The sequence below is a fragment of the Sphingomonas sp. QA11 genome (genome assembly GCF_028473665.1).
Classification (GTDB): Bacteria; Pseudomonadota; Alphaproteobacteria; order Sphingomonadales; family Sphingomonadaceae; genus Sphingomonas; species Sphingomonas phytovorans.
In genome coordinates, this window is sequence record NZ_CP098774.1 from 2,613,511 (window position 1) to 2,728,853 (window position 115,343).

The 115,343-nt window shown below is 64.9% G+C and carries 90 protein-coding genes, 2 tRNA genes and 1 pseudogene (2 of these 93 only partly in view); 60 read left to right on the forward strand and 33 right to left on the reverse strand.

Annotation, left to right across the window (positions count from 1 at the left end):
• Together NDN01_RS12220 and NDN01_RS12225 are read left to right on the forward strand one after the other, a co-directional pair.
• On the forward strand, positions 1-1,373 hold the 3' portion of the coding sequence (locus NDN01_RS12220) for a fatty acyl-AMP ligase (protein WP_443025227.1). Its footprint begins 364 nt before the window's first position; the window shows 1,373 of its 1,737 coding nt (coding positions 365-1,737); its start codon lies beyond the left edge, outside the window; its stop codon occupies positions 1,371-1,373.
• A gap of 305 nt (positions 1,374-1,678) precedes the next feature.
• On the forward strand, positions 1,679-4,090 hold the full coding sequence (locus tag NDN01_RS12225) for a M20/M25/M40 family metallo-hydrolase (protein ID WP_272627768.1): 2,412 nt from the start codon (positions 1,679-1,681) through the stop codon (positions 4,088-4,090).
• Between the two features lie 67 nt (positions 4,091-4,157).
• Here the strand turns inward: NDN01_RS12225 and NDN01_RS12230 are convergent, their stop codons facing one another.
• The 3 genes from NDN01_RS12230 to NDN01_RS12240 form a co-directional block, all read right to left on the reverse strand.
• Complete coding sequence (locus tag NDN01_RS12230; protein WP_272627770.1) at positions 4,158-6,182, reverse strand: M13 family metallopeptidase; 2,025 nt, start codon at positions 6,180-6,182, stop codon at positions 4,158-4,160.
• Positions 6,179-7,261, reverse strand: coding sequence for a serine hydrolase domain-containing protein (locus tag NDN01_RS12235; protein ID WP_272627772.1), 1,083 nt, complete (start codon positions 7,259-7,261; stop codon positions 6,179-6,181). Before NDN01_RS12235 ends, NDN01_RS12230 begins: the two co-directional genes overlap by 4 nt.
• A gap of 135 nt (positions 7,262-7,396) precedes the next feature.
• Positions 7,397-7,909, reverse strand: a complete 513-nt coding sequence (locus tag NDN01_RS12240) for a MarR family winged helix-turn-helix transcriptional regulator (RefSeq protein WP_272627774.1) — start codon at positions 7,907-7,909, stop codon at positions 7,397-7,399.
• Between the two features lie 209 nt (positions 7,910-8,118).
• Between NDN01_RS12240 and NDN01_RS12245 the strand changes: the two genes are divergently transcribed.
• On the forward strand, positions 8,119-10,476 hold the full coding sequence (locus NDN01_RS12245; protein WP_272627776.1) for a putative bifunctional diguanylate cyclase/phosphodiesterase: 2,358 nt from the start codon (positions 8,119-8,121) through the stop codon (positions 10,474-10,476).
• A 45-nt stretch (positions 10,477-10,521) separates the two neighbouring features.
• Positions 10,522-10,598: transfer RNA gene (locus tag NDN01_RS12250), tRNA-Trp, on the forward strand.
• Between the two features lie 500 nt (positions 10,599-11,098).
• Here the strand turns inward: NDN01_RS12250 and NDN01_RS12255 are convergent.
• Positions 11,099-12,682 carry a M28 family metallopeptidase gene (locus NDN01_RS12255; RefSeq protein ID WP_272627778.1) on the reverse strand — a complete coding sequence of 528 codons (1,584 nt, stop codon included), beginning with the start codon at positions 12,680-12,682 and terminating at the stop codon, positions 11,099-11,101.
• A gap of 79 nt (positions 12,683-12,761) precedes the next feature.
• A complete protein-coding gene (locus NDN01_RS12260; protein WP_272627779.1) occupies positions 12,762-14,372 on the reverse strand; it encodes a response regulator in 1,611 nt (536 codons plus the stop codon).
• 311 nt (positions 14,373-14,683) lie between these two features.
• On the opposite strand from NDN01_RS12260, the gene secE reads away from it, so the two are divergent.
• The 4 genes from secE to rplA all read left to right on the forward strand — a co-directional run bounded on the left by secE (position 14,684) and on the right by rplA (position 16,738).
• Positions 14,684-14,881, forward strand: coding sequence for a preprotein translocase subunit SecE (gene secE / locus NDN01_RS12265; protein WP_272628185.1), 198 nt, complete (start codon positions 14,684-14,686; stop codon positions 14,879-14,881).
• A 13-nt stretch (positions 14,882-14,894) separates the two neighbouring features.
• Complete coding sequence (nusG, locus tag NDN01_RS12270) at positions 14,895-15,431, forward strand: transcription termination/antitermination protein NusG (RefSeq protein ID WP_272627781.1); 537 nt, start codon at positions 14,895-14,897, stop codon at positions 15,429-15,431.
• A 172-nt stretch (positions 15,432-15,603) separates the two neighbouring features.
• On the forward strand, positions 15,604-16,035 hold the full coding sequence (gene rplK, locus NDN01_RS12275) for a 50S ribosomal protein L11 (RefSeq protein WP_272627783.1): 432 nt from the start codon (positions 15,604-15,606) through the stop codon (positions 16,033-16,035).
• Between the two features lie 4 nt (positions 16,036-16,039).
• Positions 16,040-16,738: a 50S ribosomal protein L1 gene (gene rplA / locus NDN01_RS12280; protein WP_272627785.1), complete on the forward strand. Its 699-nt coding sequence runs from the start codon at positions 16,040-16,042 to the stop codon at positions 16,736-16,738.
• Positions 16,739-16,966: 228 nt separating this feature from the next.
• Here rplA and NDN01_RS12285 read toward each other — a convergent pair whose 3' ends face one another.
• Positions 16,967-19,426 carry a PhoX family protein gene (locus NDN01_RS12285; RefSeq protein ID WP_272627787.1) on the reverse strand — a complete coding sequence of 820 codons (2,460 nt, stop codon included), beginning with the start codon at positions 19,424-19,426 and terminating at the stop codon, positions 16,967-16,969.
• A gap of 440 nt (positions 19,427-19,866) precedes the next feature.
• Between NDN01_RS12285 and rplJ the strand changes: the two genes are divergently transcribed.
• The 3 genes from rplJ (at position 19,867) to NDN01_RS12300 (ending at position 22,114) form a co-directional block, all read left to right on the forward strand.
• Positions 19,867-20,388, forward strand: coding sequence for a 50S ribosomal protein L10 (gene rplJ, locus NDN01_RS12290; protein ID WP_272627789.1), 522 nt, complete (start codon positions 19,867-19,869; stop codon positions 20,386-20,388).
• Between the two features lie 80 nt (positions 20,389-20,468).
• Positions 20,469-20,849 (forward strand): 50S ribosomal protein L7/L12, encoded by a 381-nt coding sequence (gene rplL / locus NDN01_RS12295; protein ID WP_272627791.1) that lies wholly within the window; start codon positions 20,469-20,471, stop codon positions 20,847-20,849.
• A 299-nt stretch (positions 20,850-21,148) separates the two neighbouring features.
• Positions 21,149-22,114 (forward strand): hypothetical protein, encoded by a 966-nt coding sequence (locus NDN01_RS12300; protein ID WP_272627792.1) that lies wholly within the window; start codon positions 21,149-21,151, stop codon positions 22,112-22,114.
• A gap of 56 nt (positions 22,115-22,170) precedes the next feature.
• On the opposite strand, the gene NDN01_RS12305 is transcribed toward NDN01_RS12300, so the two are convergent.
• Positions 22,171-23,094, reverse strand: coding sequence for a hypothetical protein (locus NDN01_RS12305; protein WP_272627793.1), 924 nt, complete (start codon positions 23,092-23,094; stop codon positions 22,171-22,173).
• 673 nt (positions 23,095-23,767) lie between these two features.
• On the reverse strand, positions 23,768-24,556 hold the full coding sequence (locus NDN01_RS12310) for a hypothetical protein (protein ID WP_272627795.1): 789 nt from the start codon (positions 24,554-24,556) through the stop codon (positions 23,768-23,770).
• 226 nt (positions 24,557-24,782) lie between these two features.
• On the opposite strand from NDN01_RS12310, the gene NDN01_RS12315 reads away from it, so the two are divergent.
• The 3 genes from NDN01_RS12315 to rpoC all read left to right on the forward strand — a co-directional run bounded on the left by NDN01_RS12315 (position 24,783) and on the right by rpoC (position 33,872).
• Complete coding sequence (locus NDN01_RS12315) at positions 24,783-24,959, forward strand: hypothetical protein (RefSeq protein ID WP_272627797.1); 177 nt, start codon at positions 24,783-24,785, stop codon at positions 24,957-24,959.
• Positions 24,960-25,374: 415 nt separating this feature from the next.
• Positions 25,375-29,526, forward strand: a complete 4,152-nt coding sequence (gene rpoB / locus NDN01_RS12320; RefSeq protein WP_272627799.1) for a DNA-directed RNA polymerase subunit beta — start codon at positions 25,375-25,377, stop codon at positions 29,524-29,526.
• Positions 29,527-29,603: 77 nt separating this feature from the next.
• Complete coding sequence (gene rpoC / locus NDN01_RS12325; RefSeq protein WP_272627801.1) at positions 29,604-33,872, forward strand: DNA-directed RNA polymerase subunit beta'; 4,269 nt, start codon at positions 29,604-29,606, stop codon at positions 33,870-33,872.
• A 205-nt stretch (positions 33,873-34,077) separates the two neighbouring features.
• Here rpoC and NDN01_RS12330 read toward each other — a convergent pair whose 3' ends face one another.
• From NDN01_RS12330 to modA, 4 genes are all read right to left on the reverse strand, one after another.
• On the reverse strand, positions 34,078-34,350 hold the full coding sequence (locus NDN01_RS12330) for a hypothetical protein (protein WP_272627803.1): 273 nt from the start codon (positions 34,348-34,350) through the stop codon (positions 34,078-34,080).
• A 278-nt stretch (positions 34,351-34,628) separates the two neighbouring features.
• Positions 34,629-35,231, reverse strand: a complete 603-nt coding sequence (locus NDN01_RS12335) for an ATP-binding cassette domain-containing protein (protein WP_272627805.1) — start codon at positions 35,229-35,231, stop codon at positions 34,629-34,631.
• On the reverse strand, positions 35,221-35,910 hold the full coding sequence (gene modB / locus NDN01_RS12340; protein ID WP_272627807.1) for a molybdate ABC transporter permease subunit: 690 nt from the start codon (positions 35,908-35,910) through the stop codon (positions 35,221-35,223). The genes NDN01_RS12335 and modB overlap by 11 nt, the downstream gene beginning before the upstream one ends.
• A 46-nt stretch (positions 35,911-35,956) precedes the next feature.
• Positions 35,957-36,727 (reverse strand): molybdate ABC transporter substrate-binding protein, encoded by a 771-nt coding sequence (gene modA, locus NDN01_RS12345; protein WP_272627808.1) that lies wholly within the window; start codon positions 36,725-36,727, stop codon positions 35,957-35,959.
• Positions 36,728-36,833: 106 nt separating this feature from the next.
• Between modA and NDN01_RS12350 the strand changes: the two genes are divergently transcribed.
• On the forward strand, positions 36,834-38,129 hold the full coding sequence (locus NDN01_RS12350) for an alginate export family protein (RefSeq protein WP_272627811.1): 1,296 nt from the start codon (positions 36,834-36,836) through the stop codon (positions 38,127-38,129).
• A 29-nt stretch (positions 38,130-38,158) separates the two neighbouring features.
• On the opposite strand, the gene NDN01_RS12355 is transcribed toward NDN01_RS12350, so the two are convergent.
• The gene (locus NDN01_RS12355; RefSeq protein WP_272627813.1) at positions 38,159-41,506 is read right to left on the reverse strand and encodes a polysaccharide deacetylase family protein; all 3,348 of its coding nucleotides are present in this window, start codon (positions 41,504-41,506) and stop codon (positions 38,159-38,161) included.
• A gap of 271 nt (positions 41,507-41,777) precedes the next feature.
• Between NDN01_RS12355 and NDN01_RS12360 the strand changes: the two genes are divergently transcribed.
• The 7 genes from NDN01_RS12360 (at position 41,778) to NDN01_RS12390 (ending at position 49,145) form a co-directional block, all read left to right on the forward strand.
• Positions 41,778-42,233 (forward strand): (2Fe-2S)-binding protein, encoded by a 456-nt coding sequence (locus NDN01_RS12360; protein WP_272627815.1) that lies wholly within the window; start codon positions 41,778-41,780, stop codon positions 42,231-42,233.
• Positions 42,234-42,282: 49 nt separating this feature from the next.
• Positions 42,283-44,469: a xanthine dehydrogenase family protein molybdopterin-binding subunit gene (locus tag NDN01_RS12365; RefSeq protein WP_272627817.1), complete on the forward strand. Its 2,187-nt coding sequence runs from the start codon at positions 42,283-42,285 to the stop codon at positions 44,467-44,469.
• Complete coding sequence (locus NDN01_RS12370; RefSeq protein WP_272627819.1) at positions 44,466-45,806, forward strand: c-type cytochrome; 1,341 nt, start codon at positions 44,466-44,468, stop codon at positions 45,804-45,806. Before NDN01_RS12365 ends, NDN01_RS12370 begins: the two co-directional genes overlap by 4 nt.
• 264 nt (positions 45,807-46,070) lie before the next feature.
• The gene (locus tag NDN01_RS12375; RefSeq protein WP_272627821.1) at positions 46,071-46,376 is read left to right on the forward strand and encodes a helix-turn-helix domain-containing protein; all 306 of its coding nucleotides are present in this window, start codon (positions 46,071-46,073) and stop codon (positions 46,374-46,376) included.
• A gap of 25 nt (positions 46,377-46,401) precedes the next feature.
• Positions 46,402-47,499, forward strand: a complete 1,098-nt coding sequence (locus NDN01_RS12380) for a sensor histidine kinase (protein ID WP_272627823.1) — start codon at positions 46,402-46,404, stop codon at positions 47,497-47,499.
• Positions 47,500-47,837: 338 nt separating this feature from the next.
• The gene (locus NDN01_RS12385) at positions 47,838-48,416 is read left to right on the forward strand and encodes a hypothetical protein (RefSeq protein WP_272627825.1); all 579 of its coding nucleotides are present in this window, start codon (positions 47,838-47,840) and stop codon (positions 48,414-48,416) included.
• Between the two features lie 57 nt (positions 48,417-48,473).
• The gene (locus NDN01_RS12390) at positions 48,474-49,145 is read left to right on the forward strand and encodes a hypothetical protein (protein WP_272627826.1); all 672 of its coding nucleotides are present in this window, start codon (positions 48,474-48,476) and stop codon (positions 49,143-49,145) included.
• Positions 49,146-49,228: 83 nt separating this feature from the next.
• Here the strand turns inward: NDN01_RS12390 and NDN01_RS12395 are convergent, their stop codons facing one another.
• Together NDN01_RS12395 and NDN01_RS12400 are read right to left on the reverse strand one after the other, a co-directional pair.
• Entirely contained in the window at positions 49,229-50,563 is a 1,335-nt protein-coding gene (locus NDN01_RS12395) for a sensor histidine kinase (protein ID WP_272627827.1), read from the reverse strand.
• A gap of 35 nt (positions 50,564-50,598) precedes the next feature.
• Positions 50,599-51,270, reverse strand: a complete 672-nt coding sequence (locus NDN01_RS12400) for a response regulator (RefSeq protein ID WP_272627828.1) — start codon at positions 51,268-51,270, stop codon at positions 50,599-50,601.
• Positions 51,271-51,645: 375 nt separating this feature from the next.
• Between NDN01_RS12400 and NDN01_RS12405 the strand changes: the two genes are divergently transcribed.
• The gene (locus tag NDN01_RS12405; protein WP_272627830.1) at positions 51,646-52,449 is read left to right on the forward strand and encodes a hypothetical protein; all 804 of its coding nucleotides are present in this window, start codon (positions 51,646-51,648) and stop codon (positions 52,447-52,449) included.
• A 1-nt stretch (position 52,450) separates the two neighbouring features.
• On the opposite strand, the gene NDN01_RS12410 is transcribed toward NDN01_RS12405, so the two are convergent.
• Both NDN01_RS12410 and NDN01_RS12415 read right to left on the reverse strand, forming a co-directional pair.
• Positions 52,451-54,703 (reverse strand): biotin--[acetyl-CoA-carboxylase] ligase, encoded by a 2,253-nt coding sequence (locus tag NDN01_RS12410; protein WP_272627832.1) that lies wholly within the window; start codon positions 54,701-54,703, stop codon positions 52,451-52,453.
• A 64-nt stretch (positions 54,704-54,767) separates the two neighbouring features.
• Entirely contained in the window at positions 54,768-55,244 is a 477-nt protein-coding gene (locus tag NDN01_RS12415) for an avidin/streptavidin family protein (RefSeq protein WP_272627834.1), read from the reverse strand.
• 351 nt (positions 55,245-55,595) lie between these two features.
• Between NDN01_RS12415 and NDN01_RS12420 the strand changes: the two genes are divergently transcribed.
• The 5 genes from NDN01_RS12420 (at position 55,596) to NDN01_RS12440 (ending at position 60,379) form a co-directional block, all read left to right on the forward strand.
• Positions 55,596-56,243 (forward strand): DsbA family oxidoreductase, encoded by a 648-nt coding sequence (locus tag NDN01_RS12420; RefSeq protein WP_272627836.1) that lies wholly within the window; start codon positions 55,596-55,598, stop codon positions 56,241-56,243.
• A gap of 414 nt (positions 56,244-56,657) precedes the next feature.
• Positions 56,658-57,542: a CDP-alcohol phosphatidyltransferase family protein gene (locus NDN01_RS12425; protein WP_272627838.1), complete on the forward strand. Its 885-nt coding sequence runs from the start codon at positions 56,658-56,660 to the stop codon at positions 57,540-57,542.
• Positions 57,539-58,627 carry an inositol-3-phosphate synthase gene (locus tag NDN01_RS12430; protein WP_272627840.1) on the forward strand — a complete coding sequence of 363 codons (1,089 nt, stop codon included), beginning with the start codon at positions 57,539-57,541 and terminating at the stop codon, positions 58,625-58,627. The genes NDN01_RS12425 and NDN01_RS12430 overlap by 4 nt, the downstream gene beginning before the upstream one ends.
• Positions 58,624-59,331: a phosphocholine cytidylyltransferase family protein gene (locus NDN01_RS12435; protein WP_272627842.1), complete on the forward strand. Its 708-nt coding sequence runs from the start codon at positions 58,624-58,626 to the stop codon at positions 59,329-59,331. The genes NDN01_RS12430 and NDN01_RS12435 overlap by 4 nt, the downstream gene beginning before the upstream one ends.
• Before the next feature lie 64 nt (positions 59,332-59,395).
• The gene (locus NDN01_RS12440; RefSeq protein ID WP_336298367.1) at positions 59,396-60,379 is read left to right on the forward strand and encodes an MBL fold metallo-hydrolase; all 984 of its coding nucleotides are present in this window, start codon (positions 59,396-59,398) and stop codon (positions 60,377-60,379) included.
• 41 nt (positions 60,380-60,420) lie between these two features.
• Here the strand turns inward: NDN01_RS12440 and NDN01_RS12445 are convergent, their stop codons facing one another.
• Both NDN01_RS12445 and NDN01_RS12450 read right to left on the reverse strand, forming a co-directional pair.
• A complete protein-coding gene (locus tag NDN01_RS12445; RefSeq protein ID WP_272627845.1) occupies positions 60,421-63,042 on the reverse strand; it encodes a glycoside hydrolase family 3 protein in 2,622 nt (873 codons plus the stop codon).
• 79 nt (positions 63,043-63,121) lie between these two features.
• On the reverse strand, positions 63,122-64,312 hold the full coding sequence (locus NDN01_RS12450; RefSeq protein WP_272627847.1) for an MFS transporter: 1,191 nt from the start codon (positions 64,310-64,312) through the stop codon (positions 63,122-63,124).
• Positions 64,313-64,439: 127 nt separating this feature from the next.
• Between NDN01_RS12450 and NDN01_RS12455 the strand changes: the two genes are divergently transcribed.
• The 3 genes from NDN01_RS12455 (at position 64,440) to NDN01_RS12465 (ending at position 68,671) form a co-directional block, all read left to right on the forward strand.
• Positions 64,440-65,030 (forward strand): TetR/AcrR family transcriptional regulator, encoded by a 591-nt coding sequence (locus tag NDN01_RS12455; protein ID WP_272627849.1) that lies wholly within the window; start codon positions 64,440-64,442, stop codon positions 65,028-65,030.
• A gap of 96 nt (positions 65,031-65,126) precedes the next feature.
• The gene (locus NDN01_RS12460; protein WP_272627851.1) at positions 65,127-66,794 is read left to right on the forward strand and encodes a M28 family metallopeptidase; all 1,668 of its coding nucleotides are present in this window, start codon (positions 65,127-65,129) and stop codon (positions 66,792-66,794) included.
• Between the two features lie 68 nt (positions 66,795-66,862).
• Positions 66,863-68,671 (forward strand): DUF885 domain-containing protein, encoded by a 1,809-nt coding sequence (locus NDN01_RS12465; protein ID WP_272627852.1) that lies wholly within the window; start codon positions 66,863-66,865, stop codon positions 68,669-68,671.
• Positions 68,672-68,719: 48 nt separating this feature from the next.
• On the opposite strand, the gene NDN01_RS12470 is transcribed toward NDN01_RS12465, so the two are convergent.
• The 4 genes from NDN01_RS12470 to copC all read right to left on the reverse strand — a co-directional run bounded on the left by NDN01_RS12470 (position 68,720) and on the right by copC (position 71,947).
• Positions 68,720-69,691, reverse strand: a complete 972-nt coding sequence (locus NDN01_RS12470; protein WP_272627853.1) for a phosphatase PAP2 family protein — start codon at positions 69,689-69,691, stop codon at positions 68,720-68,722.
• Between the two features lie 138 nt (positions 69,692-69,829).
• A complete protein-coding gene (locus NDN01_RS12475) occupies positions 69,830-70,444 on the reverse strand; it encodes an outer membrane protein (protein ID WP_272627854.1) in 615 nt (204 codons plus the stop codon).
• 207 nt (positions 70,445-70,651) lie between these two features.
• Positions 70,652-71,557, reverse strand: a complete 906-nt coding sequence (gene copD / locus NDN01_RS12480) for a copper homeostasis membrane protein CopD (protein ID WP_272627855.1) — start codon at positions 71,555-71,557, stop codon at positions 70,652-70,654.
• Positions 71,558-71,560: 3 nt separating this feature from the next.
• On the reverse strand, positions 71,561-71,947 hold the full coding sequence (gene copC / locus NDN01_RS12485; RefSeq protein ID WP_272627856.1) for a copper homeostasis periplasmic binding protein CopC: 387 nt from the start codon (positions 71,945-71,947) through the stop codon (positions 71,561-71,563).
• A gap of 114 nt (positions 71,948-72,061) precedes the next feature.
• On the opposite strand from copC, the gene NDN01_RS12490 reads away from it, so the two are divergent.
• The 6 genes from NDN01_RS12490 to NDN01_RS12515 all read left to right on the forward strand — a co-directional run bounded on the left by NDN01_RS12490 (position 72,062) and on the right by NDN01_RS12515 (position 77,035).
• A complete protein-coding gene (locus tag NDN01_RS12490; RefSeq protein ID WP_272627857.1) occupies positions 72,062-72,340 on the forward strand; it encodes a hypothetical protein in 279 nt (92 codons plus the stop codon).
• The gene (locus NDN01_RS12495; RefSeq protein WP_272627858.1) at positions 72,337-72,774 is read left to right on the forward strand and encodes a periplasmic heavy metal sensor; all 438 of its coding nucleotides are present in this window, start codon (positions 72,337-72,339) and stop codon (positions 72,772-72,774) included. The genes NDN01_RS12490 and NDN01_RS12495 overlap by 4 nt, the downstream gene beginning before the upstream one ends.
• Positions 72,771-73,340 carry an RNA polymerase sigma factor gene (locus NDN01_RS12500; RefSeq protein WP_272627859.1) on the forward strand — a complete coding sequence of 190 codons (570 nt, stop codon included), beginning with the start codon at positions 72,771-72,773 and terminating at the stop codon, positions 73,338-73,340. The genes NDN01_RS12495 and NDN01_RS12500 overlap by 4 nt, the downstream gene beginning before the upstream one ends.
• Before the next feature lie 87 nt (positions 73,341-73,427).
• On the forward strand, positions 73,428-75,293 hold the full coding sequence (locus tag NDN01_RS12505; RefSeq protein ID WP_272627860.1) for a copper resistance system multicopper oxidase: 1,866 nt from the start codon (positions 73,428-73,430) through the stop codon (positions 75,291-75,293).
• On the forward strand, positions 75,290-76,543 hold the full coding sequence (locus NDN01_RS12510) for a copper resistance protein B (protein WP_272627861.1): 1,254 nt from the start codon (positions 75,290-75,292) through the stop codon (positions 76,541-76,543). Before NDN01_RS12505 ends, NDN01_RS12510 begins: the two co-directional genes overlap by 4 nt.
• A 39-nt stretch (positions 76,544-76,582) precedes the next feature.
• Positions 76,583-77,035: a DUF411 domain-containing protein gene (locus NDN01_RS12515; protein WP_272627862.1), complete on the forward strand. Its 453-nt coding sequence runs from the start codon at positions 76,583-76,585 to the stop codon at positions 77,033-77,035.
• 40 nt (positions 77,036-77,075) lie between these two features.
• Here NDN01_RS12515 and NDN01_RS12520 read toward each other — a convergent pair whose 3' ends face one another.
• A complete protein-coding gene (locus NDN01_RS12520) occupies positions 77,076-78,893 on the reverse strand; it encodes a DUF885 domain-containing protein (protein ID WP_272627863.1) in 1,818 nt (605 codons plus the stop codon).
• 557 nt (positions 78,894-79,450) lie between these two features.
• On the opposite strand from NDN01_RS12520, the gene NDN01_RS12525 reads away from it, so the two are divergent.
• The 5 genes from NDN01_RS12525 to NDN01_RS12545 all read left to right on the forward strand — a co-directional run bounded on the left by NDN01_RS12525 (position 79,451) and on the right by NDN01_RS12545 (position 84,222).
• A complete protein-coding gene (locus NDN01_RS12525) occupies positions 79,451-80,143 on the forward strand; it encodes a helix-turn-helix transcriptional regulator (protein WP_272627864.1) in 693 nt (230 codons plus the stop codon).
• A gap of 182 nt (positions 80,144-80,325) precedes the next feature.
• Positions 80,326-81,126 carry an alpha/beta hydrolase gene (locus NDN01_RS12530; RefSeq protein WP_272627865.1) on the forward strand — a complete coding sequence of 267 codons (801 nt, stop codon included), beginning with the start codon at positions 80,326-80,328 and terminating at the stop codon, positions 81,124-81,126.
• Positions 81,127-81,232: 106 nt separating this feature from the next.
• On the forward strand, positions 81,233-81,910 hold the full coding sequence (locus NDN01_RS12535) for an alpha/beta fold hydrolase (RefSeq protein WP_272627866.1): 678 nt from the start codon (positions 81,233-81,235) through the stop codon (positions 81,908-81,910).
• Positions 81,911-82,035: 125 nt separating this feature from the next.
• Positions 82,036-82,974 (forward strand): AraC family transcriptional regulator, encoded by a 939-nt coding sequence (locus NDN01_RS12540; protein WP_272628189.1) that lies wholly within the window; start codon positions 82,036-82,038, stop codon positions 82,972-82,974.
• 204 nt (positions 82,975-83,178) lie between these two features.
• Positions 83,179-84,222 (forward strand): hypothetical protein, encoded by a 1,044-nt coding sequence (locus NDN01_RS12545; protein WP_272627867.1) that lies wholly within the window; start codon positions 83,179-83,181, stop codon positions 84,220-84,222.
• A gap of 393 nt (positions 84,223-84,615) precedes the next feature.
• Here the strand turns inward: NDN01_RS12545 and cls are convergent, their stop codons facing one another.
• A complete protein-coding gene (cls, locus tag NDN01_RS12550) occupies positions 84,616-86,046 on the reverse strand; it encodes a cardiolipin synthase (RefSeq protein WP_272627868.1) in 1,431 nt (476 codons plus the stop codon).
• A 530-nt stretch (positions 86,047-86,576) separates the two neighbouring features.
• Positions 86,577-88,388: a translation elongation factor 4 gene (gene lepA / locus NDN01_RS12555; RefSeq protein WP_272627869.1), complete on the reverse strand. Its 1,812-nt coding sequence runs from the start codon at positions 88,386-88,388 to the stop codon at positions 86,577-86,579.
• Positions 88,389-88,702: 314 nt separating this feature from the next.
• Here lepA and NDN01_RS12560 point away from each other — a divergent pair, with 314 nt between their 5' ends.
• From NDN01_RS12560 to NDN01_RS12585, 6 genes are all read left to right on the forward strand, one after another.
• On the forward strand, positions 88,703-89,707 hold the full coding sequence (locus NDN01_RS12560; RefSeq protein WP_272627870.1) for a CsgG/HfaB family protein: 1,005 nt from the start codon (positions 88,703-88,705) through the stop codon (positions 89,705-89,707).
• 114 nt (positions 89,708-89,821) lie between these two features.
• Positions 89,822-90,358, forward strand: coding sequence for a peroxiredoxin (locus NDN01_RS12565; RefSeq protein WP_272627872.1), 537 nt, complete (start codon positions 89,822-89,824; stop codon positions 90,356-90,358).
• A gap of 171 nt (positions 90,359-90,529) precedes the next feature.
• Positions 90,530-91,825 (forward strand): FAD-dependent oxidoreductase, encoded by a 1,296-nt coding sequence (locus tag NDN01_RS12570; RefSeq protein ID WP_272627874.1) that lies wholly within the window; start codon positions 90,530-90,532, stop codon positions 91,823-91,825.
• A 105-nt stretch (positions 91,826-91,930) separates the two neighbouring features.
• Positions 91,931-92,007, forward strand: a tRNA-Pro gene (locus NDN01_RS12575).
• Between the two features lie 632 nt (positions 92,008-92,639).
• Positions 92,640-96,074: an autotransporter domain-containing protein gene (locus NDN01_RS12580; protein ID WP_272627876.1), complete on the forward strand. Its 3,435-nt coding sequence runs from the start codon at positions 92,640-92,642 to the stop codon at positions 96,072-96,074.
• 98 nt (positions 96,075-96,172) lie between these two features.
• Positions 96,173-96,604, forward strand: a complete 432-nt coding sequence (locus NDN01_RS12585; RefSeq protein ID WP_272627877.1) for a hypothetical protein — start codon at positions 96,173-96,175, stop codon at positions 96,602-96,604.
• 91 nt (positions 96,605-96,695) lie between these two features.
• Here NDN01_RS12585 and NDN01_RS12590 read toward each other — a convergent pair whose 3' ends face one another.
• The 4 genes from NDN01_RS12590 to NDN01_RS12605 form a co-directional block, all read right to left on the reverse strand.
• Positions 96,696-98,372, reverse strand: a complete 1,677-nt coding sequence (locus NDN01_RS12590) for a putative bifunctional diguanylate cyclase/phosphodiesterase (protein WP_272627878.1) — start codon at positions 98,370-98,372, stop codon at positions 96,696-96,698.
• 74 nt (positions 98,373-98,446) lie between these two features.
• On the reverse strand, positions 98,447-98,971 hold the full coding sequence (locus NDN01_RS12595; protein WP_443025246.1) for a Smr/MutS family protein: 525 nt from the start codon (positions 98,969-98,971) through the stop codon (positions 98,447-98,449).
• A gap of 50 nt (positions 98,972-99,021) precedes the next feature.
• A complete protein-coding gene (gene mltA / locus NDN01_RS12600; RefSeq protein ID WP_272628191.1) occupies positions 99,022-100,245 on the reverse strand; it encodes a murein transglycosylase A in 1,224 nt (407 codons plus the stop codon).
• 38 nt (positions 100,246-100,283) lie between these two features.
• Positions 100,284-100,928 (reverse strand): Tim44/TimA family putative adaptor protein, encoded by a 645-nt coding sequence (locus NDN01_RS12605; RefSeq protein ID WP_272627880.1) that lies wholly within the window; start codon positions 100,926-100,928, stop codon positions 100,284-100,286.
• 177 nt (positions 100,929-101,105) lie between these two features.
• Here NDN01_RS12605 and secB point away from each other — a divergent pair, with 177 nt between their 5' ends.
• The 4 genes from secB (at position 101,106) to NDN01_RS12625 (ending at position 105,033) form a co-directional block, all read left to right on the forward strand.
• Positions 101,106-101,612 (forward strand): protein-export chaperone SecB, encoded by a 507-nt coding sequence (gene secB, locus NDN01_RS12610; RefSeq protein WP_272627881.1) that lies wholly within the window; start codon positions 101,106-101,108, stop codon positions 101,610-101,612.
• Positions 101,613-101,638: 26 nt separating this feature from the next.
• Positions 101,639-103,207 (forward strand): murein biosynthesis integral membrane protein MurJ, encoded by a 1,569-nt coding sequence (gene murJ / locus NDN01_RS12615; RefSeq protein ID WP_272627883.1) that lies wholly within the window; start codon positions 101,639-101,641, stop codon positions 103,205-103,207.
• Positions 103,208-103,221: 14 nt separating this feature from the next.
• Positions 103,222-104,226 (forward strand): tryptophan--tRNA ligase, encoded by a 1,005-nt coding sequence (trpS, locus tag NDN01_RS12620; RefSeq protein WP_272627884.1) that lies wholly within the window; start codon positions 103,222-103,224, stop codon positions 104,224-104,226.
• Positions 104,227-104,388: 162 nt separating this feature from the next.
• Positions 104,389-105,033, forward strand: a complete 645-nt coding sequence (locus tag NDN01_RS12625) for a DUF4136 domain-containing protein (protein WP_272627885.1) — start codon at positions 104,389-104,391, stop codon at positions 105,031-105,033.
• Between the two features lie 314 nt (positions 105,034-105,347).
• Here NDN01_RS12625 and dnaA read toward each other — a convergent pair whose 3' ends face one another.
• The 3 genes from dnaA to mutM form a co-directional block, all read right to left on the reverse strand.
• The gene (gene dnaA / locus NDN01_RS12630; RefSeq protein ID WP_272627887.1) at positions 105,348-106,712 is read right to left on the reverse strand and encodes a chromosomal replication initiator protein DnaA; all 1,365 of its coding nucleotides are present in this window, start codon (positions 106,710-106,712) and stop codon (positions 105,348-105,350) included.
• Positions 106,713-107,207: 495 nt separating this feature from the next.
• Positions 107,208-107,471: a 30S ribosomal protein S20 gene (rpsT, locus tag NDN01_RS12635; protein WP_272627889.1), complete on the reverse strand. Its 264-nt coding sequence runs from the start codon at positions 107,469-107,471 to the stop codon at positions 107,208-107,210.
• A 170-nt stretch (positions 107,472-107,641) separates the two neighbouring features.
• Positions 107,642-108,451: a bifunctional DNA-formamidopyrimidine glycosylase/DNA-(apurinic or apyrimidinic site) lyase gene (gene mutM, locus NDN01_RS12640; protein ID WP_272627891.1), complete on the reverse strand. Its 810-nt coding sequence runs from the start codon at positions 108,449-108,451 to the stop codon at positions 107,642-107,644.
• Between the two features lie 59 nt (positions 108,452-108,510).
• Here mutM and NDN01_RS12645 point away from each other — a divergent pair, with 59 nt between their 5' ends.
• From NDN01_RS12645 to wecB, 8 genes and pseudogenes are all read left to right on the forward strand, one after another.
• On the forward strand, positions 108,511-109,242 hold the full coding sequence (locus tag NDN01_RS12645; protein ID WP_272627893.1) for a class I SAM-dependent methyltransferase: 732 nt from the start codon (positions 108,511-108,513) through the stop codon (positions 109,240-109,242).
• Between the two features lie 121 nt (positions 109,243-109,363).
• Positions 109,364-110,896: a 2-polyprenylphenol 6-hydroxylase gene (ubiB, locus tag NDN01_RS12650; RefSeq protein ID WP_272627894.1), complete on the forward strand. Its 1,533-nt coding sequence runs from the start codon at positions 109,364-109,366 to the stop codon at positions 110,894-110,896.
• 382 nt (positions 110,897-111,278) lie between these two features.
• Positions 111,279-112,397 (forward strand): hypothetical protein, encoded by a 1,119-nt coding sequence (locus tag NDN01_RS12655; RefSeq protein WP_272627896.1) that lies wholly within the window; start codon positions 111,279-111,281, stop codon positions 112,395-112,397.
• Positions 112,398-112,408: 11 nt separating this feature from the next.
• A pseudogene (gene coaBC, locus NDN01_RS12660) lies at positions 112,409-113,593 on the forward strand (bifunctional phosphopantothenoylcysteine decarboxylase/phosphopantothenate--cysteine ligase CoaBC).
• An 83-nt stretch (positions 113,594-113,676) separates the two neighbouring features.
• The gene (dut, locus tag NDN01_RS12665; RefSeq protein ID WP_272627897.1) at positions 113,677-114,123 is read left to right on the forward strand and encodes a dUTP diphosphatase; all 447 of its coding nucleotides are present in this window, start codon (positions 113,677-113,679) and stop codon (positions 114,121-114,123) included.
• Positions 114,123-114,500 carry a hypothetical protein gene (locus NDN01_RS12670; protein WP_272627898.1) on the forward strand — a complete coding sequence of 126 codons (378 nt, stop codon included), beginning with the start codon at positions 114,123-114,125 and terminating at the stop codon, positions 114,498-114,500. Before dut ends, NDN01_RS12670 begins: the two co-directional genes overlap by 1 nt.
• Positions 114,497-115,246: a HesA/MoeB/ThiF family protein gene (locus NDN01_RS12675; RefSeq protein ID WP_272627899.1), complete on the forward strand. Its 750-nt coding sequence runs from the start codon at positions 114,497-114,499 to the stop codon at positions 115,244-115,246. The genes NDN01_RS12670 and NDN01_RS12675 overlap by 4 nt, the downstream gene beginning before the upstream one ends.
• 34 nt (positions 115,247-115,280) lie before the next feature.
• Positions 115,281-115,343, forward strand: the start of a protein-coding gene (gene wecB, locus NDN01_RS12680; RefSeq protein ID WP_272627901.1) for a non-hydrolyzing UDP-N-acetylglucosamine 2-epimerase. It continues 1,080 nt past the right edge of the window; the window shows 63 of its 1,143 coding nt (coding positions 1-63); its start codon is at positions 115,281-115,283; its stop codon lies beyond the right edge, outside the window.

Consider the following 115,343-nt stretch of genomic DNA (forward strand, 5'->3'; position numbering starts at 1 on the left):
AGCTTCGCGTCCAGCTTTCGAGCTGCGACCCCACGATGCTGATCTACCCGCCCGAGCTGGCCCAGATGGCTGGTGAGGCCGCCCGCCTCGTCGGGATCGAGGGTGTCAACTGGTCCGAACTGGTCGAGCGCCCCGCGCCCGACACAGCATTGCCGGTCGCCAGGGGCACCGACATCGCCTATTTGCAATATTCCAGCGGCTCGACCCGGTTTCCGCATGGCGTGGCGATCACCCATCATGCGCTGCTCAACAACCTTGCCGCCCACGGTCATGGCATGGAATTGCAGCCAAGCGATCGCTGCATTTCCTGGCTGCCCTGGTACCACGACATGGGTCTGGTCGGCTGCTTCCTGTCGCCCGTCGCGAACCAGGTTTCGACCGACTATCTGAAGACCGAGGATTTCGCGCGCCGTCCGCTCGCCTGGCTCGACATGATCAGCCGCAACCAGGGCACCAGCCTTTCTTATTCGCCGACCTTCGGCTACGATATCTGCGCGCGGCGCATGTCGAGCCAGACCAAGGCTTCCGATCGCTTCGACCTGTCGCGCTGGCGCGTTGCCGGCAACGGTGCCGATATGATCCGCCCAGACGTCATGCAGAGCTTCGTCGACGCATTCGCCGATGCCGGCTTCAAGGCGACTGCCTTCCTGCCGAGCTACGGCCTGGCCGAAGCGACGCTCGCCGTCTCGATCATGCCGCCGGGCGAAGGCATCCGCGTCGAGCTGGTCGAGGAGACCCAGCTCTCCGGTGTGGCCGCAGGGCAGGATCGGCCGCAGCGTTACCGCGCGATCGTCAATTGCGGCAAGCCGGTGCGCGACATGAAGGTCGAGATCCGGGAAGAGGACGGCACGCCGCTCCCCGAGCGTGCGATCGGCAAGGTCTGGTGTTCTGGCCCATCGGTGATGGTCGGCTATTTCCGCGATCAGGCATCGACCGATGCCTGCATGGTCGATGGCTGGCTCGACACCGGCGACATGGGCTACATGTCCGATGGCTATGTCTATATCGTCGGCCGGGCGAAGGACATGATCATCATCAACGGCCGCAATCACTGGCCGCAGGATATCGAATGGGCGGTCGAGCAGCTCCCCGGCTTCAAGGCCGGCGACATCGCCGCCTTCGCCATCACCACGCCGGGCGGTGAGGAAACCCCTGCCGTGCTGGTCCAGTGCCGCAGCTCCGACGATGCCGAGCGTGTCCGCCTGCGCGAGGAAATCCGCGAGCGAGTCCGCTCGGTGACGGGCATGAATTGCGTGATCGAACTGATCCCGCCGCGCACCCTGCCCCGCACCAGCTCGGGCAAGCTAAGCCGCGCCAAGGCGCGCAAGCTCTATCTCGACGGCGAGATCAAGCCCTACGACATCGCGGCATAACGCACCGCTCGCGAGGCGCTGAAGCGCTTCGCGACTGCTTCCGGGGACCTTCCAGAGACGCGACGACGCGCTACCGCGCCTATCGTCTGTGTGGGCGTGCGTCTTTTGGGGAAGCCCCGGCGCGACTGTACGCCGGATCGACCATTCATCGCGGGAGCTCAAGGCAATTCGTCAGAATGTGACCATGGCGAGGGGCATCGACGCGTGTTATGGCGATCCTGAACAGCCCATTTTTCGATCGTGGGGACAAAAATTTCATGCAGGCCAATGCGTCCCCTACTGGTTCCCCCGACCTCGCCCATCAAATGCTGCGCTGGCTGCTGGTGCTGCTAATCCTTTTGTCGGGTGTCGGGCTGGCGGTGCTGGCGAACCGGCTGCCGACACCAGTGCCGGAAGGAGCACCGGCGACGCAATTTTCGGCCGCGCGGGCGATGAAGGATGTGCGGATGATCGCCCGGCGGACGCATCCCGCCGGATCGGCCGAAATCGAGGAGACGCGCCGCTATCTGATGGAGCGGATGACGGGGCTCGGGCTTGCTCCGCAAATCCACACGCAGACCGCGATCGTGACGCGGCGCTATTTCAACGATGTCGCGATCGGCGGGCTGATGCGCAATATCGTCGGCGAACTCAAAGGCAGCGATCCCGCGCTCCCGGCGGTGCTGCTGATGGCGCATTATGACACCGTGCCGCTTTCTCCAGGCGCCGGCGACGATACATCGGGCGTCGCGGTCGCGCTTGAGGTAGCCCGCGCACTCAAGGCCGCCGGGCCGTTGCGGCGGTCGGTACTCTTCCTCTTCACTGATGGCGAGGAGGCCGGTCTGCTCGGATCGTCCGCCTTTTTCGAAAGCGATCCGCTACGCAGCCGTATCGGACCCGTCATCAATCTTGAGGCTCGGGGCGATCGCGGCAAGACCATGATGTTCCAGACCAGCGCCAACAATCGCGCCCTGGTCGAGGTCTATCGACGCAGCGTCGGCTCGCCGGCAGCGGATTCGCTGATGGTGACGATCTACAAACGCATGCCCAACGATACCGATCTCACGGCCGCGCTGGAGCAAGGCCATGCCGGCATGAATTTCGCCTTTGTCGGGCATCAGATGGCCTATCACACGCAGCTCTCGACGCCGGACAATCTCGATCCGGGCAGCCTTCAGCATATGGGTAACCAGGTGCTGCCCGTGGCCCATGCCTTCGCTCAGGCGGGAAAGCTCGATCAGGCGAGCGAAGATGCGGTGTTTGCCGATCTGTTCGGCCAGTATCTGGTCGCCTATCCCTCCTGGCTGGGCTGGGTGCTGGCGATCGTCGCGGTCGGCGTGGTGTTTGCATCTGCGGGGGCCGGCATGGCGCGCGGCGCCGTCACCTGGCGCGATGCGGTGGCGGGTGCCGGCGGACTGCTGACGCTGCTGCTCGGCATCGCGACGATGCTCATGCTGGCGCCTCGGCTGGTGGCACTCCTGCTGAGTGACGTCGCGTCCCCCTACGCACTGATCGGCCAGTTCGACTGGCTGCTGGCGGCCACGATCCTGCTCGGCATCGGCAGCGGCGCGTTGCTGATTCATGCGGCCGCCAATGGCCGGCGCCGGGCCGCAGCGGTCTTGCTGGGTGCCGCAGGCGTACTGGCGGCGCTGCTCGGCAGCTTCAGCCTCGTCCCGCTGGTGCTGGGTGTCGCGGCCGGGCTCCTCGCGCTGGCAAGCCTTGGCCGGCGCGTGGCGCTGACCGCCTGGTTCACGGGCGCGGTCGCCCTTGTCGCTCTGTCCGCGCTGGTGCTGCAGATCATGCTGCCCAATGGCGCGCATGCGCTAGTCTGGCCGCTGCTGCTTCTGGCGCCGGTCCTGGCGCTGCTGCTGTTCGCGCCGAAAGTGGCGGCCCGGCCGGCCGGGCTGGTGGCCATGGCCATCCCCGCCGCGTTGCTTGCCGGACTGATGGCGCGATCCGGCTATGATTTCTTCTTGATGATCGGGGCGACCTTGCCCGCCGTCATCGCCCCCTTGATCCTGCTGGCCTTGCTCGCGCTCGTGCCGCTGATCTGGTCGTCACGGAACCTGCCCCGACTTGGTCTGCTGTGCGTTGCCGTCGGCCTCGCCATCTGTATCGCAGCCGGGATCAAGGGGCGGACACCGACGGCGGACAGCCCTGAAATGGTCGAGGCCTTCTATCTCGCCGATACCGACAAGGGCAGAGCCAGCTGGGTCAGCGGCAAGCTCGATTCCACCGGCTGGGTCAAGGCAGCGCTCGCCCAGGATGGCGGTACCGCCAGGCTTCAGTCTCTCGCGCCGCTCTTCAAGGGCGACCATTGGGTGGCCAGGGCAAAGCGTGCCGCTCTTGTCCGGCCAGGACTGGCGCTGGCCGTTGCCGGAGACGGCAAGGAACGCCGGATCAGCCTCAGCGCCACCAACGCCAATGGCGGCCGCTATATGCGCATCTTTCTCAAGCCATCGGTAGACCTGACCGGTCTCACATTAATGGACCGGCCGCTCCCCGACACGCTGAAGGCGGGTGACTGGTCGCAACTCACCTTCCATGCCAGCGGCACCGAGGCGGTTCGCCTGACCATGCCGACGGCCGGCCCATCGGGCCAGCTTGAGGTTGAAATGATCGAGGTTCGGGACAGCTGGCCGGAAGGCCGAACGGCGGCGCCCTTGCCGCCACACGTCATCCCCTATCGCCGCGCGGGCAACAGCGTGATCGTCGCCCGCGCCGCGGTGAAATGGTGAGGCTTGCACGGCACTGGCCTCTCATGCCCCTTCCCCACTGCGAGCGCGTCTCATCCCAGCCGGCGGTTCACCAGATGGAGACCCGTTCGCCGGGCGAGAGATAGAGGCTGTCTTCCGGTACGATGCCGAACGCATCGTACCATCCGTCGATATTGCGGACGACACCATTGACGCGGAAGGCGGCCGGGCTGTGCGGGTCGGAGGCGATATTCGCCCGGAGCGCCGCTTCGCGGATTTTTTCGCGATATGTCTGCGCCCATGACAGGAAGAAGCGCTGGTCGCCCGTAAACCCGTCAAGGACAGGTGGGGATTCACCGTGGAGCGACAGGTGATAGGCTTCGAAGGCGACATTTAATCCACCGACATCGGCGACATTCTCGCTCAGGGTGGTCTGTCCGTTGAGATGGACACCGGGCAGCGGTTCGTAGCGCGAATATTGCCCGGCAAGGCGGTTCGTCAGTTCCCTGAACCGGACGACATCGGCAGCAGCCCACCAGTTCCGTTGCGCGCCGCGCGCATCCGTCTTGGCGCCCTGGTCGTCGAACGCATGTCCCATTTCGTGGCCGATGACGCCGCCAATGCCTCCATAATTGACTGCCGGATCGGCCGCCGGATCGAAATAGGGTGGCTGCAGGATAGCGGCTGGAAAAACGATCTCGTTGAAGAAACTGTTCGAATAGGCGTTCACCGTCTGGGGCGTCATTCCCCATTCATTGCGATCGGTCCGCTGCCCGAGCCGCGCGATCCGCCGCCGCCAGTCCCAGCGCAAGGCACGCGTGCGATTTCCCAGCGGATCACCGGGGCGAACCTCAAGCGTCGAATAGTCGCGCCAAGAGTCCGGGTAGCCTACCTTGACGCGAAGCGCGGCAAGCTTGGCGAGCGCCGCCTGTTTCGTCTCGTCGGACATCCAGTGGAGTTGCTCAATCCGCTTCCGGTAAGCGACACGCAGATTCTCGACAAGCGCGGCAATCTGCGTTTTCGCTTCAGGCGAGAAATGGCGCTCGACATAGCGCCGGCCGATCGCCTCACCAAGCGCGGCGTTGACAGCGCTGGTGGCACGTTTCCAACGCGCGCGCTTTTGCGGCTGGCCGGACAGGATATGGTCGTTGAAATCGAATGACAGGTCATCGAACGACGCCGGCAGAATATCGGCCATATTGTTCAGGTAACGGAACGTCATATAGGCGCGCCATGTCGCCACCGGGGTCGCGCGGAACAGTCGGGTCAGGTCGCGGATCGCAGTATCTTCCTTGACCACGAAGAAATCCTGCAACGGTATTTCCAGCGCCCGGAGCGTGGCATCCCACGGATAATCGGGTGCGAACGCCTTCAGCTGCGCGCGCGATTTCGGATGATAGGTCAGGTCCCGGTCGCCACGCTTCTCGCGCGTCCATTGCAGCGCGGCCATCCGGGTTTCAAGCGTCAGCACCGCGTCAGCCGCTCGCTCCGGGCCGGGATAGCGGCCCAGCTTCAATATCGCAGCGATATAGGTCCGGTACCTGCCACGGATCTCCGCGGATTTGACATCGTCCTTCAGATAATAGTCACGGTCGGGAAGGGTCAGCCCGGACTGGACGATGTTCAGCGCGTAGCGATCGGGATCTTCGGCATCGGGCCACGGGGTGAACGACATCGGGCCGCCGACGCCAAGTTCAGGACGCCCCATCAGTCGCGCGACATCGACATAGGTGCGGGCCTTCGCGATCGACGCCAGATCGGCGGCGGCTGGCGCCAACCCCGCCGCCTCGATCGCGCGGGTGTCGAGATAGGCATTATAGGTGTCGGCGATCTTCCGCTCGATCGAACCGGGCTGCCAGCGCCGCGTAACGATATCGTCGATGATCGCCTTGACCTCGGCCTCGGCATTGGCGCGCAGCGCGATGAACGGCCCCCACGCGCTGCGATCCGGGGGGATTGTCGTGGCCTGCATCCACGCGCCGCTGCTGTAGGCGACGAAGTCATGGCCCGGTTTCATTGCGCGATCCATGCCGGCAAGATCGAATCCCCAGGGCGGGATCACCGGCGCCGCGGCTGACAGGGTCAGATACAAGATAGCCGACGCGGCCGCCCGCGGCGCGAGATGGTTCGTCATGCCCACAGGAAGACCGGATGTTCGCGCCCGGTCGCGGCGCGGAGGATTCGATCGATGACCCGCGGGCCGTTGATATGGTTGGTGAACACCGCCATTCCCGTCTCGGAAGGTGGGTGGAGCAGGCAGAAGCTGCTGCACGCGCCGGCAAGCGAGCCGTTCTGGAACAGACAGGACATGCCATCCGCCATTTCGTTGCCCCAGCCGAGCCCCCAGGAGATGGCGCGATTGACGCGCACCAAAGGCCGCGCCGCGAGCGCGCGCAATCGCGGCGACAGGTCAAGCCCATCGCCGAACGACGTTGTGAACCGAGCGGCGATCCGAAGATAATCGGCGATGGTCGTCATCAGGCTCATCGCCGGATTGGGATAGTAGATGGCGCCCGGCAGCGGCGACACGCCCTTGTCGGCGCCTGAAACTGGCGCCATCGCGGCGGCAACGCGATCGAGCGTCCATTGCGCGGCCGGAAGGCCGCCCGCGGCGATCCGGGCGTGGAGCCGGTCGCGCCATGATGCGTCGTCCCATGGCGTTCCTTCCCAATGATGCCCCGGCACTAGCCGTTCGGGGAGGTCGGGACGCCAGAGAAAGGTCGATGAATTCATGCCGAGCGGTTCGAACACCGCGTCCTGCATATAGGCCTCGAAACCGACTCCAGTAATTTTCTCGATACACCGCGCGAGCAGGAAATAACCCTCGCCGGAATAACGGAACTGGCTTCCCGGCGCGAATGCCGGGACAATCTCACGGGTCTGTCGCCAGTTGGGCAGTCCGCTTGAATGAGTCAGGACGTGCCGCGCGGTGATGCGGCGAGCTGCCACATCGGGCAACGCGTCTGCGCCGAGATAGAAAACGAGCGGGCGGTCCAGATCGAGCGCAACAGTGTCGGCCAGACGAAGCGCGGCGTAACAACTGACCTGTTTGCTAAGCGAGGCGGCTTTCCAGATCGTTGTCGGGCCGACCGCCGCACCATCCTTCTCGGCTGCTCCGACATGAGCTTGCCAGATCGCTTGCCCCCTCGCCACGAGGCCGATGGAGATCCCGGGCACGCCGGCAACCTCCATCAAACCGGGCAGCGAGGTCATGAAGTCGTTGTCCGGGATCGAGATCCGCGATCTGACCCCATGCGCAAAGACGACCCGGGGAAACGGAAGGACTGCCGCACTGGCGAGAAGATCGCGACGTCGCATCATTCAATTATGTAGCTGCCTACACTTATGTCAATCACCCTTCTCCGTGCCGGCGACAATGTCCAGCTTCTCGGCCACTCGCTCGAAAAGCGACCTGCGACCGAGCGCGTCGTCCAGGCGGTCGAGGAGAGCGACCACATCGCCCGCCTCGGCATTCAATTCCTCGCCCACCGCATTCAGCGCCTGCCACACAGGGGCAAGCTGAACGACGAGATCGTGTCCCCTGGCAGTCAGGCTGAGCTCGCGGCGACGCGCATCGAAAGGCGAAACATCCGAGCGAACGATGCCTTCAGCTTCGAGGGAACGGCTTGCCTGACTGACCGAGACATGGGTGATGCGCAGTGCCTCGGCAATGGCACCGATCGACATCGGGCCGTTCAGCACGAGCTGGTTGAGCAGACCGTACCAGCGCTGCTCGAACCGGATGTTCTGCCTTGCGTAAATGCGCGTACCGTCGCGATCGATCCGTTCGGACAGGCGCCGCAGCCTTGCCGCGAGGGCGGCGCCACCCGCCGCTCGGCTGTAATCGGATGGCTGGTCCATTCTTCCTCCCAATGACGGAGCGGATCTAACATCATGACTGGCGCCTCGCACCCGAAAGGAGTGGCACGGAAGTGCACCCATGGCTCCTTCCGCCATGCCGCAAGATTCACTCGACCCTTTCAGCCTTTGTCCCGTCGCCTGAAAATAAAGCGCCAGAATCGCTCCTTCGCCTAACCATCCGATAACCAGCACTGGTTTATTGCGGGGGCGTGAGCACGCGCCCTGCCTCCCAATTCGCCCATCCGCGCATCGACGGACGCGCGCTTCTTGGATTGTATGATCCGGCCGACACGACCGACTGGGCGCCGATTCGCGCCGCCCAGGTGAATGCCGGCAGCCAGCTCGCCCTGTTCCTGCTCGCGGCCAATGTCGTCGCGGCGGCACTGGTCGTCCTGGTCCTTGAACCAGTCGCGCCGCTCTGGTCGCTGGCGAGTTGGGGCGCCGTGGTCGCGGCCGTCGCCGTGGCGATCACGTTTCGTCGCCTCGCCGCTCGCCAGCGCACGGCGGAAACCGCGACGCTGCGCGACGTCCGCGATACCGTCGTGGAAGGGATCGCGCTTGCGGCGGTCTGGTCGGTGCCCCCGCTGGTCTATGGCATCAAGGCCGATCCGGCGATCGCGTTCGGCCTGTGGATCGTCGTCGCGCTGCTGATGACCGCATCGGCCGTCGCCATGGCCGCCCTGCCGATGGCGACGCTCAGCTTCCTCGGCATCCTGGGAGCCTCGATCACGGTGATGCTCTATTTCGTCGGCGGGCCGCTGCTCGCGTCGACCGCGATCGTCTTCACCGCACTGCTGATGCTGGTCTGCTTCGGGCGCGGCAAGGCGCTGGTGGTGATTCGCGCAGGCGAGATCGCGCTCGCCGAACGCGACGAAACCGTCAGCCTGCTGCTCCGCGAGTTCGCCGAACACAGCGCCGACTGGCTGTGGGAAACCGACATCAGCCGCCGCATCGTTCGCGCTTCCCCCCGCTTCGCCCATTCGGTCGGGCTCGATCCGCTCTCCGTCAACGGCATGCCCTTTCTTCAGGTGCTCGCCGGATCGGCCTGGGAATCCGGCAATTTCTCTTCTGGTCTGCGCGCCCTGGCCGAGAAGCTGAAGGGCCGTGAAAGCTTCCGCGACCTGCTCCTCCCGGTCGTGGTCAATGGCGAGGAACGCTGGTGGGAGATCGCGGCGAATCCGCGCCTTGACGAGCGCGGCGCCTTTGTCGGCTTTCGCGGCGTCGGCTCCGATGTGACCGAACAGCGCGCCTCGGCCGACAAGATCAACCGGATGGCGCGTTTCGATACGCTCACCGGGCTGCCGAACCGCCTGCTGATCAACGAAGCGCTCGTCCATGCGATGGGCCAGGCGGAGAAATGGGGCAGCCGCTGCGCCTTCATGATGATCGATCTCGATCGCTTCAAGGCGGTCAACGATACGCTCGGCCACCCGATCGGCGACCGGCTGCTCGGCCGGGTCTCCGAGCGGCTGAGCCAGCTGATGACCGACAATGAGGTGATCGGCCGACTCGGTGGCGACGAATTCGCCGTCGTCGTCCGCGATGCGAGCGACTCGGCGCGGATGGAGCAACTGGCCCAGGCCATCATCGACACGCTGTCACGCCCCTATGAGCTCGACCAGCATACGCTCTACACCGGCGCCAGCGTCGGCGTGGCGACCGGCCCGCGCGACGGGCGCACGGCCGAGATGCTGATCCGTTCGGCCGACCTCGCGTTGTACCGCGCCAAGGACGCGGGCGGCGGCGTGGTCCGCGTCTACGAGCCACAGCTCCATGTCGAGGCGGAGGAACGCCGCATCCTCGAAATGGCGCTGCGCAAGGCGGTCCAGAACGACGAGATGCACCTGAATTACCAGCCGGTGGTCGACGCAGCGACCGGTATGCTCACCGGCTTCGAGGCGCTGCTGCGCTGGACTCATCCCGAACTCGGCAACATCTCGCCGGTGAAGTTCATCCCGCTCGCCGAGGAAGCCCGACTGATCGCACCGATCGGCGAATGGGTGGTGCGCACGGCCTGCGCCGAAGCAGCACGCTGGAATTCGCCAGTGCGAGTCGCCGTCAACGTCTCGCCCGATCAACTCCACAACCCGGCCTTCGTTTCGACTGTCGCCTCAGCCCTCGCCAATAGCGGCCTGCCGCCGGAGCGGCTCGAGCTCGAAGTGACCGAGAGCGTCTTCATGCGCGAGGGCACCGGCGCGACCAAGGTGCTTGAACGAATCATGGATCTCGGCGTGCGGCTCAGCCTCGACGATTTCGGGACGGGCTATTCCTCGCTCGGCTATCTCAGCCGGACCCGCTTCTCCTCGATCAAGATCGACCGCAGCTTCGTGCAGGGCGCTTCCCGGAACGTACCGGAGGCAATCGCGATCATCCGCGCCGTCGTCGCGCTGGCGCAGAGCCTCGGCATGGCCACCACGGCCGAAGGTGTCGAGACGGAGCAGGAGCATCACATGGTGCAGGAGCTCGGCTGCACCAAGGTCCAGGGCTATTATTTCGGCCGCCCGCTACCGGTCGAGGAGGCCAGAGCGGTCGCCAATCGCGATTGGGGCGAGGCAGCGGCCGCCTGAGCGCTTGCTCCCTGCCAAACCTCGCGCTAAAGCCCGCAACCGCACAGGGGTGTAGCTCAGTTGGTTAGAGCGTCGGTCTCCAAAACCGAAGGCCCTCGGTTCGAGTCCGAGCTCCCCTGCCACTTTCCGCTTTGGCCGATTTAGGCCCATCGGACGCCCCCTTTCCGGGACTATTCTCCACGAGGATAGCAAGCGATCCCGGTAGGTCGCCCTAAGCTTTCAGCCTCGAAGAACGAGCGCATGATAGTGCATGTCGCGCTATCCGGGTGCATGGCGGGTGTCCTCGACACACCATCTCGAAAAGCTTGACGACAAACGAGACGAACGAGGTTGGCACATCGATTCAACCTACGTCCGGACCGTAGCAGCATGGCGTCGGACCAAAGCTCCGGTTGAGGCCCTGCTGTTTCTCATGAACGAACATCTTCTCGACGATGCCGTTCCCTGTTCCAGACGAGAAATTCCCTGTTATCGAACAACAGGGAATTAGCGATCAAGCGATTGATATACATTGATGATTATGCAAACGAACCGCATGGAAAGAGGCAAAAAAACAAATTCCCTGATAATTTCCCTGTTAATCGGCCCGGAACAGGGAAATCCCGGCGGTCCGCCCCCTCCCCTAATTCTTCGCAAATCTCGCAAAGACACTGGTCGGCAGCCAGCTTGGCCGCGCCGGATCATTGGCGATCTCAACCGCCAGCGCCGTCACATAGTCATCCAGCCTGATCGCCTCGTCGCGCAGCACGCCAGGCTGGTTCAGATCGTCGCTCGGCGAATGATAGCGCGTGGCGCGCCATTCATGCTCGATCTCGAACGCCTTGCTGCCGGGCGGAAAGCCGAACTTGAAGGCAAGCGACGGAATGCCGGCCCGCACGAACGCATATTGGTCGGTGCGGATGAAGCTGTTGCGATTGGGCAGCGGATCCGGGATCAGCGACAGGCCGTGCCGTGCCGCGACCGTCCTCGCCGGATCGCCAAGGCTACTTTCCTGGTCGCCCTGCACCAGCACCGTCTCCAGCTTCCATAGCGGCAACGGCATGTCGAAATTGAGATCGGCGACGATCGAACCCGAGGGCACCGTCGGCCGCCGCGCGAAATAGCCCGATCCAAGCAGCCCTTTTTCCTCCGCCGTCACGATGGCGAAGAGGAAAGATCGTTTCGGCCGCTGACCGGCTTTCAGCCGCGCGGCGATGTCGAGTACCGTCGCCACGCCCGAGGCATCGTCCATTGCGCCGTTGTAGATGCGGTCGCCATTGATCGGCGCGCCGACGCCGACATGGTCCAGATGCGCCGATATGACGACATATTCCCTGGCGAGTACCGGGTCCGAGCCTTCCAGCTTCGCGACGATATTCGGCGAGGTCAGCAGCCGCCGGTGCGTCACGATCGATGCTTTCAACCGAAGCGGCAGCGCGAAGGTGGGGATCCTGGTCGACTGATCGGACGCCGCTGCCAGTTCGGCGAAGCTGTGGCCGGTACCGGCGAACAGGCGCTCGCTCTGCTCGGGATCGAAGCTCGCGGCGAAAAAACCGTTCGGCGTCTCGCGTAACGGCCCGTCTGCCAGATACATGCCTGGTGCCGGCGAGAGCAGTTTCTGTCGTTCCCAGGGAATCTCGATCTGCTTTGGCGGCGTCAGCGTGATCAGCCCGACCGCCCCGGCTTTGCCGAGGAAAGCGGCGCGGTCCGACCGGTTGCTTGCCTTGACCGGTCCCGGGATATTCCCCGGCCCGCCAGCGATGGCGACTGCGATCTTGCCCCTGAGGTCGAGCCTGGCAAGGTCGTCATGTCCGTTGTCGGGCAGGTTCAGCCCATAGCCGATGAAGACCAGCGGCGCGTCGACCATCGCCGGACGCGGGCCACCGCCCGACGATATCAGCATGTCCGCGCCGAGCTTGAGTGGAATCACCTCGCCCTTCACGCCGATCAGTTCGGCGGACGAAGCAGGATAGTCCACCCGCTGTTCCTCCAGGGCGACATCCTGCCGGAACCCCGTATCGCCCGCCGGCGTCAGGCCGATCGCCCGCAGCCGGCCTTCGACATAATCGGCGGCGCGGAGATAGCCGGCCGATCCGGTCTCGCGCCCCTCGTTCGCATCATCGGCGATGGCGGCAATGTCCGCCCACCATTGGTCGGCCCGCGGCACCGCGGGCGAGGATGCCGCGGCAAGCGACAGCAGGGCGAGCGAAGCCAGAGCGCGGATCATTGAGCAGATGTAACTTCATGTATCGAGTATCGTCCAACGCTAATTTTCGTGCCCGCGCGGCCTGCCACTCTCCCGAATCCTAGCCCTTCGCCGGCAACAGCTCCCCGATCGCGCGGACCAGTTCCTCGCTCGAAAAAGGCTTGCGCAGCAGCCCGACACCCGGCTCGATGACCGCATCCAGCTTCGCCGATTCCGAAAAGCCGGTCATGATCAGTACCGGCCGCCCGGGATGGGCGTTGCGCAGCCGCGCGGCGACATCCGCCCCGTCCTGTCCGGGCATGGCGAAGTCGACCACAATGAGGTCGATGCCATCCTCTTCAGCCGCGACCAGGCCCGTCCGCCCGTCCGTCGCGGTGAGGGTGGCCGCGCCGCGCGCCTCAAGGGTCGCGGCCACGGTGTTCAGCACGTCCGGGTCGTCATCGATGACGAGGATGTTCAGCCCGGTCAGCACCGCCTCGGGCTCGGCCTCGTCCGGCACGGGCCCGTCATGTCCCGGGGTGACATCGAGGGCGCGGCGCAGGAAGAGGCGCACCGTGGTCCCCGCGCCTTCGACCGAGTCGATCTCGACCACGCCACCCGCCTGCGAGACGACACCGAACACCATGCTCAGGCCGAGCCCGGTACCGCCCCCATTGAGTCTGGCGCTGAAGAAGGGCTCGAAGGCACGTGCCGCGACCTCGCGGCTCATCCCGACACCGTCGTCACTGACCGCGATCATCACATAGTCACCCGGAACCAGGTCGGGGTGCGCCGTGCCCGAGACCGCGCTCGTCCTGATGCTGATGGTACCGCCGTCGGGCATTGCATCCCGCGCGTTGATCGTCAGGTTCAGCAAGGCGAGCTCGAGCTGCCCGCGGTCGGCAACGACACCCAGATCCTCGTCGGGCATCTCCATGTCGACCTTGATCTGCGGCCCGACCGATTTCCCGAACAGGTCCCGCGCCTCCTCAAGCATCCGGGCCACGCCGAACGAGGCGGTCTCGAGCTTCTGGACTCGCGAAAAAGCGAGCAATTGTCCCGTCAGCTTCTTGCCGCGCTCTACTGCCTGACGGGCGTTGCGGCTCCACCGCACGATCCCCGAGCTGTTCTCGGGCTGGATGTCGATCAGTTCCAGATTACCGGTGATCGCCTGGAGCAGATTGTTGAAATCATGCGCGATGCCGCCGGTAAGCTGGCCCAGCGCCTCGAGCTTCTGTGCCTGCAGCAGCGCACGCTCGGCGTGCTCGCGCTGCTGCATCTGGGCACGCATCTCGCTTATCGCCGCATCGCGCGAGGCGATCGCGTCGGCCAGTTCGGTGTTCGCCGCGGCAAGTGACGCGGTGGAGGGTAGCGCCACTGCCTTGGGGATGAGCGGCCACAACATGATCGCCGTCGCGACGGAGGCGATCGCGGTGATAACCTTCACCACCGCCTCGACGCCGTAATTGCCATGCCACAATGTCCAGATCGACATCACATGGGTGGCCCCGCAGGCAAGGATGAAGGTCGCGAAGAGGACGATCATCCAGCCGTAGCGAATATCCTCCCGCTTGCGCATCAGGGTCAGGAGCGCCAGCGGAATCGAGAAATAGGCGGCGGCGATCAGTCCATCGGCGATCACATGGGTCCGGATCAGCGCCGGCTCCCATAAAAGGCAATAACCGTGCGGTGCATAGCTTCCGTCGAAAAACGGTCGAAGCAAACCACCCATGATGATCACCCGTCGTTTCTTGCGCCAAATGCCCTATTATCCTCCCTGCCAGCGCGAGTTACCATCCGGAAATTGCTGGATTGGCTCCAGATTCGCTGCGATCTTGTAACCGCAAGTCCAGATCGGCCGGATTTGCTGCCGCCAATGAACCGGCCTGGGAGTGGCTGGGCCTCCTCTCTTGCTTTCCGGGCGCGTCGGGGTTATCTGCGCGGTCAATCCGAAATCGAGGATTGGACGGCGCCGGTTCCCTGGGACCCGGGCAGCGGCTCCATGCCTCGATCTCGTGCGTTTTGAAAAGCGAGCTGAGCAGCGTGGCGAAGACGACACCGTTAGAGTTCATCCGGCAGGTCCAGGCGGAAACCAAGAAGGTCGTCTGGCCGACGCGGCGCGAGACGATCATGACCGGGGTGATGGTGATGATCATGACGACGCTGCTGGCGATCTTCTTCTTCGGGATCGATACGATCTTCGAGGCGATCGTGAAGATGCTGCTGAGCCTCGCGAACTGATTTGGGTAGAGACATGGCGCGCTGGTACATCATTCACGCTTATTCCGGGTTCGAGGGCAAGGTGCGCGACTCGATCATGGCGGAGGCGACCCGCATGGGTCTCGACGCTCTTGTCGAACAGATCGAGGTCCCGACCGAAACCGTCACCGAGGCCCGTCGCGGCAAGAAGGTGGCCGTCGAGCGCAAGTTCATGCCGGGCTATGTGCTCGCCAAGCTGAACATGAACGACGACGTGTATCACCTGGTGAAAAACACGCCGAAGGTAACCGGCTTCCTCGGATCGATGGGCAAGCCCCAGCCGATCAGCGAAGCTGAAGCCGCGCGGATGCTCAACTCGAAGGAGGAAGCAGCCGCCGCGCCGAAGCAGAAGATGAAGGTCGATTACGAGATTGGCGATTCGGTGAAGGTGCTGGACGGTCCGTTCGCGAGCTTCAACGGCATCGTCGAGGAACTCGATTTCGATCGCAGCCGGGTCAAGGTGTCGGTGTCGATCTTCGGTCGCGCCACCCCGGTCGAGCTCGAGTTCGAGCAGGTCGAACGCGCGAAGTAATTTTGGTTTCGTCGCCCCGGACCTGTTCCGGGGTCCATTTCACCGCCCGCGCCCGCGGCCCGGTGGATGCCGGAACAACCCCGGCATGACGGATTGGGCGTTTGTAAACTGCGTACCGTGCGGGAGGCCTTCAAAAGCCGTTCGGACCGCTAAACTTGAAAGAGAGTGAGACATGGCAAAAAAGATTACAGGCTATATCAAGCTGCAGGTGCCGGCCGGCAAGGCCAACCCCAGCCCGCCGATCGGCCCGGCCCTGGGTCAGCGCGGCGTGAACATCATGGAATTCTGCAAGGCGTTCAACGCGCAGACCGGTGACCAGGAAGTCGGCACGCCGCTTCCCACGGTCATCACCGTCTATGCGGACCGCAGCTTCTCGTTCGAGACCAAGACGCCGCCGGCGTCCTATCTCATCAAGAAGGCAGCGAACCTGAAGTCAGGCTCGAAGGAGCCGGGCAAGCTTTCGGCCGGCAAGATCAAGCGCTCCGTGCTGAGCCAGATCGCCGAGACGAAGATGAAGGACCTGAACGCCAACGATATCGACGCGGCGACCCGCATCATCGAAGGCTCCGCCCGCGCGATGGGCCTCGAAGTGGTGGAGGGCTGAGAACATGGCAAAGCTGACCAAGAAGGCGAAGACCCTCGCCGCCGCGATCGACACCAACAAGCTGCATGGCGTTGACGAAGCGATCGCGCTGGCCCGCGCCAACGCGACCTCCAAGTTCGACGAGACGATCGAAGTCGCGCTCAACCTGGGCGTCGATCCCCGCCATGCCGACCAGATGGTCCGTGGTGTCGTCACCCTGCCCAAGGGCACCGGCAAGACCGTCCGCGTCGGCGTGTTCGCCAAGGGCGCGAAGGCTGACGAGGCTCGCGAAGCAGGCGCCGACGTCGTCGGCGCGGAAGATCTCATGGAGATCGTCCAGGGCGGCACGATCGATTTCGACCGCTGCATCGCGACCCCGGACATGATGGGTGTCGTCGGCCGCCTCGGCAAGATCCTGGGCCCGAAGGGCATGATGCCGAACCCGAAGCTGGGCACGGTCACGATGAACGTCGCCGAAGCCGTCAAGGCGGCCAAGGGCGGCCAGATCGAGTATCGCGTCGAAAAGGCCGGCATCATCCACTCCGGCATCGGCAAGGCGAGCTTCCCCGCCGAGGACCTGCGCGCGAATTTCGATGCGCTGGTCGATGCGGTGGTCAAGGCCAAGCCGTCGGGCGCCAAGGGCAAGTATGTCCGCAAGGTCGCCATCAGCTCGACCATGGGCGCGGGCATCAAGGTCGACACCGCGGAAGTCACCGCGGCCTGATCAAGCCTCCCTCCTCGCGCTTGCGGGAGGGGAGAAAATACTGCGAAGGGCCGGGGGAAACCCCGGCCCTTTTGCTGTGGGTGCAATCGAACGAGCCAGCGATTTTCCGCGCTTCGAGGTGCTGCCTGCCTCCAGCCCCCTGCCGCGGCGCAACCGCTGCAGGCCTGGAATGCGAAGAGGGCCGGGAATGACCCCGACCCTCTCCTGATTGCGGCGGGCCTTTTCGGCTTACAGCGCGACTACGCCGCCGTCGTCCTTGGTGATAACCACGGTCGCCGAGCGCGGACGGACGCCCGGTGCCGAGGTCGTCTGGTTAGCCGGCCAGTTGCTGGTGATGTTGCCGGTGTTGCCGTTCTCGCCCGGGTGCTGGATGTTGACGAACAGCGTCTTGCCGTCCGGAGTCGAATCCACGCCGGTGATCTCGGCCTCGAGCGGACCGACCAGGAAACGGCGCAGCATGGTGCCGGGCGCCGCGCCCACGCGCGTCGCCTGCGTGATGCCGGTGCCGCCGGTCGGGGTGTTGGTGATCGTCTTGACCCCACCGTCGTTTACCGAACCGGGCATCGCCGCCAGCATCATGCAGTTGGTGACGTCCGTATAGGCGCTGTCGTCGGTCTGGATCCACAGCACCGGCTTGACCAGGCCCGACGCGTTGGACGGGCGGCCGAACCACAGACCGTCCGGGCTGGAGAAGTCGTTGGTCGCGTCGAGACCCGACAGGTTGATATTGGCTGCGTTGAGATCGGAGCCGGCGCCGAACAGATAGATGTCCCAGGCGAAGCCGGTCGCCTCGGACGTGTCGCCGGTCTCGCGCAGGCGGATGATATGGCCGTTGCGGTTTGAGACAGAGCTGCTCGGCGGGTCGATATAGGCGCGCGGATTGGCGGCATCGGTGTTGCCCGGAGTACGCGACGAGTTGTTGGTGAGAGTCAGATAGACCTCGCCCGTGACCGGATTGACCGCGGTCCATTCCGGGCGATCCATCTTCGTCGCGCCCAGCGCGTCGCCGGCAAGCCGGGCATGAGTCAGCACGTCGGCCTGATCGGCAAAGGGATAGGGTGCCGCGCCCGAGGTCAACGGACCGGTACCGTAGACGAGCGGCATCCACTGGCCGGTGCCGTCGGCGTTGAACTTGGCGACATGGAGCGTGCCGCTATCGAGATATTTGTCGCCGATCGCGAGGCGGTCGGCCGCGCCTGCGTCGTTCGCCGACCAGGGTGTAGCCGACACGAACTTGTACAGATACTCGTTCTGGGCGTCGTCACCCATGTAGAATGCCGGCTTGCGCCCCGCGACGAAATTCGAGGGCCAGCAGCCTTCATGGTTCATGCGGCCAAGCGCGGTGCGCTTCCGCGGCGCGGCGGTCTTGTCGTACGGATCGATTTCTACGACCCAGCCGAACTGGTTGTGCTCGTTGCGGAAATCCGCCAGCGCGCTCGCTCCCGTCGCCTGAGCGTCCCAGCGGCGATAGATGGTGCTCGTCGAATCAGCCGGGACAACGGTGGCCCAGCCATAATTGCCCGATCCGCTGGTGACCCCATAGCGAGTAAGCGCGGTGACCTGCTTCGGCGTGCGGCGGGGATTGTCGGCGGCGGTCGGACGGCGGAAATAGCCGGCCCAATTCTCTTCGCAGGTGAGATTGGTGCCCCAGGGCGTATAGCCGTTGGCGCAATTGTTGATCGTGCCGCGGCCGGCGACACCGGTCGGCGAGAAGACGGTCTGCAGGTGCGCGGTGCCGCGAACCGGGCCGTTGAACACGGTCGGCGTCAGCGGGGTGATGCGGCGATTGAGCGCACCGTTCTGCGCATAGCTCCAGGCGTTCCCGCTCTTCGAAACCTCGACGATGCTGAGACCGTGGCACTCCATTTCCTTGAGTGCCTCGCCTTCCGGACGCGCGCCCGCCACCGTCGTGGCGCCGGCGACATGCAGATAGGGCTGGTTGATGTTCTCGTGGTTCATCACGAGCAGGCCGCGCGTGCTGCTGCCGTCCTCTCGGGTCGAGCCCGATGCGGCGAGCCCGAACCAGTAAAGCGCGTCGCCATGGTCGCCCGCGCGGTTGGCGTAATCGGTGTCGGTACCATCATTCTTGTACGCGCCCGTCCCGACCGCGATCGGGTCACCCAGGCGATAGAGAACCGATACGCTGTAGCCCTCTGGAACGGTGACCTTGTCGAGCCTGTTCTTGGCGACGGCGGCGAAGCCAAGCACGGCCGGGGTCACCGTTACGGTGGTTTCCACGGAGGAGCTCTGATTCTTCGAATCGACTGCCGTGTAGCGGAAGACGAGCGGCGTGCTCGCGCTGACGCTGGGGGCGATGAAGGTAGCCGAACCGCTGGCGGCATTGGTCAGCGTCACCGCCGGGCCGGAAACCTGGGAGAATGTCTGCGACGCGATCGTGCCGTTATCGGCGGCGATCCCTGTAAGCGTGACGAGACGCCCCGAGCTGGCCGTGCCCGACGACCCCGCCGTCACCACGGGGGCTGGATCATTGGCCGCATCGTCGTCGCCGCAGGCCGAGAGCACCGCCCCGCCGAACACGGCGAACGCCGCCGCCGACACGCCGCCACGAAGGGCATCGCGCCGCGAGTAGCGGCGGGCGACCATATCGTTCAGCGAATCGCCGCCAGCGCGATTGGTATCGATGTCGCCGTCGTCATAGCCGAACGTGACGCTGGTCGAGTCTGTCATGTGGATGCCCCCGGGTATATCGCGATCCGGTTCGGATTCGCTGCCGCGCCCTCTTGTGCGGTCCAGCTGACGGCCTGATGGATATTCCTTGACTCTTACGTGACAGATTCACGTCTGTTTCAATACACCACCCCGGGCTCAACGCATTTGTTGACTTTCGCGCCTAAGGCGCTAAGGACCCGCGCTCGCTCGCCAGGCGTTCGCGTCGGGCAAGCTACCGTCCGAGACAGTGGGTGGCCGGAATCCTCCGGCCTTAATCTCCCGCCTAGACGGGGAATGGAATTTTTCCGCTCGCGTATCAGCGCGGCCGGTCTGCTGCCGCTCACGCGGTCAGTTCCCATGCCCCAATCGACGGACACCCCGGATACGCGGGTTTTCCGCGTCTCCGGTTCAACCGGCCCGATGGCTTCGGCCAGCGGGTCAGACACGTGGAGAATGGCATGGATCGTGCTCAAAAGACCGAGCTCGTCGCCGAACTGAACCGCACCTTCAACGAGGTCGGCGTGGTGGTCGTCACCCGCAACCTCGGTCTCACCGTCGCCCAGTCGACGGTGCTGCGCAACAAGATGCGGGACGCCGGCGCGACCTACAAGGTCTCGAAGAACAAGCTTGCCAAGATCGCGCTCGACGGCACCGACTATCTCTCGCTGGGCGATCTGCTCACCGGGCCGGTAGGCCTTGCCACCTCGATCGATCCCGTCGCCGCAGCCAAGGTTGCGGTCGACTTCGCGAAGACGAACGACAAGTTCGAAATCGTGGGCGGATCGATGGGCGCGACTGTCCTCGACGTCGAAGGCGTGAAGGCGCTCGCAACGCTGCCCTCGCTGGATGAACTGCGTGCCAAGATCGTGGGCCTCCTGGTTGCACCTGCAACCAAGCTCGCGACCGTCACCCAGGCTCCCGCGGCGCAGCTCGCGCGCGTGTTCGCTGCCTATGCCGACAAGGACAAGGAAGCTGCCTGATTTCAGGCTCCCTGAAATCGGACACCGATACTTTTTGAACTGAACCAAATGGGGCTTTTGCCCCGATACGGAGAATGAACATGGCAGACCTGAACGCGCTGGTTGACCAGCTGAGCGAACTGACCGTCCTCGAGGCCGCCGAGCTCTCGAAGCTGCTCGAAGAGAAGTGGGGCGTTTCCGCCGCCGCTGCCGTTGCCGTTGCCGGCCCGGCCGCTGGTGGCGCCGGTGCCGCCCCGGCTGCTGAAGAGCAGACCGAGTTCGACGTGATCCTCACCGGCGACGGTGGCAAGAAGATCAACGTCATCAAGGAAGTCCGCGCGATCACCTCGCTCGGCCTGACCGAAGCCAAGACGCTGGTCGAATCGGCTCCCAAGGCCGTCAAGGAAGGCGTGTCGAAGGACGAGGCAGCCAAGATCAAGGCTCAGCTCGAAGCCGCTGGCGCGACCGTCGAGATCAAGTGATTTTCGCGCAAGCGTAAATCATTCCGGGACAAAGCCGGAATCAGAGACAAGAGAAAGGGCGGCTCCCGCAAGGAGGCCGCCCTTTTTCTTGATCCGAATCAATAGGAAAGATAACCAATGTGGGACACTCCCGTCTGAGTGACGACTGCGGCGTTCGAATCCTTTTCAATGGAATAGATCGTTAAATTCGGGTAACGATGTCCCAACAGGCTGCTCGTCGCTCGCGTCCCCGCCAACGGCATCGATCGGGCATCGTTCAGGCCTGGTAGAGATCGACAGATATCAAGGGGGATGATTCCATGACCAGTATGATCAGAATGTTCAGCCTCGCCGTGACGGCGATGCTGTTCGGCCTGTGCTTCGCGGCTCCTGCCAGCGCCCAGGCGACTCGCACCTGGATTTCGGGCGTCGGCGACGACGTCAATCCGTGCAGCCGCACTGCTCCGTGCAAGACCTGGGCAGGCGCAATCTCCAAGACGGCGGCGGGCGGCGAGATCGACTGCCTCGATCCGGGCGGCTTCGGCTCGGTCACCATCACCAAGTCGATCACGCTCGATTGCGCTGAAGGCATCGGCGGCGCGGCTGGCGGCATCCTGAATTCTGGCGTTCCCGGCGTCACCATCAACGATCCCAATGGCGGAACGACGCCGACCATCAAGGTGACCCTGCGCAATCTCACCATTGATGGCGCGGGCGTGACCCAGGGCACCTATGGCGTCCGCTTCCTCAGCGGCAAGTCGCTGACGCTGCAGAATGTCAGCATCATGAACCAGGGCACCGGCTCGGTACCGGCCGTCAGCTTCGAACCGTCGGCCGCGAGCGTCGGCGCGACGCTGCACATGACTGACGTGGATATCGTAAACGTCCAGAACCAGGGCGTTTATATAACGCCGGTCAGCGGCGTAGCGGTCTCCGCGTTCCTGAACCGGGTCACGATTACGCAGGCAGCGATCGGCTTCAAGGTCGAGGCCGGTGGCACCGCGACCCTCATCGACAGCAATCTCTCGAACAACGGCCGCGCCCTCTGGACTGCCTCGGGCGCCGCGACGGCCAATCTCGAGGGCGTGACGATCGCCGGCAGCCTGGAGGCCGCGGTTTTCGCGACCAATGGCACCACGATCCGCCTCTCGAACGTCGGGCTCTACAACAACGCGTTCGGCATCAAGACCACTGGCACGGGTATCGTCCAGTCGTTCGGCAATAACCGGCTTGGCCCGGATGCCGGCAGCATCGGCCTCCCGACCGCCACCGTCACGCAGAAGTAAGGAAAGACCCTGCCGGGGCGGACACCGCCCCGGCAGCTGATCCGATCCGCGCAAGCCTATCGCCGGACGGAAACCGTGTAGGGCAGACTATTCACGCCCTCATGCATGCGCGGCCCGGCATCGAGCCGGAACGGCGCCATCTTGACCCCCTCGCCCCGATCAATCCCGATCACGTGCGAGATCGCGGTCTGGCCCGTGCCGCCCTCCCAATCGTATAGCATATTGATCGCCAGGACGGGCACGAACAGAATCCTGTCCTGCACCGTCATCACGCTCAGCATGTCCTTCGGCATCATCGCCATACCGCTGAGTTCGATCGCCCCACGCGACGGCAGGTCGAACGATGGCGTGATCGGCCGTTCGATTGAACTCGAGAACAAGGTCGCGATCCAGCCATCCTGCTCGGCACCGGCACTGAGCAAGCGGACATCGACCTGAATCGCGCGCGCGACCGCCTGCCCCACATTGCGCACGACGATATCATATTCGACCGCGGCACTCAGCAAATTGGTGCCCGCGCGCTTCACCCGCACCTCGATATCCAGCGTTGCCCGGGCAGATACCGCGGGCGTGGGCGATACTGGCAGGTCCTCAACGACTGGCGGCGGCAAGGGCGTGGAGATTGATTCCCGGGGCGCCGCTTCTTCCGCTGGCATCAGCGGTGCTTCCGTTACTTCCGGCGACGCGGGCACATCCGACGCCACCGCTCCGAGATCGAATATCGCGTGCGCCCCGCGCTTAGGCGGCAAGCCGAAATCAGGAACTGCTTGGGCAGGCGCCTCGATCGACGACACAACCGGGTCCGGAGCTGCCGGCGGCGCCGTTCGCGCTATAGGCTCCGGAACTGCTTCGGGCACATCCACGACCAGATCGAAACGGGCGTGCGATCCACGCTTCGTGGCAGGCTCCTCGCCGCCTTCCTCGGTCTCGCGCCGCCGCAGGAACCAATATCCCAGGCCGGCCAGCAACAGGACGATCACCCCACCTCCGCCAACGAGCGGCCACGAAGAGCCTCCCGGACCAGCCACGGCACTTGGCACCGGTGCCGCGAGAGGGCTGGCAGCGGGCGACGGCACGGATGCCGGAGACGCGGCGATCGGCTCGGCGGGAAGCGGCGAAGCGGCCGGCGTCGGTGCCGCCACGGGGATCCGAGGAGTCGATGTCGGTGTTACGCGCGGCGCTGGCGTTGCACTTGCCCGCGGTGTTGCACTCGCTCGCGGCGTCGGCGTCGAGGTGGGCCGCGGCGTCACCGCAGCGCGTGACGCCGTCGGAGTCGGGCTCAGCACCGTGCGGACGACGGGCGGCGGGGTGGCGGTGCGGGTAACCGTCGATCCCTGGCGTGGCGTGAGGCTGAAGGTCTCGAGGCCCGGAATCAGGTTCGGTGTAGGCGGCGGCGTGGGCGTGGGCGTGGGAGTCGGTGCGCTCTGTGCCCATATAGGCGCGGCCAAGCCCGCCAACGGCAGCAATGGAAGCGTCATTGCCCGCACCCGGCGAGCGGCAAATTTGGACATCAACCCCACTCTGCCGCCTTAGCGCGGCTTGGCTGAACGCGATAGGACAGCTTTCCCCCCTGCGATAGATCGTTTGGCTGATGCGACCGGGCCTGCCTCCCGCGATCGGGAGACAGGCCCGGGACACCTCAGCGATCAGGCATCAGGCATGCTCGGGCACGCCGTGCAGCCGCGCTTCGACGTCATCGTGCATCGCCCGCTCGGTCAGCTTGATCGGCGACATGGCCGGGGCACCATCCTCGCTGACCCCGATGGTGAATGATGCCGAAGTACGGCCCTCGGTTCCGTCCGCCAGCATATAGCGCGCATCGGCGACGATAATCGGCAGGATCGAACCATTGCTGCTCTCGATCAGCGCCGCCTTGGACAACGCAAGCGTCGCGTCGACCCGGGTCCCTTCGCCCGGCTTGATCGTGACGGGCGACATGCCTTCCTCGCCACGCTCGATCAACATGCGCTCCATCTCGCTGCCATTGACTGGCTCGGACGCGAACATGAAGGTCGAGATGCGGACATCCTCAGCCGCGATCGATCCGGCATTGCCAACGGTGAGTTCGATCTCGACCAGCGCTTCGTCGACATTGGTACCGGCGCGCACCGGGCGGAGCGACATCTCAAGCCAGGGACGATCGGCCACTGGCGCATTGCCCTGGGTCAAGGACGCGACTTCCTCAGCTTCTGGCTTCACCAGCGTCGCGTCCTCGGCAGCAACCGGCACGACCGGCTCGTCGACCGCGGCCAGCGACGCCGCGCGAAGGAACTGCGGTTCCGGATCGGGCGCGAAAGGCGCCGGCTCGGCACGGATCGGCGCGGCCTCCCCTGCCCCGGTTTCGACATATGGCTCATCGTAATAGGCATCCTTATAGGTGCGACGGCGGCGCATCATCGCGAAGCCGATCGCCGCCATCAGCACCACCAGGCCGCCAAGCACCCATGGCCAGATTGCGAAAGATTGTTGCGTTGTCGCGCTTTGCGTCACTACCGTTTCAGCAGCCGGGGCCGGAGTCGTCGCCTCGACAGGCGGCGGCGTAACGGGTGCAGGCGTGACGTCTGCCGGAATCGGGGCTGGAACGGGAGCTGCAGCGACAGGCGCCGGCGCGGCCCGAACCGGGGCTGGCGTTCGAACGACACGCGTCGAACGGGCTTCCGTACGAGTCGTGGTACTGCTGGTCGCTGCGCGTGGCGCGGGCGCCTCTGCCTCCGGCGCCGCAGCCTCGACGGGCGCAACAACGGGCGGCGGCTCGACCGCGGCGGCGGGTGGCGCGATCGTCGGGACGACGGGCGGGGGCGCTACCGTCTGCTGCACTGGCGGCGACGGTGGCATGGCTGGTTGAACCTCTTGTGCATGGCCCGGAACGGCCAGCAAAAAGGTGGCTGGGACAAGCGCGACGAACGCGCGGCGGGTTGCGGGTTTGTTTTTCATGACGCAGACTCAATGAAGGGAACCCGCAATCGGACCCGCCTCGACACCGGAATCGCGCCGAACCGTTTCGTGGCGCCGATGAGACGACTTTGGCCGTAGCGTTTGACAGTCTCCAACACGCTCCCTATATCGCGCATTCCACCACAGCTTTCGGGAAATGACGTGCCGTCGCGCAGCGTGTCGATCGAATTGGAGGCTGTGGGTTCATAAGACGCCAGGAGCTGCTGTTTTCCGAAAAGGAGAGCTAGCGGCTTTTTGCGTCTTCATGCGTGCCCGCCCGGTGGATTCCGGGCACGATATTATCAGCTGTTAAGGCGAAAAACTCCATGGCGACCAAGGCAATCGAGGGCGGCACGCTTAAGCGCCGCATCCGCAAGGTGTTCGGCAACATCCACGAAGTGGTGCAGATGCCGAACCTGATCGAGGTTCAGCGCGAATCCTACGAACAGTTCCTTCGGTCCGATCCCTCGATCGGCTATGTGTCCGGCCTGGAAAAGACGCTGCGCTCGGTGTTCCCGATCCGCGATTTCGCCGGCACCGCCGAGCTCGACTTCGTGAACTACGAACTCGAGCCGCCGAAGTTCGACACCGACGAGTGCCGCCAGCGCGGCATCACCTATGCGGCGCCGATGCGCGTTACCCTCCGCCTGATCGTATTCGAGGTGGACGCCGATACCGAGGCCCGGTCGGTCCTCGATATCAAGGAGCAGGACGTGTACATGGGCGACATGCCGCTCATGACGCAGAACGGCACCTTCATCATCAACGGCACCGAGCGCGTGATCGTCTCGCAGATGCACCGCTCGCCGGGTGTGCTGTTCGACCATGACCGCGGCAAGACCCATGCCTCGGGCAAGTATCTCTTCGCCGCGCGCGTCATCCCCTATCGCGGCTCGTGGCTCGATTTCGAGTTCGACGCGAAGGACATCGTCAACGTCCGTATCGACCGCAAGCGCAAGCTGCCGGTCACGGCGCTGCTGTACGCGCTCGGCCTGAACTCCGAGGAAATCCTCAACTATTTCTACAACCGCGTGACCTTCGTCCGCGGCCAGGGCGGCTGGATCATCCCGTTCCAGGCCGAGAACTGGCGCGGCCAGAAGCCGATGTTCGACATCATCGATGCGAAGACCGGCGAAGTCGTGTTCGCTTCGGGCCAGAAGATTTCACCGCGCGCTGCGAACAAGGCGGCCAAGGACGGCCTGACCGACCTGCTGATTCCGACCGAAGAGATCTTCGGCCGCTATTCGGCCTATGACCTGATCAACGAAGCGACCGGCGAGATCTATATCGAGGCGGGCGACGAAGTGTCGGCCGAGAATCTCGAAGCGCTCGACAAGGCTGGCATCGACCGGATCGAACTGCTCGACATCGATCACGTCACCACCGGTCCGTGGATCCGCAACACGCTCAAGGCCGACAAGGCCGAAGAGCGCGAGCAGGCGCTGTCCGACATCTACCGCGTCATGCGCCCCGGCGAGCCGCCGACGCTCGAGACCGCGGAGTCGCTGTTCAGCGGCCTGTTCTTCGATCCCGACCGCTACGACCTGTCGGCCGTCGGCCGCGTCAAGCTCAACATGCGCCTCGACCTCGACGCCGAGGACACCGTCACCACGCTCCGCACCGAGGATATCCTCGCGGTCGTGAAGACGCTGGTCGACCTGAAGGACGGCAAGGGCGAGATCGACGACATCGACAATCTCGGCAATCGCCGCGTTCGTTCGGTGGGTGAGTTGCTCGAGAACCAGTACCGCGTCGGCCTGCTCCGCATGGAGCGCGCCGTGAAGGAGCGCATGTCCTCGGTCGACGTGTCCACCGTCATGCCGAACGACCTGATCAACGCAAAGCCCGCGGTCGCCGCGGTGCGCGAGTTCTTCGGTTCGTCGCAGCTCTCGCAGTTCATGGACCAGACCAACCCGCTCTCCGAAGTGACGCACAAGCGTCGCGTTTCGGCGCTTGGCCCGGGCGGTCTCACCCGTGAGCGCGCAGGCTTCGAAGTCCGCGACGTTCACCCGACGCATTATGGCCGCATCTGCCCGATCGAAACGCCGGAAGGCCCGAACATCGGCCTGATCAACTCGCTCGCCAGCTTCAGCCGCGTCAACAAGTACGGCTTCATCGAGACGCCGTACCGCAAGGTCGTCGATCACAAGGTCACCGACGACGTCGTCTATCTGTCGGCGATGGAAGAGGCCAAGCACACGATCGCGCAGGCCAATGCCGAGCTCGACGGCACCAAGGGCTTTGTCGAGGATCTCGTTTCGTCGCGTCAGGCGGGCGAATTCCTGATGGCGATCCCGGACAACATCACCCTGATGGACGTCTCGCCGAAGCAGCTCGTGTCGGTCGCGGCATCGCTCATTCCGTTCCTGGAAAACGATGACGCCAACCGCGCACTGATGGGCTCGAACATGCAGCGTCAGGCAGTGCCGCTGGTTCGCGCCGAGGCACCGTTTGTCGGCACCGGCATGGAAGAGACCGTGGCGCGCGATTCCGGCGCAGCGATCTCGGCCAAGCGGTCGGGCATCGTCGACCAGGTCGATGCGGCCCGCATCGTGGTCCGCGCCACCGGTGAGGTCGAGGCCGGCCAGTCGGGCGTCGACATCTACACGCTGATGAAGTTCCAGCGCTCAAACCAGAACACCTGCATCAACCAGCGTCCGCTGGTGAAGGTCGGTGACTCGGTCCGCGCCGGCGACATCATCGCCGACGGCCCGTCGACCGAGTTCGGTGAGCTGGCCCTTGGCCGTAACGCGCTCGTCGCGTTCATGCCCTGGAACGGCTACAATTATGAGGATTCGATCCTCATTTCCGAGCGTATCGTGAAGGACGACGTCTTCACCTCGATCCATATCGAGGAATTCGAAGTCATGGCGCGCGACACCAAGCTCGGGCCGGAAGACATCACGCGCGACATCCCGAACGTCGGCGAGGAAGCGCTCCGCAACCTCGACGAGGCGGGCATCGTCTATATCGGTGCCGAGGTCGAGCCGGGCGACATCCTGGCGGGCAAGATCACCCCCAAGGGTGAATCGCCGATGACGCCGGAGGAAAAGCTCCTCCGCGCCATCTTCGGCGAGAAGGCGTCGGACGTGCGCGATACCTCGCTTCGCCTGCCGCCGGGCGTTGCCGGCACCGTCGTCGAGGTCCGGGTGTTCAACCGCCACGGCATCGACAAGGACGAGCGCGCGATGGCGATCGAGCGCGAGGAGATCGAGCGCCTGAAGAAGGACTCGGACGACGAACGCTCCATCGTGAACCGCGCGACCTGGTCGCGCCTTCGCGAGATGCTGCTCGGCCAGACCGCGACCGCTACGCCGAAGGGCCTGAAGAAGGGCGCCGAGATCGACGCCGACCTGCTCGACAGCGTCGACCGCCACGAGTGGTGGAAGTTCGCCGTTGCCGACGACAAGACCCAGAGCGATCTGGAAGCGGTCAAGGCGCAGTATGACGATGCGGTGAAGCTGATCACGGACAAGTTCCATGATCGTCGCGAGAAGCTGGAGCGCGGCGACGAGCTGCCCCCGGGCGTGCTCAAGATGGTCAAGGTCTTCGTCGCGGTGAAGCGCAAGCTGCAGCCGGGCGACAAGATGGCCGGCCGTCACGGCAACAAGGGCGTCATCAGCCGCATCCTGCCGGCAGAGGACATGCCGTTCCTCGCCGACGGGACGCCGGTCGACCTGGTGCTGAACCCGCTGGGCGTGCCGTCGCGCATGAACGTCGGTCAGATCTTCGAGACCCATCTCGGCTGGGCCGCGCGCGGCCTGGGCGGGCAGATCTCGCAGGCCTTGGAAGACTGGCGCGAAGCCAATCCGACCCCCACTGCAGGTGCCATGCCCGAAGTGGTCAAGGATCGCCTCAAGACCGTCTATGGCGAGCAGTATCATGCCGAGATCGACGCCCGTTCGGGTGCCGAGATCATCGAACTGGCGCAGAATCTGCGCGGCGGCGTGCCGATGGCGACGCCGGTGTTCGACGGTGCCCGCGAGGCGGACGTCTCGGCGATGCTCACGCTCGCCGGGCTAGACACCTCGGGCCAGTCGGATCTGTTCGACGGACGTACCGGCGACCAGTTCGACCGCAAGGTGACAGTCGGCTACATCTACATGCTGAAGCTGCACCATCTGGTGGACGACAAGATCCACGCGCGGTCGATCGGCCCGTACAGCCTCGTCACCCAGCAGCCGCTGGGCGGCAAGGCGCAGTTCGGCGGTCAGCGCTTCGGCGAGATGGAGGTCTGGGCGCTCCAGGCATACGGCGCCGCCTATACGCTGCAGGAAATGCTGACGGTGAAGTCCGACGACGTGGTCGGCCGCACCAAGGTCTATGAGGCGATCGTCAAGGGTGACGACACGTTCGAGGCCGGCATTCCCGAGAGCTTCAACGTGCTGGTCAAGGAAATGCGATCGCTGGGTCTGAACGTCGAGCTGAAGAGCGTCGAGCAGTTCGACTCGGACGGCGTCGCGATCGCGGCGGAGTAAAGGACAGAGCGCTGCCCTCCGAAGGCAGCGCTCCCTCCCCCGCCCGCACAGAATTTTTCCCTGGAGGGAATTGAGACATGAACGAACTGACCAACTTCGCCAATCCGGTGGCCAAGCCGGAAACCTTCGACCAGATCCAGATCGGGATCGCCTCGCCAGAGCGCATCCGGTCCTGGTCGTTCGGCGAGATCAAGAAGCCCGAGACCATCAATTATCGCACGTTCAAGCCCGAGCGTGACGGTCTGTTCTGCGCGCGCATCTTCGGTCCGATCAAGGACTACGAGTGCCTGTGCGGCAAGTACAAGCGCATGAAGTACAAGGGCATCGTCTGCGAGAAGTGCGGCGTCGAGGTCACCGTCTCGAAGGTCCGCCGCGAGCGCATGGGCCATATCGAGCTCGCTGCCCCGGTCGCGCACATCTGGTTCCTGAAGTCGCTGCCCTCGCGCATCGGCCTGCTGCTCGACATGCAGCTCAAGCAGCTCGAGCGCGTGCTGTACTTCGAGGCCTATATCGTGATCGAGCCGGGCCTCACCCCGCTCGAAAAATATCAGCTCCTCACCGAGGACGAACTGCTCGACGCGCAGGATGAATATGGCGAGGACGCCTTCTCGGCCGGCATCGGCGCCGAAGCGGTCCGCATCATGCTCGAGAGCCTCGACCTCGAAGGCGAGCGCAAGGACCTGCTGGAAGAACTAGCGGTCACCAAGTCCGAGCTGAAGCCGAAGAAGATCATCAAGCGCCTGAAGGTCGTCGAGAGCTTCATCGATTCCGGCAATCGCCCTGAATGGATGATCCTCGAGGTCGTTCCGGTCATCCCGCCCGAGCTGCGCCCGCTCGTGCCGCTCGACGGCGGCCGCTTCGCGACGTCGGATTTGAACGATCTGTATCGCCGCGTGATCAACCGTAACAACCGCCTGAAGCGCCTGATGGAGCTGCGGGCGCCGGACATCATCGTCCGCAACGAAAAGCGCATGCTGCAGGAAGCGGTCGACGCGCTGTTCGACAACGGCCGCCGTGGCCGCACGATCACTGGCGCCAACAAGCGTCCGCTGAAGTCGCTGTCCGACATGCTCAAGGGCAAGCAGGGCCGCTTCCGCCAGAACCTGCTCGGCAAGCGCGTCGACTATTCGGGCCGTTCGGTCATCGTGACCGGTCCGGAACTCAAGCTGCACCAGTGCGGCCTGCCGAAGAAGATGGCGCTCGAGCTGTTCAAGCCGTTCATCTACGCCCGCCTCGACGCCAAGGGTCTCTCCATGACCCTGAAGCAGGCCAAGAAGTGGGTCGAGAAGGAGCGCAAGGAAGTCTGGGACATTCTCGACGAAGTCATTCGCGAGCACCCGGTCATGCTCAACCGCGCGCCGACGCTTCACCGTCTCGGCATCCAGGCGTTCGAGCCGGTGCTGATCGAGGGCAAGGCGATCCAGCTTCACCCGCTGGTCTGCTCGGCCTTCAATGCCGACTTCGACGGTGACCAGATGGCCGTGCACGTCCCGCTGAGCCTCGAGGCCCAGCTTGAAGCGCGCGTCCTGATGATGTCGACCAACAACATCCTGTCGCCCGCGAACGGCAAGCCGATCATCGTGCCGTCGCAGGACATGGTGCTGGGTCTGTATTACCTGTCGATGATGAAGGAGGACGAGCCCGGCCAGGGCATGATGATCTCCGACATGCAGGAGGTCCATCAGGCGATCGAGGCCGGCGCGGTGACGCTCCACACCAAGATCATCAGCCGCGTTCCGCAGACCGACGAGGCGGGCAACCAGTATCTCAAGCGCTACGAGACCACCCCGGGCCGCATGCTGCTCGGCGAGTGCCTCCCGAAGAGCTCGAAGGTGCCGTTCGACACCGTCAACCGCCTCCTCACCAAGAAGGACGTTGGCGACGTGATCGACGAGGTCTATCGCCACACCGGCCAGAAGGAGACCGTGCTGTTCGCCGACGCGATCATGGCGCTCGGCTTCAAGCACGCGTTCAAGGCGGGCATCTCGTTCGGCAAGGACGACATGATCATTCCGGACGCGAAGGTTCCGCTGGTCGACGAGACCCGCGCCCTCGTGAAGGACTTCGAGCAGCAGTATCAGGACGGCCTGATCACGCAGCAGGAGAAGTACAACAAGGTGATCGACGCCTGGAGCCGTTGCGGTGACCAGGTGGCGAACGCCATGATGGACGAGATCAAGTCGGTGAAGAAGCTGGCCAACGGCCGCGAAGCCCCGATCAACTCGATCTACATGATGGCCCACTCCGGTGCCCGCGGTTCGCAGGCCCAGATCAAGCAGCTTGCCGGCATGCGCGGCCTGATGGCCAAGCCGTCGGGCGAGATCATCGAAACGCCGATCATCTCGAACTTCAAGGAAGGCCTGACCGTCCTTGAATATTTCAACTCCACCCACGGCGCCCGCAAGGGTCTCGCGGATACGGCGTTGAAGACCGCGAACTCGGGCTACCTGACCCGCCGTCTGGTCGATGTGTCGCAGGATTGCGTCATCATCGAGAATGATTGCGGTACGGAGCGTGCGCTTGAAATGCGCGCGATCGTCCAGGGCGGCTCGACCATCGCATCGCTCGGCGAGCGAATCCTCGGTCGCACGACCGCGGAAGACATCGTCGACACCAAGACTGGCGAGATCGTCATCCCGTCGGGCACCCTGCTCGACGAGCCGATGGTTGCGAAGATCGAGGCGATCGGCACCCAGTCGTGCAAGATCCGTTCGCCGCTGGTCTGCGAGACCAAGATCGGTGTCTGCGGCAAGTGCTACGGGCGCGATCTGGCCCGCGGTACGCCGGTCAACATCGGTGAAGCTGTCGGCGTCATCGCGGCGCAGTCGATCGGTGAGCCGGGTACCCAGCTGACGATGCGTACCTTCCACATCGGCGGCGCGGCGCAGCTCAACGAGCAGTCGAACCTTGAGGCGGTTGCCGACGGCACGATGGAATATCGCGACCTTCGCATCATCATGGATCAGCGCGGCCGCCGCGTCGTGCTGAGCCGTTCGGGCGAAGTCGCGATCGTCGATGCCGATGGGCGCGAGCGTGCGGTGCACCGTATTCCGTACGGCGCCTATGTCCTGTTCGACGATGGTCACATCGTGTCGAAGGGCGACCGGATGGCCGAATGGGATCCGTTCACCATGCCGGTGATCACGGAAAACCCAGGTGTCGTGAAGTATGTCGACCTGGTCGAGGGCAAGACCCTGACCGAGCAGGCGGACGAAGCGACCGGCATCTCGCAGCGCGTCGTCACCGAATATCGCGCCGCGACCAAGTCGAAGGAGGATCTGCGTCCGCGCCTGACCCTGCTCGACTCGGGTTCGGGTGAAGCCGGCCGCTACATGCTCGCACCGGGCGCAACGCTCTCGGTCGAGGACGGTGCTCAGGTCCAGGGCGGCGACGTTCTGGCCCGTGTCTCTCGCGAAGCAGCGAAGACGCGTGACATCACCGGCGGTCTGCCGCGCGTCGCGGAACTGTTCGAGGCTCGCAAGCCCAAGGAAAACGCGATCATCGCGAAGGTCTCGGGCCGCGTCGTGTTCGGCAAGGATTACAAGGCCAAGCGCAAGATCGGCATCCAGCCCGAGGACGGCAGCGAGGTCGTGGAGTATCTGGTGCCGAAGTCGAAGGTGATCGACGTTCAGGAAGGCGACTACGTCAAGCGTGGCGACAACCTGATCGGCGGTTCGCCCGATCCGCACGACATTCTCGAGGTGCTCGGCATCGAGCCGCTCGCTGAATATCTCGTGTCGGAAATCCAGGAGGTCTATCGTCTCCAGGGCGTGAAGATCAACGACAAGCACATCGAGGTGATCGTTCGCCAGATGCTGCAGAAGGTCGAGATCACCGACGGCGGCGACACCACGCTGCTCGCCGGCGAGCAGGTCGATCGCGACGAGATGGACGACATCAACTCGAAGATCGCCAAGAACCAGACCCCCGCACAGGGCAAGCCGGTTCTGCTCGGCATCACCAAGGCGTCGCTGCAGACCCGCAGCTTCATCTCGGCGGCGTCGTTCCAGGAGACCACCCGCGTCCTCACCGAGGCTGCGGTCCAGGGCAAGCAGGACACGCTGATCGGCCTCAAGGAGAACGTCATCGTCGGCCGCCTCATCCCGGCGGGCACCGGCGCTGGCATGAACCGCCTGCGGGTCGCGGCCTCCAGCCGCGATGCGGCCCTGCGCGTTCAGCAGCGTCGCCTGCAGGAAGTGCTCGTCGCCCCGAATTCGGCGGCGGAAGAGCATGCGGCTGAACTGGCGCGTGACGTGCGCGACGACACGGGCAGCGATGCCCTGGCGTCGGTCACGCCCTCGGGTCACGGCACCGACGAGGATGCCGGCGAGTATCTGAACAGCTGATCCAGCCGTTCGGCGCTGAACTGAAAGACCGCCGTCCGGGGATGCCCGGGCGGCGGTTTTTCGTTGCGATTGCTACGGAGAGAAGACAGGCATCCTCGCCACCCCTCTCCGTCGCGGCGGAAACCGGCTCCTGCCCCATTACGAAAGAGCCGCCGCCTGGTTCGACCGGGCAGCGGCTCTTGGTTCGCACGCGGGGGCAGAACATTTATTTCGTCTGGAAGATCACGCCCCGCGTTTCCCACTCAGCCTTGGTACGGCAGACGCGCTTGCCAAGCATCGATCCGGTCACGACGGGATCGCCGGTAACGGTCGGGAACAGGCAGACCCTGCGAGGGGTCTGCGCAGGCCCAGCAGCCCGGGCGCCACCTGTGGACGAGATCACGGAACGCGTACCCGCCATCGCCGGTGCGGCAAAGGCAATGACCAGAGCGAAGCCGGCGGCAACGGAAACGGGGCGAGACATAGTCGGGCGAGTCATTCCAGGATCCTCCATGAGCAACATCACAAGCGGGATTTGCTACCCGCCCGCCTCCCATTGCATTACCCATGCCAACCACGTCGCTACGTAGAATCAATGACTTACAATGAGAAAATAGTCCTATAATGACCAAATACTACGAAAAATGGGTATAAACAGCCAAAAATCGGCGAGAAACCCCATTTAGCATGCTGATAGGAAACATCTGGGTACGGCAGCACGCTGCCCAACGTTGGATGCCGGCCCGACAGGCATCGCCCGAACGGCCGTGCTGGCGCCTACATCCGCACGATCCGGGTACCGATCCGCTCAGCCTCTTCGGGGTCGTGCGTCACCATCAGGATCGGCAGCCGGAGATCGTCGCGGATATGTTCGATGGCGCACATCGTTTCCTCGCGACGCGGAGGGTCGAGCGAGGACAGTGGTTCGTCGAGCAGCAGGAAGCGTGGCGCGCTCAGCAACGCTCGTCCGATCGCCACCCGCCGCGCCTCCCCGCCTGACAGCGTGCGCGGCCAGCGATCGAGCAGATGGCCGATCCCGAGGAAATCGATTGGTTCGCCGATCATCGTCCCGGCGGGCGCACCGTACAGCAGGTTCGCACGCACCTTCAAATGCGGGAACAGCCGGGGTTCCTGGAACACATAGCCCGCGTGGCGCCGCTCGGGCGGCAGGTCGATACCCTCGCCGGCGTCGAAGAGCGTTTCGCCGCCGACACGGACATGGCCGCCATCCGGCGCCAGCAGGCCGGCGACCATGTTGAGCACGCTGGTCTTGCCGATGCCCGAGGGACCGAACAGCACGGTCGCCCCCTCCCCGGCCACGAACTCGACAGCGATCCCGGTGTCGCCGAGTTGCTTCGACAAGGCGACGTCAAAGGACATGCATGCCCCTCCCCGCGCGCCGCCCCAGCAGCTCGGATGCGATCAGTGCCGCCAGCGACAAGCCGACCGAGATTGCCGACAGCCGCCACACCATCGCTTCGCCACCCGGCTGCTGAAGTGCCGAATAGATGGCGAGCGGCAGGGTCTGGGTCTGCCCCGGCACGTTGGACACGAAAGTGATGGTCGCCCCGAACTCGCCGATCGACCGCGCGAAACCAAGGACCGCGCCGGCCAGGATGCCCGGAACGCTCAGCGGCAGCGTGATCGTCCGGAACACCTTGCCCGGCCCTGCGCCGAGAGTCCGCGCAGCGCTTTCGAGTCGCCGGTCGACCGCCTCGATCGACAGGCGCATCGCGCGCACCATCAGCGGCAGCGCCATCACCCCCGCCGCGATGGCGGCCCCGGTCCAGCGGAACAGCACCGAGACGCCGAACCAGTGAAACAGCCAGCCGCCGATCGGCCCGCCCGGCGCGAAGGCGATCAGCAGCAGCCAGCCAGTCACCACCGGCGGCACCACCAGCGGCAGGTGGACCAGCGCGTCGAGCAGTATCTTTCCCGGGAAACGCCAGCGCGCGAGCACCCAGGCCAGCACGAATGCGATCGGCAGGGTCACCCCCATCGCGACGGCCCCTATCTTCAGCGACAGCAGGATGATGGTCCATTCGTCAGGGCTCAGCATGGAGCTACCGCCCTTTCTCCAGCGCGCCAGATCTTCACCCCGGTCGTCACCGGGCGGAGAAACCATATCGAACGAAGATCGCCTTGCCCTCGCGCGACACGAGGAAGTGCCGGAACGCCTCTCCTTCCGGATTGGCCGACGCCTTCAACCGCGCGATCGGATAGGTGATCGGCGGGTGCGAGGACGCCGGGAATACCCCGGCGATCCGCACCTTCGCCGATGCCTTCGCATCGGTGGCGTAAACGATGCCCAGCGGCGCGGCACCGCGTTCGACCAGCGCCAGCGCCGCTCGTACATTCTCGGCGCGTACCACCTTCGGGCTGACCGCCTCCCACACGCCGAGCCGGGTCAGCGCCGCCTTCCCATATTTCCCGGCCGGTACGCTTTCCGTATCGGCCATCGCCAAAGGTCCCGCCCCGAGCACACGGGCCAGCGGCCCGCGTGCCAGCGGAATCGTCACGCTGCTTGCCAACGGCGCCACGATCACCAGCCGGTTGCCGAGAAAGTCGCTCCGCGTCGCGGGAACGATCAGCCCCTTCGCCGCCAGCCCGTCCATCCATTCCTCGTCGGCCGAAACGAACAGGTCGGCCGCGCCCCCCGCCTCCACCTGCCGGGCGAGCGCTGAGGATGCGGCGAAGGAGATCACCGGCCTTGGATGCCCCTTGCGCGCCCACGCATCGGCTGCGGCGGTCATCGATTCCTGCAGCGACGCGGCCGCCAGCACCAACGGCGCGCGGGCGGGGGCAGCCCAGGCCGGGCCAGCCGCCACCGCCAGCAGCAACCACAGGGTGAAGGTTCGGGCGATCCGTAGCGTCATTGTTGGGCGTCCCTCTGGCGATCCGTCTCTCTATAGCCTAGCCCCGGTCCCGCGCCATTGGCCGGGGGAGGGCTGATTGAAGAGGGGAATATGCTGTTCCGCGGCAATGGTCGCGTTGTGCCTTGCCGCCCAGGCACGTGCAGATAACGGGAATCTCAGGCTTGAGGGAAATTTCCGAGCCCGCGGCGAGGTGGTCGACGGACAATATCGCGCCGGCCTTCCCGCGGACGATACCGCCCTGTTCACCCGGCTCGACCTGTTCGGTGAATATAACAGCGGCCCGTTCCGCCTCGGCGCCGAGATCCTCGATTCACGCGCGCATTTCCACCGTCGGCACGGATCGGTTGGCGTCAACGATGTTGACGCGATCGAGCCGATCCAGGCTTATGTCTCGGCCGATGTCGCGCCCGGCACCTCGATCCAGGCGGGTCGCTTCACCATGGACCTCGGCTCGCGGCGCCTTGCCGCGCGACCGATCAACCGCAACAGCTTCAACAGCTTCACCGGGCTGCGCGCCGACTGGAGAGCGAAGGACGGCGACAGGCTGACCCTGTTCTGGACTCTGCCGCAGATCAGGCTTCCGGAGGATCAGGAGGGCATCTACGGCAACCGTTTCGAGCTCGACCGCGAAACCACGCACCGCCAGTTCTTCGGCATCACCGGCACCAGGGCCGGCATGCTGAACGGCACCGTCGAACTCTATCTCTATCGCTTCGTCGAATCCGATGCGCCGCATCTCGCCACCCGCGACCGGAGGCTGTGGACCCCCGGTATTCGCCTGTTCCGTGCACCAAAGTCCGGCGCGCTCGACTATGATGTCGAAGGCGCCTGGCAGACCGGCACCACGCGATTGAGCGCAAGCGCCGCCGACATCGCCGATCGCAGGGTCTCCGCATGGCTGCTGCACGGCGGAGCCGGCTGGAGCTTTAAGGGTGGTGGCTGGATGCCACGCCTCGCGGTGCTTGGAGACTATGCCTCCGGCGATGGTCCTGGCGCCACCTTCGGCAGGTTCGATACGCTGATCGGGGATTCGGCCTTCGAGTTCAGCCCTTCCGGCCTGTTTGCCGCCGTTTCCCGCACCAATCTGGCCAGCGCGGCAGTACGGGCCGAGTTCAATCCCTCGACGCGTCTCGATGCCCATCTCACCTTGCGCGGCGTCTGGCTGGCGAGCACGACCGATGCCTTCGCCAATTCGGGCGTGCGCGATCCCTCGGGCGCCGCGGGCAACCATGTCGGCACGCAGATCGACGGCAGGGTCCGCTACTGGCTGGCGCCCGGGCGGTTGCAACTCGGGGCGGGGTTCGCGGTGCTCGTCAAGGGCCGCTTCCTGCGCGACGCTCCCAATGCGCCGGCCACCGGCGACACGCATTACGGGTTCACTGACCTCACCGTCAGTTTCTGACGCTCCGTCGGCGCGCCGGAGGGCGGCCCCTAATTCGCCGTCACCCGTCCCGTCCTTTGCAGTTTGCCCCAGCCGACATGCGGGCCGCGCAACGCCTGGGCGATCGCCTTCAGCACGACATAGTACATCACCTGGCGATAGCCGATGCGCTGCGGGATCAGCAGCCACAACAGCCGCCATTTCTCGCGGCGCTCGAGCGCGAAGGCAATGACCGCGGCGAGCAGGTCGATCGCGGTGAAGACCAGCCAATAGACCAGCATTCTCTCGACATCATGCTGGGTCTGCGCCCATCCATGGGCCTGGACCGCGATCCAGGTCGTCACGAAACTGACGATCAGCGCCAGGTCGATGATCGGCGAAATCGACGCGAGCAGGATCTGGAACACGATCGCCTGAGGTAACCCGACCCGCGCGAGCCCCGGGGGCCGGCCATGCAGCATCACCGCGCGGTGCTTCCACAGGCATTGCAGCGTGCCATAGGCCCAGCGGAAACGCTGCTTGGCAAGCCCGGCAAAGCTCTCCGGGCTTTCCGTCCAGGCGACGGCATATTGATCGTACGTCACCTTCCAGCCGGCGCGCTGGATCGCGATGGTCAGGTCCTGGTCCTCGGCCAGCGTATCGTCGGGATAGCCGCCGACGCTCTGGATCGCCGACAGCCGCCACGCGCCGACCGCGCCCGGCACCACGGTCATCGCGTTCAGCCGGGCGAGCGCGCGCCGTTCGAGATTCTGCGCGGTGATATATTCGAGCGCCTGCCATTTCGTGACGAGGTTCACCCGGTTGCCGACCTTGGCGTTGCCCGCCACCGCCCCAAGCGCCGGATCGACGAACCAGCGCGCCAGCCGGGAGATGGTCCGCGGCTCGAACTGGGTATCGGCGTCAAGCGCGATGACGATCTCGCCCGTGGCCAGCTTCAGCCCCTCGTTGAGCGCCCGTGCCTTACCCCCGTTTTGCAAGGTGAGGAGTCGCACGCGCGACTCGTCGGCAAAGGCTTCGGTCACCACCGCGCTGGTGCCGTCGCTCGACCCGTCGTCGATCACGATCACCTCGATCCGCACGTCGACGCTGGCCAGAACGCCCTGCACTGCCCTGACGATCACCTTCTCCTCGTTGAACGCGGGGATCATCACCGTGACGAAACGGTTGGGATCGATCGATGGGAAGATCGTCTTGCCCTCGCGCCGCGCCTGGATCAGCGCGAGCGCCGACAAGGTGATCGCTCGGGCGATGCCGATGGTGATCGCGAACAGGAAGATCCAGCCAAGCGCCGTGATCGTCGCGCCGATCGCGCCGAAGATGAACAAGTTGGTCTCGGCGGCGACGCGGTCGCTCTCCGAGATCACCGGCATGGCCACGTCGCGCGGGATCCCCGCCAGGCTCGAAACGGAAACGAATTTATATCCCTTGGCGCGGAGCTGGTCGATGATCACCGGCAGCGCCGCGACCGTCTCCGCGCGATTGCCACCCGCATCGTGCAGCAGGACGACATTGCCGCTGCGCTCGACGTTCGACGCCTCAACGCCGGCAATCGTCTGGTCGATGATCGTCTGGACGCCGGGCCGTTTCCAGTCACCCGGATCGACATGCAGGCCGACCGAGATATAGCCGCGGTCCTGCGCCTGGAGTGCCGGGTCGATTTCGTCGGCCGTGGTCGGCTCGGCGTCACCGAAATAGGGCGCGCGAAACAGGCGAAGCGAGCGCCCGGTAAAGGCCTGGAACAGCCGCTGGGTCGTGTTGAGCTGGAACGCCGTCTCGTTGTCGGTCGCGCCGGCCAGGTTCGGATGGGTATAGGTGTGGTTGCCGACCTCATGCCCCTCGGCCACCATGCGTTCGAGCAGCGGGCGCTCGGTCAGCGCATTCTCGCCGATGATGAAGAAGGTCGCCGGTACATGCTCGCGCTTCAGGATATCGAGGATCCGCGGCGTCCACACCGGATCAGGGCCATCGTCGAAGGTCAGCGCGACCTCGCCTGGCCGATAGCCCGTCCGCGACACCACATAGGGCGAGGGCAGTCGGGTGAAATCGACCGCCGCGATCGATCCGTCCTTCGCCGCGATCGTCCGCCTGATGCCTTCGACCGGAACGCCCGAAATCTTGAGGATCTCGCCGCTGCCCTCGATATCGACATCGGTGCCCGCCGGAATCGCATTGATCGTCGAGGGCGGTGGCAGGGTACGATGGGTTCGCCCGAAGATCGACCACAGGCCGGGATCCTCCGAACCGAGCCGCCACACCGCCACCGCGCCGATCCCGGCGCGCGACAGGAAGCGCATCTGGTTATAGGCGGAGGCTGCGTCGAGCATCCACACCACATGCCGCTCGGTGCCGTCGTCATAAGCGAAACCGCTATTGCCGCTCGACCGGTCGAATGTCGGCATCGCGCTGGATTCCCGCGCCGCCTGCCAGCCTTCGTCGATCGCCAGTGAATCGCCGCCCTTGCCGTGCCAGTCATAGCCGTAGTTGCCGATCGCCACGACCAGCTTGGCCGGCGGCACGCCGCGCGAGGCGCGCTCCACCGCCTGCTCGAACCAGGCCTGGGACGCGATCGGGCCGGGCGCGCCGCTCAGTTCGTGCTCGTCATAGGCCATCAGGAAGACCCGGTCGACGATCGCGGCATAAGCGGCCACGTCCCAGCCCGAATCCTCGCCCACCGGCACCGCGATGGCCACGATCCAGCCATGCCGCCCGAAACGCGCCTTCGCCTCGCGCAGGAAAGCCCGGTAATCAGGCTGGGCGCTGGGCGGCAATTCCTCGAAATCGAAGAAGGCGCCGCCGGCCTGGTTCGCCACGAGCCACGGCTCGAGCTTGTCGAGCAGAGCCCGCCGCTGCGCCGGGCTGTCGAGCAGGGCCGCCATGCCCTTGCCGTCCCAGTTCCCCTGGATCGCATTCTGGATCATCGGCAGCAGCAGCGGACGGCGCGGCGCGCGGTTGAGGATCGCCCGTCCCGCCTGGTCGCGGAACACCGTGATGCGGTGGTCGGCCCCCGTTACCGAGACCCAGCCGGGGATCAGCCAGTCGAGATCATCGATATGCCGGCGGAGCGAAGCGGCGCTGGATTCATCCCACGGTACATGAAAACCGATCGCCAGCGGCGCATTCTCGCGCACCCCGCGCGCCGGTCGGCCGGTGAGCAGCCGGGCATAGTGGTTCAGGCTGTGCCGCGCGCGTTTCAGCAGCGGTTCGTGCGGCGGCGGCAGGCGGGTGAGCGCTGGATGCTCGGCTTCGATCGGCAACAGCGGCGCGCGCGGCACCGCCCCGATCGACAATGCCAGCGCCGCGCAGGAGAGCAGCACCAGCGCCACGAATGCGCCGACCGCGAACGCGAACCGCCGGCGCCGTCGACCGGAAGCATCGTAGAAGATCGGAGTCAGATTCATGGGGTTCCCGGTGCGGTCGTCAGTATCGGATGGCGGCTATTTCATCTTAGGCATGGCGTACGTAGTTCCGCCTCATGACAAATCTGTCACGCTTCTCATTGCTTCGCCACCGATTCCCTCGCGATATTGACGTTGGTCAATCTCCGGACGTACCGTCGGGCCGAAACGCAGGCGTGACGACCTGCGCTCTGCCTGCCCGGGATTCCGGCGCAAACCGGTATCGCGTCAGCATGGTACCAGACGGCTGCCTGCGGGTGGCGGAAGGAGCGACATGCTCAACCTGACGGTGAACGGCGTTGCGCACGATGTTGAGGCCCCGGCGGACATGCCGCTGTTGTGGGTGCTCCGCGATCTCCTCGGCCTGACCGGCACGAAATTCGGCTGTGGCATCGCTCAATGCGGCGCGTGCACTGTCCATGTCGACGGCGCCCCGCTGCGATCCTGCCAGTTGCCCGTCGGCACGCTGGGCAGCCGCGCCGTCACCACCATCGAGGCGATCGGCGAGACCCCCGCCGGGGCAAGGGTCCAGCGCGCCTGGCTCGATCACGAGGTGATCCAGTGCGGCTATTGCCAGTCGGGCCAGATCATGGCCGCCGCGGCCCTGCTCGCCGGCACGCCGGCACCCGACGACGCCGATATCGACGCCGCCATGTCCGGCAATATCTGCCGCTGCGGCACCTATGTGCGCATCCGCGAGGCGATCAAGAAAGCCGCCGCCACACCCTGACGTGCTTCGACCTTCGCGCTCCAGCCCGCTTCCACGAGGTCCTTCGCCAATGTCAGTTGCCACCGCTCCTTCGCCAGCCGGCCCTGTCCTCTCCCGCCGTACCCTGCTCCAGGTCGGCGCGGCGGTCGGCGGCGGGTTGATCGTCGGCTTCATTGCTCCCGGGGGCATGGCAGCGGAACCGGCCGCGACAGGATCCGCGCCCGCCGGCTTCGCCCCCAACGCCTTCATCCGCGTCGACCGCGCCGGCAAGGTCACTTTGGTGATGCCACAGGTAGAGATGGGCCAGGGAGTCTATACCTCGATCTCCATGATCCTCGCCGAGGAACTCGATGCCGACTGGCGGCAGGTGAGCTACGCGCATGCCCCGCCGAGCGACGCGCTCTACGGCAACCCGGTGTTCGGCCTTCAGGCGACGGGCAACTCCAATTCGATCCGCGCCTTCTGGCTACCGCTGCGCAAGGCCGGCGCGGGCACGCGCGCGATCCTGGTCCAGGCGGCCGCCGCCGGCTGGAAGGTCGACCCGGCAAGTTGCCGGACCGAGGCGGGCGAGGTGATCCACGACTCGTCCGGCCGCCGAATCGGCTATGGCGCGCTGACCGGCCACGCCGCCGGGTTGAAGCCGCCCGCCGATCCGGTGCTGAAGGACCCCAAGGCGTTCCGGCTGATCGGCAAGCCGCTCCGCCGGCTCGACACGCCGGAAAAGGTCAACGGCCAGGCCAGATACGGCATCGACGCAATGCCGCCGGGGGTGAAGTTCGCCACCTTCGCCCATTCGCCGGTGTTCGGCGGCAAGGTCGGCCATGTCGACGACAGCGCCGCGAAGCTGGTGCCCGGCTTCCGCAAGGTGGTGGTGCTCGACGATCTGGTCGCGGTCGTCGGCGATCATATGTGGGCGGCGATTCAGGGTCTCGCCGCGCTGAACATCACCTGGAGCGAGGGGAGCAACGCCGGCGTCGACACCGCCCAGGTTCGCGCCAACCTGATCAGGGCCAGCCAGCGTCCCGGCGTCAACGCCAAGAAGGTCGGCGACGTCGCCAAGGCGCTCGGCAACGGCCCGGTCGAGGTCACCTACGACGTGCCGTTCCTCGCCCATGCGCCGATGGAACCGATGAACTGCACCGTCCATGTCACCCCCGCCGGCTGCGAGATCTGGACCGGCATCCAGGTGATGAGCCGCGCCCAGGCCGCCGCCGCCAGGATCACCGGCCTGCCGCTCGACAAGGTCGTCGTGCACAATCACCTGCTTGGCGGCGGCTTCGGTCGTCGGCTTGAGGTCGACCAGGTCGAGAAGGCGGTGCGCATCGCGCAGCAGGTCGACTCACCGGTAAAGGTGGTGTGGAGCCGCGAGGAGGACATTCAGCACGACGTCTATCGCCCCGCCTGGCACGACCGGCTGAGCGCGAGGCTGGAGGGCGGCAGGATCACCGCCTGGCACCACATCATCACCGGTTCCTCGGTGCTGGCGCGCTGGCTGCCGCCTGCCTTCGTCAACGGGCAGGATTTCGACGCGGTCGATTGCGCGGCCGACATGCCGTACGACATTCCCAATTTCCAGGTCGATTTCGTCCGTGAGGAACCGCCCGCCGTGCCGACCGGCTTCTGGCGCGGCGTCGGCCCGGCGCACAATGTCTTCGTCATCGAAAGCTTCATCGACGAACTGGCGCACAAGGCCGGTATCGATCCGATCCGGTTCCGCATGAACATGCTCGGCAAGGCGCCCCGGCTCCAGGCAGCGCTTCGCGTCGTCGCTCAGAAATCCGGCTGGGGCACGCCCCTGCCCCCGCGCGTCGGACGGGGCGTCGCGGTCCAGCCTGCCTTTGCGAGCTGGATCGCCACCGTCGCCGAGGCCGGCGTATCGGAGGACGGCGAGGTCACCCTGCGCCGGATGGTCTGCGTGGTCGATACCGGCATCGTCGTGAATCCCGACACGATCATCGCCCAGCTCCAGGGCGGCCTGGTCTTCGGTCTCACCGCCGCGCTCTATGGCGAGATCACGATCGACAAGGGCCGGGTCCAGCAGAGCAATTTCCACGACTATCGCATGCTCCGCATGAACGAGACCCCGCCGATCGAGGTCCATATCATGCGCAGCGGCGAAGCGCCGGGCGGCATCGGCGAGGCCGGCACCGTCGCGGCGATGGCCCCGCTCGCCAACGCGATCTTCGCCGCCACCGGCAAGCGGCTGCGCCGCCTGCCGATCGATCGCGACGTGCTTGCCGGAAGGAAGGAGGCATGAGCCGCCGCCGCATCGTGCTGATTGTCATCGCCGCCATCGTCGTGGTCGGCGGCGGCATATTCGGCTGGATCGCATTCGGCCCGGGCGCGATGGATTTCGCCGGCGGGCACCGGGTAGCACTCGCCGACTATAAGGGCCCGGCGCCGACCGGCGTACCGGCCGACTTCGCCTCGACCGATCCGGTCGCGCGCGGCAGGTATCTGACGCTCGCCGCCGATTGCCAGGCCTGCCACACCGCCAGGGGCGGCGTACCCTTCGCGGGCGGCCTCGCCTTCAAGCTGCCCTTCGGCACCATCTGGTCGCCCAACATCACACCCGACAAGGCAACCGGAATCGGCGGCTGGAGCAACGCGCAATTCCTCGCCGCATTGCGCGAGGGCAAGGGCCCGAGGGGGCGTCTCTACCCGGCAATGCCCTATGCATCCTATAGCTGGATGACCGATGCCGACGCCCTGGCGATCCGCGCCTATCTCGCCACGCTCGCGCCGGTCGGCCGGCAGGCTCCGGCGACCGCCCTTTCCTTCCCCTTCAACCAGCGCTGGCTGATGTCGATCTGGGGGGCGCTCTTCAACCCGAACCGCCGGTTCGAGCCCAACACCGATCGCAGCCCGGCGTGGAACCGCGGCGCCTATCTGTCCGAGGCGATGGCGCATTGCGGCGAATGCCACACGCCGCGCAACCTGATGCAGGCGGTCGACAATCGCCGCAAATATGCCGGCGCGGTCGCCGCCGGCTGGCGCGCGTTCAACATCACCGCCGACAAGGCGACCGGCATTGGCGACTGGGGCGACGCGGAGCTGGTCCAATATCTCTCCCAGGGCCACGCGCCCGGGCGCGGCACCGCCACCGGGCCGATGGGGGAGGCTGTCGATCTCAGCCTGCGTCACCTGACCCCGTCGGACATCGCCGCGATGGTCACTTATCTCCGCAGCATCCCGGCTGTCTCGACGCCCGGCCAGCCCCGCCCCGCTCCGGGCCCGGCACCGGCCGGCCATCGCCTGGCCGCCGCCGACCAGGCCGCGCCGCTCGGCAAGAAGATCTTCGAGGGCGCCTGTATCGGCTGCCATGCCTGGAACGGGAACGGCGCGCTGACCGGCCTCGCGACCCTAAACGGATCGAGCGCGGTCAACGATCCGGCCGCGATCAACGTGGCGCAGGTCGTCATCCTCGGTGCCCGGCGCATAACGGCCCGGGGCGAAGCGGTCATGCCCGCGTTCGGCCACGCCTACACTGACGCGGAGATCGCCGCGGTCGCCAACTATGTCACCGCCCGCTTCGGGGCCAGGCCGTCGAGCCTGACCCCGAAGCAGGTCGCGGCGCTACGCAAGGCAAGCTGAGATGCCCTTGCCGCACGCCATCCCCTGCTCCGCAGGCCGACAGATTCGAGATGGCGCGACATATTATTACGTACGCACTTTCACCACTGCCCCAGAACGGGGCATCCGTTTCGGGGGAACGGCAGATAACTGCCGTCTTGTAAGGTTCGAGTAAGTGAAGGGTCGCAGGAAGATACATCCAAAGCTGTGATACTTTCTGCCTTGATCGTGTCGATGTGAAGCAATTCGCATCGGTTGCAAGCAACCGCCCGGAAGGAACCAACGATGTCACGCCAACCTTGTCCGTTCGATCACCTCACTCCACGGGAACTGGATGCGCTTCGACTTGTGATCCTGGGGCTCTCGGCGAAAGAAATCGCCGGCCGTCTGGGCATCGGGTGGCGCACCGTCGACAAACATATCGAAAGCATCAAGCTCAAGCTCCGCGCGAGGAACCGCAGCCACATGGTCGGTCTGGCCCTTGCCGCGGGACTGGTGGAACCCGGCTCGTTCGCAACCATGACCTTCGAAGCCACCGCCGCTGCGACCATGAAGCAGCATCCTTCATCGCAGCCATTGCGGGTGGCGTAGCAATTCGCAAACGGAAAGCCATGCCATGAAGCAGGTCATCAGATGGGGCGCGCGCGCTGGCTTTGCGGCATTGATTGTCTCGCTGGTATGCCTCGGCAGCGCGCTGGCCGCACCGACGAGCCCGGCACCTGCCCTTGCGTTCCTGTGCTTCGCGTTCGCCGTGCTGGCGGTCGCTGGCGGGCGCGGCGCGGTGCTGGTCGGGGTGGCGGTCGGCGCACTCGAGCTCGCCTTGCTCCTGCCCGGTGAAGGCTTTGCCATCGCCCGCCCGGAAGACGCGCTTGGCGTCATCGGGACGATAGCCGCCGGCCTGACCATTGCCTGGCAGACGGGCCGGGCCGACAGCTGGATCGCCGAGCTTGACCGGGAATCCAGGCAGGCGAGGGCTGACCGCGACAGGATCTCCGCCTTCTTCGACGAGATTTCGCACCGGGTGGCGAACGACCTGGCAATGCTGGTTTCATTGGCCTCGATACGGTCGCGCGAGGCGATCGAACCTGAAACGCGCGCTGCCCTTGGCGACCTGTCGAGCCGGATGATCGTGCTCGGGCGGGTGTATCGCCGCCTGCGCGTGCGCGCCGTGGACAGGCAGGAAATGAATGCGCGGGGGTTTCTTGAGGAACTTTGCGCTGAATTGCAGCAAGCCACTCTCGGCCTGAGACCAATAGCGCTTCGACTCGAAATCGATCCGATCACGTTGCCGCTCGGCCAGATGGTCATCATCGGGCTGATCGTGAACGAATTGATGACGAACGTGTACAAACACGCCTTTCCCGATGATCGGCATGGCGAGATATGCGTCGCGCTGCGACGGCACAAGTTCAGGCTCGGCATGCTCGAACTGCTCGTGACGGACAATGGTGTGGGCTTTGTCCAGCATAGCCGCGATCAGGCCCAATTGGGCAAGCGGTTGCTCGCGTCCCTCGCAGCCCAGATCCGGGGCGACCTGTCCTATGCCCGGATGAACGGCCTGACGATGGCCCGACTCGATTTCCCGATGTCCGGCGCGCCGCCCGGTCCCGATGACAAGGCTACCGATGATCCGATCCATGCCGATCATCCGGTGCATGGCGGGGAAGTCGGCGCCCCACCCAGCCTCCATAGGATCCAGGCTTCTACCACCTGAGGGCCGATAGCGCGGCATTGCCTCTCCCGCCGACTCACTCGACGCCCGGCCCTGTGCGCGATGCCGCATGTCGCCCTGATCGAACGCTCCTTCGCACACGCGATCTGCGACGTTCGCGTTCGAAAAAACGGGCGTCGACAAACTCAGCATCGAGAAAAGCAGAATCATTTCACCATTAAGACAAAACCAGTCTTCACCCGCCGAATTTTACGGGGGCAATTACACGATCGATGAAATGTCACCATGTTATCATCAGTGACATTTGGCAAATTTACTTGAAAAGGAATCGAGGTCTTTCTTGTCGTCCCGGGAATCATACCGGGACGAGGAGATTGATCATGAGGAATACCACTGCAACCGCACTGGCGCTGCTCTCCGCGCTCGTGACGGCATCCCCGGCGCTCGCCCAATCATCGGGCTCGGCCAATATCGGTGGAGCGATCGGTATAGGCCTTGGCGGCTTTTCGGACGGCTCCGTCAACACGGCATCCGTCAGCGGCACGTCGGCGAATTCTCTCAACGGCTCGATAAACAACGAGCTGTCGGGATCCTCCGGTAGCGGCTTCGCCGGGACGATGGACATCAGCAGCCTTCCCGGCGGCACCAGCTATGCCGTCGTCGGCGGCCTTGGCCAGGCCGGCACCGTGATCAACACCTCGGTCGGCCCGAACGCCGTCGGCGACATCAGCAGCTACAGCTTCAATTCGGGAATCTATGGCGGACTGACCGGCGGCAACGCCGCCCTCAACTTCCAGGTCCTGAATTTCGGGCAGAGCTCAGCCGACTACAAGTTCAACGTGAACTTCGCCCAGAACAACACGCTGAACTTCGATGCCAATTCCGCTGACTGGAATGTCGCGGGAGCAGCCGGAGAGGCGCTGTTCGGCTTCGGCACGCTTGGCTGGAGTGCCCAGTGACGTTGACTGCGGGGTGGCTTGTCCACCCCGCTTTTTTGTGGACCCAGGAGAACTCCGATGAAAGCAGTATTGATTGCCTCCGCCGTGTGCGCCGCCTGGTGCGCCGCGCCCGTCGCCGCACAACAGGCCCTGACCGATGCGGCCCAGTCCAATAGTGCCGTCACGGTCGAAGCGATCACCGGCCCTGTGTCCGAAGCCCCCGCCAGCGAACATGTTACCTATAGCGGCCACGAATGGACCACTCCCAGCGCTCAGGGGAGCTATTTCGGGGGCGCCAATCCCTGCCTGATCGGCACGGGTGGCGGTGCCGCCGGCGGCCCCGTCGCCTTCAGCCTCAATCTCGGCAGGAACGACGAAGGCTGCAATCGCCGCTCTGACGCCGCCGCATGGCATGCGATGGGATTCGACAATGTCGCGGTCTCCCGGATGTGCCAGGACATCAAGAGCGCCGACGCCTTCTTCGCGGCGACGGGAAGCATCTGCCCCGGCGCTGATCGCAGCCGCTACCACATGGCGGATGGCAGCACCGCTCCCGTGGCCAGCCTGGTGTCCAACAGCAGGGCCATCGCCGCCAATCCCTATTCGGGTCCGGTCGATTTCTCCAATCCCGCCGTTCAGGCAGCCATCCACCAGGAGGCGATGCGCATGCTGGCAGCGGGAGCCGTGCCCGGATACCCCGCCACCACCGTACCGACAGACCCGCGCTCGGGAACCCCTCTCCGGCGCTGAAATGCCAGGCAATGACGAGGACCGGAATCGCAGGCCGGGATTCCGGGCTCCTCCACCCCGAACTGCCGGGCCATCGACCTTCCTCAGTTTTTCGCTTCAGTTGCCACCAGCAGACGGATCGCGAACCTTGCGCCGCCCGATGGGCGATTGCCGATCTCGATAAGACCGCCACACACCGTCACGATGCGTTCGACGATCGAGAGGCCAAGTCCGGCACTGTCGCTGCGATTGGTGCCTTCCCGTCGATAGCGCCGGCTGTCACCCTGGTCCGTATCCACTGCCAGTCCCGGCCCATCATCCTCCACCACGATGCCGCCATCCGGTTCCACCCTCACGATGATCGCGCAGCCGGCCGGCGTATGCCGCACGGCGTTGTCGATCAGGTTGGTGAGCGCGATTTGAAGGAGGCCCGGAACGCCCTGCACGAAAGGCGCGCCCGACGCAGGCTCGACAAAGGCAATGACATGGTCGGCCCGGAATACCAGCGGCGCCATCAGGCCGACGATATCGCGCACCAGGACGCAGGCATCGATCGACTCGATTTCGGGATAATGCCGGTCGATCGCCGCCAGTTCCATCAATTGCCGGACCACATGGTTGGCACGCTCCACCGCGCGCAGGATCAGGTCGCGCTCGGGTGACGGATCGAGCGCTTCCGTCCGCAACGAGATCAGCGCCAGCGGCGTTCGCAACTCATGGGCGACATTGCCCACGAACTCGCCCTGATATCGATAGCCGGCTTCCAGCCGGTCGAGCACCCGGTTGATCGCGCTGGCAAGCGGGGCAGCTTCGGTCGGAAGATCGTCGGGCGGAAGACGAACGTCGATGCGGTGCGTGCTGATCGCATCCACCTGCGCCGCGGTTCGGCGAAACTTGCCGGTGACCTGGCGCACGACCAACAACCCGACGAGCAGCGACGCGAGCAGCGATGCGGGAACGATCCAGACGAAGCGCGAGAGAAAAGAGGTCACGACATCGTCGACGATTTCCTCGGGGACGGTCCTGTCCTGAACCATCACGATCCACTGCGGCGCCGTCCCGGCGCGCATAAGCGGCAGGCTGAGCACATCGTATCGACCATGCCGCAGGAAGACCGGGGCCGGGCCGCGCGGCACGCCTGAAAGCGGGATCGGCATTGCATCACCCCCCTGCCGGACGATGGTGCCACTGGCATCATAGACCACGAAACGCCGGCCCGACCGCCCGGTGTCGCGGAGAGCGTTGCCCTGGAGAAAAGTCGCCTCGTCGGAGGAACTGCCAAGTTCTTCCGGCCCAGGCGGCGTGCCGGCGGCAATCGCGCGCGCATCGCGGGCAAGCTCTGCGGAGATCAGCCCGTCAGCGGTCGAGCTGAGGAAATAAATCAGCAGGATCGGCAATATCGTGGCTGTCGCGACCATCAGGATGACCTGTGACAGCATCAATTGCCCGAACAGGGATCGAGGCACCCCGGGCTTCAAGGCGCGGACAGGATATAACCGATCCCGCGCACTGTCTGCAGCTTGGTCGCCGCATCGACATCCTCCAGCTTCCGCCTGATACGGTGGACATAGACCTCGACCGCGTTCGACCCGAGCGCATAGCCGGATCCGAAAAGCTGATCCTCGATCATGCGCTTGGACAGGACATGGCCCGACCGGCGCATCAGCAGTTCGAGCAGTTCGACCTCGCGGATCGACAGGTCGACCGCGCCGCCATCCACATGGACCTCGCGCGTCCGCGTATCGAGCGTGAGATTGCCGGTCGTCAGCAAATGGTCGACATAGCCGCCCTGCCGCCTGAGCACGGCGCAAAGCCGGGCATGGAGTTCGGGAAACAGGAACGGCTTCACGATATAATCGTCGGCACCGCTCTCAAGCCCCTGCACGCGCTTCTCGCCTTCGCCGCGCGCGGTGAGCACAAGGACCGGCTCGGTATATCGTTGCGCACGCAGACGCCGCAGGAGACTTAATCCGTCCTCGTCCGGCAGGCCGAGATCGAGGATTACCGCCGCGTAACTGCCCGTCTCGATCAACAATTGCGCGTCACCCGCGATGCCGGCCACGTCACAGCGAATGTCCCGCTTGGCGAAGGCCGCAACCAATGCATCGGCCAGTTCCCTGTCGTCCTCGACGATCAGCAACCGCACGGGAAGCTCTCCTTCGCTACCACCTTGCCGAGCCGGTCCGGCCTATCTCTTTCAGCTCGTGAGACCGGTCCCCGCTTTGCTGTTTCACGGCCGGATATCGCCCGTGGAAACTTCACAACCGAAAAGAACCGGTCCGTAATTCCTTCATACCATTCTACGAAGCCAACGATAACCTTTTAAAATGCAGCCCTGATTTCCAGAGGGGGACCGTCACGGCGAGGGTGGCTAAGTGGCGCCTACGCAAATCGCTCGTCAGGGGTTCACATTCCACCGGAATCTAAACCCTAGTATCATATATGATATTATTGCACATGCTTCCGGACAGACGTTGCGAAAGCGCCGACCTCGGAGAAATGCCTGATGCCTCCCCTGAGAATGCCGCGTACTCTTGGCCTCGCCCTGCTCGCCTCCACGATCGGTACGGTACCCCTCGCCGCCCAACAGGCTTCCGCGCCGGCCGTGCCTGCCTGGGCCCAGCCGGGATCGGAGACTCACCAGCAGGTCGGCCCGCCCGAGGGATTCAGCCGCCCGACCAGGACCTTTCCCGGCAGGATCGGCGTTTTCGAGGGGCAGTCAGACGTTGGCGGCGCACTTGTGCCCGGCAGCGCCAGCTACGACGCGGCGACCGGCAGCTACACCATCACCTCCGCCGGCTATAACGTCTGGTACACCCGCGACGAGTTCCGCTTCCTGTGGAAGAAGATGGACGGCGACATCAGCCTCGCCGCCGACATCGCCTATCCCGATCCCAGGGGTTTCTTCGACCGCAAGGCGGTCTTCGTCATCCGCCAGGATCTCGACGACAATGCGAAGGAGGCACTGGTCGCGCTGCACGGCGACGGCATGATCCACCTGGCCCAGCGTCCGACCAAGGGCGCCCGGATCAACGATCTCGAATACCGCATCGGCGGCCGCGGCAGCCGCCCGGGTGGCAAGACGCCCGACGACCTGGTCATCGTTAACGCGAGGCGCATCGGCATCGAGAAGCGTGGCGACAGCATCGCCCTGTTCGTCAGCCTGGAAGGCGAGCCGATGCACCAATTCGGTCCCCCGATCAGGCTTGCGTTCGACGGCCCCTTCTATGTCGGCATCGGCTTCTGCTCGCATCTGCCGACCACGGCGGACACGGCGGTGGTCTCGAACCTGGTGCTGGAGAACGGCGCCGGGAAGATCCACTGATTCAGCAACTGCGGATCAGGTCTCCGGCCGCGATTTTGCGTGGTCCGTCCTTCGTGTGGAGAAGCAGGCCGTTCTCGTCGATGTCGTGGAAAATGCCTGCCACCACGTCTTCAGACAAAGGGCCGGTTGAGACGGAGATCAGTTGCCCGTGGCGATACGCGGCATTCAAATACGGCGTGCGAAGCGCGGCGAAACCGCCTGCTCTCCACATCTCGAGGCAGTCGAGAAAATTCCCTGTCAGGATACCCAGTACCTGGTTCCTCTGTGCCGTGGCACCTTCCGCGCGGAGATCCGTAGCCGGGTACATCGTGCCGGTTTCCGGATGGCTGTTGACGTTGATCCCGATGCCGACAGCCGCCCAGAGACGATTGGAAGCATGCGCCGTTTCGATCAGCACGCCGGATACCTTCCGTCCTTCTATCAACGTGTCGTTGGGCCATTTTATCTGAACGGCCGCTTCGGGTGAAACAACGGCGCGCGCAGTCATCCAGACAGCCAGGGAACTCACAAAGACCAATCCGGTATAAGGGTGAATCTCATCCGTGATATCGATCAGCATCGTCCAGTAGATATTACCTTCGGGGGAAATCCAGTTCCGCTTGTTCCGGCCCCGGCCGGCAGTCTGACGCTTTGCCCAGATGAGGGTCGGCGAGGATGCCGCCCCACGAAGAAGTTCGATCGCGTCTGAATTGGTGCTGCCGGTCTCTTCCTTTTCAACGATCACAAGACCCACCGGGAATCGCGGCGGTTCCTCAACGTGCGCGGTATCGCGATCCATATTTTCCTCCGGATTCCGGGCGCCGTCTTCTCGTACCGGCAGGTACCGCGCAATGATCTTCCCCGTTTCCGTTTCTGGAAGGGTATCCACGATGCCAATAATCCTGGGCATCGCCAGACCGAGACGCGCGCGCCGCAAATCAGCCATAACATTCTCGGCGGAATTCGTCGAACCGGCAGCCAGGACAACGCTCGCAACGAACCGCTGCCCCTGTTCCGGGTCGGGAAACGCTCTCACGATCGCGTCGCTGACATAGTCAAGCCGAACCAGCGCTGCGCGAACCGTTTCGGCGCTGCAATTGACCCCGGAAATGACGGCGATGCCATCACTGCGTCCATACAGATGGAGGCACCCGTCCTCGTCCAACCACCCAACGTCGTTCATCGTTATGAAATCGCCGCGAGTTCGCGGTTCTGAGGCGTCGGCGCTTCCCGCTTCATAAGTGAAGGTCGGCATGTCGTCTGACCGAACGAAGACGACACCCTTGCTTCCCGCAGGGAGATTCGCGCCGGTTTCCAAGTCGCGGATCTCGATATCGACACCGACAAAAGGTTCTCCGACACTGGTCGGCCGGCTCAGCCACACTGGCGTGTCGACCGACGTCATCATGCCGAACTCGGAACTCGCATAATATTCCCGGAAGATCGGCCCCCACCAATCTATCATTCGCTCTTTCACATCCCTCGGGCATGCAGCGGCACCGTGAAGGACGAATTCCAGAGTGTTTGGATTCAGAAGGGTCCTCGCACCGTCTCCTAGTTCCAGCAACTTTCGCATCATGCGCGGTACGAGATGAAGGTGAGTCAGCGAGTGCTCGATAATGGCATCAAGCAGCGCATCTGCGCTGAAATCATCGAGGATGACGAGTCTTTCGGCTCGATCCATTGATGCCAGAGCATGGTGCAACGGCGCCTGATGATAGAGCGGACCTGTCACGGCGGTCCGCATACCCTCGTCGATACGCCAGGATGACAGGAACCTCCTGTTACGAAGGTCAGCCATATCGGACGGAAGCGGTTGTCGTACCGTCGTCTTCGGCAGCGCAGTCGAACCCGACGTGAAGAAGCGGGACTCCGGAGAACGTTTGGGCGGCCGCTCCTCGCCCGGCCCCGCAGCACAGAGATCCTCCCAACCAAGCGAACTGTCGTCGCGCTTCCCGACGAGAATGACGCGTGCAACCCCGTCATATTCTGGCAGTTCACCGTTGCTCGTCACGATCGCGCCGAAATTTTCCCGCGTCAGCAACGCAACGAGGTCGGGTTCGGCCAGATGCGTGGAAATTGGAACCGGGACCGAACCGGCACCGCCTATGGCCCGATACGCCTCCAGGAATTCAGGACAATTTCGGAGCAATATTCCGATCCGGCATCCACCGCCAAAGCCTAGCGCCTCCAACCCCGCGCTTGCCCGCATCGTCCGGACAGCCCATTCGGAATCGCTGCGCTGGACGCCTTTGAAATGGAGCGTCGCAGCCACATCAACCTCGGCGTTTCAGGATCATCTTGCATCGCCTCCGGGACGAATCCGGCCAGTCGCGGATTCATTTAGTGACGAGCACGTCGAACTCGGGATCGTTCGACAATTTGCGGAATCGATCTTCCCCTGACCAGGCGATCACCCATCCATATTGCTCCTCCTCCTCACCCGTCCGAAGATCGGGCACGAGGTGCCAGAGCGTCTTGAGCTCTTCCTTGGCGGGATTTTCGGAGGTCGGCAGAATTTGGCCCGCCCAGGCGACCAGCGAATGCTTGTCGTCATCCTCTTCGCCATGTGGCACATAGCGATAGCTCACGGTGAACACGATCTGATCTGCGGTGACGAACCCTGTCACCGGGAACCTCTCCTTAAGAGGAACCGACCCCTTCGCGGTCTGGTATAGCCCGGCGACGCGATAATGCTCTGTGCCCGACCCTCCTGGGACGACCACGGAAATAATATGCTCGATTCTCAAAAGTGACCCAAGCTCGTTTTGCCAAGTTCCGGTCCAGCGAACCCCCGCCACTGACAATGCAGTCATCCAATCCTCCGATGTTATCGAGATCGACGTTGCCAGTTATGAACAGCGCGCCAGTGAAGCACAATGATCGCAGCACAAATCTACGACAAATTCGCAAAGATAATACTCCATTTTGGTTTGTTTTGTCACCAATTTCGATATCTATTCAATATATCTGAAATAATTCTTCGATTATCAATAATTTATCCATCGCAATATTTGGCACGACAGTTTGCCAGTGACGTTACCTCCTCCCGAATCCGGCATGCCCCGATTGTCTCGGCCGCGCCGGTCTTCCGAATGCCGCCGCGCCCATGGAAATCCATTCCCGCGTTCCTCATATGACGGGTGCCGCTAGAGAGGGATCACCCCATGCCCCGCCCGATGAAGATCGATTTCGTGTCAGACGTCTCCTGCCCGTGGTGCATCATCGGGCTTCGCGGGCTTGAGGAAGCGCTGGCGCGGACCAGCGACCTGATCGATGCACATATCACCTTCCAGCCCTTCGAACTCAATCCGGCCATGCCGCCCGAGGGCCAGAACATCGTCGAGCATGTCGCGGAGAAATACGGCTCGACGCCCGAGCAGTCGGCTGCCAACCGCGAGATGATCCGGGCCCGCGCCGCCGAACTCGGCTTCACCATGCGCGGCACCGACCGGAGCCGCATCTACAACACGTTCGACGCGCACCGCCTGCTTCACTGGGCAGAGATGGAAAGGCGTCAGCCGGCGCTGAAGCGCGCGCTGTTCGACGCCTATTTCACTGACCAGCAGGACCCGTCCAACCATGACGTGCTGGTCGCCGCGGCGGAAAAGGCAGGCCTCGATCCCGACGCCGCGCGCGAGGTCCTCGCCTCCGGGCGCTATGCGGAAGAAGTGCGCCAGGCCGAGCAGCTCTGGCAATCGCGCGGAATCAGCGCGGTGCCCGCCATCGTCATCGACGATCGCTATCTCATCTCCGGCGGCCAGCCGCCCGAGGCATTCGAGCAGGCGCTGCGCCGGATCGCAACCGAGGCATGACAGGCTATCTCACCAGTCAAACGAAGGATAGTAGACCATCCGGGCGTCACCTCGGTCATCTGTCCGTGAACAGAAGCGTCACCGGTCTTCCCGGAACTTCAGGATCATTGGACATGGCTCTCGATATCGACAGGCTGGCTGGCCCCGAGTCGCTCCAGGAAAATGAACCGGGGGTGAGCGGGCGGAAAAAGAGGCATAGGACCGATCCGAGATCAATTCCGGCCCGGCCCGTCTTTGGAAAAAGTCAAGACGTTGATTATCAATGATTTTTAACGAACATCGTGCGATACGACCGCGAAACGTTTCGGACTGCTCCCGATCCGGCACAGCCGGCGGCAACGTCCCGTCGCGAATCTCCTGCCCAAGATTAACATTCTTTGGACTTCGGCGTGGTGAAGAATATATGACGTCGACATGACAACGCCTCCACCGGACGGGTCGCGGGATCGCCGGATAGAGGATCCTACCAACCTCTGGATCATCCACCCTGCCGGGCGCGCCCTTCTGCCCTGGGCGGTGGAACATCGTGTCTCCGCCAACTTGGTTTCGGTGGTCGGGCTTGGCCTCGGCATCCTCGCCGCTTCGGCCTATGCCCAATGGCATGACTGGCGCTTCGCCCTGGTCGGTCTCGCCCTTTCGATCGGCTGGCTGATCGCTGACGGACTCGACGGTATGGTCGCCCGCGCGACCAATACCGCCAGCGCGGTCGGACGCGTCCTCGACGGCGTGTGCGATCACGGCGTGTTCATCCTGATCTATGTCGTCATCGCCACCTCGATCGGGACCGGCGAAGGCTGGGCCTGGGCCTTGGGCGCGGGGGCGGCCCATGCCGTCCAGTCAAGCCTGTACGAGGGCGAGCGTGCCCGCTTCCACCGGCGTGCGCGGGGGCTATCGCGCGGACCCGCCTTGCCCGCATCGGGCAACCCGGTGGTGCGTGGCTATGACTCACTCGCCACCTGGATCGACCGGGTCTCCACCCGCTTCGACAGCCTGTTCGATGACCGAACCATCGCCCTGCGGCTCGCCGCCGCCTATGCCGCCCGTGCCGCCGCGCCGATGCGGCTGATGATCCTGCTGACGGCCAATGTCCGGGTTTACGCGATTTTCCTCGCGTGCCTTGCCGGTGATCCGCGCTGGTTCTGGTGGTTCGAACTCGTACCTTTGTTTATCGTCACCATCATCGGCATCGCCTGGCATCGCCAGGTCGAGTCCTCTTTGTTGAGTCAATTCTCGGCCGCCACCCCCGTGACGGCAGTTCCTTCATTCTCTTTTCACTCCAAGGATAGCAATCGACCATGAACAGCATTCGGATCGCCCTGGTGGGCGTAGGCAACTGCGCAAGCTCGCTGGTGCAAGGCCTGGAGCATTATCGGGACGGTGCCAACGACAATGTCGGCCTGATGCACTGGGAACTCGGCGGCTACCGTCCGAGCGATATCCAGGTTGTCGCCGCCTGGGACGTCGACAAGCGCAAGGTCGGCCGCGACGTGGCCGAGGCGATCTTCGCCAAGCCCAATTGCACCGCGATCTTCTCGCCGGTGGTCAAGCCGACCGGCACCAAGGTGAAGATGGGCAAGATCCTCGACGGCTTCGCCGAGCATATGGCTGATTATCCCGACGACCGCACCTTCCTGCTCGCCGACATCGCCGAGCCGACGAAGGATGAGGTGGTCGCCGAGCTGAAGGCTTCGGGCACCGACGTGCTGATGAACTATCTCCCCGTCGGCTCGCAGCAGGCGAGTGAATTCTATGCCGAATGCGCGCTCGAGGCGGGCGTTGCCTTCGTCAACAACATCCCGGTGTTCATCGCCAGCAACCCGGAATGGGCGCAGCGCTTCACCGACGCGAACGTGCCGATCATCGGCGACGACATCAAGGCGCAGCTCGGCGCGACGATCGTCCACCGCGTGCTGACCGATCTCTTCGCCAAGCGCGGCGTGAAGCTCGATCGCACCTATCAGCTCAACACCGGCGGCAACACCGACTTCCTCAACATGTCGAACCGCAAGCGGCTCGCCTCGAAGAAAGTCTCAAAGACCGAAGCCGTCCAGTCGGTCGCGGCCGAGCGGCTCGAGGACGAGAACATTCATGTCGGCCCCTCCGACTATGTCGCGTGGCAGAACGACAACAAGATCTGCTTCCTGCGCATGGAAGGCCAGTTGTTCGGCGGCGTGCCGATGAACCTGGAACTGCGCCTGTCGGTCGAGGACAGCCCGAACTCGGCCGGTGTCGCGATCGACATGATTCGCTGCGCCAAGCTCGCGCTCGACCGCGGCCTGGGTGGTCCGATCGACGGTGCCTCGGCCTATTTCTGCAAGCATCCGCGCAAGCAGATGACCGACGACCTCGCCCAACTCGCGGTCGAGGAATTCATCGCGGCGTGATCGACACAGCGATCCTGCTCGCAGCCGGCGAAGGCAGCCGGCTGCGGGCGCTGGCCCCCTACAAGCCGCTCTGCGTGGTGGCGGGCAAGACCTTGCTCGAACACGCCATCACCGGCTTTGCCGCGGCGGGCATCCGCCGCGTGATCGTCGTGCTCGGCTATGGCGCCGACGCCATCACCGCCAGCCTTGCCACGCGCGACTGGCCGGTGACAGTCGAGACGGTCATGTCGGCCGATTACCGCAAGCCCAACGGCGTGTCCGTTCTCGCCGCGGAGGCGGCAACTCAAGGCGGCGAAGCGCTGCTGGCGATGTGCGACCATCTGGTCGATCCGGCCCTGTACCGTCGCCTCGCCACGGTCGGCGCTCAGGGGGGCCTCACCCTCGGCATCGACCGGCTGCTCGAACAGGAAGCGGTCGACATGGAGGACGTCACGCGGGTCGAGACCAGCGGCAACTCCATCGTCGCGATCGGCAAGGGCATCGATATATTCGATTGCTTCGACACCGGCGTCTTCGCGATCGGCCCCGCCCTGTTCGAGGCGCTGAAGCGTTTCGACGCGCCCTCGCTCAGCGCGGGCGTCGGCTATCTCGCCGGCCAGGGCCTCGCGCATGTCGCTGACTGCACCGGGATTACCTGGATCGATGTCGACGATCCCAAGGCGCATGTCCTCGCGGAACGCTGGGCCTGCGCCCTGGCCGCCTGAGCGCTTCCGCGACGAAAGCACATCAGGCTCGCACTGGCGCCGCGACCGGTGATGCGTCAGAACAATGCCAATGCCCAAGAACCGCTACCATACCGCACCGCCGGGCGACCATTTCGACGGCACCCGCTTCTTCAATCCCGGCCAGCCTGCCACGGACCGATCGCTGTCGGACATCCTGCGCTGGAAATTCGGCGAGCGCCCTGCCCGCTGGCCGGCAATGGTGCCAGTGGAGCAGGCCCGCCCCGATCCGGCGCCGGAGGGGCTGACCATCACCATGGTAGGCCACGCGACGTTGTTGATCCAGGCGGCCGGCATGAACATCCTGACTGATCCCGTCTGGTCCGACCGCGCGAGCCCCCTGTCCTTCGCCGGCCCAAAGCGGGTGACCGCCCCGGGCATCGCATTCGAATATCTTCCGCCGATCCATGCCGTGCTGCTCAGCCACAATCATTTTGACCATCTCGATCTCGCCACGCTGCGGCGTCTGCATGCCGGGCACGCACCCCTGATGGTGATGCCGCTTGGCAACGATGCGATCGTCCGGCGCGCGATACCGGAGGCCCGCATCGCGGTCGGCGACTGGCACAACCGGATCGACCTGCCGCAAGGCGTCGCCACGATCCTGACTCGCGCGAACCACTGGTCGGCGCGCGGCCTTGGCGACCGGCGCATGGCTTTATGGGCAGGCCATTGGCTTGAGACCCCGGCCGGCTCGGTCTGGTTCGCCGGCGACACCGGCTATGGCGACGGCACGATCTTCCGCGACATCCGCGCCCGTCACGGCACGCCCGACGTCGCGCTGATCCCGATCGGCGCCTATGAGCCGCGCTGGTTCATGGCCAACCAGCACGTCAACCCGGCCGAGGCCGTGGCGATCCTGCAGGATGTCGGTGCGCGCCGAGCTCTCGGCATCCATTGGGGAACCTTCCAGCTGACCGACGAGCCCCGCGACGCGCCGGTCGAGGCATTGGCGGCAGCACTGAACGCCGAGCAGGTGCCGGCGGAGCGTTTCGTCGCGGCGGAAGCCGGCGGGGTGTACCGGTTCTGAGAGAAGGCGCCGCGGCGGATCGCGTCCGCCGCGGCAGGCCCCTATTTCGGCAGCACCGCCGCCCTGCTCAGCTTGAAGCTGGCCTTCACCCCGGCCGCCTGCGCCATACCCGGCCGCGATACGGGCTGTCCGCCGCCGACCCAGACATCCACCGTCCCCGGCACGACCTTCCGCTCGCCCTTCGCGTCCACCACGCTCAGCGCGCGGTCGTTCAGCGTGAACGAGACGGTGCGCTTCTCGCCCCTCATCAGATGGATACGCTTGAACCCCTCCAGCGCGCGGACCGGTGTGCCGGCCATGCCCGGATGCGACACGTAAAGCTGCACCACCTCGTCGCCATCCTTCGCGCCGCTGTTGGTGACATCGACCGAGACCGTGACCTCGTCCTTCGCCACGACGCGCGGATTGGCATAGCCGAAGCGCGTGTAGCTCAACCCATGGCCGAACGGATACAGCGCCTCGCCCTTGAAGTAGCGATAGGTCCGCCCCGCCATGGCATAATCCTCGAACGGCGGAAGCTGCTCTGCGCTTTTGTAGAAGGTCACGGGAAGCCGCCCGGCCGGGCTGTAGTCGCCCGCCAGCAGCCCGGCGACGGCGTTGCCCCCCTCCTCGCCCGGATACCAGGCCTCGACGATCGCCGGCACATTGGCGTCGGCCCAGTTGGTGCTCAGCGCGCTGCCGTTCATCAGCACCAGCACCGTCGGCTTGCCCGTCGCCTGGACCCGCTTCAGCAGCGCCTCCTGCGGCGCCGGCAGGTCGAGGCTGGTGCGATCGCCGCCGGCAAAGCCCGGCGCCTTGATCTTCATCTCCTCGCCCTCGATCCGCGCTGAGAGCCCGCCGACGAACACGACGAGATCCGCCGATTTCGCCGCCGCGACGGCATCGTCGCCATTCTGGCTCGGCGGGCTCCACACCAGCCGCTGCTTGCCGCGCGCGCCGCGCTGGAAGCCCTCGACCCGGATCGGATATTTCTTCCCCGCCTCTAGCGAGATCGCCCCCGACAGGATCGAGGGCGCATCGCCCACACCCCATTCGTCCACGACGAGTTTGTCGCCCACGAACACGCGATAGCCATTCTCGCTGGAGAAACGGAACCGGTACTCGCCCGTCTCCGGCGCGATGATCGTGCCGGTCCAGCGCGCCGATGCCGCCTTGTCGCCATTCCATTCGATGCCGGCATTGGGCGCGGTGCGTGTCTCGACCGGCACCCCCTCCAGGTTGGTGCCCGCGAAATATTCCGCCTTCAGCCCCGGCGTCTTGCACTCGGCGTCGACGCAGAACACGCTGTCGGGCACCACCGGCTCGGCGGGGCCGACCAGCCCGGTCCCTTCGGCGAAGACGATTTTCGATTGTGGGAAACGCGCGCGAATACCGTCGAGCACCGTCACCGGCCGCGACGGCGTCCCGTAATAATTGCCCACCAGCGTATCCATCGAGTCCGCATTCGGCCCGATCACCGCGATCGTCTTCGGCGCGCCCTTTAACGGCAGCAGATCGCCCTGGTTCTTTAGCAGCACCATCGACGCCTCCGCCATCTTGCGCGAGAGCGCACGGTGCGCCTCCGTGTCGTTGTCCGCCGCCGTGATGCTGGCAAACGGCCTGACCGGCGTATCGATCAGCCCGAGCCTGATCCGTGCCGAGAACAGCCGCACCAGCGAGCGGTCGACCGTCGCGATCGCCAGCAGGCCCTTGTTGACCGCGTCGACGATCGAATCCGCATCGGTCGTCATGTGGTTGCGGTAATCACCGCAGATCAGGTCCATGCCAGCCTCGAACCCGGCGGCCACGCCCTCGGCCGGCGTCTTGCGGTAATGCAGACTGTCCGGGCGATAGATGTTCGCCGCCGCGCCGCAATCCGACACGACATAGCCGGTGAAGCCCCAGTCCTTTCGCAGCCGCTGGTTCATCAGGAAATCATTGGCGCAGCCGGGCACGCCGTCGATCGCATTGTACACGCACATGATCGACTGCACCCTGGCCTCGGTCACCGTCGCGCGGAACGCGGGGAGATACGTGTCCTCCAGGTCGTGCGCGCTTGGATGCACGTCCTCGCGATGCCGGTTCGATTCCGGCCCGCTGTGCACCGCGAAATGCTTCGAGGTGGCGATCGTCTTATAGTAGTTCGGGTCGCTGCCCTGCAGGCCGTTGATGAAGGCGATGCCGATCCGTCCGGTCAGGAACGGATCCTCGCCATAGGTCTCCTGACCCCGGCCCCAGCGCGGATCGCGGAAGATGTTGATGTTCGGCGACCACACGGTCAGCCCGCGATAGAAATCGGTGCTGCCGTCAGGGTGAACGCGCTCGACATATTTCGCGCGGAACTCGGTGCCGATCGTGTCGGCCACAATACCCATGAGGCTGGTGTCCCAGGTCGCGGCCATGCCGATCGCCTGCGGAAACACGGTCGCGATGCCCGCCCGGGCGACGCCGTGCAGCCCCTCGTTCCACCAGTTATAGCGCGGCACGCCGAGCCGTGGGATGGCGGGCGCGGTATGGCCGAGCTGCGCCGCCTTCTCCTCAAGCGTCATCTTCGCGACCAGAGCTGCCGCGCGTTGCTCGACCGAGCCCCCGGCATCCCGAGTCGTCGGCACGTCCTGCGCGAAAGCCACACCCGAGACGAGGAACGACACCGTCGCGGCCGCCGCCAATAGCTTGAACTTCATCAGATACCTCTCCCGCTTTTTGAGAGGTCTAACCAAAAAATGGTAGCGGTACCAGCCCTGACCTGATCCCTAGCCTGACCTAAATGCGATCGACCGGTCGTCCCAGCGCCCGCTGGCCAAGCAGCACGGTCGTCAGCGCAATCGTGCCCGCGACCACCGAAACCCAGAAGCCGTTCCGGGCGCCGAACGCATCGATCGTCAGACCTGCGGCGAAGGAGCCGAGCGCCATGCCGATGCCGATTCCGGTCATCACCCAGGTCACGCCTTCCGTCAGCATCGCTTCGGGCACATGCCGTTCGATCAGCCCGAACGCGGTGATGAAGGTCGGTGAGATCGCGATCCCGCTGAGGAATACCGCCAGCGCAAGCCACACCACCGTGTGCGGCAGCAGCAGCGGCAGGGTCGTCAGCGCGGTGACGCCGACGGCGATCGCAAGCTGGCGATGCAACGGCAGCTTGAGGCTCAGCGCGCCGATGATGATCCCCACGACGAAGGAACCCATCGCATAGACGCCGATGACCAGGCTGGCGGCGCCGGGCTGGCCGAGTTCCTTGGTGATCGCCACCACGCTGACTTCGGCGGTGGCGAAGGTGGCGCCGATGAAGATCAGCGTGAAGGTGATGATCTGCACCGGCCGCAACAGGATCGCGGAGCCGCCATGCTCGCGGGAAACCGGCCGCACCCTCGGCTCGGTCGAGCGCTGCAGGATCAGTGCCGTGGATCCGAGGGCAAGGAAAATGGTGCTGACGAGCATCCCCGCTTCAGGGAACAGGGCGACGCTCAGGCCGACCGACAGCGACGCGCCAGCGATATAGACCAGTTCGTCGGCAGCCGATTCGAACGCGAAGGCAGTGGTGAGTTCCGGGCTGTCGCGGAAAATCTCGGTCCAGCGGGCGCGCACCATCGCCGGGATGCTCGGCATCGCGGCCGCGAAGAGCGCCGAGGCGAACAATGCCCAGACCGGCCAGTCCCGGTTCGCTGCAGTGATCAGCACCACGAACGCCGTCACCGAGACGAGAGTCGCCGGAACCACCACGCGAGTCTGCCCGAGGCGGTCGACCAGGCGCGAGATTTGCGGGGCAAGCAGTGCGTTGGTGAGCGCGAACGTCGCTGCCACGGCCCCCGCCAGCCAATATTCGCCATAGGTCTGGGACAGCATGGTGACGAGCCCGATCGGCGCCATCGCGATCGGCAGGCGCGCGAAGAATCCAGCCGCCGCAAATCCTCTCGTTCCCGGCGCCTGGAATATCCTGCTGTACGGATTGGCCATGGTCGGTCCCTCGATTTCTCACGGCCGCCACTTCCGTAAATGACATACCCGGCGTATGTTATTCGAGGTAGGATCGCGCGGGGCGCCTGTCAATTGACATACGCAACGTATATTATTGGAGTGAAGCATGGCGCATCGCCCGCGCAAGGAGATGATCGCTGAAACGCGCGCCAAGCTGATCGCGGCGGGCCGCGAAGCGTTCGGCACGACCGGCTACACGGATTCGTCGATGGATGATTTCACCGCCGCATGCGGCCTCACGCGCGGCGCGCTCTATCATCATTTCGGCGACAAGAAGGGCCTGATGGCGGCCGTCGTCGAGCAGATCGATGCTGAGATGACCCAGCGGCTCGATCAGGTGGCGGCACGGGCACCGAGCCGCTGGCAGGGCTTTATCGACGAGAATCTCGGCTATCTGAAAATGGCGCTCGAGCCGGAAATCCAGCGCATCGTGCTGCGCGACGGCCCGGCCGTGCTCGGCGACCCGTCGAGCTGGCCCACCTCCCAGGGCTGCGTTGCATCCATCTCCTCCAGCATCAGCGTGCTCCAGGCTGAAGGCGTGGTCGTCGCCGACATGGACGCGGAGGCGGCCGCCCGCCTGATCATCGGCGCCTCGACCCAGGCGGCTCAATGGATCGCCAATTCGGACGATCCCGAAGTGACCTTGGAAAAGGCCGTGGCGGCATTCAGGACGATGCTGGAAGGGTTTCTCGCCTGAGGCGATGTTCGCGCCGCACAAAACCGAAGGTCGCCAATCCTAAAATTCTCGTCATAATCGGCGCGGTCGTCACATCGCGGGGAACAAGAGAAAATCATGCGCGGACTCATCATCGCTACCACAGCCCTGCTGCTCGCCGCACCGGCGCTCGCAAAGGATGAAGCGGGCAAGCGCCCGACGGTCGACCCGGCCCGCCTATCGGCCACGGTCAGGACACTCGCATCCGACGCATTCGAGGGCCGTGCGCCGGGTACGCCCGGCGAGCGCAAGACCATCGATTTCCTGGTCGCGCAGTTCAAGGCGATGGGGCTTCAACCCGGCGGCGACAAGGGCAGCTGGACTCAGGCGGTGCCACTGATCCACACCCGTATCGGCACGGGCGGCTCGGTATCGCTCGCCACCGCGACCGGCGACCGCACGCCATTGGCGCAGGGCACCGACATCAACCTCACTACCGTGCGCGATGCGCCCCGCATCGACATCGCCTCGGCGCCGATGGTGTTCGTGGGCTATGGCGTCCATGCGCCCGAGGCCGGATGGGACGATTTCAAGGGCATCGACCTGAAGGGCAAGGTTGCCGTCTTCCTGATCAACGACCCCGATTTCGAGGCGGTCCCCGGCGAGGACTCGGCCGGCCGCTTCGGCGGTCGCCGCATGACCTATTATGGACGCTGGACCTACAAGTTCGAGGAAGCGGCGAGACGCGGGGCGATCGCCGCCCTGATCGTTCACGACACGGCCGGGGCAGGCTATGGCTGGAGCACCGTGGCGGCGTCGAACGGCGAGAATTTCGACATCGTGCGCGGCGCGGCCGATCAGCGCGTGCCGTTGCAGGGCTGGATCGAACATGATCTCGCGACCCGCATCTTCACCTCGGCCGGGCTCGATCTCGCCGCGCTGCGCAAACAGGCGCGCTCCACCGCCTTCCGCCCGGTCGAGATGAAGGGGTTAAGCTTCAGCGCCGCCCTGCCCGTCACCGTCGAACACATCGAGAGCGCCAATGTGCTCGCGACCCTGCCCGGCAGGACCCGTCCCGACGAAAGCGTGATGTTCGCCGCGCATTGGGATGCGTATGGCGCGGGGCCGGTCGATGCGCAGGGCAGGACGATCCGCCCGGGCGCCAATGACGACGCGCTCGGCGTCGCCGGCGTGCTTGAGCTTGCCCGGCTGTTCAAGGCAGCGCCGCGCACTGATCGCTCGCTGGTCTTCGCGTTGTGGACGGCGGAGGAGCGCGGACTGCTCGGGTCAGAATATTATGCGACTCACCCGGTCAAGCCGCTCGCCACGACCGCCGCGAACCTGACGCTCGATATCCTGCAGACAGCCGGCCCCGCGCGCGACGTCATCCTTGTCGGCGCGGGCAATTCGACCCTCGACGCGGATCTCGCCGTCGCCGCCACGGCGCAGGGCCGGACGATCACGCCCGAGACCTTCTCCGAACGCGGCCTCTTCTACCGCGCCGACCATTTCTCGGTGGTGCGCAAGGGCGTGCCATCGCTGCTGCTGATGGCGCTCGGCGGCGCGTCCGATCTCGCCACGGGCGGCCGTTCGGCCGGGCGGAAATGGCTCGACGATTATATGACCTGCTACCACAAGACCTGCGATTCCTGGTCGGCCGGCTGGGACCTGCGTGGTGCGGCAGCTGATGTCGCCCTGTTCCAGGCGATGGGCACCGCGCTCGCCAGGGGCGGCAACTGGCCGGCCTGGAGCAAGGGTTCCGAATTCGAGGCGGTCAGGGCGAAGACGGCCGCGGAACGGCGCTGATCGTCCGCGATCGCCAGAAGGGTCGGATGGCAAGCCGGACCCGACAGATCATAGGGGGAAAAGAACACATGCATCGTCGTCATTTCATCGCTGGTGCGGCCGCCGTCACGGTCGCGGCAGGATTTCCCGTCCGCGCGGCGACCCGCGCCGCAAAGGGAGACGCCGCGTTGCGCGCCATGCTCGACCGCTTCTTCTATGGCCGCCTCGACGAATCGCCTGAACTGGCGACTCGCCTCGGCCTGGATAACGGCCCCCGTGCCGGCCTGAAGGCAAGGCTCAGCGACGAATCCGCGAAAGGCCAGGCGCGCGACCTTGCCCGCGCGAAGGCGGAATTCGCCGAATTGAGCCGCTTCGACACAAGCGGCCTGTCCCCGGAAGCGAAGCTCGACCATGAGGTGGTGACGTACCAGCTGACCCGCGCCATCGCCGGGGCTGAACGGTTCACCTATGGCAGCAGCCTCGGTCGATTTACCCCTTATGTGCTGAGCCAGCTTACCGGGCCGTACCGCGACGTGCCCGATTTCCTGGAATCGCAAGCGCGGGTCCGCGACGCCGCCGAGTCGGACGCCTATCTGGCCAGGCTCGAGGCGTTTCCCAAAAGCATCGACGACAGCACCGACCGCCAGCGCAACGACGCGGCACGCGGCGTGTTCGCCCCCGACTATATCCTCGATACGACGCTCAGGCAGTTGGCCAGCGCGCTTGAGCGGGCCGCCGACCAGACCGTCATGGTATCGACCTTCGCGACCAAGCTGAAGGCGGCGAACCTGTCGGCCGATGCCGCGGCCCGCGCGGCCTCGATCGTGGAGCAGAAGGTCTTCCCGGCGCTCCAGCGTCAGCGCGCGCTGGTGACTGAATTGCGCGCCAAGGCCGTCCATGACGCCGGTTGCTGGCGGCTGCCGGATGGCGACGCCTACTATGCGGCAGCCGCCGAAGCCGCGACGACCGTGGCGATGAGCGGCGACGAGATCCACCGCCTCGGCCTGGCCCAGGTCGCCGAGATCGGCGCGCGCATCGACTCGATCCTCAAGACTCAGGGGATGGCCAGCGGCACGGTCGGCGAGCGTCTGGTCGCGCTGAACGAGCGGCCCGATCAGCTTTATCCGAATACCGATGCCGGCCGCGACGCATTGCTTGCCCAGCTCAACCGGCAGATCATGGCGATGCACGCCCGCCTGCCCGAAGCGTTCGCGACCCTGCCGAAAGCCCCGGTCGAGGTCCGCCGCGTGCCGCCGACGATCCAGGCAGGGGCGCCCGGCGGCTATTATGAGAATGCCTCGCTCGATGGGTCGCGACCGGCGATCTACTACATCAATCTGCGCGATACCTTCGACCGCCCGAAATTCGGCCTGGCGACCTTGACTCATCATGAAGCGGTGCCCGGCCACCATCTCCAGGTCAGCCTGGCGCTCGAAAGCACGGAGATCCCGCTGATCCGCCGTCGTGGCTTCTTCAGCGGCTATTCGGAAGGATGGGCGCTCTACTCGGAACAACTCGCCGACGAGATGGGAATGTACGAAGGCGACCCGCTCGGGCAGGTCGGCTATCTCCAGTCCCTGCTCTTCAGGGCGACCCGACTGGTGGTCGACAGCGGCATGCACGCGAAACGCTGGAGCCGCGAGCAGGCGACCGACTATCTGATCGCGACGACGGGTATCGCCCGCGGCCGAAGCCAGGGCGAAATCGATCGCTACACGGTCTGGCCGGGGCAAGCTTGCAGCTACAAGATCGGCCACACCGCCTGGGTCCGGTTGCGCGCCGAGGCGCAGAAGCGGCCCGGCTTCGACCTGAAGCAATTCCATTCGGTGCTGCTGAAGGGCGCCATGCCCCTCGCGGTGCTCGATCGCGTCGTGCGGGAGCAATGGGGGATCGCCTGAGCCGCGATCCGGCAGCGAGATCGACGGCCCAGGGCTTTTCCGGATGCCTCAAACCCCGGGATCGGCGACCGGCTGGCGCCGCGCCGCCGCGCGGCTCGGCGCAAACGCCGGAAGCAGGCGCGCGCCGGCGCCACCGCGCTCCAGCGCGAGGGCGAGGCCCAGCGCCGCCACCGCCAGCGACACCCCGCCGATCACATCCACCAGATAGTGCGCACCGTCGATCGGGGTCGAGGCAAGCATGGTGAGGTTGAGCAGCACCGCCGGGATGCGAGCGAAGCGGACGCCCCAGAATCCCCAGATCAGCAGCACGGCGCCGCATGAATGAAAGCTCGGGAAAGTGATCAGCCCCGCGCCCTCGGCCGGGTTGAGCGTGGCAAGCGTCCCGTGGCGCATCGCCTCGATGAACTTGATATGCTCGAACGTGCTGACCGGCTTCAGATTGTCGAACTGGTCGAGCGATACCTGCAACCCGGCATAGACCGACACCGCCGGCACGAAAACGAAGACCATGCAGGCGACGAACAGGCTCAGCGCAAAGGCGAAGGTGAAGAGGTGCAGCCGCCGCAGTTCGCCCTGCACGACCAGCAGGAAGACCAGCACCAGCGGCTGGACGAGGAAGCTGCCATAGGCAAAACGATAGAGGACGACGAGTATCGGATGGGAATCGACCCAGCGGGCATAGGCGAACCAGTCGAACCCGAGCGCGCGGTCGATCCCCAGCAGCAGTGAGTCGCGATAGGGAAAGCCGCTCGCCGCGGCCGCGAAGCTCAGGAACATGCCGAACATCATGATCAGCATGAACTGGAGGAAGGATTGCATGCCCCCCGCGATCATCGGAATCGGGCGCACCAGCCGGTGATAGACCACCAGCGCCAGCGCGATGAGGATCGGGAGCAGCGTGACGTTGGACAATGCCGGTCTCACGCCGAGCACCGCGAGCGCGACGACAGTGACCGTCCCGAACAGCCCCAGCATCGTCCAGCTCAGCGCCGCAGCGTGTGTGTGATCGGCATCTTCCACGTCGTATTGCTACGGAGGGCGTGGTTAACGCACCCCTAATTCACTGCAAAAAACCGGCAATTTCTGAGGATTTCCGCGAGCCCGCAGAAAAAAGGGGCGGCATCGCTGCCGCCCCTTCCCTGTCCGTCGATCGGTCGATCAGAAGCGGTAACCGAAGCCGATCAGGCCCTGGTGGCGCTGCAGGCCGATATCGGCACCGAAGTCGTTGCCGGTGCTGTAGTGGGTGTAGAGATACTCGATCTTGGCATAGGTGTTCGCCGAGACCGGCAGCTCGTAACCGGCACCTGCGTGCCAGCCGTCCAGGTTGCCGCTCTCGGAGCTGCTGGCTGCCGGCGTGATGCGGCTATACGTTCCCGTCGCGCGGCCATTGGTATAGCCGCCCTTCACGTACAGCAGGCCGCTGCGCACGACACCACCGGCGCGCACGCCCGCGGTGATGTTGCGGCCAGCCTTCAGGCAGACCTCGTTATTGGTGGTTACGCGGGCGCACTTCTTGGTGGTCGCGCCTTCGATACCGGCATAGGCGCCGATGACGAAGCCCGAGTTGGTGGCATAGTCGTACCCGACCTCGCCGCCGAACGCGAAACCGACCTTCGAGGCGCTTTCGCCGCCGGCCTTCAGCACCACATCGTCGACGCCGATACGCGCCTCGACGCGCGCGCCGCCCTTGAATTCGGGCGCTTCGTCCTGCGCCATGGCGGGCGTGGCAATGACGAGTGCCGCGACGGACGCGAAAATAAACTTGGTGTTCATATATTCCCCCGGTGGAGTTGTTTATCGAATTGGCCGCTCGTTGACGGCGGGGCGACCCCTATTTGTTCCGTGATGCAATGCAACAAAAATGCAACAACCTGACCCGCGGCCTGGGGCTTTTCCGAAAGTGTGTTGCCTGACTGCAACACCGGAATTCCGGTTTCGCTATCCCCGTCCGGCGTCCCTGTCCGGCGCCCCTGTCCCGCGCTACGTTACCGAGGGCGGCGCGAGTGTCCCCAACCACGCGACAAGGGCCAGGATGATCGTCGCCGCGCCGGTTTCGAGCAGGATGCTGGTGCGCAGGGCTCGCGCGGCTTCCCCGATATCCGCGGACGATTGCGCTGCAGCAAATTTCGGCACGAGACGCCAGCGATTGGCGGCCGCGAAGGCGAGCATCGCGGCGAACAGCAACAGCTTCGCGATCAGCAGCCGGCCATACGGAGTCTCCGGCAGGAGGAGCAGCGCCGCCGGGCCGACGATCATCCCCACGTTGATCGCACCGGTCGCGAGAATCAGCGCGACCAGCACCGAACCGGCGACCGCAAAGCGGTCAAGGGCCAGGCGGGCCTCCGCCACCGCCGCCTCGCCGTCAAAGGGTGACGCGAGCATCCCGAGCAGCATGGCAAGCGCCCCGACCCAGGCCGCCGCCGCCATCAGGTGCACCGTGTCCGACAGACGATGGATCGCGCCCCACGCCCCCTCGGCGACTGCGGCGTGCCCGGTCCAGGCAAGCGTCGCGAGCGCGAACGCCCCCGTCGCGGCGACGGGCCAGCGCGCCACCTCGCTCCGTATCGCCAGGGCAAGCACGAGCACGATGGCCAGCGCCGCCATCCGCAGAAGGAAGGCGCCGCCTGGCGCCGTATCCACCAGCACGAAGCGCACTGTTTCGCGGTCGAGGCCGGCGATCGGCACGCCCGCCATCTCCGCTGTCATGGCGACGAAAGCGGCGGCGCTCAGGACCAGCCCGAGCCCCGCCAGCGTCGTTAAAATCCTTCGTGGACGGATGCGTGGGCGCCCGCGGGGCGCGTGGAGCGGATAGACCGCCAGCCCGAACAACAGCATCAGGTCGACATAGAGGCCGAACCTGAGCCCGATCTGCACCCAGCCGCTCACACCCTATTTTACGGAAAAGCTGTGCACGCCCGTGATCCGATGCGTGTCAGCGCTGACCACGACCCAGTCGGCGCGATAGGTGCCGGCCGGAAGCGGCTTCGCCATGGTCAGCACGATCGACTTGCCGTCCGCCGCGATGGCGCTCGTCACGCCGGTCATCTTCATCGGCCCGTGATTGGCCATGCCCGGCATGCCCGTCATGGTCAGCGTCGCGCTCGACAGCGCCGGCATCAGCCGCTCGCTGAAGGTCAGCTTGACCGTGCTCGTCCGCGCGACCGTCGCGTCGGCGGCGGGCACCGCGGCGACCAGCCGGGGGTGCGCCAGGGCTGCGCCGGGCGCCATCACCGAGACGAGGGCGGCAATGATCGCAAGGGCCGGATTGAACTTCATGTCGAACTCCTGTGGAATATATCTGGTCGATACGCGACAGCGGCACACACCCCTCAACCGAATCCGAGGGATTTTATCCCGCGGTGCGTATCGGGCGGGACAGAAAGGCAGATCATGGGCAACAATATCGACGACGCGCTGGCGCGCCTTTCCTCGGCCACGCCGCATGAAGGCCTTGCCGGGCTGGAAGACCGCGTGCTCGGTGCGATCTCGAGCCAGCCCGCATCCGGCCTCGGCACGGGCGCGACCCTGGCCGCTACTGGCCTGGCGCTCGTCCTTGGACTGGTCAGCAACGTCATTCCATCGTCCGCCGCACGGGCCGCGCCCGCGCTTTCGCCTTTGGGCGCGCCAAGCCCGCTGGCGCCATCGGCCTTGCTGGGCGGCCCGCAATGACTCCGCTCCGCCTCGCCCTCGTCGCGATCCTCGCCTTTGTCGCCGCCGTCACCGGCGTGCTGGTCGGTCGGCATTTCGTTGCCGCACCGGCGCAGCCCGGGGTGGATCTCCACGCCGTGCTGCACGACCAGCTGACGCTCGACGCTGATCAGGAACGTCGGCTGCATGTGCTGGAGGACGGTTTCGCGGTGCGCCGCCGCGCGCTCGAAGGGGAAATGCGCGCCGAGAATGCCCGCCTTGCCCGGGCGATCGCCGCCGAACACGGCAATGGTCCGGGCGTCTCGGCGGCGGTCGACGCCTCGCACCGCACCATGGGCGAGCTGCAGAAGGAAACGCTGGCGCATATCTTCGCGATGCGGGGCCTGCTCCGGCCCGATCAGACGGCGACGTTCGACGCCGCAGTCACCAGGGCGCTGACCGAAGACGCGCGGTGAGCAAAGGGATTGCCGACAGGTCGGACGGCGAACTCGCCGCCCTGTGCCTGGCGGGCCAGCGCCGCGCCTTTGCGGAGATCGTGCGCCGGCACAAGGCACCGCTCCACCGTCTGGTCGCGCGGCTCATCGGCGACGAGGAGGAAGCACTCGATGTCGTCCAGGAAGCGTTTGTCTCCGCCCACGACGCGCTGCGCCGTTATGACCCGGCACGGCCGATGCGCGCCTGGCTGGCACGCATTGCGATCAACAAGGCGCGCGACTGGCGGCGGCGGCGGATGGTGCGCCGCCTGATCTCCGTGGTGCTGCCGCTCGACCATGCCCTGGACGCCGCGGACGATGTCCCGTCGATCGAGACGCAGGCCGCTGACCGGCAGGAACTCGACCGAGTCGCGGCGGCGCTCGCGACCTTGCCGGGCAATCTGCGCGAAGTGCTGGTGCTGCGCACGATCGAGGGCCTGAACCAGGCCGAGACCGCCGGTATCCTCGCGATCAGCGAGAAGGCGGTCGAGACGCGCCTCTACCGCGCACGGCAGAAGCTCGCGGATCGGCTTGGCGACACGGCCTGACCCTACCGGACTATCTGCCCGGTTTTTTCGAGGGCTGGCCGAAGGGCCCGCGTATCTTCCATGACCCATCCACCCGCAGGACCTGAAATGACCGCATTGATCGACCGCCGGACCCTTTTGCGCGGCGGTGCCGCCCTGGGCGGGACGGCAGCCCTCGCCCCCTGGTTTCCGGCCTGGGCGCAGCCGGTATCGGCCGGCATCGTGCGGCCGCTGCCGACCGTGTCCGGCGACGACATCCATTTGCGCATCGCTCACCAGATGCTGACGATCGACGGCCGGACAAGCCACGCCATCGGCGTCAACGGCACCGTGCCCGCCCCGCTCATCCGCCTGCGCGAGGGCCAGACCGTCCGTCTGCATGTCGAGAACGCGCTCGACGAGGACAGCTCGATCCACTGGCACGGGCTCATCCTGCCGTTCCAGATGGACGGCGTCCCTGGGGTCAGCTTTCCCGGCATCAGGCCCCGCTCGACCTTCACCTATGAATTCCCGGTCAGGCAGGCCGGCACCTATTGGTATCACAGCCATTCAGGGCTGCAGGAACAGCTCGGCCATTACGGCCCGATCGTCATCGATCCGGCGGGGGAGGACCCGATCCGGTCGGATCGCGAACATGTCGTCCTGCTGTCCGACCACAGCCAGCTTCACCCCCATATGATCTTCAAGAAGCTCAAGCTTCAGGGCGGCTATTTCAACTACCAGAAGCAGACGCTCGCCGGCCTCCTCACCGGCAAGGACCAGCCGCTCAAGGATCGCCTGGCCTGGGGCGGCATGCGCATGGACTCGACCGACGTCTCCGACGTGACGGGCTCGACCTATTCCTACCTGGTCAACGGCCACGGCCCGCAGGACAACTGGACCGGCCTGTTCACGCCGGGCGAGCGCGTGCGGCTGCGTATCATCAACGCCTCGGCAATGACGACCTTCAACGTCCGCATTCCCGGCCTCAGGCTGACCGTGGTTCAGGCCGACGGCCTGAACGTCCGCCCGGTGACCGTCGACGAGATCCAGGTCGCCGTCGCAGAGACCTATGACGTCATCGTCGAGCCCGTCGACGACCGTGCTTACACGCTGGTCGGCGAGACCGTCGATCGCTCGGGCATGGCCCGCGCCACGCTGGCCCCCCGCGCGGGAATGGCCGCCGAGGTCCCGCCCCTGCGCAAGCGCCCCGTCGCCACCATGAAGGACATGGGCATGGATATGGGCGGGGATATGGGTGGGGGCGACATGGCGGCGATGCCCGGCATGGACCACGGCGCGTCACCCGCCCCGGCCCCAGCCTGTGCACCCGAACATGCCGCGATGGGCCATTGCACGCCCGCGGCTCCCGCGGGAGCACCTGTGGTCGACCATGCCGCCATGGGCCACGGTGCGGCCGGATCGGGCGGCATGAAGCATTCGATGCGTGATTTCTCCAACGCGCCCGGGGTCAGCAAGACGCCGACCGTCCAGACCATCTCGCCGATGCCCGTCGATCGCACCGGGGAGCCTGGCCAGGGCCTGGTCAATGTCGGCCACAAGGTGCTGGTCTATCGCGACCTGGTCGCGGTGGATCGCAACCCCGATGTCCGCGCGCCCGATCGCGCGATGCAGATCCACCTCACCGGCAACATGGAACGCTATATGTGGGCGTTCGACGGCCAGAAGCTGAACGAGGTGAAGCACCCGATCCCGTTCCTGAAGGACGAGCGGGTCCGGGTCACGTTGGTCAACGATACGATGATGGGCCACCCGATCCATCTCCACGGGCATTTCTTCGAACTGGTCACCGGGCACGGCGAATACGCCCCGCGCAAGCACACCGTGCAGGTTCAGCCCGGCGGCACCGTGACCTTCGATGTCACCACCGACGCCGTCGGCGACTGGGCGTTCCACTGCCACCTGCTCTACCACATGCATGCCGGCATGATGCAGGTCGTGACCGTTCGGCCGCGCGGGGGAGACCAGGCATGAACCCGCTCCTGCTCCTCGCGACCGCCTCGGCGATCGCCCTCGCCCCTCCCGCGGCGGCGCAGACCATGGATCATTCGAGCATGCCGGGCATGGCCATGCCGGCCCAGGTTAAGCCGAAGGCGAAACCGGCGACGCGGTCCGGGAAACCAAAGGCGAAGCCCGTCAGCAAAGCGGCCCGTAAACCCATCGTGCCCATCGCTACGCCCGATTGTCCGCCCGAGCACGCGGCGATGGGGCATTGCACCCCCGCCGGATCGACCCCGCCAGCACCAACGCCGACCGATCCCCATGCCGGCCACGACATGTCCTCGATGCCCGGCATGAACCAGCCCGCCGCGCCGGCGACGCCGGTCGCCACCGACCCCGATTGCCCACCCGAACATGCAGCAATGGGTCATTGCACGCCGGCCGCCCCCTCGACTCCCTCTCCCGCCGGCCAGGACATGGTGTCGACGCCGGGCATGGAACAGGCAGCGCCGGGCCATGGCGCGAGCGGCACCGCCCTCCCCCCTGGCAACGCCCCCGCGCCGGCCGCCCCTTCGGCTGACTATGCCGATCGCATCTGGGGCACGGACTCGATGCGCGGCGCGCGGGATACGGTGCGCCGCGAACATGGCGGCGCCACCTTCTCGCAGATCATGTTCAACCTCGCCGAATATCAGGCAAACAAGGGCCGCAACGGCTTCCGCTGGGATGCCGAGGGCTGGTTCGGCGGCGACATCGACCGCCTCGTCGTCAAGTCGGAAGGATCAGGCAGCTTCGGCGAGGGCGTCGGGCATGCCGAGGTCCAGGCGCTCTACAGCCGCGCGGTCGGCCCCTATTTCAACCTCCAGGCCGGTATCCGCCACGACATCCGGCCCGATCCGTCGCGCACCTATGCGACCATCGGCGTCGAGGGGCTCGCCCCTTATTGGTTCGAGGTCGAGGGCGCGCTGTTCCTCTCGAACAAGGGCGACCTGCTCGGGCGGGTCGAGGGCTATTATGATCAGCGCATCACCCAGCGCCTGATCCTTCAGCCCCGCGCCGAGATCAACCTGGCGGCGCAGGACGTGCCGGAAAACGGCATCGGCGCCGGCGTGTCGGACATCGAGCTTGGCCTCAGGCTCCGTTACGAACTCGCGCGCGAATTTGCCCCCTATGTCGGCGTCTCCTGGGACCGCAGTCTCGGCCGTACCGCCGATTTCGCCCGCGCCGCCGGGGAACGTCCGTCCTCGACCAGCTTCGTGGCCGGCGTGCGCGCCTGGTTCTGACGGCACCGGGTGGAAGCATCCCTTGGAAGGAGACATGCAATGAAGTCGATCCGAATGCTGGCGACCGCCCTTGCCCTCGCGATCCCTGCGGCGGCGATGGCTGCGGGCCCGATCGTCGTCCACCGCGACCCGGGCTGCGGCTGCTGCGAGAAATGGGCCGCGCAGGCCAGGGCTGAATTCAAGCGCCAGATGCGCATGGTCGACGACGCCAACCGCGCGACGCTGTCGGCGCGGTACGGCATCCCCGCGCAGTTCGTGTCATGCCACACAGCGATCGTCGACGGCATGGCGTTCGAGGGCCATGTCCCGATCGCCGAGATGAAGCGAGTCCTCGCCCAGCGCCCGCGCGGCGTCGCCGGGCTTGCGGTCGCCGGCATGCCGATCGGCTCGGCCGGGATGGAAGTGCCGGGCACGGCGCCACAGGCCTATAGCGTCATGGCCTTCGGGCCGGCGGGGCAGAAAGTCTATTCCCGACGCATCGGCGCAAAATAACCCGGTCTCGGTGCGCCCGCCGGCGTGCCGGCGGCGCCCCTTATTTCTCGCGTCGCCGCTCGGCGATGTAACGGTCGACCTGCTCCTCGAGAACGTCGAGCGGCAGGGCCCCCTGGCTCAGTACCGCCTCGTGGAAATCGCGGATGTCGAAGCGTGAGCCAAGCACCGTCTCGGCGCGCTTGCGCAATTCGGCGATCCTGAGCTGGCCGACCATGTAGCTCGTCGCCTGTCCAGGCCAGTTGAAATAGCGGTCGACCTCTCTGGCAATGTCGGTGTCGGAGACGGAACTGTTCGCGTGGAAATAGGCGATCGCCTGCTCGCGCGTCCAGCGCTTGGCATGGATGCCGGTGTCGAGCACCAGCCGGATCGCCCGCCACCCCTGCAGGGACAGCATGCCGAACCGCGAATAGGGGTCCTTGTAGACGCCCATCTCGTCCGCCAGCCGCTCCGAATAAAGGCCCCAGCCTTCCATATAGGCGCCGTAGCCGCCGAACTTGCGGAACTTCGGGATGCCGGCCAGTTCCTGCTGGCGCGCGATCTGGAAATGATGGCCGGGCGCGCCCTCATGGCTCGCGATCGCCGCGACCTGCACCTTCTGCGACTGGTTCATGTCGACCAGGTTGACGTAATAGATGCCTGGCCGCGATCCGTCGGCCGAGGGCTGGTTGTAGAAGGCGGTCGGCGCGGTCGCCTCGCGCCATTTCTCCACCGCGCGCACCTCGAGCGGCGCCTTGGGCAAGGTGCGGAAGAAGCGCGGCGCCACCACCATCACTGACGCGATCACCGCGCGGGCATCGCTCAGATAGTGCTCGCGGCCTGCATCGGTGTTCGGATATTTGAACTGCGGGTCAGTGCGGATATGGTCGAAGAACTGCTCGAGCGTGCCGTCGAAACCGACCTGCCGCTTGATCGCCTCCATCTCCTGCCTGATCGCGGCGACCTGGCGCAGGCCGATCTCGTGGATCTGGTCGGCGGTCAGGCTGGTGCTGGTCGAGGCCTTGAGCCGATCGGCATAATAGGCCGCGCCGTTCGGCAGGCTCCACGCCCCGAAATTGCCCTTCGACTGCGGTTCGATCTCGTCGAGCGCAGCGATCAGCACGTCATAGCCATGGCGGAACGGCCCCGTCAGCGCGACGCGGGCATCGGCGAGCAGCCTCGCCTTGACCTCGGCCGGCGCGTTCAGGGCGGCGACCTTCTTGGAAAAGTCGGCCATCAGCGTCGAATCCGGGCCGGTGTCGAACGGCGCGCCGGTGATGATCTTGCGGGCGTCATTTCGCGCCGGCGCGAAATTCACCTTGTTCGGCACGATGCCGGCGGCCGCCTGCTCGCGCATGGTCGCCACGACCTCGCCCATCACCCGATCGGTATCGCGCAGCCGCGCGATATAGGCTTCGGCGTCCGGGACATTGTCGATCTTGTGGTTGTTGATCAGCAGGACCGGAATCTCGCCCGCCGGGCTGCCGTTGGTCGATACGGGAAAACGGAGGTTGCGGAACTGGAACTCCTCGCGGCCACGCGCTGCCTCATATTCGAACAGGCGATAGCTGACGCGCGCGCTCTCGCTAAGCTGGTCGGGGCGGAAACGGGCATGCATGTCCTTCAGCTGCCGCTCGGTCAGCGCCAGCTGTCGCACCGCCGCGGCGTCGGTATAGTCGTCAAGCCGGCCGTAGTCGGTCTTGAAGCCGAGCTGGGTCTGCCGTTCCGGGCTGAGCGCCACCTGCTCGTCGAACGCATGATCGAGGAACTCGAGCAGCGCCGCATCCTTGACCCCGGCTTTCGCGGCCGGCGCCGGCGCGGGAGCGGCGGCCTGGACGAGCGGCGTGGTCGAAAGCAGCAACAAGGCGAGAACGGTGCGCATCTAAGTCTCCTGGAGAACGCGTGCTTGTCGCGCGCCGCCTCGCCCGATGCAATGGCCGCCCCGCTGAATGCAATTCGCATAGGGCAGTCATTCATCCGATCACCGTAAGGGATTTATTGAACAGGCCGCCCACTATTCCGCCGACCGTGTAGGGTCGCGCAAATCGACGGTCACCCAGGTCTGAGAAACGATATTCGCATCGCCCGAGCGGGTTGCCATAGCCCCTCCCTTTTGGGTCATCTCACGTAGCGGCAAGGCTATGTTGGGTTGAAGAACGGATCGCTATAGATCGGTGTGGCCCGGTCGCGGCAGGTCCGGTCACCCTGGAACCGGCGGCGAGCATCGGGAGAACCTAAGGTCGCATGAACCCGGACACGTTCGCCACCTCAGTCACCCGGCGGTTCAGATCGCCAGGAATTCGCACGATTTTCGCACAAACGCCGAGCGACCCAATCGCGATCTCGCGGATCGTCACACCTGCTGTATTCACCGAGCGCCTGCCTGCCGAGGCGGCGTATTCGGTCCATGTACAAATGGGGCCGGTCAATACCGGTGAAATGTATATCGATGACCGGCCTGCCGGGCTCGAACCTCAACACCGCGGCTTCGTGAGATTGCTCGACATGCGCAGCGAGCCCTGGGCGCGGATCGACGACAATGCCGATTTCATTCGTTTCCAACTGAGCCAGCGTACACTCGACGATCTGGCTTATGAACGAGGCGAACGCCCCCTCTCGCTCTTGCGGCCGCGGCTCAACATCCAGGATGCAGTCCTGCACAATCTGTGCGCAGCCCTGCTTGCGCGGTTCGACACATACGGTGCATCGGATTCTCTGTTCATCGATCATGTCGGGCTCGCGTTCCATGCCCATGTCGTCGGCACCTATGCCGGCCGGGGGCAGGCTCTACGGCAGCGAGGCGGCCTCGCGCCATGGCAACTCCGGCGCGCCCGCGACCTCATGATGGCCGATTGGGGAAGGAGGCTGACGATCCGCGATCTCGCCGAGGCGTGCGGATTGTCGGTCAGCTATTTCGCCAGGGCGTTTCGCGAAACGACGGGGATGCCGCCACACCAATGGCTGATGGACGAACGGTTGAAGCACGCGACCCGGTTGCTGCTCAATACAGACCTGTCGTTGACCGAGATCGCGCTCAGCTGCGGTTTCAGCGACCAGAGCCACATGACGCGGGTCTTCAGACAAAAGGAACAGCACACGCCGGCGGAATGGCGCCGGAGCAATGCGCGATGAGCCTTTTATGCAAATATTTGCATAAATTTGCGGTGAGTGGGCGGCTTGCCAACCGGTCGCTTCCATCGGATTCGCAAGACGAATATCCAAAAATGGACATGCTGGTACAGGATTTCGGGATGGCGCAATGCAAAGAAGGCGATGCCGGCGCTTCCCAATCTTCCTGACAAGGAATATCAACGATGTCGAACGCGAAGAAGCATCTCCGGCGTATCGGACTTGCGGTTGCGCTGTTTTGTGCGACCGAACTGCCCTTTCAGGCCATCGCACTTCCTGCCCGTCCGCAAGCCGCCAGGACGCAGGTCAAGAACATCATCCTCGTTCATGGTGCATGGGCCGACGGGTCGAGCTGGTCCCGGCTGATCCCGTTGCTGCTCGCCAAGGGCTACAACGTTACGGCGGTTCAATTGCCGCTTACCTCACTCGCCGACGATGCCGCCACGGTGAAGCGTGCTATCGCGCTGGCGGACGGCTCGGTGATTCTGGTTGGTCACTCCTATGGCGGCGCGGTCATTACCGAGGCCGGCAATGATCCCAAGGTCGTCGGCCTTGTCTATGTCGCGGCTTTTGCGCCCGACGCCGGTCAATCGGCCGGCTCTTTGAGTGCCTCTGCTCCGCCGCCACCGATGGGTAGCGAAGCCAGACCCGACGCGGAAGGTTTCCTCAAGCTGACGAGGACCGGCGTGTTTGACGACTTTGCGCAGGATGTAAGCCCGGCGCTGAAGGCGCAACTCTTCGCCGCTCAGGCACCGACCAACGTCAAGTCGCTCGGGGGCAACATCACCGTTGCCGCGTGGCGCACCAGACCGTCATGGTACGTCGTCGCAAGCAACGATCGAGCGATCCAGCCGAGCCTCGAAGCGGCGATGGCAAAAAAAATCAAGGCCACGACCACGACGATCGCCGCCAGCCACGTCGCGATGCTCTCGCATCCTGCGGAAGTCGCAGCGGTTGTGGAGAAAGCAGCCGCCGGCGCCAACTGACCTCCGCGAGGCCGGCCTGGCCGGCCTTTGCTCGTGCGCGATAAATCCGACACCCGGATCGAGGAACAGGGAGCGCGATCCGGGGTCGATCAGAAGGAAGTATCCAGTGACGAAAGCGAAAAGCGTAATTCTCGTCCACGGCGCGTGGGCGGACGGCTCCAGCTGGGCCAAAGTCATCCCGCTGCTTACCGCGCGGGGCGTCAAGGTGACGGCCATCCAGATGCCACTCACCGGTTTCGCTGACGACATCGCCTCGCTCCGCCGGGCGCTTGCCCTGTCCGAGGGGCCAGTTGTCCTTGCGGGACATTCCTATGGGGGCGCCGTGATCACCGAAGCGGGCACCGACGAAAAGGTCAGTGGCCTTGTGTATATTGCCGCGTTCGCGCCCGACGCCGGTGAGTCTGCGGGCTCGCTCGCCCAGACTGTTCCGCCGCCGCCGATGGCGGCCGAAGTGCAGCCCGACGAGAACGGGTTCCTCAAGATTTCCGAGAATGGCATCCGAACCGGGTTTGCACAGGACCTGACCCCGGCCGAGCAGGAGATCCTGTTCGCGGCGCAAGGACCGACCGCGATCGCGTCGCTAGCCGGGGCTGTCTCGATCCCGGCATGGAGGTCAAAGCCGGTTTGGTACATGGTGGCGAGCGAAGATCGCGCGATCCAGCCTGATCTCGAGCGGACCATGGCAAAGCGGATGCAGGCCACCGTTGTAGAAGTGCCGGCGAGCCACGTTGCAATGCTCGCCAATCCCGCGGCGACAGCCGAGTTGATTGCACAGGCGCTTTGAATGAGGGGATGCGGCCAGGCACGACCAGCGGACCCTTTTTCGGGTGATTGCCTCGGTGCCCGGTCGCGGCCCCGTCGATCGAGCCTGGCAGCGGAGAGCGGCCCGCCGCCAGGCAGCGGTATGTGATGGAGGCCGCACGCGCCGATCTTGGCAACCTCAGCGCCTCGATCGCGCAGCGGTTCCGTACGCAACAGGCGACTACACTGTTCGCCCGCCTGACAGCCGATGAACCGATTTCCATTTCGCGCATCGTCTCGCCGCCCGTCCGTACCGATCCCCAGCAACCGTTTGACGGTTACACCATCCCGATATGCATGGCGCCGTTTGCGCGCGGCGAGATATGGATAGAGAACAGGCGTCACGACCTCCAGCCGATCCCCGCGGGAGGCATCTGCATCGTCAATCTCGAATCGAGCCCCTGGGGCGTTCATCACGATACGATGGACGTGGTCCGCTTCCAGATTCCGCGGCGGACGATCGACGAACTCGCATATGATCGCGGCGAGAAGCCGATCGGGCGCATCAGAACGATTTTAGGAGAGCATGATCCCGTTTTCGAAGGCCTGAGCCGCGCGCTTGTCGCCAAGATCGCGCTATACGGCGCGCACGACCGGCTGTTCATCGACAATGTTGCCCTTGCCTTCCACGCCCATCTGGTCCGGACCTACGCACACGCCAGCGACGCCGAATATTTTCGAGGCGGCCTCGCACCCTGGCAGGTGCGGCGCGCCTGCGACCTGATGATGGCGAACCTTGCCGGGGAAGCGTGCGTCGCAGATCTGGCGGCGGCCTGCCAATTGTCGGTCAGCTACTTCTCGCGTGCCTTTCGCATGACGCTGGGCATCTCTCCGCACAAGTGGCTGATGAACCAGCGAGTGCGCTGCGCGCGCGATCTCCTTGCCGGCACCGAGATGACCCTTCCCCAGATAGCGCTTGCCTGCGGTTTTACCGACCAAAGCCACCTCACCCGTGTGTTCGTCCGCAAGGAGGGACACACGCCCGGCCGCTGGCGACGGATCAGACGAGGTGGAATATCAGCCGACTCCATCGGAGCGATCTTTTGAACTGATCGCAGTGTGGCCGTCAGCAACGCGCGCCAGTTTCAGCCAGACAGACGCTGCGGAAGCTCTCCCGAAAGCAACCTTCGTTCATCGATTGGCCGCCGACAAAAATGGGTACTGCCTCTAGCCAACGCGGACTGCAGATTGTTGACGATCGTTTCACTCGAGCTTCCAATGTGAGATGTAGCCTGGAGGAGGATGTGAAACATGGCCGATTCGCAATTGTCCCTAGAACAAATTAGAGAATACTGGGCCAATCTAGCTCAATCGTTCGAGAATAGCATGCCTGGCTATATTTGCTTGTCGGCGAAAGCGGTAAGCGTCCCGCGAGGCTATGAGGTTATGTCGGATAAGAGCCTGGCCACAGCTCGGTCTGCATATGCCAAAAACCTTGAACCTAGCGAGACTCCGGTTCTATTGCACGAGTATATATCTTGGCTCGGCCTTGGCTCCATTAAGCAAGGTTACCTGATCACAGATAGAGCAATCTACAGTTTATACGAAGGCGTGACCCGCAAGTACGAATTTCATAAAATATCGGATATCACGATCTCGGACATGATCCTGTACATCAATGGAACGAAGTTCGCCTTCGTGGGCAGTTCGAGTGGTGTTGCGATCGTCAAGGATTTTCTATCGCGCCTCGCTGGTTTAAATTCCAAGAATGTACAAACTTTTGCGATGGATCAGAGGGCGTCCGAGCACTGCGACATTGCAGGTATTAGAGCGGAGATCGGTCCAGATGAACCCATCCAGTCGATACTGAGGCGGCGAGATGATGTTTTAGAGGATGGCCACAAAGTTAGACATTATGAGTGCATCCTCATTATGAGAGATACTCTAATTTCTACCAAGAAATTCACAGGAATTCTTGCTCAGGGGAGTAGCTTCAAGGTCCTTCCGAAGTCCAATTTCACAAAAATACGAATCATTAGCCGATACGAACATCCTCATATCCATTCCCACACGCCGCACGCGGTTTCGCACATGATCAAGGATGCATCCACCGGCAACATTTTAACAGCCGCTGCCTCTGTGGCGGCAGATATCAATCAACACTATAATCCGCCCGCTGGAAAACTGGTCTTCGATGTCTATGCGGAAACTCCCCGCGCGTTGGATGAAGGTGCAGGATATGCCGAACGTCACCGCGTGTTCTATGGTATAGATCCAAGTCGCGAGGAATATATCATCGATTTTCTCAATAGCCTTGGTCTTCCAGTCGAGAAGAGTGGCAAGTCACCATATTAGTGTGGCTTGTGAAGCACCCGATGAACGTCGACCCGCGGTTTGCCATGACTCTTGGGAAAGTATGGCCGCAGCCGCACCAGCTGCTCATCCGTTAGCTATTACAGGTCGCTCATCTCCAGTCTCTTCGTAGAGCCTGAATCGGATCGCGCCTCGAACAACAATGGGTCTCGACTCTAGCCGATGTGAGCATCCGCAGAGAGTCTCTGCGAATACTGAAGCTGACTGAACGAAGGGCAGCTTTCCGAAGTTCGCTCCCCGAAACCCGCACGTCACTAAACGGCCCAATCCAAGCCAAAAACGGAAGCTCAACAAATGGCAGAAGTTGGGTGAGCCGGGAGAGGCATGAACGTCGCTCTACGAGCCCTTCCACAGCGAAACACTGGGCAGCTTATGTCAGAACAGCGGTGCCGCCATCGTCAGGAGGTTGTCGACGAAGCGGCGTGGCAGCGACCGCTCCGCCAAGCAGTCGCGATCGATCTCAATTGATTCGGCGAGCCAGCGCTGCTGGTGCTCGCGTACCTCGGTCGCGAGGGTGGCGGATTCGAACAGCACATTGTTCTCGAAGTTGAGGTCGAGACTGCGGCGATCCATATTGGCCGAGCCGACAAGCGCCAGCACATCGTCGACGACCAGTGTCTTCGCATGCAACAGGCCGCCGCGAAACTCATGGATATGGGCGCCTGCCCGGGCCAGAACGGGATAATAAGCGCGGCTGATGGCGCCGACGATGCGACTGTCGTTCCGCTGGGGGAAGATGATGGTCAGCCGCACACCGCGTCGCGCGGCGGCGATGATCGCGTTGAGCAGCGGTGGGTCGGGTGCGAAGTAAGGGGTCGTGATCACCGCTTGCTTGCGCGCGGCGGCTAGGACGGCGACGAAGATGTTTGTCATCGTTGCATGAGGCGACAAGGGCCCGGTTCCGACCGCGATCGCTGGAAATCCGTTCGGGAGGGCTTCCGGGATATCCATGGCCAGCGCTGCCCGCATGTCTTCACCGGTCTCCGCCATCCAGGCCGAGGCGAAGATCAGTTCGGCCTGCCGGGCGACGGGCCCTTGGTAGCGAACGATGATGTCGACCCACGGCGCAAATTTGCGCTTCGGGAGAAAGGCCGGATCAGCGCAGTTCTGACTGCCGCACCAGGTTATCCGGCCATCGATCACGATAATTTTGCGATGGTTGCGCAGATCAATGCGGTGGCCAGCGAGGAAGCCCAGACCGAGCGGGGCCGGTAGCGACGCATACAGGCGAGCCCCCGCCTCACGCATCTTTTTCCACTGATGCGACCGGATCAACGCGCGCGAGCCGATGGCGTCGGCGACGATGCGGCATATGATTCCGCGCCTGGCCGCGCGGCAGACCGCGTCAACGACCTTCGTGCCGTTGTGATCGCCCAGCCATATATAGAAGGACAGGTGGACGGTGTGCGTGGCGGCGTCGATATCCGCCACGATTGCGGTGATCGCCGCATCGGCCCCGGATGCGACCTCCGCCATATTGCCGATCGACACTGACCATTGGCTCGCCGCTTCACAAGTGCGAAAGGCACTCTCGCTCGTAGGAGATAGCGTATTGCCCACCGCCTGCGGAGCGTAGGGCAGCAGTGCTTCATAAGCGTCGCGCGCCCGTCGGTGAAACGCGGCGGAAATCCACGGCTCACCGAACAGCAGGTACAGGATCGTACCGACACCCGGCAATGCGAGAAGGAGAAGAAGCCACGCCGCTCGCGCATAAGCGTCGCGTCCGTCCAGCAGGATCGCGCGGAAGATAACGCCGAGGTGGACGGCAGCCAGCATCAGCCATATCGTCATGTTGAGGCCGCTCATGCGTCATCCTGATTTATTGGCGCCAGCCAAGGTAACCAGCGTAGCGATACGCACCGGAACACACACGTCATTCCGCTACGCGACAGATACCGCCCTCGGAAGGTCACCCGCACTATCGGCTCTCGATTCACACTTCCGCTCCGCCATGTCACGCAGCCGCCATGGACAATCCGGCCCCCTCAAGACCCGATCCCGGCACAATGTTGAATCAAGCAGGGGCGATTCCCATGCGGATTCGCGGCGCGCAGGGGAAAGTTTTGCGGAATAATAGCGCAGTTTTCCGCTGTTATGGCGTAACAGGGAAAACATATGTCAGGCCGTTGAAATCGCGCGGAAATAACCGGACGAAAATCCAACATAACAGCGGAAGAAAAAACGAAAGCGGGAAAATCGGGACGGACGGCGGGTGGCGCCGCGGCAAAGCCGCGTCGTCGAACGACTCGGTCGAGGACAAGCTCGACCGGTCGCCGGCCGGCGACGACACCATGCGCGTCCAGCTCGGCGATTGCTGCGCAATCCCCTCCCTGGCCTTACGCGTCGTCGCCCATCCTCAGGGCGGCAATGAACGCCTCCTGCGGAATGCTCACCGAGCCATATTCCCGCATCCGCTTCTTGCCCTCTTTCTGCTTGTCGAGCAGCTTGCGCTTGCGGCTCGCGTCGCCGCCATAGCATTTCGCGGTCACGTCCTTGCGCATCGCCGCGATCGTCTCGCGCGCAATCACCTTGCCGCCGATCGCGGCCTGGATCGGGATCTTGAACAAATGGCGGGGAATCAGGTCCTTCAGCCGCTCGCACATGCCGCGACCGCGCGCCTCGGCGGTGCCGCGGTGGACGATCATGCTCAGCGCGTCGACCGGCTCGTTGTTCACCAGGATGCCCATCTTGACCAGGTCGCCCTCGCGATAGCCGATCTGGTGATAGTCGAAGCTGGCATAGCCCCGGCTGATGCTCTTCAGCCGGTCGTAGAAATCGAACACCACCTCGTTGAGCGGCAGTTCATAGGTCGCCTGCGCTCGACCGCCGACATAGGTCAGGTTCTTCTGGATGCCGCGCCGGTCCTGGCACAGCTTCAGGATCGATCCGAGATATTCGTCGGGCACATAGATCACCGCCTCGATCCACGGCTCGGCGATGCTCTCGATCTTGTTGGGATCGGGCATGTCGGCCGGGTTGTGCAGTTCGATATGCCCACCGCCATGAGTCAACTCGATCTGATAGACCACCGACGGCGCCGTGGTGATCAGGTCGAGATCATATTCGCGGGTCAGCCGCTCCTGGATGATCTCCAGATGCAGCAGCCCGAGGAACCCGCAGCGGAAACCAAAGCCAAGCGCGGCGCTGGTCTCCATCTCGAAGCTGAAGCTGGCATCGTTCAGCCGCAGCTTGGAAATGCTCTCGCGCAATTTCTCGAAGTCGTTGGCGTCGACCGGGAACAGCCCGCAGAACACCACCGGCTGCACTTCCTTGAAGCCGGGCAGCGGCTCGGCGGCGGGGCGCTTGGCATCAGTGATGGTATCGCCGACCCGGGTCTGCGCCACTTCCTTGATCTGCGCGGTGATGAAGCCGATCTCGCCCACGCCAAGCTCGGTCAGCTGCTCGATCTTGGGGCGGAAGCAGCCGACCCGGTCGACCAGATGCAGCGTGCCCGTCTGCATGAACTTGATCTGCTGGCCCTTCTTCAGCACGCCAGCCATCACGCGGATCAGGATGACGACGCCAAGATAGGGGTCGTACCAGCTGTCGATCAGCATCGCCTTCAGCGGCGCGTCGGCATCGCCCTTCGGCGGCGGAATACGGGTGACCACCGCCTCGAGCACGTCCTGGATGCCGATGCCGGACTTAGCCGAGGTAAGCACCGCATTGGACGCGTCGAGGCCGATCACCTCCTCGATCTCCGCCTTCACCTTGTCGGGGTCGGCGGCGGGCAGGTCGATCTTGTTGATAACCGGCACGATCTCATGGTCATGCTCGATCGACTGATAGACGTTCGCCAGCGTCTGCGCCTCGACGCCCTGCGCCGCGTCGACGACAAGGAGCGCGCCTTCGCACGCGGCAAGGCTGCGGCTCACCTCATAGGCGAAGTCGACATGCCCCGGCGTATCCATCAGGTTGAGCTCATACTCGATCCCGTCCTTCGCCTTGTAGGCGAGGCGTACCGTCTGGGCCTTGATCGTGATGCCGCGCTCGCGCTCGATATCCATGTTGTCGAGCACCTGCTCGGACATCTCGCGGTCGCTGAGGCCGCCCGTCGCCTGGATCAGGCGATCGGCAAGCGTCGACTTGCCATGGTCGATATGGGCGATGATCGAAAAATTGCGGATTCGGGAAAGGTCGGTTGACATGATCGGACGCGCGTTAGCAGCCGCGGCGCCGGATGCGAAGGGGGGTCTCGCTTCATGCCTCCCCGAACGCCCGGCCGCGATTTCGTCGCGGCGATCGACTCGGCGTCGACTTTCCGTCGCACATGTCTTCGCCATGTCGCAAAATCGCCTACCGCATCGGAGAGGGCTTTGGTAGAAGCCGCGCACAAACGATGCCGGCGGGGGTCCTGGCCGGGCATTTTCATGGAGGATCGCCGTCGTCCGGGCCTATCCGGGGCGGGGTTGAATTCTGGCCCTTCGAAGGCTTGAAGAATGGTGTTTGGGGAGAAAGTTCAATGCGTATTCTGATGATCGGTGTCGCGACTGTTGCGCTGGTGGCAACGGGAGCGCCGGCATTCGCCGGTGGCGGTCAGGCTCGGGCGTCGAAGACGCAGCGTACCCAGGAACAGATGATGACGGACGTGCCGCGCTGCACGCGCAAGCTCGGGACCGTCTCGGTGATGGACGGTGACGATCCCTCTGGCTGGACCCAGTTCCAGCTGGCCGCTCCGCAGAAACTGCTGAAGGTGCTGGTGCAGCGCTCGGGCTGCTTCAATCTGGTCGATCGCGGCTCCGGCCTCAGCGCTGCCCAGCGTGAGCGTGACATTGGCGGCGGCCTCGGCCTGCAGCGCCAGTCGAACGTCGGCCAGGGCCAGATCAAGGCGGCGGATTACGTGCTGGTCGCGGAGGTTCAGGCCGCCAACAGGAATTCGAGCGGCAGCGGGATCGGCGCCGGAATCGGCGGTCTGCTGGGCGGCGGCCTAGGCGGCATCGTCGGCGGCATCAGCTCGCGCAAGATGGAAGCGAACACCGTTCTCTCGCTCACCAACGTCCGCACGACCGAAACGATCTCGACGACCGATGGCTACGCGGCCAAGAACAGCCTGTCCTTCGGCGGCGGTGGCGGCGGTTTCGGCGGTGGAATCGGCGGCGGTGTCGTCGGCGGCGGCTATGACAACACCGATATCGGCCGGATCGTGACGCTCGCGTTCATCCAGGCCTATGCGAAGATGGTCACCGAGCTTGGCCTGGTGACCCCGGGCGCCGCGGGCACCGCCCAGGCCGCGCCGGCCAAGACCTATACCGCACAGGCTCCCGTCGCCCTGCGCAGCACGGCCGCCGCGAACGGCAAGGTGCTCCGCACCCTGCCGGCCGGCGCGGTGATCTATCCCACCGGCAACAAGAACGGCTTGTGGTGGGAAGTCGCCGACGAGAACGACAATGTCGGATGGGTGCTGAACACCAAGCTCGCCCCCACCGGCCAGCCTTGCGGCCAGAGCGTCACCTACAAGTGTGAATAACGGGCAGGCGTGAATAATCGGCTGGCCCCTTCGCGCCCGACGCGGCGCGAAGGGGCCTGTCCAGCATCGCGCGCTGCCGCTACGATGGCGGCAGTTCGCTTCTGGAGACGCCCGATGAAATTCGTCGCTTTCGCCCTTGCCGCTACGATACTCGCCACGGCGCCCGCCACTGCGGCGCTTCCGGTCGGCGCGAAGGCTCCCGACTTCACCACCCGCGCCGCGCTTGGCGGCAAGCAGTTCAACTTCGCGCTCAAAGCGGCCCTGCGCAAAGGCCCCGTGGTCCTCTATTTCTTCCCAGCCGCCTTCACCAAGGGCTGCACCATCGAGGCGCACGAGTTCGCGCTGGCAGCATCCGAGTTCGAGAAGAATGGCGCGACCCTGATCGGCCTCTCCGCCGATCCGATCGACAAGCTCGCGGATTTCTCCAAGGTCGAATGCCGCGAGGCCTTCCCGGTCGGCGTGGCCCAGCCGGCGACCGTCGCCGGCTATGACGTGCACATCGCCAAGGGCAAGACGATGACCAACCGCACCTCCTATGTCATCGCTCCCGACGGCAAGATCATCTTCGTCCATTCGGAGATGAGCCCCGCCGGTCACGTCACCGGCACCATGGACGCGGTCAAGGCCTGGCGCGCCAAACGCCGCGGGTAAACCGCCTGGCCTGCTTCGATTCAACTGCGCCCGCTCATCCTGCATTGGGATCACGGGAACCGCCTGAACACCCGGCCGGTTTTTCCCGATCGTCCTGGCCGGGACATCGCGTGGCGGCTTGCCCCGCCGCGCACGTCCGCTAGCATCGGGCGAAAGACAGGAGAGCGGGTCTTGCGTCATATCGCGATCATCGGTTCCGGACCGGCAGGCTATTACACCGCCGAGGCATGCCAGAAGACTTTCGGCGAGGACGTCCGCGTCGACATCATCGATCGCCTCCCCGTCCCCTATGGCCTGATCCGCACCGGCGTCGCGCCCGACCATCAGTCGATCAAGGGCGTCTCGCGCCGCTACGAAGCGGTGGCGCTGACCGACAATGTCCGCTTTGTCGGCAATGTCAGCGTCGGTCGCGACGTGACGATCGCGGAACTGGGTTCGCTGTACGATGCGGTGGTGCTGGCGACCGGCGCCCCGGCCGACAAGCCGCTTGGCGTGCCGGGAGACGATCTGCCCGGCGTGGTCGGATCGGCGGCGTTCGTCGGCTGGTACAATGGCCATCCCGACTTCGCCGGCCTCAACCCGCCGCTCCACGGGCCCGGCGCCGTGGTGGTGGGTGCCGGCAATGTCGCGCTCGACGTCGCGCGGATCCTCGCCAAGGCGGAGAGCGAGTTCACCGGATCCGACATTGTCGGCCATGCGCTCGACCATCTCGGCACCGCCACCCACGACCGGATTACCATCCTGGCCCGACGCGGGCCGCATCAGATCGCGATGACGCCGAAGGAACTAGGCGAACTCGGCCATCTCGACCGCGCCGTGCCGCATGTCAACCTGGCCGATCTGCCGCCGATCGAGGAGGATGCGGCGCTGGATCCGGGCCAGCGCAAGTCGGTCGCCCACCTCCGCGACTTCGCGACTCGGACTGACCGGAAGCAGATCGATGTTGATTTTGATTTCTATGCGATGCCGGTGCGGGTCGAGGGCGACGGCAAGGCCGAACGGATGATCGTCGAACGCACGGCGATCGACGCCGAAGGCCGCGCCTCTGGCACGGGCGAGACCTATTCGGTGCCCGCCAGCCTCGTCATCAGTTGCATCGGCTATCGCACGCCGCCGATCGACGGCGTGCCCTATGACCAGAAGCTCGGCCGCTTCGCCAATCAGGACGGGCGCATCTCGCCGGGGCTCTACGCCGTCGGCTGGGCGCGACGCGGGCCGACCGGGACGATCGGCACAAACCGTCCCGACGGCTTCCTGATCGCCGAGCATATCGCCGCCGACCAGGCTGGCGACAGCGGCAAGGCCGGACGGCCCGGCCTCGATTCGCTACTCGCTAGCCGAAACGTCGACGTCGTCACCTTCCGCGACTGGCAGAAAATCGAGGCAGCCGAGATCGCCCGTGCTCGTAACGGCGCCCCGCGGGAGAAGTTCACCAGCATCGAGGAGATGCTCGACGCACGTGGCTGAGGCCGGCTTCTTTCGCCGCGCGACGAATGTGGGGTTGATGCCCGCGAAACGCTCGGCTAAGGGCCGTCGCCTTGCCGCGCGAGACAGCGCGGCTCGATCCCTGGTCGGGGAATAGCTCAGCCTGGTAGAGCACTGCCTTCGGGAGGCAGGGGCCGGAGGTTCGAATCCTCTTTCCCCGACCAATGGGACACGCGGATTTCCGCCCTGTCACGCTCTCCGATAGACAAGGATCGAAGGTTCGGTCCGAACCTCGTCGGCTGAATTGAATGCGTCCGCGACCACGCCGGGCACCCCCTGACTGTCCGCCGGCGTCCCGTGGGTTGAGCTCGACTGGAAATCCGCGAACAACGGTTGAGACCATGCCGGGCCAATCCCCTTTGGAATAGTTCGCGCTATCCGCGGTGAAGATAGTCAGGGCAATCCATCATCGTGTCATCGACTATTTTCAGGGTCATTGTTGCGTGACCGTAACGTCTATGACGTCTGTAGAACAAAAATATGGGTGCGAGCTTTCCGCGACCTCGCCGAAAGATCGGACATGACCGGAGGACAACGGCTTACACGCCCGAAGACCATGGCAACGAACAGCTGATCTGCGTAGACGGCGATTGCCCCACATTGTTGCCCACAGGCAACAGTAGCACGCGATAATACGGCATGAAGCGATACAATCCCAAAACGGCCCTATCGGTACTTGACCTTGGCACATGCAGGGATAGCCTCGGCTCATCTAGATAAAACGCTTATATTTCTTATACAAATGGGGGATTACAGGATGGATTCTTGCGTCTCGCGCGCGCGGAAGCGCGCATTCTTGCTCGCCACCGCCGCAACAATCTCGATCGTCATCGGCAACAGCGCACGGGCGCAGGAACACCCTACCGACATGATCCTCGAAGCGCAGGACAACAGGGTTTCAGCGTCCATCATTGACCCTAACATCGTCATCGCCCCGCCTGGCACGTCGGTCACCGATCGCGACCCGGTGAACGTTACCGGTGTCGGCCAAATGATCATCGACCAGAAGAATGGCTTTATCGGCTTGTGCACGGGCACGCTGATCAATCCGCGTACCGTCATCTTCGCGGCGCACTGCGTGAACGAAAGTCCGGCCGGCACGGCGCAGGATCCCTGGGGCTACGGCACCGGGGCCGGCCAGTTACCGATCGGCTTCGGCTTCCAGGCCAACAACAATGTCGCGGGCAATTCGGCCTTCGGCCACTGGCTCAACGGTACCGCCGGGGGCGCGAAGTATCTGACGTCGATTTCCGAGTATATGTATAACGTCAACCAGGTGCAGTATAACCCGCACTCGCTTGATCTCGGACTCGCGAACAATTTCATTCAGGGCGACGTCGCGGTGGCGTCGCTCGATACACCCGCGGCCAACGTGCCGACTTGGGCGCTGCTTTTCTCTGCACTTCCCGCACCGGCCTCCATCAACGACACCACCGGCACCGGCTATCACGTCGTGATCAACGGCTATGGCAATACCGGTACTGCGACGTCGGGCAGCAATGTCGGCGTCGACTATCGCCGCCGTGTGGCCGAGAATTATCTGGGCCTGCTTGGCTCGCTGGACGACATCGACATCGGCCTGTTCGGTATCACGCCGCGCGGCCGCCCGCAGAATCTGTATCAGATCGATTTCGACAGCGCCGGTCATTCCAACCAGTTCGATTTCAATATCTTCAAGGACAACGCGCTGCCCAAGGAAGGGATCACTGGTCCCGGCGATTCGGGCGGGCCGCTGATTCTGGATCAGGCCTATGCCAAGCAACTGGTGATCGCGGTGCTGTCTGGCGGCACGCGCTACTTCGCGCAGCAGCCTTCGGGCAGTTACGGCACGAGCGCCTTCTATCAACCGCTCTATCTGTTCTGGGACTATATCGCCGCCGCCAACCCCTATCGCTATGTCAGCGCTGTCGCCGGTGACGGCGCCTGGACCGACCCAACTCACTGGGTCACCACGGTCGACCCCGCCTACAATGTCCTCGTCAACGGCAAGCTGGTGAACGGCGTACCGACAGCCCCAGGCGACGGCATCGCCGGCACCTCCGGCAAATTCGGCCAGATTTGCGATCAGGAACCTGCCTTCCAGTATGACGTATGTTATGACGTGAAGACCGGCGTCTACTACGATCATGGCGTTCCGCAGGGGAGTAGCGACTCAACCCCGACCGGCACACAGACGGCGGATGCGACCAGGATTGCCGATACGACCAATGACGGCACGCGGGCTACCAAGTCCTCGATAGAAGAAGCCCAGAATGGCAGTCAGGCAACCGGGGCCGTGCAGGCTGCGGCCGTCCTCCCCGCCGCCACCCTGGCCAATGGCCTGCCCGGCGCGAGCAATTTCGTACCGAACAATGTTAATCCGAACGCGGCCAGCCACACCAACGCCCGCTATTTCGACGTGACATTGTCCGCCGCAGGAACGACCACGTTAAGCTCCGCCGTCACGGTGGATCGCTTCACCATGAACGGCCCCGCCGCCAAGCTGAATGTCGCGTCCGGCGGCTCGCTGACCAGCCTGATTAACATCAATCATTTCGACGGCCTGGTCACCAACAATGGCACGATCACGACGATCGGCGATTACCTGCTGCTCAGTGGCGGTATCACCGGCTCGGGCCGTTTCAACACGCCGTTCTTCACAAGCGTGTCGGGCACGATCGCGCCGGGGACGATCGGCACCACCGGCACCATCACCATCGGCGGCAACCTGATCCTCGCGTCCGGCAACCATTATCTGGTCGACCTCGGCCCGAACGGCGTGTCGGACAAGATCGTGGTGGTCCCGAACGGTTCCAGCACGGGGACCGCCAGCCTCGGCGGGTTCATCGGGTTCGCGCCGGCTACCGGCTACACCATCCGCGCGGGCGATACCTATACGGTCCTGACGACCACGGCACCGATCGACGGCACCACCAAATTCATCGATCCGGCACCGCTCAGCGCGATCCTGACACCGCGCCTCACCTATCAGGCAACCTCGGTGTCGGTCACCATCGATGCCGGTCTCTACGCCAATGTCGTGGGCAACACGCCGGTGCAGCAGGCTTATGCGAGGCTGCTCGACCAGGATCGTATCGTCTATAACCGGCTCACCGATCTCTATGGCATCCTGGACATGCAGAATGCCGCGACGATCCGTTCGACGCTCGAGGGCCTAGCCCCACGCGCCGAGACGACTCGTCGGGCGCTGGGCACTGCCTCGGTCGACAATATGGGCCGCTTCTACCGCGACCGCCTCGCCTCGCTCGATCCCGGCAGCCTTGGGGGCACCGTCGCGATGATCGGCAAACCGTTCCAGATCGCCGCGCTTGCCTCGTCTGGCATGCCTGGCACGCCAGAGGTCCGCAGCGACGCCGGGGAAGGCATGGTCGCACAGGAAGGCAGACTGCCCGAAACGATGAGCGCGTTCGTGGCCGGCGGCTATATCGACGGCAACAGCAGCTCGATGCCAACGGCGGTCCCGGTGACAGGCCGTGATCAGTTCCACGGCTTCTTCGTGGCGACGGGTCTCGAAACCGAAATCGGCTCCCGCGGTCTGCTGGGCTTCTCCCTTGCCTATACCGACCTTGACGGCGCGCCGTCGCTGGCCAGCCAACAAGCGAGCAGCACGCTGTACCAGGGCACGCTGTACGGCAAGATCAAGACGACCAGCGGCGCATTCATCGACGCTACGTTCAGCGCCGGCGCGTTCAACTCCCGCACCGTGCGCAACGTCAACCTGGCCGGAACCGGCTATCGGCTGGTCGGCAAGGATCGATCGCTCATGGTCTCGGGTGAAATCGGCGCCGGCACCACCGTCGCGCTCGGCAGTTCGATCGCCCTCGATCCACGCGTCTCGCTGCGCGGCACCCGGATCATGTTCGACACGATCGACGAGACGGGCGGCGGCCCTGCCATGGCCTACAAGCCGGGCAACCTGGACAGCCTTCAGGCTCGCGCCGGCTTCAACGCCCACGGCAACAGCGCGACGGTCAAGCCGTACGTCTCGGCCTATTGGGTCCATGATTTCGCCAAGCAGCCGGGCTTTATCGGCGCGAACTTTGTCGGCGGCGTCGGGCCAAACGCGCTCTTCGCGGTGGCGGGGTCCGACAATGACTGGGCCGAGGTCAGCGGCGGCGTAACCTTCTCGGCCAGCAAGAGGGTCGAACTGTCGGTGGGGGCGAACACCACGGTCGGCCGCAAGGACGTGACCAACCAGAGCTATCACGGAACGATCAGGATCAACTTCTGATCGGGCCGTATGTTGGGGCCGCTTCCATACGGAAGCGGCCCCTTTTCTTTGTGCCGGATCTACGGAAAGACTCAGTCGAGAATTGGAGGAGGGCGCAGATGACGGCTGACGAGATCGAAATCGGCAAGGTGCTCGAAGAGCTTTATGGCACCGTTTCCGGACCGGCGGGTCCGCGCGACTGGTCGCGACAAGCGACAACGTTCCACGAGGACAGTCGACAGATGCGTACCTGGATCGACGCCGCCGGCAAGCCGGCGATCAGGATCATGAGCCGCGACGGATATGCCGCCGACACGGCTCCTTTCTTCGCCGAGAACGATTTCTACGAGATCGAAACCGCGCGGAAGATCAACATCTTCGGCAACATCGCTCATGTGTGGAGTATCTACGAGGCCCGGCGCGCGCCTGACGCGGATGAACTGGATCGGCGCGGTATAAACTCAATCCAGCTCTACAAGGATGAAAATGGCTGGCGCGTCATCAGCATGATCTGGGACAATGAACGCCCGGGCGTGATTGCCAGCCTGTAGAGCAACGAACCACTCGCTCGTTTGACGTCGGGGAAATGGCCGATCATCAGCCTGTTCAAATCGAGCAAGCCGGCTGCACAGGACGGCAGACTCAGCCGGCCGCCTTCTGCCGATCGTCCCCCCGCGACCAGGCGATGAACGCCTCTTCGTCCATCGGGGCGGCGATCGCATAGCCCTGGATCACGTCGCAGCCGATCACGCGCATCACGTCCGCCTGCGACTGGGTCTCGATCCCCTCCGCCACGGCCTCGCAACCGACGCCATGGATCAGGCCGACCACGGCGTGGGCGATCGTGCGCGCCTCCGCATTGTCGGCGATATGCTCGATCAGGCTGCGGTCCAGCTTGACCCTGTCGACCGGCAGGTCGCGCAAGCGCGCAAGGTTCGAATAGCCGGTCCCGAAATCGTCGATCGCAATCGTCGCTCCGTCAGCGCGTAGCAACGCGATCGCCTCGATCACCTCCTCGCTGCAGTGCATCGCCAGCGTCTCGGTAATCTCGAGTTCGAGCAGGCGCGCCGGCGCATTGGCCTCGCGCATCGCCTCGCGTAGCCTACGGAAGAAGCTTGCATGATCAAGCTGGCGTGGGCTGATATTGATCGCGAGCCGTTGCTCGATGCCGATCCGGCCCCAGCGCCCGATCGTCTCCGCCACGGTGTCGATCACCCATTCGCCGATCTCGACGATCATGCCAGTCTCTTCGGCGCGTTGGATGAAGCTGCCCGGGAGCCTGACGCCGTCGCGCGGATGCCGCCATCTGATCAGCGCCTCGGCAGCGACGATCTCACCACTCGACACCGCCACCTGCGGCTGGAAGACGAGGGTGAACTGATCCCGCTCGATCGCCTCGCGCAGATCCTGTTCGAGTTCGGCGCGATCGGCGATCTGACCGGCAAGCTCATCCGTGAAATGCTCGGCCCGGCCGCGCCCATTCGCCTTCGCATGATACATCGCTGCGTCGGCAGCGCGCATCAGGTCGGTCAGGTTCTCGCCATGTTGCGGGCGGAGTGCGATCCCGATCGACGCGCCGATCTCGACGTCGTTGCCGACCAGGTCGAACGGCTCGTTGAGCGCGAAAAGCACGCCGCGCCCGATCCTCGCCGCCTCCGCCGGATCGGCGACGCCGGAAAAGAACATGGTGAACTCATCGCCAGCGAGGCGACCGATCAGCGGTTGCGGCACACCCGTCTCGACCGTCACCCGATCGGCCACGGCGCGGATTCGATTGGCGACCATGCCGAGCAGCATGTCACCCATCGCATGGCCCATCGTATCGTTGACGCCCTTGAAGCGATCGAGATCGATGAAGAACAACGCCGCGCTCATCCCCGGCGCCATGTCAGTCAGCGCGCGCTCGCAAGTCCGGCGGAAATTGGTCCGGTTGGGCAGCGAGGTGACCGGATCGAACATGGCCAGCCGGTGGACGCTCTCCAGGTTCGCGCCGAGTTGCTGGAACAGCCCGTTCATCGCACGCGCCAGTTCCGGCACATTCTCCTCGATCTCGGCGGGAATCTCCCCGTCGAGATCGCCGTGCGCGGCGCGCGTGAGACGGGCGATCGCTGCGTCGATGGCAGCCGCGGTCGAAGCGATCGAGCGTTCGGCGGAGGCCCAGCACATCACCGCGCACACCACTGCCGGGATGAGCGCGCGCGATATATTGTCGATGCCGATCTGGCCGTTGGACGTCGCCACCAGCGCTAGGATGAAGGCGACCGCCCCCGCGCACATCGCGAACACGATTGCACGACTCTTGAGCGACACTCCTTCCATCGCGATCCTAGAGACTCCCCCGGGGGTGGCGGACAAGAATCGTCCGGTCGAACGGCGATCATCGCCGCCAGAGGTTAAGATTTCGATGGCCGCGGTCTGCGCAGAATGATGTAGAGCGCCCCTGACCCGCCATGACGGGGGTGCGCGCCACGCACCGCGGCGATCGAGGACGCATGACGCGATCCGGCCAGCCAGTCCCCCACCGCGGCCCGGATCGCACCACGCGCGTGCGGCCGTTCGCTCTCGGCCCGTGGCGGCTTGCCGGTGACGAGCAGCACCAGGCGGTCGCCACCCCGGATTGCCTCGTCGAGTGCGCTGTCGAGCAGCGCATAGGCTGAATTCAGCGTATGGCCGTGCAGGTCGATCGCGCAATCGGGCGACACCAGCCCGCGCGAAAGCTGGCGATCCCAGCTTCCGTCAAGCGTATTGCCGGGCGCGCGATCCTGTTTCGACGGCGCTGGTGGCTTCTGCACCGGCGGCCTGGTCGCCGCCACGCGCTGTGCCTTTGCCGATGGGGCCTTTGCCGGCGCGGGAGCGGGAGCCGCCACAGGCGGCGGCTTGACCGCCACGCGCGGCCGGATCGGCCGCACGCTCGCCATCACCCGCGCCCACAGCGCGGCTTCATCCGGGGTCAGCGGGCGGTCGGCCACTAGGGAAGCTGGGCGCCCCCGCCCCCCGTCAGCCGCGCCAGCGTGCCGACCGGCAACAGCAGGAAGGCGGTGCCCCGCGCCGACATGCCCCCGGCGATCGCGCGGGCATCGTCGCCAGCACCCCAGAAGGTGTCGAAACGGTTGCTGCCCCGGATCGCACCGCCGGTATCCTGCGCGATCCACAGCCCGGTCGCATCGGTACGGTCCATCGACAGGAAGACAGGGGCACCGAGCGGCACGAACCTCGGATCGGCCGCCGCGCTCACGCCACCCGTGACCGGCAGGCCGAGCGCACCGAGCGGAGCGCCCTGCTGCTCGCGAAAGAACACATAGCTCTTGTTCTCGCGCATGATGGCGCGACCTTCCTCGGGATGGGCATGGAGCCAGGCGACGATGCCCTGCATCGAGGTCTGTCCCGGGGCGAGCAGTCCGCGTTCGCGCATCAGCGCGCCGATCCCGGTATAATCGCGGCCGTTCTGGCTGTCATAGCCGATCCGCATCACCGATCCGTCGGGCAGGCGCAGCCGCCCCGAGCCCTGGATCTGGAGGAAGAACAGCTCGACCGGATCGGCCGCCCAGGCAATGATCGGCGCGCGCTGCGCCAGCATGCCCTGTTCGATCGCGGTGCGGTCGAAATAGGGCACGAAATTGCTGCCATCCACGCGCCCGCGAACCTTCTTGCCCTTCAAGTCGGCGCTGAACTGGCCGAGATCGACGTCGACCAGGTCAGAGGGACGGCCATAGATGGGCACGTCATAGCCGCGACGCCGGTCGCGCGAGCCGATGATCTCTGGCTCGTAATAGCCGGTCGCGAAGGCCTTGCCGTCGCCGACCTGAACGGTTTCGAACCATTGGGCGAAGAAGGCGCGCGCATCGCCCGATCCTGCCGTGCTGGCGGCAGCGCAGGCAGGCTGCCAGTCAGTCCCCCGGGTCAGGCCCGAAGCATCGGTGCGGCGCTGCAACGTCGCGCAGGAGATGCGGAACGCGGCGAGCGCCCTTGCCGCCTGGGCTTCGTTGATCGGCAGCGAATAAAGCGGCGGGCCGGCGACGAGCCCGGCCTTGGCGGCAGTCGCCGAGCCGGGCACGGGAACCGCCGGAGCGGGCGCGATGGGCGTCGCGGCCACCGGCCGTCGAACCGGCGGTCCGGCATGGGAGGGAGGAACACCCGGAGAGGAGGGAACACCCGGCCGCGGCACGACTCCGCCACCACAGGCGCTCAGCATCAGGGCGAGCGCGACAATCCCCCCGCGGCGCACGGCCGTCACGCTTCGTCGGTGTCGGCGAGCTTCCAGTTCGGATCGCTGCTCTTCAGCGTGCGCGCGAAGGTCCAGACGTCATGTGTCTCGACCGCGTCGCTCATCGATCCGGCGACAAGATTGCCATCGGCATCGCGCGTCACCGCGGCGATATCCGCGTCGAAGCGCACGGTGATGCGCGCCAGCTTGCCATCGACCGAGGCGTCGGAAATCATCGCGCGCTCGATCGAGACGAGGCGGTTGTCGAGCACATGGCCGGCCGCCGCGCGCTCGGCGATCGCCTCGGCAAAGGCGCCACGCACGTCATCGTTCACCAGCCAGGCGAGCGATTCCTCATCGCCCTTCCAATAAGCCTCGAGGATCATGCGATAGGCTGATTGCGCGCCTTCGATGAACTGGCCGACATCGAAGGTCGACTCGGCCGAAACGATCGCACGGAGACCAGCCTCCGCGCGCGAATCGATATTGCGATTCGCGATCTCGCGCGGCTCCTGCGACACCTCGATCGGTCGCGGCAGCGACGTGACCGGCGCCCGCTCCTCAGCGGGCTTGGGCAGGACCTGCTCATGCCCCGTCCGCTTGCCGAGCACCATGTACAGACGCAACGCCAGAAATCCGGCGACCATCGCGAGAAGAACTACAAAGAGCACCTTGCCTCCACTATCGGCTAACCACCTACATAGGCGTAACGCGCCAACGTTTCAAATGGCTCGAGACATCACGCCGCCGGCAGCCGTTGAACTGCCCGTCGCCCCCTGCTAGGCGCGCGGTCGCAGGTACGCCACAGGGGGCGGCCGATATTTCGATCTTCAAGGAATGGACTTTCGATGAGCGAGCAGGACGATGGCATCATCACGGGCACCGAGCCCCTTCCCAATGGCGCCGACACCACGCCTGCGGCAGGGCTGATCTCGCAATATGTGAAGGACCTGTCGTTCGAGAACCCCAACGCGCCGGGCATCTTCCAAGTCCAGGTCGCGCCGCAGATCGACGTCCAGTTCAACATCGGCACCGCCCAGGTCGGCGAGGAGGTCCACGAGGTGGTGCTCCGCGTCGAGGTCCGCGCCGAGACCGAGGGCCAGGTCGCCTTCATCGTCGAGCTGACCTATGCCGGGCTGTTCGGCCTGCGCAACATCCCCGCCGAGCATGTCCAGCCCTTCCTGCTCGCCGAGGCCCCGCGCCTGCTCTTCCCGTTCGCGCGCCGCGTGCTCGCCGATGCGGTCCGTGACGGCGGCTTCCAGCCGCTGCTGCTCGAGCCGATCGACTTCGCCGCGATCTACATGCAGCAGACCGAGGCTCAGCAGGCCACCACCGGGGAAATCGGCACGGCCTGATCCTCGGGCCTGCGGGACCCAAGACAATGAACCTCACGCGCGCGCTGGGATCGGTGGGTGGCCTCACCCTGGCCAGCCGCGTGCTGGGGCTAGTCCGCGATTCGCTGTTCGTCCGCTTCGTCGGCGCCAGCTTCGCGTCGGACGCCTTTCTCGTCGCCTTCCGCCTGCCCAACCTGTTCCGCGCGCTGTTCGCCGAAGGGGCGTTCTCGGCGGCGTTCATCCCGATGTTCAACCGCAAGATCACCGACAAGGACGGCCCCGGGCTCCCTGCGGGCGTGGCCTTTGCGGAGGACGCGCTGTCGGTGCTGCTGCCCGTCCTGATCGTGATGACGATCCTCGTCGAGATCTTCGCCTGGCCGGTGACGCTGGCGCTGTCCGGCAAGTTCAACGGGGTCACGAATGAACAATTCGCCTTCGCGGTCGGGCTGTCGCGCTTCACCTTCCCCTATCTGCTGTTCATCAGCCTGGTGTCGCTGCTCGGCGGTATTCTCAATTCGCTGCACAAATTCTGGGTCAACGCGGCGGCGCCGATCCTGCTGAACCTGACCCTGATCGCCGCCCTGCTGTTCTTCCACGATCACGATCCGTACCTGACCGCGCGCAACCAGGCGATCGCCGTCAGCGTGGCGGGCCTGTTGCAACTGCTCTGGCTGGTCCACGCCTGCTGGACGAGCGGCGTGCGGCTGCGGCTCAAGCTCCCCCGCTTTAGCCCCGATGTGAAGAAGCTGATGGCGCTGATCTGGCCCGCCGCCGCCGGCGCCGGCGCGGTGCAGATCAATCTCGTCGTCTCGACCGCGCTGGCCGCGTCGCTGCTCCCCGCCGGATCGGTCACCTATATCTACACCGCCGACCGGGTGAACCAGTTGCCGCTCGGCCTGATCGGCATCGGGCTCGGCACCGTCCTCCTCCCGCTCATCTCCCGCCAGCTTGGCGCCGGCGAGGAAAAGGCGGCGATGGAATCGCAGAACCGGGGCATGGAACTCGCGCTGCTGCTGACCCTGCCCGCCACCATGGCGCTGGTCCTGTGCGGCGGCCCGATCGTCGCCGCCCTGTTCGAACATGGCAAGTTCACCGCGCTGAACACCTATTACACGGCGCAGGCGCTCTCGGCCTTCTCGATCGGCCTGCCGAGCTATATCCTCGTGAAGGTCCTCACGCCGGGCTATTATGCCCGCGCCGACACGAAGACGCCGGTCCGCTACGCAACGATCAGCATGGGCGTGAACCTCCTGCTCAACCTCGCGCTCATCGTCCCGCTGCAGCATATGGGGCCGCCGCTGGCGACCGCCCTCGCCTCGACCGTCAACGTCATCCTGCTCTATCGCACCTTGCGGCTCCGCGGGCATTTCGAACCGGATGCCCGCCTGCGCCGCCGGGCCTGGCGGCTTGCCGCGGCCGCCCTGGTGATGGGGGTTATCCTGTGGCTGATGCAGGGGCTGCTCACGCCCTATCTCCATGGCAGCTGGATGGTCCGGACGGGCGCGATGCTGGCGCTGGTCGGCGCGGGCAGCTTCGTCTATGCGGTCGCCACGTTCGCCCTGGGTGCCTTCACCCGCGACGATCTGGCATTCCTGAGGCGCAAGCGCGCCCGCTGAACACGAGACTATCAATGCGCGTCGTTTCCGGCATCCAGCCCACCGGCAATCTCCACCTCGGCAACTATCTCGGCGCGATCAGGCAATGGGTCGCGATGCAGGACGCCATGGGCCCGGGTGAGGATTGCCTGTTCTTCCTCGCCGACCTCCATGCTTTGTCCCAGCCGGTCGTCGCGGCCCAGCTGACCGCGAACTCGATCGAGATGGCGGCGACCCTGCTTGCCTGCGGCATCGATCCCGACCGAGCGATCCTGTTCAACCAAGCGCGCGTGCCGGCGCATAGCGAGCTGGCCTGGATCCTCGGCGGCACCGCGCGGATGGGCTGGCTCAACCGCATGACTCAGTGGAAGGACAAGGCCGGGAAGAGCGGCGAGAGCCAGAGCGTCGACCTGTTCACCTACCCGGTGCTCCAGGCAGCCGACGTGCTGCTCTATCAGGCGACCCATGTGCCGGTCGGCGAGGACCAGAAACAGCATCTCGAACTCGCGCGCGACATCGCGACCAAGTTCAACAATGATTTCGGGGTCGACCTCTTCACCTTGCCCGAGCCATTCATCTCGAAGGCGGCGCCCCGCATCATGTCGCTGCGCGACGGCAGCGCGAAGATGTCCAAGTCGGATCCGTCGGACGCATCGCGCATCAACCTGGTCGATAGCGACGATCTGATGGTGCAGAAGCTGAAAAAGGCGAAAACCGATCCGGAGCCGCTACCAGCGACCTTCGCCGAGCTGGCCGATCGCCCCGAGGCCAGGAACCTCGTCACCATCTATTCGGCCCTCTCCGGGACGTCGACCGACGCGGTGATGGCCGAATTCGGCGGCAAGGGTTTCGGCACGTTCAAGCCTGCCCTGGCCGATCTGGCGGTGACCAGTCTCGGACCGATCCGCGACCGGCTGACCGCGCTGCTCGACGATCGCGCGGCGGTCAGCGCAGTGCTGGCGAGCGGCGCAGCCAGGGCGAGCGCGCTCGCCGCGCCGACACTCGCGGCGGCGCAGCGAGCCGTGGGCTTGCACGTCTGATTTCCGCTCCCATCTTGGCCGGAGACGGATTTTTTCGGGGGATTTGCATCACCCCGTTCAAGCGCTATTCATAACGCCTGCAGGACAATTGCAACCGACTGAACTTGCCTCGCTTTTCTTCGATACTCATCCGAATCCCCTCGTCACCAAGGTCGCAAGCCCATGAAGATGTTCCCCATCGCCGCCGTCGCCCTGCTCGCGCTGGGTGGGTGCGCCACGCCGTTCAACGCCAAGGTCTCCCGCTTTCAGCAACTGCCGCAGGCACAGGGCCAGACCTTCGTGGTCAGGGCGATGGACCCGCGTCTCGATGGTGGGATCGAGTTCGGCCAATATGCGCAGCTCGTCTCGGCCAAGCTCGGGAATCACGGCTATCAGCCCGCCAATGATCCGGCGCGCGCCGATCTGGTGGTGAAGATCGGCTACGGCGTCGACAAGGGCCGTGAGAAGGTCGTGACCACTCCGGGCTTCGGCGGCTATGGCGGCTTCGGTTATGGCGGCTTCGGCCCCTATCGGGGCTTTGGCGGCCCCTATGGCTATTATGGTCGCAGCCGCTTCGCGTTCGGCTTCTACGATCCCTTCCTGTTCGACAACGACGTGTCGAGCTTCACTGTCTACACCAGCGAACTGGACCTGCGCATCGACCGCGCCGACAACGGCAAGAGCGTGTTCGAAGGCACCGCCAAGGCCCAGTCGCGCAACGATGACCTGCCCTATCTGGTCCCGCGCCTGGTCGAGGCGATGTTCACCGGCTTCCCCGGCAATTCGGGCGAAACGGTGAAGATCACGATCGCACCCGAGAAGAAGTAAGGCACTTGCGACTCCCTCCCTGTTACAGGGAGGCGCTTGGGGTAAGAAAAAGGCGGGCTCGATGCCCGCCTTTTTCTTGGTCGCCGGGGGAAGCTTTCTCTGGGTAGAGGCACAACGAAATTCGTCATGCCGGACTTGTTCCGGCATCCACTGAGCCGATGGAGCCGAAGCCCGTTAGCCTGCGGTACAGCAGACCCCGGAACAAGCCCGGGGTGACGATTCAAGCCAATGAACTGCAATCACGCATCACTGGGGCTCTTGGGCAGACGCACCACTTGACCTCTGCCTTTCTCCCGGAGGGGAGGAGCAGAGCGTCAGCCTTCAAGCTCGCGCAGCAAGGTCCGCACCGCGCCGTCGATCTCTCGATCCTTGTCGCGCAGTTCTTCGATACGGCGCACCGCATGGATCACCGTCGAATGGTCGCGGCCGCCGAACTTGCGGCCGATCTCCGGCAGCGAGCGCGTGGTCAGCCGCTTGGCGAGATACATCGCGATCTGGCGCGGACGGGCCACCACCACGGCGCGACGGGCCGAAACGAGGTCGATCGGCTTCAGCTCGAAATGCGCCGACACCGCACGCTGGATCTCGTCGATCGTTACCCGGCGCTCGGCGCCGCGCAGCACGTCGCCAAGCGTCGCCACCGCGAAATCCATGTCGATCGACTCGCCGGTGAGCTGCGCATAGGCGACCAGCCGGTTGAGCGAGCCTTCCAGGTCGCGGATGTTCGCGGTGATGCGAGTCGCCAGCAGGTCGAGCACCTCGGCCGGCACCCTGGCGTCGGGCATATCGACGAGCTTCCGCTCAAGCACCGCGCGGCGGAGAGCCAGATCGGGTGCCTTGATATCCGCGACCAGTCCGACCGAGAGCCGCGACGTGATCCGTGCCTCGACCCCATCGAGCCCCTGCGGGCAGCGATCGGCACTGATCACCAGCCGCTTGCCGGTCGCCATCACCTCGTTGACGGTGTGGAAGAATTCTTCCTGCGTGGCGTCCTTGCCGGCGATGAACTGGAGATCGTCGATCATCAGCAGGTCGGCGGCGCGCAACCGCGCCTTGAAGCTGTGGGTGTCCCGGGCGCGGAGCGCGTGCACGAAATCGAACATGAAGCGCTCGGCCGACATCAGGATCACGTTCGCGCCGGGGCATGCCTCGAGATAGGCAGCGCCGATCGCGTGCATCAGATGGGTCTTGCCCTGCCCCGTGCCGCTGTGAAGGAACAACGGGCTGAACCGCGGCTTGCCAGCCTCGGCAAGCGCGCTGGCCGCGTTGAAGGCGACCCGATTGGACTGGTCGACCACGAACCGGTCGAAGGTGAAGCGCGGGTCGAGCGCCGGGCGCACAGGAATCGCTGCCCCGGGGGTCGGAACGGCGGGAGCCGCCGCGACCGCGGGCGCCTCCACGGTCAATACCGCGGGCGCGGCCTTGCTGGCGGACCGGGTCTCGATCGAGACGCTGCGCACCTCGGGCAGGATCGCGCGAAATTCCTGGAACAGCCGGTCGGCATAATGATTGCGGACCCAGTTGGTCATGAAGGCCGACGGCAACGCCAGACGAATCGTCTCGGAATCCGTACCGTCGATCAACTCGATCGGCTTCAGCCACTGGTCGAACAGACGCACGCCGGCCGACTCGCGCAGGTGCCCGCGCACCGTGATCCAGGCCTTTGCTGCATCGCTCAACCGAGCCGCCTCTCCGGTAACAGTCCCCGCCAACACCCAATCCCTTTTCCCGGAGCCGGGACACTAAGGTCCCGGGCGGCTTGATTCGCTACAGACAAACCTCCCCCCAGCCGGAATCATGTCCGCCTGACTTCGAAGGTCTCTAATAAGGTCGCGAGACGGAACGTCTGCGCGGCAAAGGTCGATTATGAAGATCGAACCGAGTCGGGCAATAGCTCTGCGCGTAACAAATCCGAAATAAACGGGATTGACTCGGAATACCTCAAGGATTCCCGTCGAAAATCTTACAAGCTACTGAAAAACCATCATTAGATCAGCACGGCAGTGTTGTTGCAGCTGCGAATCGTGGTGAATCCTGACTTTTCACGATTCGGGTACGGGACCCACCCGAAACGGTGATAAAAAGTCTAACAGATCGTGTACGGCCGACCGCACACGACAAAAAACCCGCCGGGATATTCCCGACGGGCTGTTGTTCCGACCGATCCGAACGGATCAGGCGAGCGCGGTGAGACGCTTGGTCAGGCGCGAGAACTTGCGCGAGGCGGTGTTCTTGTGGAGCACACCCTTCGCAACGCCCTTGGCCAGCTCCGGCTGCATCGCTGCAACCGCGGCGCTCGCGGCATCCTTGTCCCCCGACGCCAGCGCGGCCTCGGCCTTCTTCACGAAGGTCCGGATACGACCAACGCGGTTGCCATTGACTTCCGCACGACGTGCGTTGCGCCGAATTCGCTTTTTCGCCTGTGGCGTGTTCGCCATGAAGCCCTCTGATCTGAAATAAAGAAAGGGCGCGGACGGCAAAGCCCGCAGCCCCGGAAAGCGCGCCTCTTACCCATCAAGAGTGAGTCGGTCAACCAGCGGAATGACGCCTGTGTGACGATTCCGGATTCATCCGAACGAGCCATCTCCCTGGCTGCCTGACCCGATCGTCAGCGCTGGCATTTCGGGCACCAGAAGGTGGAACGCCCGCCTTCGGTATAGCGCTCGACCTTGCCGCCGCAGTCGCACGGCTCGCCCTCGCGGCCATAGACGCGCCATTGCTTGGAAAAATAGCCGAGCTCGCCGTCGGGGCGCGCATAGTCGCGCAGCGACGAACCACCCGCCTCGATCGCTGCTTCCAGGACGGTATGGATAGCGCCGACCAGTCGCTCGACGCGGGCAAGCGATATCTGGCCTGCCGCGCGCATCGGCGCGATGCGCGCGAGATGCAGCGCCTCGCACACATAGATATTGCCCAGCCCGGCGACGATTCGCTGGTCGAGCAGCATCAGCTTGATCGACGCGATCCGGCCGTCGAGCGCCTTGAGCAAATGGCGCGGAGTGAAATCCGGCCCGAGCGGCTCCGGCCCCATGGCCAGAAAGGGCGGATAGCTTGCGAGCGACTCGGTCAGGACGAGGTCAAGCGAGCCGAAACGCCTCGGATCGTTGAGCGCGAGACGATGCGCCGAGGTTTCCACGATCAGATGATCGTGCGGCAGCACCTCGCTCGGATCGACTCGCCAGCGGCCCGACATGCCGAGATGGAAGATCACCGTGTCGCCGCGATCGGTGTCGATCAGCCCGTATTTGGCGCGTCGCCCAAGTCCGGTCACCACGGCACCGGTGAGTCGCTGGCCGAGATCGGCGGGGAAAGGCCGGCGCAGGTCGGGCCGGCGCGCCTGGACGAGCGTGATCCGCTGGTCCTGCAGTACCGGGCGAAGCCCGTTGACGGTGGTTTCGACTTCGGGAAGCTCTGGCATGACAGGCATAGCGCTAGGTTGCGTTTGCCCCGCCCACAAGCGTTAGCTAGAGCCACGCCATGAACGACACCGTATCCTTCGGCTATGAAGACGTGGCCCCCGAGGAGAAGACGCGCCGGGTCGGCGGCGTCTTCTCGAGCGTGGCGTCGCGCTACGACATCATGAACGACGCGATGTCGGGCGGCATGCACCGGCTGTGGAAGGATCGTTTCGTCCGCCGGGTGAAGCCGCGTGAGGGCGAACAGGTCCTCGACATGGCGGGCGGCACCGGCGACATCGCCTTCCGGCTGGCGAAATCGGGGGCGTCGGTGACGGTCGCCGATATCAACCCCCAAATGCTCGAAGTCGGCATGGAGCGCGCCCAGAAGCGCGGCATCGACGGACTCGTCTGGACTGAGGCCAATGCCGAGACGCTTGCCTTTCCCGACCGTTTCTTCGACGCCTACACCATTGCCTTCGGCATCCGGAACGTGACCGACATCCCCAAGGCCCTGCGCGAGGCGCACCGCGTGCTCAGGCGCGGCGGACGCTTCTTCTGCCTGGAATTCTCGACCACGCTCTGGCCGGGCTTCGCCGACATCTACGACAGGTATTCGCACAAGGTCGTGCCCAAGGTCGGCCAGTTGCTCGCGCAGGATGGCGAGAGCTATCGCTACCTGATCGAATCGATCCGCCGCTTTCCCGACATGCCGACCTTCGAGCGGATGATCGGCGAGGCCGGGTTCGTCCGGACCAATGTCGAGCCGATGCTCGGCGGCCTGGTCGCGATCCATAGCGGCTGGAAGATTTGATGCCCTCCCTCTTCCCCGGCAAAGGCCGGGGCCCGGTACTGCAGCGAACCTTGGCTGAGTGCCGCGCGTCGTTACCCCGGCCATCCCAATCGACCTCCCGCCCTCGCCGGGAAGGCAGGAAATGACCGCCCCCGCCGTGCATCTCTGGCGGCTCCTGAAATGGGGTCGAATCCTCGCGCGCCACGGCGCGCTGCGCGGGATCGAGCGCGATCCGAACACGCCCACCCGGATCCGCCGCCTCGTCCGCGTCGCCCGCATCGGCGCGCGCGTGCCCGAGACGCCGGCCTATGCCGACGCATTGCAGGCGATCGGCCCCGCCGCGATCAAGCTCGGCCAGACGCTGGCTACCCGCCCCGACATCGTCGGCGAAGCAGCGGCGAAGGATTTGCTGCGCCTGCAGGATTCGCTTCCCCCCCTGCCCTACGAAACGATCCACGCTGCGATGACCCGCGCGTTCGGACGGCCTCCCGAGGAATTGTTCTCCTCGATCGATCCTGTGCCGATCGGCGCCGCATCGATCGCGCAGGTGCACAGCGCCATCACCACCGACGGGCGGCATGTCGCGGTCAAGGTGCTTCGCCCCGGCGTCGAGGAGGAGTTCGCCCGGGCGATCGACACCTATCAATGGGCCGCCGCGCAGATCGAGGGATTGGGCGGCGAATTGTCCCGACTGCGCCCGCGCCTGGTGATCGAGACCTTCAAGCGCTGGACAGCGCGCGAGCTCGACCTGCGCCGCGAGGCGGCATCCGCCTCGGAGCTTGCCGAGGCGATGGAGGCCCAGCCCGATTTCGTCGTGCCGGCGATCGACTGGCAGCGGACGACCACCAAGGCGCTGACCATCGCCTGGGTCGACGGCATCAAGATCTCGAACCGCCCTGCACTGGTCGAGGCGGGATATGATCTGCCGCGACTGGCCGACACGCTGGTCCATGCGTTCCTGCGCCAGGCGATCGCGGAGGGATTCTTCCACGCCGACATGCATCAGGGCAATCTGTTCGCGCTGCCGGACGGCCGGATCGCCGCGATCGATTTCGGCATCATGGGACGGATCGACCGCCGCGCCCGGGTGTGGCTGGCGGAGATCCTCTACGGGCTAATCACCGGCAACTACAAACGCGTCGCCGAGATCCATTTCGAGGCCGGCTATGTCCCGCCGCACCACAATGTCGCCGAGTTCGCCACCGCGCTCCGCGCCGTCGGTGAGCCGATGCGCGGGCTGGCGGTCAAGGACATGTCGATCGGCATGATGCTCGACGGGCTGTTCAACATCACCCGCGATTTCGACATGCAGACTCAGCCGCACCTGCTGCTGCTCCAGAAGACGATGGTGATGGTCGAGGGCGTGGCGACAAGCCTCGATCCCGACATCAACCTGTGGGATTCGGCGGCTCCCTTCGTGCGCGAATGGATCAGGACCGAACTCGGCCCTGAAGCGGCGGTGGCCGACCGCATCATCACCGATCTGCGCACGCTCGCGCGCCTGCCCGACCTGATCCGTAACATCGAGCTGCGCTATCCGTCGCCGGGCGGCGCCCCTCCCCCGCCGCCACTCAAGGAGATCGAGGTCGTCCGCATCGGCGGCGGCTGGCGCTATGTCGCGGTCGCGGTGGCAAGCGCCCTTGCGGCCGTCGCGGCAACGCTGCTGGTGCGCTAGGGTGAGCCTGTCCGCCACGCTGCCGATGCCCGTGATTCAACGACGGGCGATCTTGTCGCAGCGTGGCGCCAGGGGGATGCCCCGCCGGTTCCGAGTTTCCCTTTCCCTTCGCCGTGGATGTTGGACGATGCCCCGCCTCTGCTCCCCTCGATATCGTGAAAACCATGCCGGTTTTTCGGCTGTTTTTCCGCTGTTCCGTATAACAGCGGTAACGCCCGGCAAGGCATTGATCTGGCTTCGAAAAAACGAAACCAGAATCCAACATAACAGCGGAAGAAAAAAAACGGCGCGGCCAACAGCGGATAACAGCGGAAAATCGGCTGCGGCGTCCCGATCGAATCGGGCCTGCCCCCGCCAATCCGTCGCTGCTCGGGCATAGACCTTGGCGCGCCCGCAACCACCGCTCTGGCTTGCTGCTCCCACCCGCTTCGCGGCGCTAAAACGCCCCACCGCGCGGATCGTGCTTGCGCTCTTCGCCATTCTCCTGGTCGCAAGCATGTCGGCACTGGTCAGCCCCGGGCCGCCGCCCGTCAGCCACGACCCCGCGCAGCGCGCCGACGACGAAGCTGATGTCGTGCTGTACGAAACCATCGTCGCCGGTGTGCGCGGTGGCGGCGACTATTATGCGGTTACGGCGCAGGCGCTGCGCACCGGCAATTATCCGCTGAGGCCGTTCGTGACCTTCCGCCTGCCGACGCTGGCGACCGTCCAGGCGGCGATGCCGCCGGGCGCCACGATCCTGCTGCTCTATGTGCTGGCCGCCGCCGTGATGCTCGCATGGTTCATCCGGCTGCGCCCGGCCTTTGCGCGCGCCCCGCCACTGGCGATCGCGATGGTGCTGCTTGCCGGAGGGATGATGGCGTTTGTCCAGCCAGCGCTGGCGAGTTTCCATGAGGTATGGGCGGGATTGCTGATCGCCCTGTCGCTCGCCCTGCGCCGCCGCGAGCGCTGGGTCGAGGCGGTCGCCTTCGGCCTGATCGCTATGCTGGTCCGCGAGACAGCCGCGCTCTTTGTCGGAATCATGGCCGTCCTCGCCCTTGTCGAGGGTCGCCGTCGCGAGGCGATCGGCTGGGGTCTCGCGATCCTGGCCCTGGGGGTGGTCGTCCTTTTCCACGCTCATGCCGTCAGCCTCGTCGTCCGCTCGATCGACCCCGCTTCGCCTGGCTGGGCGGGCATGCTTGGCTTCGGCTTCTTCGTGAAGACGATGTCGCTGTCGACCGCGCTGAACCTCGCCCCGATGTGGCTGGCGGCCCTGCTCGTCGCCCTGGCGCTGTTCGGCTGGGCCGGGTGGAATGACGAACTGGCGCTCAGGGCGCTGGCGACCTTCGCCACCTATGCCGTGCTGCTGAGCCTGTTCGGGCGCCCCGACACCTTCTATTGGGGATTGATGATCGCGCCCACGATCCTGGTCGGCCTCGCCTTCGTTCCCGATGCCCTGCGCGACCTGGCCACTGCGGCGATCGACCGGCGGCGGATCATCGTGACTCGAATGGTCAGATAGGAAATGGCGCGATGAAGATCCTCCTGATCGTCGGCGGCGGCATTGCCGCCTACAAAGCCTGCGAACTGATCCGACTGTGCCGCAAGGCCGGTATCGAGGTGAAGTGCGTGCTTACCGCCGGAGGCCAGCATTTCGTCACGCCAATGACCCTCGCCGCCCTGTCGGAGAACCAGGTCTATACGACCCTCTGGGACCTCAAGGACGAAGCCGAGATGGGTCATATCCAGCTCAGCCGTGAGGCCGATCTCGTCGTGATCGTGCCCGCCACCGCCGATCTCATGGCCAAGATGGCGGCCGGCATCGCTGACGATCTGGCGACGACCCTGCTGCTCGCGACCGACAAGCCAGTGCTCGCCGCACCGGCGATGAACGTGCGGATGTGGGGGCATGCCGCCACCCGCCGCAACGTCGCCACGCTGCGGGGAGACGGTATCACCGTGCTTGAGCCCGACGAGGGGCCAATGGCGTGCGGCGAGTACGGCCCGGGCCGGCTGCCCGAGCCCGAAGCGATCCTCGCCGCGATCCAGCGCGCTCTGCCGGTCTGACCCATGACGCTGTCGGGCAAGCATATCCTGGTCACCGCCGGGCCAACTCATGAGCCGATCGATCCGGTGCGCTATCTCGCCAATCGTTCGTCGGGCCGGCAGGGCTTCGCGATCGCCGGCGCCCTGGCGGCACTCGGCGCGCGGGTGACGCTCGTGGCAGGACCGGTGTCACTCGCCACGCCGCCGGGCGTCGACCGCGTCGACGTCGAGACTGCCATGGACATGGCCAATGCGGTCGCGCGAGCGCTCCCGGCCGATGCGGCGGTGATGGTCGCAGCCGTTGCCGACTGGCGCGTCGACACCGCCGGGCAGAAGATCAAGAAGGGTGTGACCCCGCCCGTCCTGCATCTCGTCGAGAATCCCGACATCCTCGCTCTCCTCGCGAAGAGCCCGCTCCGCCCGGGGCTGCTGGTCGGCTTCGCCGCCGAAACCGAGAAGGTGATCGAGCACGCCACCGCCAAGCGCGAGCGCAAGGGCGTCGACTGGATCGTCGCGAACGACGTGTCGGGCGATGTGATGGGCGGGGCCGCCAATGCCGTGCATATCGTGACGGCCGATGGCGTGGAAAGCTGGGAACGGCTGCCGAAGGAAGAGGTCGCTGAACGATTGGCGGCAAGGATCGCCGACGCGCTTGCCACCCGTTCAGGCTGAGTTCGTGAAGGCGCTGCTCTTTTCCGCGGCCGCCGAGACAAGAGGCCCTTAGACAAGTTCGGGGCGAACGCTATTGAGGGATTATGACCGACCCGATCTCCATCGCCCTGAAGCGCCTCCCGCACGGCGAAGGTCTCCCGCCGCCCGCCTATGCGTCGGCCGGGGCTGCCGGCATGGACGTCGTGTCGGCTGAGGAGGCAAAGCTCGCACCCGGGGCCCGCGCCGCGATCGCGACCGGCTTCGCGATGGCGATTCCGGCCGGCTATGAGGTGCAGGTCCGGCCAAGGTCTGGCCTCGCGCTCAAGCACGGCGTCACCTGCCTCAACACGCCGGGCACGATCGACAGCGACTATCGCGGCGAAGTGAAGGTGATCCTCGCCAATCTGGGCAACGAGGATTTCGTCATCGCGCGCGGTGACCGGATTGCCCAACTCGTTCCGGCCCCGGTCCAACGCGCCGTGCTGGACGAAGTCGACACGTTGGACGATACCGTGAGGGGAGCCGGCGGATTCGGCTCGACTGGGCGCTGATGCTGCTTTTCCTGCTTCTGCAAGCCGCCGCGCCGGCGGTACCGACCGACTGGTCGACCCTGGCGCCACTGCCCTATGTCGCGTCGCCCCAGATGACGGCGCCGCTCACCCGTTTCGTGGCTGACGAGATCACGGCCGGACGCTGCACGCCGCCCAGGCCGGCCGACGGCCATTATGTCGTCAAGGTCGATGTGGCCGCCCTGGTCGGTGCCGACGGGGCGATCCGGCGGACAGTACCGCGCGCAATCGATTGCCCGACGGTCGAGCAGTACAGCGCCGGGCTGGTGGTCAGCTTCGCCCGTGGGAACCTGCAGCCACATGCTGGCGCGGCCGACCTCTGGTACCGCGTGACGATCGTCTACGACTGGCACGAATGAGCCTGACCGACGCTGAACTGGAGCGCTATGCGCGCCACATCGTCCTGAAGGAGGTCGGCGGCACCGGCCAGCACAGGCTTCGCGCTGCAACCGTTGCGATCATCGGCGCCGGAGGCATCGGATCGCCCGCCATCCAGTATCTCGCCGCGGCGGGGATCGGGCGCCTGATCGTGATCGACGACGACGTCGTCGAGCTTTCCAACCTCCAGCGCCAGACCTTGTTCGGCGGCGACGATATCGGCGCGGCCAAGGTCGATGCGGCGCATCAGGCCGTCGCCCGGCTCAACCCGGGGGTGGCGATCGAGGCGCGACGGGCGCGAATTGATGCCGGCAATGCCCGCGACCTGATCGCCTGTGCTGACGTTGTCCTCGACGGAACCGACAATTTCGCCACCCGGCTCGCAGTCGCCGATGCGGCGCTTGCCTTGCGCATCCCGCTCGTCTCCGCCGCCGTCGGCCAGTTCGAGGGCCAGCTCAGCGTGTTTCGCGGCTGGGAGGCCGACAAACCCTGTTATCGCTGCTTCGTCGGCGCCGATCCCGACCGGCCCGAGGTCAGTTGCGCCGAGGCGGGCGTGATGGGCGCGATGACCGGGGTGCTGGGTAGCCTGGCCGCGCTCGAGGCGATGCGGTGCGTGGTCGGCTTCGGCGAGGACAGCGCCGGCAAGCTGTTGCTGGTCGACGCGCTGGCCTTCCGCTTTCGCACGATCGCCCTGCCCAAGGACCCCGGCTGTGCCGCTTGCGGTTAGCCTGGTCTTAAGCCAATCCGGCTACGGCGAGCGCATGTCCGCTCCCTCCCCCAAGGTCCTCGTCGTCTTCGGCACCCGCCCGGAAGCGATCAAGTTG

Coding starts and splice junctions, on each gene's coding strand:
- NDN01_RS12380 (WP_272627823.1), top strand. CDS start 46,402: ATGAAGCAGGTCATCAGATGGGGCGCGCGCGCTGGCTTTGCGGCATTG.
- NDN01_RS12385 (WP_272627825.1), top strand. CDS start 47,838: ATGAGGAATACCACTGCAACCGCACTGGCGCTGCTCTCCGCGCTCGTG.
- NDN01_RS12595 (WP_443025246.1), bottom strand. CDS start 98,971: ATGGCGAGCGTGCGGCCGATCCGGCCGCGCGTGGCGGTCAAGCCGCCG.
- rpoC (WP_272627801.1), top strand. CDS start 29,604: ATGAACGAACTGACCAACTTCGCCAATCCGGTGGCCAAGCCGGAAACC.
- mltA (WP_272628191.1), bottom strand. CDS start 100,245: ATGCTGAGCGCCTGTGGTGGCGGAGTCGTGCCGCGGCCGGGTGTTCCC.
- mutM (WP_272627891.1), bottom strand. CDS start 108,451: ATGCCAGAGCTTCCCGAAGTCGAAACCACCGTCAACGGGCTTCGCCCG.
- NDN01_RS12285 (WP_272627787.1), bottom strand. CDS start 19,426: ATGACAGACTCGACCAGCGTCACGTTCGGCTATGACGACGGCGACATC.
- NDN01_RS12645 (WP_272627893.1), top strand. CDS start 108,511: ATGAACGACACCGTATCCTTCGGCTATGAAGACGTGGCCCCCGAGGAG.
- NDN01_RS12545 (WP_272627867.1), top strand. CDS start 83,179: ATGGCCGATTCGCAATTGTCCCTAGAACAAATTAGAGAATACTGGGCC.
- NDN01_RS12405 (WP_272627830.1), top strand. CDS start 51,646: ATGCCGCGTACTCTTGGCCTCGCCCTGCTCGCCTCCACGATCGGTACG.
- NDN01_RS12395 (WP_272627827.1), bottom strand. CDS start 50,563: ATGCTGTCACAGGTCATCCTGATGGTCGCGACAGCCACGATATTGCCG.
- NDN01_RS12540 (WP_272628189.1), top strand. CDS start 82,036: ATGGAGGCCGCACGCGCCGATCTTGGCAACCTCAGCGCCTCGATCGCG.
- NDN01_RS12455 (WP_272627849.1), top strand. CDS start 64,440: ATGGCGCATCGCCCGCGCAAGGAGATGATCGCTGAAACGCGCGCCAAG.
- secB (WP_272627881.1), top strand. CDS start 101,106: ATGAGCGAGCAGGACGATGGCATCATCACGGGCACCGAGCCCCTTCCC.
- NDN01_RS12235 (WP_272627772.1), bottom strand. CDS start 7,261: ATGACCTCGCTGCCCGGTTTGATGGAGGTTGCCGGCGTGCCCGGGATC.
- NDN01_RS12415 (WP_272627834.1), bottom strand. CDS start 55,244: ATGACTGCATTGTCAGTGGCGGGGGTTCGCTGGACCGGAACTTGGCAA.
- NDN01_RS12350 (WP_272627811.1), top strand. CDS start 36,834: ATGGTCGCGTTGTGCCTTGCCGCCCAGGCACGTGCAGATAACGGGAAT.
- NDN01_RS12335 (WP_272627805.1), bottom strand. CDS start 35,231: ATGTCCTTTGACGTCGCCTTGTCGAAGCAACTCGGCGACACCGGGATC.
- NDN01_RS12505 (WP_272627860.1), top strand. CDS start 73,428: ATGACCGCATTGATCGACCGCCGGACCCTTTTGCGCGGCGGTGCCGCC.
- rplK (WP_272627783.1), top strand. CDS start 15,604: ATGGCAAAAAAGATTACAGGCTATATCAAGCTGCAGGTGCCGGCCGGC.
- NDN01_RS12370 (WP_272627819.1), top strand. CDS start 44,466: ATGAGCCGCCGCCGCATCGTGCTGATTGTCATCGCCGCCATCGTCGTG.
- nusG (WP_272627781.1), top strand. CDS start 14,895: ATGGCGCGCTGGTACATCATTCACGCTTATTCCGGGTTCGAGGGCAAG.
- NDN01_RS12375 (WP_272627821.1), top strand. CDS start 46,071: ATGTCACGCCAACCTTGTCCGTTCGATCACCTCACTCCACGGGAACTG.
- rplJ (WP_272627789.1), top strand. CDS start 19,867: ATGGATCGTGCTCAAAAGACCGAGCTCGTCGCCGAACTGAACCGCACC.
- NDN01_RS12255 (WP_272627778.1), bottom strand. CDS start 12,682: ATGATCCGCGCTCTGGCTTCGCTCGCCCTGCTGTCGCTTGCCGCGGCA.
- NDN01_RS12300 (WP_272627792.1), top strand. CDS start 21,149: ATGACCAGTATGATCAGAATGTTCAGCCTCGCCGTGACGGCGATGCTG.
- lepA (WP_272627869.1), bottom strand. CDS start 88,388: ATGTCAACCGACCTTTCCCGAATCCGCAATTTTTCGATCATCGCCCAT.
- NDN01_RS12460 (WP_272627851.1), top strand. CDS start 65,127: ATGCGCGGACTCATCATCGCTACCACAGCCCTGCTGCTCGCCGCACCG.
- NDN01_RS12490 (WP_272627857.1), top strand. CDS start 72,062: ATGGGCAACAATATCGACGACGCGCTGGCGCGCCTTTCCTCGGCCACG.
- NDN01_RS12355 (WP_272627813.1), bottom strand. CDS start 41,506: ATGAATCTGACTCCGATCTTCTACGATGCTTCCGGTCGACGGCGCCGG.
- NDN01_RS12240 (WP_272627774.1), bottom strand. CDS start 7,909: ATGGACCAGCCATCCGATTACAGCCGAGCGGCGGGTGGCGCCGCCCTC.
- copC (WP_272627856.1), bottom strand. CDS start 71,947: ATGAAGTTCAATCCGGCCCTTGCGATCATTGCCGCCCTCGTCTCGGTG.
- NDN01_RS12390 (WP_272627826.1), top strand. CDS start 48,474: ATGAAAGCAGTATTGATTGCCTCCGCCGTGTGCGCCGCCTGGTGCGCC.
- NDN01_RS12225 (WP_272627768.1), top strand. CDS start 1,679: ATGCTGCGCTGGCTGCTGGTGCTGCTAATCCTTTTGTCGGGTGTCGGG.
- modA (WP_272627808.1), bottom strand. CDS start 36,727: ATGACGCTACGGATCGCCCGAACCTTCACCCTGTGGTTGCTGCTGGCG.
- NDN01_RS12330 (WP_272627803.1), bottom strand. CDS start 34,350: ATGACTCGCCCGACTATGTCTCGCCCCGTTTCCGTTGCCGCCGGCTTC.
- cls (WP_272627868.1), bottom strand. CDS start 86,046: ATGAGCGGCCTCAACATGACGATATGGCTGATGCTGGCTGCCGTCCAC.
- rplA (WP_272627785.1), top strand. CDS start 16,040: ATGGCAAAGCTGACCAAGAAGGCGAAGACCCTCGCCGCCGCGATCGAC.
- NDN01_RS12565 (WP_272627872.1), top strand. CDS start 89,822: ATGAAATTCGTCGCTTTCGCCCTTGCCGCTACGATACTCGCCACGGCG.
- NDN01_RS12450 (WP_272627847.1), bottom strand. CDS start 64,312: ATGGCCAATCCGTACAGCAGGATATTCCAGGCGCCGGGAACGAGAGGA.
- NDN01_RS12360 (WP_272627815.1), top strand. CDS start 41,778: ATGCTCAACCTGACGGTGAACGGCGTTGCGCACGATGTTGAGGCCCCG.
- NDN01_RS12670 (WP_272627898.1), top strand. CDS start 114,123: ATGCTGCTTTTCCTGCTTCTGCAAGCCGCCGCGCCGGCGGTACCGACC.
- NDN01_RS12495 (WP_272627858.1), top strand. CDS start 72,337: ATGACTCCGCTCCGCCTCGCCCTCGTCGCGATCCTCGCCTTTGTCGCC.
- NDN01_RS12675 (WP_272627899.1), top strand. CDS start 114,497: ATGAGCCTGACCGACGCTGAACTGGAGCGCTATGCGCGCCACATCGTC.
- NDN01_RS12430 (WP_272627840.1), top strand. CDS start 57,539: ATGAACAGCATTCGGATCGCCCTGGTGGGCGTAGGCAACTGCGCAAGC.
- NDN01_RS12510 (WP_272627861.1), top strand. CDS start 75,290: ATGAACCCGCTCCTGCTCCTCGCGACCGCCTCGGCGATCGCCCTCGCC.
- NDN01_RS12525 (WP_272627864.1), top strand. CDS start 79,451: ATGTATATCGATGACCGGCCTGCCGGGCTCGAACCTCAACACCGCGGC.
- NDN01_RS12230 (WP_272627770.1), bottom strand. CDS start 6,182: ATGACGAACCATCTCGCGCCGCGGGCGGCCGCGTCGGCTATCTTGTAT.
- murJ (WP_272627883.1), top strand. CDS start 101,639: ATGAACCTCACGCGCGCGCTGGGATCGGTGGGTGGCCTCACCCTGGCC.
- modB (WP_272627807.1), bottom strand. CDS start 35,910: ATGCTGAGCCCTGACGAATGGACCATCATCCTGCTGTCGCTGAAGATA.
- NDN01_RS12590 (WP_272627878.1), bottom strand. CDS start 98,372: ATGGAAGGAGTGTCGCTCAAGAGTCGTGCAATCGTGTTCGCGATGTGC.
- NDN01_RS12445 (WP_272627845.1), bottom strand. CDS start 63,042: ATGAAGTTCAAGCTATTGGCGGCGGCCGCGACGGTGTCGTTCCTCGTC.
- NDN01_RS12585 (WP_272627877.1), top strand. CDS start 96,173: ATGACGGCTGACGAGATCGAAATCGGCAAGGTGCTCGAAGAGCTTTAT.
- dut (WP_272627897.1), top strand. CDS start 113,677: ATGACCGACCCGATCTCCATCGCCCTGAAGCGCCTCCCGCACGGCGAA.
- NDN01_RS12425 (WP_272627838.1), top strand. CDS start 56,658: ATGACAACGCCTCCACCGGACGGGTCGCGGGATCGCCGGATAGAGGAT.
- trpS (WP_272627884.1), top strand. CDS start 103,222: ATGCGCGTCGTTTCCGGCATCCAGCCCACCGGCAATCTCCACCTCGGC.
- NDN01_RS12515 (WP_272627862.1), top strand. CDS start 76,583: ATGAAGTCGATCCGAATGCTGGCGACCGCCCTTGCCCTCGCGATCCCT.
- NDN01_RS12475 (WP_272627854.1), bottom strand. CDS start 70,444: ATGAACACCAAGTTTATTTTCGCGTCCGTCGCGGCACTCGTCATTGCC.
- NDN01_RS12365 (WP_272627817.1), top strand. CDS start 42,283: ATGTCAGTTGCCACCGCTCCTTCGCCAGCCGGCCCTGTCCTCTCCCGC.
- rpsT (WP_272627889.1), bottom strand. CDS start 107,471: ATGGCGAACACGCCACAGGCGAAAAAGCGAATTCGGCGCAACGCACGT.
- NDN01_RS12420 (WP_272627836.1), top strand. CDS start 55,596: ATGCCCCGCCCGATGAAGATCGATTTCGTGTCAGACGTCTCCTGCCCG.
- NDN01_RS12625 (WP_272627885.1), top strand. CDS start 104,389: ATGAAGATGTTCCCCATCGCCGCCGTCGCCCTGCTCGCGCTGGGTGGG.
- NDN01_RS12260 (WP_272627779.1), bottom strand. CDS start 14,372: ATGGGTGGTTTGCTTCGACCGTTTTTCGACGGAAGCTATGCACCGCAC.
- rplL (WP_272627791.1), top strand. CDS start 20,469: ATGGCAGACCTGAACGCGCTGGTTGACCAGCTGAGCGAACTGACCGTC.
- NDN01_RS12440 (WP_336298367.1), top strand. CDS start 59,396: ATGCCAATGCCCAAGAACCGCTACCATACCGCACCGCCGGGCGACCAT.
- NDN01_RS12465 (WP_272627852.1), top strand. CDS start 66,863: ATGCATCGTCGTCATTTCATCGCTGGTGCGGCCGCCGTCACGGTCGCG.
- NDN01_RS12530 (WP_272627865.1), top strand. CDS start 80,326: ATGTCGAACGCGAAGAAGCATCTCCGGCGTATCGGACTTGCGGTTGCG.
- ubiB (WP_272627894.1), top strand. CDS start 109,364: ATGACCGCCCCCGCCGTGCATCTCTGGCGGCTCCTGAAATGGGGTCGA.
- NDN01_RS12520 (WP_272627863.1), bottom strand. CDS start 78,893: ATGCGCACCGTTCTCGCCTTGTTGCTGCTTTCGACCACGCCGCTCGTC.
- rpoB (WP_272627799.1), top strand. CDS start 25,375: ATGGCGACCAAGGCAATCGAGGGCGGCACGCTTAAGCGCCGCATCCGC.
- NDN01_RS12560 (WP_272627870.1), top strand. CDS start 88,703: ATGCGTATTCTGATGATCGGTGTCGCGACTGTTGCGCTGGTGGCAACG.